Here is a 115343-nt window from a genome sequence, read left to right as displayed (position 1 = left end):
ATGAAAGTAAATAAGGCAGGAAAACGTATTAAAGCTATGAGAACCGCTTTATTGAGAACAAACAGTGCTCCTGGTGATCTGGATAATCGCTTAAATATTTTAGAACAACGTATAGCAAATCTAAATAAAGAATTCTTCGGAAATACTTCTAAACAACAAGTAGGTGAGAAGACAAGACCTACCATCGAATATAGGATGTTTTCTATTTATAAAGGTGTAGAGCGATCTACTTATGGGCCAACCAGTACACATATGGAAACGATGAAGATAATCGATGACCAATTAAAAAGTATTACTTCTAAGTTTACTGCTTTAAAGAATGAGGTAGATTCATTTTCAAAGACATTACAAGAAGCAGGTGCACCATTTGTAGAGGAATAATTGCTTAGAGGTTTGGTGTAGGTTAATACCCAGCTGCCTGGCCATCTTTACGAGATTCAGAAGCTCCGTAATAAACACCATCTTTTATCATAATAGCTTGGTAGCCTCCGTAAGGGCCTAAAGCATAGGATATGTTATGACCTTTTGAAAGCAGACCTCTAATTGTTTCATATGAAATTCCGGATTCAATATGTAGTGTTCCCCCGTTGGTCATTTCTTCTCCTGTGGGTTGCGATGATCCCATATGGTTTATTCTTGGGGCATCACCAGCTTCCTGTAGGTTCATTCCAAAATCAATCATGTTAACGATAATCTGCACATGTCCTTGAGGTTGCATACCTCCACCCATAAGTCCAAAACTCATAAAAGGTTTTCCATCTTTGGTAACAAATGCGGGAATAATGGTATGAAAAGGTCTTTTTTTAGGTTCATAGGTATTAAAATGACCTTCTTTCAATGAAAACAACTCACCTCTGTCTTGTAAAATAAAACCCAGCTCGGTTGGTGTCATTCCTGATCCCATACCTCTATAATTACTTTGTATCAAGGATACCATATTTCCTTCTTCATCAGCAACGGTAAGATATATGGTATCTCCATCATTAAGATTCCCGGCGTCATATGTTTTTGCAGCTTTGTTTTTATCAATAAGTTTTCTTCTTTGATCAGCATAATTCTTAGAGACAAGCTGGTCTACAGGAATAGTATTAAAATCTGGATCTGCATAAAATTTTGCCCGATCCTCATAGGCTAGTTTTTTAGCTTCGGTTAAAATGTGTAGATATTCTGTTGTACCAAATCCCATAGATTTGAGATCATATTTTTCAAGAATATTTAGCATTTGTAAGGCAGCTATTCCTTGACCGTTTGGAGGTAATTCCCATACATCGTATCCTCGATAGTTCGTGGATACAGGCTCTACCCATTCTGAGGTATGATTTTTTAGATCATCATAGTTCAGAAATCCACCGTTTTCTTTCATATACTTTGCAATAGTTTTAGCAATATCTCCTTTATAGAAAGCATCTCTACCTTCATTTGCAATTTTTTCGAGTGTATTCGCTAAAAAAGGGTTTTTAAAAATTTCTCCTTTTTTCGGAGCAGAACCCTTTGGCATATATGTGGTTTTAAAACCAGGGTATTTTGATAAAAATTTAGCACTTAATTGCATATAATATGCAACCAGTTCGGTCACAGGAAAACCTTCACGAGCATAATTAATAGTTGGTTGCAAAATATTTTTCATACTTAATTTACCAAACTTGCCATGTAGCTCATACCATCCATCTACACAGCCAGGAACAGAAACAGGAAGAGCACCATGAGATGGTATTTTAATATGGTTGTTTTTCTTAAAATATTCTAAAGTTAACTTTTCGGGAGATCGCCCACTAGCATTTAATCCATATAATTTTTTGCTTTTAGCATCCCATACAATAGCAAACAAGTCACCGCCTATCCCGTTTCCTGTCGGTTCCATTAACCCAAGCATTGCATTAGCAGCGATTGCTGCATCAATTGCGTTACCTCCTTGTTTCAAAATGTCTAGAGCAGTTTGCGTAGCCAAAGGGTGACTGGTGGCAGCCATTGCGTGGGTAGTAATTATTTCAGATCGTGTAGCAAAACTTTTACCAGTAATTCGATCCTGAGAGAAGACCATACTTACAGGTACTAAAAAAAGAAAACAAAAAGTATTAAATGATTTCATGTGAACGAGTATGAGATGATAAAATATCCAAACAAGATAAGCAATACCCTATAATAATTGATGGAATACCTGATAAAATGATTGTGCAGGTTTATTTTGATGAGGGTATTACAGAACATATCTGGACAAATAAGCAAGAGGTAGGAGGAAAGTGGGGAGTATAATTACTTTTTTTTCTTAAAAAAGGGAATCAAATAACTTATAGAATATCCGTATCCTACACCAATACTACTATAATCATTAGTACGACCAAATCCAGGAATATATAGATTATCGAATCTATCAGGTTTTTTTTCACTTACTAGAGTTCTAAGAGATACATTGGCTCCCAGATATAGATTATTTATAAGCTCTACTTTGATACCAAGAACTAATTCTATCCAGCTGGCATTTAAGCCATCAGATTTGATGCTTTCAGTTATTTGGTTTGGTCCAAAATAATTTGTACTTGTGAAAATAGAATAATCGTTTAATGTTTGTTCAAAAGTAGAAAACCCATACCGCAGCCCTACATAGATGCTATTCTGCATTCCGTACCAATTATCGTATATGTTATAATCTATACCGACTCTTGCATAGCTTCCAGATCCTTTTGTATTAATATTTTCTTCATCTCTTATCAAGGACTCATTACCTATTTCTGCAGCGAGATAGAATTTTTTATAAAACCTGTAATCTCCAACAATTTCAAATCCAGAATAGTTATCATCAACTGCCGTTCTGATTAATCGACCGAGATCAACTCCTGCTCTAAAACCATATTTTTCTGCAGGAGGAAGAGTGTCTTTTGCACTAACTTTTGGTTCTTCTTGCCCATAGAAAAAGCTTGTAATTAAGATGCTAATGAAAAATAAATACGTGTGCAGTTGTTTCATCGGTTACGTTCTCTCTTTGTATTGTTATATTTTTGATCCAGCTCCCATCATCTCCTGCTTCTGGTGGAGATACAGTAAGACCTTTGTAATTAATCTTAAACCCACAAGCACTACTCACATATTCTTCTTCTGTTGTGTATTGAAAACTTACAGTGTCTTTATTAGGAAGGGGATCGGTATCACTATTATTAGTCGTGTCAGAATTTATAGTAAATTCATAATCAGTAATCGATACATCATTTCTTAGAGGGATTAGGATAGAATCTGTAACCGCACCCAAAGTAAAAGGAGTTTCTATACCAACTGCTTTTACCTGTAATTCTAATGGAGCTTTTACCTGAGTACCCGCATCAAAGTCCATAAATTTTATAACTAAAAATGGTGTAGTAGGAGTACCTTCTGCACATATGTCATCTCGTTCACAGCTTAAATTTGAATATAAAACCAAGCCTCCTATTAATATAAAAAATAAATATTTGTATACTCTCATATAGTATTTTTTTCTATCTCAACCATAACATTACTGAATATGGTTTTTTGTAACTACCCTTGATACTACAAGGATAAAAATACGGTTAGATGAATGCAAAAATATTGAAACAAAATAAATTTCGAATTGCTATTTGCGTGACCAAAAATAAAAAAGATAAACCAATTCATACAGGTTATTTCTTAAAAATAAAAGACTCGAATAAAGTAGGTGTGTTGCTGTTTATATCATATTTTGATTCTTGTGAAGTTTTTGGTGATTATAATTTTGTTTTAAAAACCGGGAACTTTTAACAGCTCCCGGCCACCGCAATAGAAAATGTAGAAGATTGCTACATCAAGTTGCCATAATCTAAAGGGTGTGATTAATCCATAAAAACCAGATTTCGGGCTTTTGCTTTACAGTTGTGATTAAAAATTACAGTACAACAGTAATAATTTCTTTTGTTTTCACCTTCCTGATTTATCCAATCAACATAATTGATTACTGTGAATGTAGAATCATTAACGATCCTAACATCTTTGTCACTTTCTCCAAAAGAAATAATAGTTGATGATCGTAACCTTTTATTGATGATGGAGTATGATGCAGTTAATGCCTCGGATTTGTGAAAATAAAATGAGTTTTTATTGTTTTTAGAACTGATGATTTGAGCATTATCGTTATGGTATAGGTTGTATAAAACAGTTCCAGTTATTATTGTAATACATATGATTAGTACTACGAAGAGTTTTATTATAAACTCTCCTTTTTTTAAGTTTAACATCATCATTGTAAGCCTTGGTAGTAGTGAGTGGTTTGTGTGCAAATAAATTATGGTAAGTTAACGTTGGCATTTTTTGCATCACGTTCTTCTTGCTCTTTTATTTTTGTCCATTTAGTATAATTTTCTTTATCTCCGATTTGAAGAAAGGCTTCTGCAACGAATCCTGCATGTAATGACGCTTCTATACCTGGGCCATTTCGTTTAACAATGTTATATTGTTTTATGGCTTCTTGTGCAACTTGATTTTTGGTTTCGTTAATCTGATGTTGACCAGTATAACTGGAACCGGTAGTAAATAAGAAATAAATTAAAATAAGAAGAATGAAGATCAGGGGTATTTTTACTACATTTCTCATAACTATTAGTTTTGGTAAACTTAGGTTTGATTATAAATTTATTGTAGTAGCAATCTTCGAATACAAATGTAGGAAATAACTCATGATATTATATGTGGTTTTTGAGTTAACTTTTTACGGTAAAACAGTAATTATTAAAGTTGAATAAATATGTTTAATTCTTTGATAATCAGTTAATAGTGTGGTTTTTGTTAAAAAAATGAATTATTTGTTGGTAAAGTGCTTATTATCAATGAATTTCATGATAATTGGGTGCTCTAATGTGTAATGATTAAAAAAACCGATGAAATACATGATGAAATTATAATTCATCAAATAATTAGAGTCTGATATCAATTTTTTGGTTAGTGAAAATATTACAGGAATTAAAACTGTCTTTTTACTATAAAAAACTAGTTGTATTTATCTCTTTTCAAGTAATACTACATTTTCAACATGATATGTCTGTGGGAACATATCGACCGGTTGAACTTTACTAACTTTATACATCCCATCTAGTAGTGAAAGATCACGTGCCTGCGTTGCACTATTACAGCTTACATATACTATTTTTTGAGGAGAAATGTTTAATAATTGTCCTACAACATCTTTATGCATTCCATCTCTTGGGGGATCTGTAATTACCACTTCGGGTTGACCATGTCTGGAAATGAAATCTTTGGTAAATACTTTTTTCATATCACCAACATAAAACTCTACGTTATCGATACTATTGCGCTTTGCATTTTCTTTTGCGTCTTCTATAGCTTCGGGAACAGCTTCTACACCAATTACTTTTTTCGCTTTTTTTGCAACAAATTGTGCAATGGTTCCGGTTCCTGTATATAAATCATATACTAACTCCTCTCCAGTGAGGTTGGCAAAATCCCGGGTTACTTTATATAGTTCGTAAGCTTGTTTAGAATTTGTTTGATAAAAAGACTTGGCATTAATTCTAAATCGTAATCCTTCCATTTCTTCTTCAATATAATCTTTCCCTTTGTAACAAATAACCTCTTGATCATAAATGGTATCATTACCTTTTGGATTTATTGTATACTGAAGCGAAGTGATTTCTGGGAATTCTGAAACTATATAATCTAATAGTAGTGTTCTTTTTTCTATATCTTCATGAAAAAATTGAAGCAAAACCATAATTTCCCCTGTAGATGCAATTCTAATCATTAATGTACGCAAAAATCCATGCTGATTCCTTGCATTATAAAAGGGGAGGTTGTTTTCTGTGGCAAATGCTTTTACTTTATTTCTGATATCATTACTTGGATCTTCCTGTAGATGACATGTATTGATATCCAAAATTTTATCCCACATTCCTGGAATATGAAATCCCAATGCATTTCTATTCTGAATTTCAGTATCACTTCTAATTTCATCAAGAGTTAGCCATCTGCTATCACTAAACGAAAATTCCATTTTATTTCTATAGAAGAATTGATCCTCGGAGCCAAGTATCGAACTTACTTCGGGTAGTTCAATTTTACCCAATCGGGTTAGGTTATTTACAACTTCTTGTTGTTTATAAGCTAGTTGATGCTTATAACCCATAAATTGCCATTTACAGCCTCCACAAGTTCCAAAATGTTCACAAGTGGGTTCGGTACGTTTGTCTGATAGCTTATGAAAAGTAGTAGCAGAACCTTCATAAAAGGCCTTACGCTTTTTGGTAGTTTGGATATCTACTACATCCCCAGGAACTGCATTGTTAATAAAAATTACCTTTCCGTCAGGGGCTTTAGCAATACTCTTTCCTTTTGCACCTGCATCAATAACTTCGATATTCTCAAAGATCTGTCTTCTGTTTTTCCTTGCCATAGCGCAAAAATAACAATAGAAAGCATATACTTATTAAATATTCAATATATCTTAGAAAAAAGAAATAAAAAAATGAACCTATTTATTATTTCTACGTCTATACTATAAAGACCCATATGACAAACACCAATAAAACAATTGATTCTTTGTTGGTTTTACAATGCCAATCGGGAAGCAAGAAAGCAGTAACTCTTCTTGTGAAAAGATGGCACGCAAAACTATGTAAACAGGCATATTGGTACACTCGAGATATAGAAATTTCAAAAGATATTGCTCAGGATAGCTGGAGTACTATTTTTTTAAAAATCAATAGCCTAAAAGATTCTAATAGTTTTGGGAGTTGGGCATTGACTATTGTAACCAGAAATGCTATTAATTGGTTACGAAAACATAAAAAGGAAGTAGAACATTTACAAGTGTATAAGGATTGTAATACAAATCGTATTGAAGATGATACTCAAAATAATCAAAATACGATGGTATTATTAAAAAACTCAATTAAAAAACTGCCTCATAATCAACAATTAGTACTAAACCTTTTTTATTTAGAAGAGTATAGCATTAAACAAATAAGTGATATTATAAATGTTTCGACCGGTACCGTTAAGTCACGTTTGTTTACAGCTAGAGAAAAACTGAAATTAATTTTAAAAAATAGAAATAATGGAGAATAAAATGAAAGATATAGATCAATTAATTAAAGAAACATTGAGCCAGGAAGAAGCAAAATTTTATGATGATTTAGATGAGCAAAATCTTCTAGAAATGCTAGGGGGGCTTTTTGATACCAAACACAGATGGATTATTATATTGATGAATATTGCAACTGTAGTAGCTTTTGGTTTTTTAGTCTATTGCATTATTCAATTTTTAAATACCAATAATACTAACGAACTGATCAAGTGGTTTGCAGGAGGAGCGATCTGTTTTATGGTTATAGGAATGACCAAACTATTTGCCTGGATGCAAATGGATAAAAATGCATTATTAAGAGAAATTAAGAGGCTAGAACTACAGGTATCTTCTATAGCTGGAAAAATATCACAATAAGATTTTAGAAAGAAGCTTATATTTAGTAATTTGCAACCAACTTCAATAGGATGATTTCTCTCCCGAACTTTATGTCGAAGTAGGAATTGTAAAGTTTTATTTTTAATACGTGAATAATGGCAATCTTAGAGAAAAAGTCATCACAGCATTTAATTGAATTAGAAGACAAGTACGGAGCTCATAATTATCACCCATTACCGGTTGTTTTAAACAAAGGAGAAGGTGTGTATGTTTGGGATGTAGAAGGTAAAAAGTATTATGATTTTTTAAGTGCATATTCTGCAGTGAACCAAGGGCATTGTCATCCTAAAATAGTAGGAGCAATGATTAATCAGGCACAAACATTAACACTAACCTCGCGAGCCTTTTATAATGATAAATTAGGTGAATACGAGAAGTTTGCGACTGAGTATTTTGGTTTTGATAAACTATTACCAATGAATACTGGTGCAGAAGCAGTAGAAACAGCATTGAAGCTTTGTAGAAAATGGGCATATGAGAAGAAAGGAATTCCAGAAAATGAAGCACAGATTATTGTGTGTGAAAATAACTTTCATGGAAGAACAACAACAATCATATCATTTTCGAATGATGAAGTAGCTAGAAAAAACTTTGGACCCTATACTGCAGGGTTTATAAAAATTGAATACGATAATCTATCTGCTTTAGAACAGGCTTTAGAAAGTAATACTAATGTTGCAGGTTTTTTGGTAGAGCCTATACAAGGAGAAGCAGGAGTGTACGTTCCTTCTGAAGGATTTTTGGCCAAAGCCAAAGCTCTTTGTGAAAAACATAATGTACTATTTCTTGCAGATGAAGTTCAAACAGGAATCGCACGTACAGGAAAATTACTAGCCGTAGATCATGAAAATGTTAAACCAGATATCTTAATTCTTGGAAAAGCATTAAGTGGAGGAGCATATCCTGTATCGGGAGTTTTGGCTAATGATACAATCATGAGTGTTATAAGACCAGGAAATCACGGTAGTACTTTTGGCGGTAACCCTGTTGCAGCAGCAGTAGCAGTAGCAGCTTTAGAAGTAGTAAGAGATGAAAAACTAGCAGAGAATGCAGAAGAATTAGGTCAATTATTTAGATCAGAACTTGATAAGTACATTGAAGGATCTAAAATAGCGAATTTAGTTCGTGGTAAAGGATTGTTAAATGCGATTGTAATCAATGATTCTGAGGATAGTGATACTGCCTGGAATATCTGTGTGGCGCTTAAAGAAAATGGTCTTTTGGCTAAACCAACCCACGGTAATATTATTCGTTTTGCACCGCCATTAGTAATGAATAAAGAGCAACTATTGGATTGTGTGAGTATTATTATCAAAACGTTAAAGGAATTTGAAAAATAGAGAAATACTATTCAAAATTCATATAAAATGAAAAAAGGAGGCACAATGGCCTCCTTTTTTCATTTTATAAAAACACTTTATTGATTTAATATTTCTGACCAAGGCATTAGAGCACCCATAAATATTATATACCCAATAATAATTAGAAGGTATAAAGAACTTAATATAGTACCAATTATTGCACAAATTCTACCAGCTTTTAGGTTTTCATATCCTGTGTATAATTCTGGATTTGCCAGATATAATTCTTTAGCTTTTTTAGCTAATACTAAGGCAATGATACCAAATACTAACCCCAGAAATCCGTAGCAAAAACAGGTTACTATTGATGCGATCCCGAATATTAACACCAATGTGGCATTTGGTAATTGTTGTTTGTTTTCCATATAATGTATTAGAATTTTATAATATAATTTGTAATGATAAGTATACTATTTAAAATATAAAAATATTGAAGAGTTTTAGCACCTTTTTTAAACTTTAGAAAAAGATGAACAATTAGATATCCAAACATTAATAGTAATGGTATAAGTGCAGGATACATTAGAAAGGACTCTACTAAATCACCCTTGATGAGTAATAAAAAACTTCGTTGAAAACCACAGCCTAAACAATCAATACCCATTAGTTTTTTGGTAGGGCATTGTAATAGATTAGATTCAATATAGTTAATAAACTGCTCCACAAATTATATGAATAAGAAATTTATTCTAAATAAAAACTGTTCGAAATAGTATTCCGAACAGTTTTTAAAAATTAAATTATTTACAGATTATCCTCCGTACTGTTCCATCATTTCTCTTTGCATATCTAGTATACCATCATATCCTATTGTTGCAAATATGAAGATAACATATATCAAATAGATAATACTTAATATAAGACCTACAATTGCTAATATCTTACCTGTTTTAACATTTTGATATCCAGTATATAATTCTGGGTTTTCATTGTACAATGCTGTAGCTTTTTTAGCTAGTACTATAGCCACAATAGCCAGGATAATTCCTAGTACACCATAACAACAGCATCCTAAGATTGATAGAATACCAAAAACCAGGATTAGGGTAGAATTAGGTAATGTTTGTTTTTCCATAATTTAGATTGATTAGTTAAAAATAATTTTCATTTTGATTACATAACTTATAATAATAGTAAGTATGGCTGTAACCATTAGACTCATTTTTATAAGTCTGTCATATTTAAATTTGATAAAAAAGTTGAATCCTAAAAATATTAGTAATAGTAAAAGAGGGTAAATCGCGGGATACATATAAAACGCAGCAACAAAATCTCCTTTGAGTAAGAGAGAAATAGATCTTTGCATTCCACAGCCTAAACAATCAACTCCAAAAATTTTTTTGTTTAAACAAGGTAACATATAGGTCTCCAAAAGCGAAAAAACTTTATAATTATTAACTGCAATATACATAATTAAGTTATTTAAAATATTTGAAGGTTCAAAAATCTATTATTTAATACTTTTGCAATTAGTAAGAGAAGTATTGGATCGGGTATAAAGAAAATACCTTGAAGTCATTATTTGAAAAGAAATCAATTCTTAAGATATTAAATGATGATATTGATTATACTATCTATTGGATTAACAAAAAAGGATTAGGCAAATGAATTATCGTAGGATCAAAAAAATCATAAGTATACTTTTGGTAATGATTGGAGCTATTGCATTGATAAGTGAAATTTCTTCGATAACTAAAAACTATTACATCCAGAGTATTGGAGTAGTTTTTTTAATGTTAGGAGTATTTCTTATTAATACTAATGTGAAATCGAAAACCAAAATTGATTCTGATCCATACCATGAAGAAGAATAATATGATTAAAATAGGGGATACTGTATCTGTTCTGGATGAACCAATTACAGGCAAAGTTATAGCGGTTACTGTTGATGAAGTAACAATTGAAACAGAGGATGGGTTTGATATGACATTTTTTATTCGTGAAGTCGTAAAAATTAAGTCGGGAGAGCTTATTATGCCTTCTTATGAAGAGGTACATAAGAATTTACAAGAGAAGGAGGTTTTTAAAAAAAAGCCAAAAAGACCTATTGCTAAACCAAAAGAACGGGATGTACCACCAATGGAAGTTGATTTACATATTAACAAATTAGTGAGATCAACCAAAGGAATGACAAATCATGATATGATAACGTTGCAATTGGATACAGCAAAAAGACAGCTGGATTTCGCAATTAGTAAACGTATTCCCAATGTGGTTTTTATTCATGGAGTAGGGCAAGGAGTTTTAAAAGAAGAACTCAAATACCTTTTTGGGAGATATGATAATATCAGAATTTCTGAAGGTAACTATAGGAAATATGGACTAGGAGCGACAGCGGTGTATATTGTTCAAAATCCAAAATAGTTATTTTAGAACAGTAATCTCATCTTCACCTAGTTGTAGTAGTTCTTGTCGTATTGCAATCCCAGCTCCTTCCAGAGTGATGTCGGTAAGAGTTATCGTTCTGGTGTAGACAGTTTCTGTAGCTGTATCACTCTTTAAAACATATTTTATTTCAGCATTTCCGTTAGAACTTTTTAGCTCTTGAGTAACTGTAATACCACTGGGAGGAACACTGCTGCAAAAATATGCAGTACCATCGATTTGAGTATTAAATTGTCTATATATTAGGATATTTGTAGTATTATTAAGTGCTATAGTATGAGTAAGGCTTTCGGGAACTGTATTTAATTCAAAAGTAGTGCTTGTAAAGCTAAGAGATAGAGATTGATTAATTTGGGGATCAATTTTGAAAAAAACAAAAGTATCTTCATTTTGATTAGAGCAATTCTCTAACGGAGCTGTGAAATTACTGATGTCATTTTCAATAACATCTCCTTCACTACAACTAACCAATACTGCAATAAAAATTATATAGTAAAAAAAATTATTCATAATAATGTGGTATGAGCTACTCTTTTTTGGTTGTCTTAGGGATAGTAACATCTCTAAAACCAAATGAAAAATGTCTGTCTTTAAAATTTTGATTGTAACTATCAAAAACAAGGCCATTTATAGATAAGGTGGTTCTAAATGTAGTTTTTATAGTGTTATCAAGTACAGGGTTTACCGTAACTGCACTATTAGTTGATTTTGCATCTAGGTAAAATAATTCTCCGGAAACAGGATCTCTATCATCTCTTGGGTTTCCATTCATATCTGCATCTTCATTACGAGTTAAGATTCCGTCACCATCATCATCTTCTTCGAGGTAATCAGGTGTACCGTCTCCGTCTGTATCTCGGGGGTCATCATTGTCAGGAATGTCATTTGGTAACTCAACACTAGTTAAAATGTTATCGTTATCGTCATCCTGATCTTTATAATTAGGAATTCCGTCACCATCGGTATCATCATCCTCATAGTCGCCATTGTTATTAAGATCTTCTTGTTCCGCCGGAACCCCATCGTCATCATCTTCAGTTGTAATTTTAGTCGAAATTTCAGATGTTCCTGTAATGCCATTAAGTTCTTCAACAATTATAATTTCACTAGACGGGATATTAGAACAAAAATAATCTGTAGTTACCGGGATATTGAAATTTCTATATATTAAATTGTTAGAATCCTCACTTAATTGGATAGCAATGGGTGTGGAGGTTGCAATAGTATCAGAAAAAGTCTCACTGATAAAGCTATAGGAAATAGCCTCGTTTATAGTCTTGCTAATCTTGAAAAAAACAAATTCATTTGGTTTTGCACCTTTACAAAGTTGTAAGTCAACATCATCAAACTCAAAACTGGTGATCACTAAGTCACCATCATCACAAGAGGAGAGGAATAATAATAAAAAGAGAAATGAAAACAACTTTTTCATGTCAGAATGAGTATTTTTTTTGACAAAAGTAAAGGAATTGAAAGATTATAACGCGTGTACTCGAAAATAATTTTATTTAGATTAGTTTTGTAGTCGGAAAATTGGGAATATTGTAAAAATTAAAGTTTTTTTACAAAAAACGAATAAATGTCTATTTCAACAACTTAATTACTTTGTTTTATGCAAAAAGTTTATTTTGATAGTGCGGCTACCACAGAGGTAAGGCCAGAGGTTATTGCTAAAATGGTTTCTGTATTGAAAGAAGATTATGGAAATCCTTCATCAATACATGGTTATGGTCGATCTGCTAAGAATCATATAGAACAAACACGTAAAAACATTGCTAGTTATTTAGGAGTAAAAGCATCAGAAATTATATTTACTTCTGGAGGTACAGAAGCTGATAACTTAGCAATAAATAGTGCTGTTAGGGATTTAGGGGTTAAGCGTATTATTACAACCAAAATAGAGCATCACGCAGTATTACATACAGTACAGGAAATAGAGTCTCGTACCGATATAGTAGTAAGTTATGTTAATATAAATACAGATGGATCGATTGATTATAAACACTTAGAATCACTTCTTAGTAATTCTAATGAGAAGACCTTAGTAAGCTTGATGCATGTAAATAATGAAGTGGGGACGATATTAGATATTGAGCATGTTGGAAACTTGTGTAAAGAACATGAAGCACTTTTTCATAGTGATATGGTTCAGTCGATAGGCCATTATGATGTAGATTTAAGTGATTTATATATTGATTTTACAGCGGTAAGTGCTCATAAATTTCATGGACCAAAAGGAGTTGGTTTTGCCTATATTAGAAAAAATTCTGGTTTAAAACCGTTAATTTTTGGTGGTGAACAAGAACGAGGGTATAGAGCAGGAACAGAAAGCGTGCATAATATTGCAGGAATGGATGAGGCGTTGCGATTATCATATGAAAATTTAGAAGAAGAAAAGAGCTACGTTACAAATCTTAAACAATACTTTATCGATTCTCTTAAAAATAATATTGAAGGAGTAAAGTTTAATGCCAGTTGTTGTGATTCTGAAAAAAGTACATACACCTTAATTAGTGTGTGTTTGCCTGTTTCTGAAGAAAAAGCAGGGATATTATTATTTCATTTAGATATTAATGGTATTGCATGTTCAAAGGGGAGTGCTTGCCAAAGTGGAAGCGGTAAAGGGTCTCATGTATTAACCGAAATCCTTTCTGATGAGGATTTACAAAAACCATCAATACGTTTCTCACTTTCAAAATTTAATACTAAAGAAGAAGTAGATTATACAGTTGATGTACTAAAGAAATTTATAGAAGAATAATCTATTCTTAAAACTAAAATTTCATTCCTAGTCGAACATTAAAAACCCGTGGCGTTAAATAGTTGGGAATAGCAAATTGGCGTTGACTTGCTGCATCTCTTACAAAAGTATTGGTGATCGTATTTTGATTATCAAAGATATTGTAGATTTCAAAACCAAGGTTTAATTCTCTAAACATATTAAGAAAATGACCTTCTCTTAATCTTTTGTTTTGATCAACCACAACATATGATATTCCTAAATCGGCTCTTCGATAATCTCGTAGTCTGGTCTGAAAATTATATGGATCTGCATAACTGGGAGAACCTCCTGGTACTCCTGTTTGATAGACCATATTTAAATACATTTTTAAGCTTGGGATAGAAGGGACGTAATCCTGAAATAACACTCCGATTTTGAGTCGTTGATCTGTTGGTCGAGAGATATAACCACGCTTATCGATATTTTCTTCAGTTTTTAAATACCCAAGACTTACCCAGCTTTCTGTACCTGGAACAAATTCTCCATTAAGTCTTAAATCGACTCCCTGTGCATATGCTTCTGCATTATTTCTTGCACGATATCGTATCCTAACATTTTCGATAGTGTACGGGTTTACATCAGTTAGTTTTTTGTAATATAACTCTGTAGTTAATTTAAATGGTCTTTTCCACATAGAAAAGCTGTAGTCATTACCAAGTACGATATGTATAGATTGCTGTGCTTTAACATCTGGTCTTACCACCCCTAATGAATCTCGTAATTCTCTATAAAAGGGAGGTTGATGATATAGCCCTCCAGAAACTCTAAAGATCATATCAGATTTCCAATTAGGTTTAATCGCAACTTGAGCCCTTGGGCTAAATACAATTTGCGAATCAGAACTATCAACTGTATTTCCATAGATATTCCAGTTATGTGCTCTAACACCTACATTTGCCCAAATTTCGTTTTCTTTTATATTAGAGCGAATGCTGTATTGCGCATACCCAGAAATACGATCAATTTTGGTGCTATTTGTAGCTCTTACGCTAGTAAAAGGAACAATAGGACTTGCAAAAGGAGTGTAGGGCTGATCATTTACAAAATCCAGTACAGGAGGTCTGATAGAAAAACCAGCAGAATCAATGATTTCATATTCTTGTAAACGGTCTCTAATATCTTCTGAGGTATATTTGATACCCCAATCAAACTGATGTTGATCTGCAACATATGTTCCTTTATGTTCGAGATTATATATCAATGCATCCAGATCATTTCTTGCATGCGTTAATTGAGAACCTATACCTTCACTAAATTCTACTTCTCCCAGGTTTTCACTACCAATATCGGTATTTACAGTACCTAGTGCATATGCTGCAAAAATATCATAATGCTCTTGTTCTTGTGTATGATATCCAGAGGCAATTAATTTTAGAGTTAAATTGTCATTGGCTCTGTAGGTTCCTTTTAGTGCTCCAAAATAGGTTTCATACCGGTCTTTTTCTTGTCCATCATAGCGAACAGTTAATGCCTGCACTGTTTGTAATGTTCCAAAATTCACCTGTTCGGTTAATGGTTCATAATCATAGGTATTAAGTGCTAAATTGCTTAAGAAGCCTAATTCAAATTTACTAGAAAAATTATAAGAAAGATATGTTTGTACGTCTGCAAATCTAGGTTGAAAATTGGTTTCAGTATTTTTTGCATCTACTAATAAGCTATTATCTCTATACCGCACACCAACAATAGCAGCTAGTTTTTTGTTTTTAGAAATTCCTTCTGCAGAAACACTACCTCCCAGCAGGCTTAAATCTGCTGTTGCTCCCAGTCTTGTTGGTCTTTTATAAGTAATATCTAAAACTGAAGAAAGTTTGTCTCCATATTTAGCTTGAAACCCTCCTGCAGAAAAATCTACATTACGAACCATATCCGTATTTACAAAGCTTAAACCTTCCTGTTGTCCTGATCTTACTAAAAAAGGACGATAAACTTCGATCTCATTTACATAGACCAAATTTTCATCATAATTTCCTCCACGAACAGAATATTGCGTACTCAATTCGTTATTAGAACTTACCCCGGGTAAACTCTTGAGGAGTCCTTCTACACCTGCATTGGCAGAAGGGGTGGTTCTAATGGTTTCGGGATCTAATGTTGTAATTCCTTCTACAATTTTTCGCTCTCTACCCGATATAATAACTTCACCTATCTGTTCAACATCTGTTTTTAGTACTGGATTAAGTTCGTATTCTTGATTTTCTTCAAGATTAATAACAAATTGTACATTTTTTAAACTAATGTGAGATATGTGTATTGTAATTTCTTGGTTAGCTGGTATACTAAGTTGATATACACCGTTTTTATCAGATTGAGTACCAGAATCGTTATAAGAGATGTTAGCTCCTTGAATGGGAATATTGTTTTCATTAAGAATAACACCTTTTAACGTTGCAGTCTGAGCCGAAGAAGAAATACTGATTAGAATCAGTAAAATCAAAAGAGGGAAAAAATTAGGTTTCAAGAAATAAGAGTATTTAAGGTTTTCTAAAAAATGTGGTTTCGAATGTTGCTCGATTACCTACTTTATCTAACACAACAAGTTTAAAATTATTTTCTGAGTCCACATGATTTTTATCATTAAAATCATAGATTAACATTCCGGTCTTATAATCATACTCCAATAAAATAAATTTTCCATTTATAGTACCTCGATAACTTTTTATTCCAGATTCAGAATCATTGATTTTTACTTTTAAATGTGTGGCCTTTGATATCCATTTTTTGCTAGAAACATTAATAGGTATTATTGTAGGCTTCTGGTTATCGGTAAATAAAGAGTATGTTCCAAAAGTACGTGTTCTGGTAGAGAACCGATTTCCTTTCTTTGATGTTCTAGAGTATGATGGTGTTTTAGAGCCATTTAAACGGCCTATATATAATTTTTTCTTATCTTCTTCACTATACCTTGATACATCAAAAACCAGAGTCATATTTTTATGTAACGGAGTTTTGTTATTGTGAATTTTAATTTTTTCTCCATTAACAGATATGTCTAGATAGGTATTTTCATATAATGCACCTTTAGGGATGAAAAGGTCAAAAAAACCAGAGCTATACGTATAATTTTCAGTTGCTTTAGCGTATTCTGATGTTTTAGGAATATCTGTTTTTGTGATTGTTTCTACATTTTTTCCTTGTACAGGAATAGTAATTGTAGAGGTGTTGTTTTTAAAATCTTTGATATGAATAGTATAGTTATAAGAAAGACTATCTTGAATAGTAACAATACCATTATTTACTTTCTTTTTAAAAACGGTTAACGGATTGTTTTTTTCAACAAAGAGTTTTGTTATTCTACTTCTATATTCTTTAAAATAAGAGTAATCAATAATCCGATTTGCATATCGTGTTTCGGCAAAAGAAAAACGATTCATTTCTATTTTTAAATTTTCCTGACCATTAATTAGAGTAGTTATTTCATATACACCGTTATTATTCTCGGCTAAATCTTGTTTGTCTATGGTAGCTACGCCGAAACCGATTTTACCATATGCACTCAGGTTTTCTGCCTTAAAACTACCATCTTCTAGAGGTGTAAGCTTTAATCTAACTGGTTTTTGCGCACCGTTAATATGTGCGTCTTTATCCAAACTATAGGCCCAAAGACTATTTATGATTGGTTTTCTGGTATCTTTTACTTCCATGCCAAAATTCATTGGATTCATTGGTCTGGATCTCGAATCTCTAATCTCAAAATGAAGATGAGGCCCAGAGCTTCCTCCGGTATTACCACTGTATGCTATAACATCACCTTGCTTAACTATTAACGAACCTGATTTTGGAAAAAGTTCTATTTCATAAGATTCTTTTGCGTACTGTCTTTCTTTTACAAAAGCTTCAATTTCTGGAGAGAATTTTTTTAAATGAGCATATACACTTGTATATCCATTAGGATGTGCAATATATAGTGCTTTACCATATCCACCATGCGAAACCTTTATTCTAGTTACTCGACCAGATGCTGTAGCATATACATTTAATCCTTCTTCGCCATTAGTTTTCATATCTAATCCAGAATGAAAATGGTTAGATCTCAACTCGCCAAATGTTCCCGAAACTACAGTAGGAATATCAAGAGGACGAATAAAATAGTCTTTTGGAAGGTTCTTTTGTCCATAGCAAAAAGAAAAGCCAAGTACAATAAAAACTATAATCTTTCTCATAAAAGGGGGTATCTATGTGTGTGTTTATGAAATGTGTTTATAAAACTACTTATTTTTTTGCTAGGTTATGTTATTTTCAGTGCATGATTAATAGCGTCATTTAAATATCCACCAGAAATAATTTTTGTTCTAACCAGATCTACATTAGTTTTCATTTTTTTATAATCTTCTAATGATAAGCTTTCTAATTTATTACTTAATTCATCTAAATTAGAAACTGTAAAACCAATATTGTTACCTGTTATAAAAGCACTAATGGCAGCTTTGTCCCATACAATCACAGGTAATCCACATAAAATATACAATGAAGTTTTATGAGGGTTATTGTATTTTAAATACTGTCCGTATTGACCACTACATTCTTCTGTAGAGATGCCATCCCATACTAATCCAAAAGATCCCTTGATATGATAAGCAACCACATCAGAAGGGAATGCTCCTTCATAAGTAAGTACAGATGTTTCTTTTTTGGTTTTGAGTTTTTGATAATCAAATCCCATACCATACAGATTCATTCTGAAATTTTTTCTTTCGAGTAGGTCAATATCATAGATATATGAATTTTTACCTTCTCCAAAACCTCCTGCATATACTACTTCGTGTATCTTTTCTCCTGTAACATCATTGTTTTGATCAGGTAATCCTTTATTTAAGATATAGTCAAATATTCCGAGTACAATTATGGGAATTTTAACATCTTGTTCTAAAAACCAATTCTTCATCGAATCGTTATGTACAATAATGGCATCTGAAGAAATTATTTTTTTTAATTCTTTGTTTGCATCACTAGTTCTGCCTTTCAAAAAACGCACATCATGAACAATAGTAATGATTTTACATCTTTTCATTTTTGCAACAAATAAGACGTAGTTTCTAAACTTATTTAGAGGATATTGTGTGCATAATGTTGATTTATAAGGTAACCGTATAAGAGCGAAGGTAATGCCAAAAAAGTTTTTTAGAGCACCAATTGCAGAGTTTGGGATTGAAGATTGTTTGAATCCCAGATTTTTAAATCCCATTTCGATTAGAATAGACTCACAATCAGTTTTTGCTTTACCAGCTGCGTTAAAAAGAGATTTGTAATTTCTGGAAATGAAATATCCTTTCATATGAATATGTAAATTTATCGTGGGAAAGATACACACATTTTATTTTTTATACCCTATTTTAAGAAGATTATCAATTGTGATTTTTTGATGTGTAATTATTACCTATAAAATCCTTTTAAAAATAGTAGTTTTGACAACTGAATTTTTTAGAAACTATTTCGAATAAAAAAATATACTAGTGAAAGAAAAGAGATATGATTATCTAATTGTAGGAGCAGGATTGTTTGGAAGTGTTTTTGCTCACGAAATGACTAATCGAGGTAAAAAATGTCTTGTGATAGATAAACGAGATCATTTAGGCGGAAATGTATATTGTGAGGAAAAAGAAGGAATTAATATACATAAATATGGAGCTCACATTTTTCATACTAATGATAAAAAAATCTGGGATTATGTAAATCAATTTGCAACTTTTAATAATTATATAAATTCTCCATTATCATTGTCAAAAGGTAAACTGTATAACCTGCCTTTTAATATGAATACGTTTTATCAACTATGGGGAACCAAGACACCGCAGGAAGCAAAAAAGATTATTGATGAACAAGTAGCGCAATATGGAGTAAAGTCTCCACAAAACCTTGAAGAACAAGCTTTATCTTTGGTTGGGAAAGATATTTATGAAACTTTTATTAAAGCCTATACAGAAAAACAATGGGGTAAAAAAGCTACAGAACTCCCTGCATTTATCATTAAAAGACTTCCGGTTAGATATACATATAACAACAATTATTTTAATGACATTTATCAAGGAATTCCTGTCGGAGGTTATAATGTAATTATTAATGGTTTACTAGACGGTATTGATACCAAAACAGGAGTGGATTTTTTTGAAGATAGAAAAGAACTAGAATCTCTAGCCGATAAGATTGTGTATACGGGCAAGATAGATGAGTTTTTTGAATACAAGCATGGGCATTTAGAATACAGATCATTACGATTTGAACATGAACTTCATGATATTGAAAATTACCAGGGTAATGCAGTGGTAAACTATAATGATGCAAATTATGCATTTACCAGAATTATTGAGCATAAACATTTTGAATTTGGAAAGCAGAATAAAACAATTATAACAAAAGAATATCCCGAAAATTGGGATAGAAACAAAGAGGCATATTATCCTATTAATAATGGTAGAAATCAAGAAATTTTTAAAAAGTATAAAGAAGAATCACAACAATTAGAAAGTGTGATTTTTGGAGGAAGGCTGGCAGAATATCGTTATTATGATATGCACCAGATAATCGCATCGTCTTTGGTTAAAGTAGAAGAAATTTCGAGGATTAAACCACAATAAAGAAAGGGTTTAAAATTAGTTGTAAAACTATTGGGTTTTTTCAATTGGTATGTTAACTTTGTGTAACGAAGTATTGTGTAAAATTTATAATGAGTGATTTAATTGAAATTATTGATTCTCTTGAAAATAGAATAAGTAAGTTGCTTCATAAATATGAATTAATTAAGCAACAAAATTTAAGTTTAAAAGAGAAAATATCGGATTTGGAGTCTAATTCAGAACTTCAGATGGATCAATTAAAGCAGTGGGAAGAAAAATTCAGTGCGCTCAAAAATGCAAACGCAATATTAGGCAGTGACGAATATAAAAGGGAAACCAAGCTCAAAATAAACGCTTTAATAAGAGAGATTGATATGTGCATTGCACAACTTTCTGAATAAGTAAAATATGGCAGATAAGCTTAAAATTAAATTATCTATTGCAGATCGTGTATACCCGCTAACCATTAATCCGGATCAGGAAGAAGGTTTACGGAAAGCAGCAAAAAAGATAGAAGCCATGATAAAGCAATTTGAGCAAAGTTATGCAGTTAGAGACAAGCAAGATGTATTGGCAATGTGTGCTTTACAGTTTGCTGCACAAGTAGAACAAAAAACTATAGATAAAGATGATGACACGGTTAATGTGGCTAATAGATTAAATGAATTAAATAATTTGCTACATGAACATTTATCATAACGTTCTTTAAAATAAATAAGGTTACTGCCTGCACTAGTTGTTATTTTGATAAACTCAACAAGAATTAATTAAAAAGGGTGAGTTTAAGTTGTAAAAGCGCGCCGCCTTGAGCGGATTCTTGAGCAATTTGTTAGCCCTAAACCTGTTTTTACAGAGTTTATACAAAACCTTTGCTAGTGCAGGCTTTTTTTATATAAATACTAACACAAATTATGGATAATAATATTATATTTTTAATAGTTGCTGGGGTAGCAGGACTAATGATAGGATTTATCATTGCCAAAGTTCTGGAACGTAATAAAGCTTCAGAGATTATTAAAAATGCTAAAAAAGCTTCCGAAAGCATTTTAAGAGATGCTAAAAATGAGGGAGAGACAATTAAAAAAGACAAGATACTTCAGGCCAAAGAAAAATTTATTGAATTAAAATCAGAACATGAAAAGGTAATATTATCGCGAGATAAAAAGATGGCCGAAGCAGAAAAACGAACAAGAGATAAAGAATCTCAAGTTTCTAATGAATTATCTAAAAACAAAAAACTAAATATAGAACTCGAAGAAAAAATTAAAGAAGGAGAGCAACGCAAGGACTATTTAGAAAAGAAACAAAGCGAACTTAAAAAACTTCATAAAAGCCAGGTGCAACAACTTGAAGTTATATCAGGGTTGTCTGCAGAAGAAGCAAAAGAACAACTTGTAGAGTCTTTAAAAGGACAGGCAAAGACCGATGCTATGGCACTTATTCAAGACACTATTGAAGAAGCTAAGCTAACCGCACAACAGGAGGCTAAGAAAGTAATAATTAATACTATTCAAAGAATAGGTACAGAAGAAGCAATTGAGAACTGTGTTTCGGTTTTTAATATTGAAAGTGATGATGTAAAAGGTAGGATTATTGGTCGTGAAGGTAGAAATATTAGAGCTATTGAGGCTGCTACAGGAGTCGAAATTATAGTGGATGATACTCCTGAAGCAATAATTTTATCTTGTTTTGATTCTGTAAGACGAGAAGTGGCTCGATTGTCACTTCATAAATTAGTGACCGATGGGAGGATTCATCCTGCTCGAATAGAAGAAGTAGTAAGAAAAACAAGGAAACAAATTGATGAAGAGATTATTGAAGTCGGTAAGCGTACCGTAATTGATCTCGGGATACATGGATTGCATCCAGAACTAATTAAGACTATAGGTAGAATGAAATACAGATCTTCTTATGGCCAGAATCTTCTACAACACTCAAGAGAAGTTGCTAAGTTATGCGGTGTAATGGCTTCAGAATTAGGGCTAAATCCTAAACTAGCAAAAAGAGCAGGTTTACTGCATGATATTGGTAAGGTTCCGGATACAGAAACGGAAGTGCCACATGCTATCCTTGGAATGCAATGGGCAGAAAAATATGGTGAAAAACAAGAAGTCTGTAATGCTATAGGAGCGCATCATGATGAAGTAGAGATGACATCGCTAATTTCTCCTATCGTTCAGGTGTGTGATGCAATTAGTGGTGCCAGACCTGGTGCTAGACGTCAGGTATTGGATTCTTATATACAAAGGCTGAAAGATTTAGAAGGAATCGCTTTTGGATTTGACGGAGTGAAAAAAGCTTATGCGATTCAGGCAGGTAGAGAGCTTCGAGTGATTGTTGAAAGTGAAAAAGTGAATGACGAAAAAGCAGCTAGCCTTTCTTTCGAGATTTCTCAAAAAGTACAGACAGATATGACATATCCTGGTCAGGTTAAAGTGACCGTAATACGAGAGACAAGAGCAGTTAATATTGCTAAATAATATTTTTATAGAACTTAATAACTATAATAAAGCGATACTGTATTATTACAAGTATCGCTTTATAGTTTTTATACTATTTTTTGATTCCTATATTTTTTGATCATATTATCTTTCCATTTCAGAGCTAATTCCATAGTGTCAAACTGTTTAAACTCTTTGTTAAAGAAGGCTTTTTCAAGCTTTGTTTGTATTTTTTGTCTATGATCGGCAGATACTACTGCAAAACCAATCACATTTGAAATTTTGGCAGTTTCTAAATATACCGTTGGATTTACGGCATAAGAGTTAATGCGATGTGTGATATAAACAAAAGGTTTGTTTTTGAAATGTTTTTCTGTAATCAGTAGCAAAACATCATTATGTTCTGGTAAGACTGTAATTCCTTCTTTCATTATAGCCTTTACATAATCTTCATATATCTCTATATGACAGAAATAGAAATTATATGAAGTGATCATTAGGTTTTTGTTAGCTTTTAACATGTGTTTTAGATACAAAAACAGAGTGAAAATAAAACTTTTTCATGCTATTTTAGAGTATAATATATGAAAAAAACATGAATTTAGTAAGAGGTTAAAATATGTCTCATGATAAATCCATGGCTATATTCGTTCTGTTTATTTGGGGTTGATATTATTTAGTTAAGCAGCTCAACGGCTTTTTAATAAAGTTTCTTTAATGGATTATAAAAAAGACTGTTATCTCTAAAATAACAGTCTTTTTTTTTGTAATTGTTACGCTTTGATGATTAGGATTCAGTAGATTCTTCAGCTTTTTTGATAGTAATTGTTAATTCACCAGAATCATCATCCATATCCATGAATATACTATCTCCTTCTCCAAGCTGAGAGTTTATAATCTCTTCTGCCAAAGCATCTTCTATATATTTTTGAATAGCTCTTTTTAGAGGCCTTGCACCATACTGTCTGTCAAAACCTTTTTCGGTAATGTAATCCTTAGCTTTTTCACTTAAGGAAAGGTCGTATCCAAGATCTTTAATTCGTCCGTATAGTTTATCAAGTTCGATATCGATAATTTTATGGATATCCTCTCGTTCTAATGCATTAAATACAATAACATCATCTACTCGGTTTAGAAACTCAGGAGCAAATGCTTTTTTTAATGCATTTTCTATTACTCCCTTAGCGTAATCTTCTGCCTGAGTCTTTTTGGCAGAAGTTCCAAAGCCAACTCCTTGTCCAAAGTCTTTCAGTTTACGAGCTCCAATGTTTGAGGTCATAATGATTATAGCATTTCTAAAATCAATTTTTCGCCCAAGACTATCGGTAAGATATCCATCATCTAATACTTGAAGCATCATATTAAATACATCTGGATGTGCTTTTTCGATTTCATCTAATAGAATAACTGCATATGGCTTTCTTCTTACTTTCTCGGTAAGTTGGCCTCCTTCTTCATAACCAACATACCCAGGAGGTGCTCCAATAAGTCTAGAAACTGCAAATTTCTCCATATACTCACTCATATCAATACGAATAAGTGTGTCTTCGCTATCAAAGAGTTCTCTGGCTAAAACTTTGGCTAATTGTGTTTTACCAACTCCAGTTTGTCCTAGAAATATAAATGATCCAATGGGTTTGTTAGGATCTTTAAGTCCGGCGCGGTTACGTTGTATTGCTTTTACAACTTTGGTAACGGCTTCATCCTGACCTATAACTTTACCCATAATTAGGTCGGGTAATTCGGCTAGTTTGTTACTTTCAGTTTGCGCTATACGATTAACAGGAATACCGGTCATCATAGAAACCACATCTGCTACGTTTTCTTCATCAACGGTTTCTTTATGTAGTTTAGACTCTTTTTCCCATTGTTCTTGTGCAACACCAAGCTCTTTCTCAAGATTCTTTTCATCATCTCTAAGCTTTGCGGCTTCTTCGTATTTTTGTTTTTTGACCACACTATTCTTGAGTTCTCTTACTTCTTCAAGTTTTTTCTCAAGATCGAGTACTTTTTTAGGGACATCAATATTGGTAATATGTACTCTAGAACCTGCTTCATCCAACGCATCAATAGCTTTGTCCGGTAAAAAGCGATCTGTCATATATCTATTGGTTAATTTTACACAAGCTTCAATAGCATCTGGTGTATAACTAACATTGTGGTGTTCTTCATATTTTTCCTTGATGTTATTAAGGATTTCTATAGTTTCTTCAATATTTGTAGGTTCTACAATTACTTTTTGAAAACGTCTCTCTAAGGCACCATCTTTTTCTATGTATTGGCGATATTCATCTAAGGTTGTGGCACCAATACATTGAATTTCACCTCTTGCTAAGGCTGGTTTAAACATATTTGAAGCATCTAAGCTCCCTGTAGCACCACCAGCACCTACAATAGTATGAATCTCATCTATAAAAAGAATGATATCATCGTTCTTTTCTAATTCGTTCATTACTGCTTTCATTCGCTCTTCGAATTGTCCACGATATTTGGTTCCTGCAACTAAGCTTGCCAGATCAAGAGTAACGACTCTTTTGTCAAATAAAATTCTAGAAACTTTACGTTTTACTATTCTTAGAGCAAGCCCTTCTGCAATGGCAGATTTACCAACTCCAGGTTCTCCTATGAGTAGTGGGTTGTTCTTTTTACGTCTACTTAATATTTGGGATACACGCTCTATCTCTTTGGATCGTCCCACTACGGGGTCGAGTTTTCCTTCTTCTGCCATTGCTGTTAAATCACGGCCAAAGTTATCTAAAACAGGAGTTTTAGATTTTTTCCCTGCTTTACTTCCTCCAGAAGGGGAGTTAAAAGGATTTTCTTTAGATGAATCTCCAGTTAAATCATCATCATCTTCAGAGAAAGATTCTGCTTTTGGGTTATCTATATATTCTTCTTCGTTAGCAATCATAAACTTAAATTGGTCTTTAACATTATCATAATCTACTTTTAAACGATTTAAAAGTTTTGTAGTTGGGTCATTTTCATTTCTTAGGATACATAACAGAAGATGAGCAGTGTTAATAGAAGAACTTTGAAATAGCTTAGCTTCCAAAAAAGTAGTTTTTAATGCTCTTTCTGCCTGCCTGGTTAAATGTAAATTCTTTTTCTCGTTTGTGGCAACAGCTATATTTGGATTTGCGGGACTTAGGATTTCAACCTTCCTTCTTAAATTTGTCAAATCGATATCTAGCGCATCTAGAATATTAATAGCTTTACCACTTCCGTCACGTAGTAATCCTAGCATAAGGTGTTCTGTGCCAATAAAGTCATGCCCTAATCTAAGAGCTTCTTCTTTACTGTACGCAATCACATCTTTTACTCTGGGCGAAAAATTATCATCCATAAAATTATTCTCTTTCTTTATAACTAAAATAGTAATTTTTAGAATTAAATTGACAAAAACTATTCCTTTTAATTAGATATTTTGACATAGGGATATTTTGTCATGCAATTTCAAGCTTTAAAAATACACACACCAGCTCTGAGACAGTGTCTATTATGGTTTTTTTTGCTTGTATTGGTAAATAGACAAAAAATGCATTAATAATCAAAACCTAAGATCACAGACTTATTAACGACATCTGTCCATACTATTGTTAATAAATTCCGTATATTACAGGGTAATTGGCTGTTAAAACCGTCTTAATTTACTTAAATTAGCGCGTTTAATTAATCAATTTTAGAATAAAATAATTTTTTATGGCTGATGGAGAAAAGCTTATACCTATCAATATAGAAGATGAGATGAAATCTGCATACATTGATTATTCAATGTCTGTTATTGTATCTCGTGCACTTCCTGATGTTAGGGATGGTCTTAAGCCCGTACATAGACGTGTTTTATACGGTATGTATGAATTGGGTGTTAAAGCGAGTAGTGCCCACAAAAAATCTGCAAGAATTGTAGGTGAAGTTCTTGGTAAATATCACCCTCATGGTGATACATCTGTATATGATACGATGGTTCGTATGGCGCAAGAATGGAGTTTGAGGTATATGTTAGTTGATGGCCAGGGTAACTTTGGTTCTGTAGATGGGGATAGCCCTGCGGCTATGCGTTATACAGAAGCAAGAATGCGAAAGATATCAGAGGATATGCTGGCAGATATCGAAAAAGACACTGTAGATCATACATTTAATTTTGATGATACTTTACAAGAACCAACAGTTCTGCCAACAAGGGTTCCAGGATTATTAATAAATGGAGCCTCAGGAATTGCAGTTGGTATGGCAACAAATATGCCACCTCATAATTTAAGTGAAGTTGTTGATGGTACAGTTGCTTATATTGAGAATAATGATATCGAAATTGATGAATTAATACAGCATATTAAAGCCCCGGATTTTCCTACAGGAGGAACAATTTATGGGTATGATGGTGTTAGAGAAGCTTTTAAAACTGGTAGAGGAAGAGTCGTTATACGAGCTAAAGCAAGTTTTGAAGAAGTAAACGGTAGAGAAAGCATAATCGTTACAGAGATCCCTTATCAGGTGAATAAAGCAGATATGATTAAAAAGACTGCTGACCTTGTTAATGATAAGAAAATCGAAGGAATTTCTACAATACGTGATGAGTCTGATAGAAATGGTATGCGTATCGTATATGTCCTTAAACGGGATGCAATACCTAATATAGTACTAAACCTTTTATATAAGTATACAGCTTTACAATCTTCTTTTAGTGTAAATAATATAGCACTGGTTAATGGAAGACCACAGTTGTTGAATGTAAAAGAAATGATTCATTATTTTGTAGAACACAGACATGAAGTTGTTGTTCGTCGTACAAAATATGAATTGAGAAAAGCTGAAGAAAGAGCTCATATTCTTGAAGGTTTAATCATAGCTTCAGATAATATTGATGAAGTAATTGCTTTAATTCGTTCTTCTGCGAATACAGAAGAGGCACGCGAAAAATTGATAAAACGTTTTGAACTTTCTGAAATACAGGCAAAAGCAATCGTAGAGATGCGTTTGCGTCAATTAACAGGTCTGGAGCAAGATAAATTACGTGCTGAGTATGATGAGTTGATGAAGACTATCGAAGACCTTAAGGATATTTTGGAAAAGAAGGAGCGTAGAATGCAAATCATTAAGGACGAGCTAGCAGAAGTAAAAGAAAAATATGGCGATGAGCGTCGTTCTCAAATAGAATATGCAGGAGGAGATCTTAGTATAGAAGATATGATCCCTGATGAAAAAGTAGTAATTACGATTTCACATGCTGGATATATAAAAAGAACTTCTCTTAATGAATATAAGAAACAAAATAGAGGAGGAGTAGGACAAAAAGGAAGTACAACACGTAATGAGGATTTTCTTGAACATTTATTTGTAGGAACCAATCACCAGTATATGCTGTTCTTTACTCAGAAAGGAAAATGTTTCTGGATGAGAGTATATGAAATTCCGGAAGGAAGTAAAACTTCTAAAGGAAGAGCTATTCAAAATCTAATTAATATACATAGTGATGATAAAGTGAAAGCTTTTATCTGTACCCAGGATCTTAAAGACGAAGAGTACATTAATTCACACTATGTCATTATGGCAACGAAAAAAGGTCAGGTCAAAAAGACATCTTTAGAGCAATATTCGAGACCGAGAACAAATGGTATTAATGCTATTACTATAAAGGATAATGATGAACTTCTCGAAGCAAAATTAACCGATGGTAAAAGCCAGGTAATGTTGGCGGTAAAATCGGGTAAAGCAATTCGATTCGAAGAAGAGAAAACCAGACCAATGGGACGTGGAGCCTCGGGAGTAAGAGGAATCAGGCTTGCTGATGATAAAGATGAAGTAATTGGTATGGTAGCTGTTAATGAAATGGAAAGTAATATCTTAGTAGTTTCAGAAAATGGTTATGGAAAACGCTCTAAGTTAGAAGATTATAGAATAACGAATAGAGGAGGGAAAGGTGTTAAAACCATTTCTGTTACTGATAAAACAGGATCTCTGGTGGCAATTAAGAATGTTACTGATTTAGATGATCTTATGATTATAAATAAATCAGGAATTGCTATTCGACTTTCTGTAGAAGATTTACGTGTGATGGGACGCGCAACACAAGGTGTACGTCTTATTAATTTAAAAGGTAAAGATTCTATTGCCGCAGTAGCAAAAGTTATGCACGACGAAGATGATATAGATCAGGATGAAGATATAGAAGATGTTGATTCTTCTACAACAGATGCTGATAACACTTCAGATGGCACGAATATTGATAATGAAACAAAACAATAATTAAATCCCATTTTAAAAACTCAAGTAATGAAGACTAAATTTATCGTAGTACTATTTCTAGCTGTTAGTGCTTTTGGATTTTCTCAGAAGGAGAGCACTCCAAAACAAGCATTAAAAGCGGCAAACAAGGCCTTGAAATCTGGTAACATGGATGTAGCTAGTGAAGCATTGAAAGCTGCTGAAGGACAGTTAAACGCTGCTGATGAAAAAATGAAAGCGCAATATTATTTTTTTAAAGGCCAGGTTGTAGCTGCTTCTGCAGGTGAATCTTTAGAGAAAATTGAAAGTGCAGCGAATGCTTATAATAAAACAATCGAAATTGAAAAAGCCGCAGGAGGATCTAAATATACTGCTGATGCTTCTCAAAAATTACAATTGTTACGCCAATCCTTAGTTGAAAACGCAATTAAAGATCAGAATGCAAAAAACTATAAAGGAGCATCAGAAAAACTTTATTTAGGATATACAACCAATAAAGCTGATACAACATATTTATATTATGCAGCTAGTAATGCTGTTAATGATAAAGATTATGATACTGCTCTAAAATATTATAAGGAATTAAAAAGCCTTGGTTTTAGTGGAGTAAAAAAGGAATTTGTTGCAACGCATAAAGAAACAGGTAAGGTTGATGTTTTTGAATCGAAACAAATAAGAGACCTTTCTGTAAAAACTGGAGATTACATTAAACCAGAAACTAAAACTTCTGAATCTAGAAAAGGAGAGATCGCAAAAAATATTGCTTTGATTTATATGAGTCAAGGAAAAGATGAAGAAGCAATAGCTGCTATTGAAGATGCTAAAAAAGAGAACCCAGAAGATTCTGCATTAAAGCAAGCAGAAGCTGATGTATACTATAAATTAGGAAATATTGCTAAGTATAAAGAAATCATGGAGCAGATCGTAGCTAACGATCCTGAAAATCCAGATTTACTATATAATTTAGGAGTTAGTGCATCTCGCCTTGGTGATAATGATCAGGCACTGGGTTACTATAAGAAAGCTTTAGAGCTAAAACCAGATTACACTGCTGCTCAAATCAATATTGCTTCTATAATTTTAAGTGGAGAAACTAAGATTGTAGATGAAATGAATGGATTAGGAACATCTTCAAGCGACAATAGAAGATATGATGAACTAACAAAAAAGAGATCAGAATTATATAAAACAGCAGTTCCTTACCTTGAAGGAGCTCTAAAAAGTAGTCCTGATAATGTAGAAGCTATTCGTACATTGATGAATATATTTTATCAGTTAGATGATCCTAAGGCTGGCGAAATGAAAGACAGACTTAAAGCTTTAGAAGGAGGCAACTAGTAATAAGAACTTTTCAATATTATACATCATAAAAAAAACCGGAATGTACATTCCGGTTTTTTTATGATGTATTTTAAATAGTATTTGTAGAATAGCATCTTGAATTCGACACTGTTGCTTACCTAAGTTCAGCGCCTAATTTATTTTCAAAATTGTACTGTAATTTATTCATGATCTTATCGATTTGTTTATCGGTAAGTGTTTTATTATCGTCCTGTAGAATGAAACTTACAGCATACGATTTTTTTCCTTTAGGAAGGTTTTTACCTTGGTATACGTCAAATAAGTTTACATTTTTTAGAATTTGTTTTTCGGTTTGCTTAGCGATAGTATGAATTTCTTCAAACTTTATAGAATCGTCTAATAACAAAGCAAAATCACGACGCACTTCAGGAAATTTAGGAATATCTTTATACTTTAGTTTATTGTGTTTTGCATATTCTAAAATAACATCCCAGTTAAAATCGGCATACAATACTTCCTGAGAAATAGAGAAATGTTTAAGTACCGATTTTTTTAGTATTCCAAAATCTACTAATTGCGCTTTACCAATACTTAAAGAAAGCCCTTCAGTAAAAACATCATTCTTTATAGGAGATGTTTTTAATCTTGTTAGTCCTAAACGTTCTAAAACAGAAAATACTATTCCTTTTAAATAAAAGAAATCACTTGTTTGTGGGCTTGCAGTCCAAGTTTCTTTAGACCTACTTCCAGAAACAATAATACTTAGATGTTTATTCTCTATTCTCTTATCTTCATAGTTATGATATGTTTTTCCAAACTCAAATAATTTAAGATCTGATCGTTTTCTATTACTATTATAGGATACAGCCTCTAATCCCGAAAATAACATGGATTGCCTCATTACTGCCAAATCATTACTAAGTGGATTTAGCATTTCTACATTATTCTCATTTTTAAGCTGTTCACTCAAGGTAATATAATGAGGAGAAGTAAGTGAGTTGGCTAACATCTCATAAAATCCCAGACCAACAAGTTGATTTGATATGGTATTTTGCACATTATAATCAGAGAACCTATCAATATTTGATATCGAAGCATTCAATTTTTGAGTAAAACCAATAGTATTATACCCGTATACTCTAAGAATTTCTTCTATTACATCAACTTCTCTTTGTACATCATTTCTGTATGCCGGAATGGTAAGACCTATTCCTGTCTCGGTTACACTATTGATTTTAATATCTAATGAAGTGAGAATCCTTTTAATAGTATCTTGAGGTATTTCTTCACCAATTAACTTTGTAGTATTTTCAAAAGATAAAATCACCTGAAAATCTTCAATCTTTTTAGGATATAAATCCATGATTTCACTAGAAATATTACCTCCTGCAAGCTCCTGTATTAATAGAGCGGCTCTTTTCAATGCATATTCGGTGATATTTGGATCAATACCTCTTTCAAATCTAAAAGAAGCATCTGTGTTTAGGCCATGTCGTTTTGCAGTTTTACGAATACTAATAGGATCAAAGTAAGCACTTTCTAAGAAAATTGATGTTGTTCTTTCTGTAACACCAGAGTTTACCCCTCCAAATACACCAGCAATACAAAGAGGTTTTACAGCATCACAGATCATAAGATCTTCTTGGTGTAATTCTCTTTCTACTTCATCTAGAGTTGTAAATTTGGTACCGGTATCAACAGTTTTTACTTCAATTTTATTCCCTTCAATATAGTGTGCGTCAAATGCGTGTAAAGGTTGTCCTAACTCATGTAAAACATAATTGGTAACATCTACAACATTATTTTTGGGAGTAATTCCTATCGCTTTTAATCTATGTTGCAACCAGGCAGGAGATTCTCCTACTTTAATATCAGAAATCGTTACACCGCAATATCTGGGTGCCATCTCATTATTTTTGACTTCGATATCAATTTTATTTAGCCTGTTTTCTACTCTAAAATTACTTACTGAAGGAGTAATAAGTTCTAGATTAAGGTCTTTTTGTAGTAGCCCTGCTTTGAGATCACGTGCAGTACCCCAATGACTCATTGCGTCTGCACGATTAGGAGTTAATCCAATTTCAAACACATAATCATTTTCAATATCAAATATATCTGCAGCTTTAGTCCCTACGGTGATATCAGTACTTAAGACCATAATCCCGTCATGACTTTTCCCTAACCCTAATTCATCTTCGGCACAGATCATACCATGGCTTTCTTCACCTCTTATTTTTCCTTTTTTTATGACCCATTCTTCACCTTTATCATTATAAAGTTTTGTGCCAATAGTAGCAACAGGGACTTTTTGCCCAGCGGCAACGTTAGGAGCACCACAAACAATCTGAACCGGTTCACCATTACCTAAGTCTACTTTGGTAACTTTAAGCTTATCTGCATTTGGATGTTTTTCGCAATTAAGAACTTGCCCTATAACAACACCTTCTAATCCTCCTTTTACACTTTGATAGGGCTCTATTCCTTCTACCTCTAACCCTAGATCGGTAAGGAGCTCTCCGGTTTTCTCTGCATCCCAATCGATATTAATAAATTGCTTCAGCCAGTTATATGAAATCTTCATTTGTGATCTTTCTAAATTCAGTTGGTAAAGATAATATATTGGGCAGAGGATACAAATAGTTGTAAGTATATCTATAAACAAAATTGTGGTATATTTATAATAGTTTTATTCTAACCAAATTTTAATATTATGAAAACAGGAATTAAGTTACTTACGATCATGTTCCTTTTCGGAATTATTTCTTGTACTGATAAGAAAAAAGAAGAGGAAGAAACCAAAGCAGTTGTAGAAAAAATAGAAGCAATTGAGTCTGAATTGGATCAGGTTTCTGAGGAAGTCGAGACCAAAGTAGAAGAATTAGAAGAATCTTTAGAAGATTTGGATGATATTTAAAAAATCTTCTGGTAATAAACCTTCATACCCTTAATCATTTTAACACTAACTAAAAAAAACTAACATGAAATTTATAAAACTAATATTGGTATTTGTTTTGATTTTCACTTTAGGGAATCCGGTGATAATTGCTCAGGGAAAATCTCAAGAAGCAAAAGAAAAAATAGCTAAGAAAAAAGAAAAAGTTCAGGAAAAGGCAGAAAAAAAAGCAGAGAAAGCCCAAGAGAAGGCAGAGAAAGCTAGAGAAAAAGCAGAGAAAAAAGTTGAAAAACTAGAAGAGAAAGCAGAAGAAAAGGCCGAAAAAGCTATTGAAAAGGCTGAAAAAGCAGAAGAAAAAGCCGAAAAAGCCTTGGAAAAAGCTGAAAAGAAAATAAAAGGAAAGGCATATGGAAAAAGTAAAGAGGGATTAACAGGTAAAGAATTTGGAATGGCCAGAGCCGAAGAGGCTAAAGACATGGTAAAAGAACGTAGCGAAGTATTGAAAAAGAATGAAGAAAGAATTACAAGAGGCAAAGCAAAAATTGAAGCTGCAAAAGAACGTCTCGCAAAAGCAAAGGAAAAAGAAGGAGAAGAAGCTTTAGCTCCAGAAGAAATTGCAGAAAAAGAAGCTAAAATCAATAAAGCCGAAGAAAAGCTAAAAGCCTTAGAAAAATCAATAAAAAATGGAAAAGAAAAGGTGAAAGAAGGAAAAGAAAAATTAGAGAAATTATATGCAAAGGAGCAATAAAAACTTAATAAAATTATAAAAAGAGAATCGTCCGGTAAGTTTTGAGTAACTTTCCGGACTTTTTATACTATCAAATAATGAGAAAAACAACCGTACTTATTCTACTTGTTGTCACTATTTTTTCTTCTTGTAAGAAAGATAAACCATCTGATTTGGTTGAGTTTAAAAGTGGCCCATGGAAAGCAACACTAGAAGTTAAGGATAATAAAAAGCTTCCTTTTCTGATCGAAGTAATGGATGATCAGACCTTAAGAATTTTTAATGCCGAAGAAACAATTAATGTTGATGAAGTTTTAATTAATAAAGATTCTATACTAATTAAGTTTCCTGTTTTTGAGGGATATATTGCCGGTCGATTTATAGACTCTATGACAATTTCTGGAAGCTTTATTAAAAAAAGCCTGGATAGAGTAGTACCATTTACAGCAAAATATGGTGAGCAGGATCGATTTGAAATTGTTTCAAAATCGAATTATGATATTACGGGAAATTGGGAAACAATTTTTAGTAAAGACAATGAAGAAGACAGGTATATTGCCAAAGGTACTTTTAAACAAAATGGAAATATAGTTACGGGTACATTTAGAACAACTACAGGAGATTACCGTTATTTGGAAGGTGTTTTAAATAAGGATCAATTGCAATTATCAACTTTTGACGGAGCTCATGCTTTCTTATTTACTGCACAGGTAACAGATAGCACACTTAATGGTCACTTTTATTCGGGTAATCACTGGAAAGAACCTTTTGTAGCTAAAAGAAATGAAAACTTTAAATTACCTTCTGAAGATTCATTAACTTTTCTAAAAGAAGGATATGATACATTAGAATTTAATTTTCCTGATGTCGAAGGAAATCAAATTTCACTTAAAGATGATCGGTTTAAAAATAAAGTAGTCATCGTACAAGTTATGGGAACCTGGTGTCCTAATTGTATGGATGAAACCAAATATTATGTAGAGTATCAGAATAAAAATAAAAATAATGGAGCCGAATTTGTAGCATTAGCTTTTGAATATGCAAAAACCAAAGAAAAAGCATTTAAATCGATAAAAAGATTACAACAAAAATTAAAAGTGCCCTACCCAATTCTTTTGGCTCAATATGGAACTTCAGATAAACAGAAAGCACAAGAAAAACTACCGATGCTAAACCATGTGTTGTCATATCCAACTACCATTTTTATTGATAAAAAAGGGCAGGTACGCAAAATACACACAGGTTTCAATGGCCCAGCTACAGGCCAGAAATATGTAAATTTTAAAAAGGATTTTGAAGACTTTGTTAATCAGCTGTTAAAAGAATAACATGGTTTAACAATCAATTATGACTTTCTTTTTGAGTTTAACACTACCGTAACATTAGGATTGAGATATACCTCTTACATTGTTTAGGTAAGAAATTTAATTTCTTTAAGTGATAATAATTAATCAAAAAAACAGTCATGAAACAATTCAACTTAATTACAACTTGTATTGTGAGCGCAATGATGTTGCTCTCAATTCAAACAAATGCACAACTTACCACGCCTGAAGGAAGTCAGCGGGCGCAGGTAATGCAACGTGTAGGGATTACTAATATCACCATTGATTATGGGAGGCCAAATGTAAAGGAACGTGAAATCTGGGGGAAACTAGTTCCTTATGGATATAATAACCTGGGGTTTGGAACATCTAAAGCAGCACCTTGGAGAGCAGGGGCTAATAGCAATTCGACAATAACGTTTACTCACGATGCGAAAATCGAAGGAAAAGATATTAAAGCAGGTACTTACGGACTTCATATTGCACTAAAAGAAGATGGAGGGGCTACAGTTATATTTTCTAATAATTCTACGTCCTGGGGAAGTTATTTTTATGATGAAAAAGAAGATGCTTTGCGTGTAGAAGTTAAAACCAAAGAAACAGCACATACAGAAATGTTAACCTTTTTATTTCCTAAAGTTGAAGCTAATAGTGCTATAGCAGCATTGAGATGGGAGAAAAAGGAAATTCCTTTCAAGATCGAAGTTGATGTAAAAAATGTAGTAATGACGGGTATTAAAAATGATCTTCGTAATTCTGCCGGTTTTACTCAAACAAGCTGGGATAACGCTGCAAATTATGCATTTAATGCAGGTGAGCTAGATCAGGCATTAGAATGGGTTAATGCCTCTATATCGGGTAATTTTTTTAGTAAAGAAACTTTTGCTAATCTATCTCTTAAATCACAGATTTTGGCTAAGCAAGGAAAAACAGGTGAAGCTATGACTTATGTGGATAAGGCAGCTAAACTAGGAAGCACAGCACAGATTTTTAGATTAGGGACAGGGTTAATAACCTTAGGACAAAAAGATAAAGCACTTGTCATTTTAAAAGATAATGTAAAAAATAGTAAAGGTGCATGGCCATCTAACTATGGATTAGCAAAAGCATATTCGGCAACTGGGGATTATAAAAATGCTATAAAATCGATAAACACATCACTAGATAACGCTCCTGATCGATTTAAAGGAAGGCTTAACGGTGATTTAGAAAAACTTAAAAAAGGCGAGGATATAAATTAGGATTAATCTATAACAAACAATAAAGACCGTCTAAGTTTTATTAGACGGTCTTTATATTTTTATTCTATAGATGCTTATCGGTAGCAGTAATAGTACCAATAACTACATCAATCGGTTAATTTTCGCATTATCCATTCAACAGGGCCATGTTTTGCATATTTTCTATTGATTATTGCAAAAATGAGACATATTATAATAAAGAACAAAGCGTATAAAAACGAAAAGTTTATAGTATACTCTCCCATTTTTGTAGGATTGACAATTTCTATACATCCCATGCCTATGATAACATGTGCGATATAAAAAGTTAAAGCAAGTTGTCCCGTGTTTTTTAGAATATGTATAAAAGTAGTACTCTCATATTTTTTTGAAATTAGAATACAAAAAGAAATAAGAAATATGGCTATACTACTGCCAGAAACCATGTATAGAGGTAATGGAGGCATAGGGGCTGTTCCAAGAATCGGGGTTAATTCTGTGATAATTTCTTGGTCTCCCATAGAAAAGAATACAATTGAGAAATATGACATTATCTGTACAACTATAAATACAGTAAGACTAATCCACAATGCTTTTGTAACTACTCTAGTATTACTTAATTCCATTTTACCAAACCACATTCCTATAATCATAAATGCACTCCATGGAATAACAGGATGGAAACCGTTAAAAAAAAGATTTTTTAAAAAACCTTTTACTGTCCATAGATTTGTATACTCCATTTTAGTATAGTCCCATCCACTATCATAATTCCATAATATCATGAGTATAGGATATACTATAATCATTCCTATTGCTATTGATACTAGTGTTTTTGGACTACTTTTTATTAAAAATATTGCTAGCAACATGTATATCGCATAAAAGTGTAAAATATCTGCTTGCCAGATTGTTGAATAGGATATACCAATTAAGAAAAGAAATAGAGCTCTTTTAAGAAGTTTATTTTTGTTTCTGTTTAACGCTTCTTTATTATTCTGATGTATCGCATTTTTTGTTAGTAATGAAATTCCTACACCTGCCAGAACCACAAAGGTTGCAGCAGCTTTTCCATCTAATAATCCTAAAAAGGTATTCAAGAGAGGATTGCCATGATTTCCAAAGACCATTTTAAAATTAACGATAATCATCCCAAAAATAGCCAATGCTCTTGCTACATCTATTCCGATAATTCTTTTTTGCATAGCACTCTGTTTTTGCAAACAAATTTAGATGAGCAGCTTCGAAGCGTTATTGTTCAATACAGACAATTATTGTTTTACAGGAATATAAATCTCGGTAAGGAGTTCTTTTTTAGGAGTATTAGATTCGTCATTAAGATAAAACTCTAAAGTTGGTTTGTCTTCAAACTCTAACTGTACTTCGGTTATCCAGTGCCCATAGATCAAATCATAGGTGTCTACAGAACTCTCGTGACTACCTTTGTGTATAAACTTAGCATATTTTTGCTGGGGTATATGTTTGGTTTTAAATAATCCTTTTAGAGAAAAATCTATTTCTTTTTCTAGTATAATTCCAGCATTATATCGGCAATGTAAAGTATCGGTGATTGCGTCATCATCTAGTATTTCTCCCAATATAATTGTTTCATCTTTTAATAAGCTATGTTTTGACGCATATGATATCAATTGTTTCCAGGTTTTCTCTATTCCTTTAATATTTTCATAAGACCCTTGATAGGTTAAATATAAAATATCAAAACCAGAGATTTCTTCGATTTCATACGTAAGAATTTGTTCTTGAGTATTTTCTAATGGAAAGATGGCTTTTTGAGTAATGTATTGTTTGATTTTGGTTGAATTCCGAAAAGAAGAAGGAGAGCATTTAAATTGCTTTTTAAAAGCTTTACTAAAAGCAGCAATATCACTATATCCAATTTCATAAGCGATATCAGAGATATTCTCGGATGAAAATTTTAAGTATTCTGCAGCTTTTTCTAGTTTTATCCTTTTTATATATTGTCCAATAGTTTCGTGATGAAGTGCAAGAAATATTCTATTTATATTTCGATACGAATAAAACGATATGTCTTCTATCTCTTTTTTACTGATTTCACTTTTAAATCTTTCTTCTATATAGAGAATTAGTTTTTTATAACGTTCCAGTTGTGTTGGATTTCCCATGTTTTATCATTTTAGAGGAAAGGTACTACGAAATCGTAATTTTTGAGTTGTCTTTTTAGGACAATTAAATATGTTATTTCTAGAGTAAAATAAGAATTTTAAGATCATATACAGGTCATGTTATTTTGTCTTAACAGGACAAACAACATACGATTCATGCTTACTAGTTTTGGCTAAAATTTTAAGAGTAAGATATGAACAGCAAAATAAATATAACAATTCTAACGACGATACTATTCGCTTTTTCGTTTCATAATATCGGTGCACAAACCCTGAATAAAAACGCTCTCATAAAGAAATGGGATTTGGATACTTATAAGATCGGAGTTAAGAAATATCCACCATCTAAAAAAGAAAGAAATGATTACATTTTTTTTAAAAAGGATATGACCTTCGTCTCCATATCTGAAGGGAAAAAGGAGAGTGGTGTTTGGATGTTAAATACTAATGGAGGTTATATAATGATGACTGATGACAAAAGAGAGACCGTAAAGGCATACATCATCACTTTAACACCCAAAGAGCTGGTGTTATATTTTGATATTGAGGAAATTAGAGAAGTCGAGGTTCATTATAAGTCTAATTTGTAAAATCAAGTTTATAATGAAATATATCTGGCATATATCAATGTTTTTCTTGTCTTCTATAGTATTGTCTCAGGAAAACATAACCTTAAAAACCATTCCTTTTCATACAGAAAACGTATCGATATCTATAGCACAGGTTTTTGATATTAGAAAAAAGAAAAACTTAGGACTAGGAACTAATAGACATGGAGAAAAAGTCATTTTTCAATTGTACCCAGATGCACCAACGGCTATTCTGAATTTTATGAAAACTTCTTTTTCGCAAACCAAAGACGCAAAACCAATATTTATAAAAATTAAAGATTTAGAAATTCAGCAATCACAAAGTAGTATAAGCCATATAACAACGAGGGTGTATATTAACTTGATTTTTTATGAAAAAGAAAATGATAAACTGCAAAAACTTTTTGATGTACAGCATTATGAAGATGAAACTTTTACTATATCTGATACATCAAAAATATTCGAAACCTACGAACAAAGAATCAGAGCTGCATTAGAATATTGCACTTTAAGTTTTATCAATACCTATAAAAAAAGAAGCAAACCAGAATCTATATCAGGAAATCTACAAACCAGTGCAGAAGATGTTTTTTATGAGAAACCAGAAATGAAGAAAGCAAAACGATTAGGGAAATGGTTTGATATGTTAACATATAGGAAAATATACAGCAAACATAAAGAGGGGTGGAAAATGAGTTATATCGGTTTTGCCGATAGTGATAAAGACTTCATCATGCCCTTTGTAATATCTTATGATAAATATAGTATAAAACGAAGTTCATTACTCAACAAAAATTACACATCTGTTGATGCCTTTAGCGTAGGGGGCGGTTTTGATGGGTATCTAAAAATAATACCAGGAGTGTATATTAATATAGGCATAGAAGTGCCTTTAGGGCTTGAAATCACCAAAAAGATAGAAGGCAAAAAACAACATAATTTCCTTATAGGAATAGGCGCTAAACAAGGAGTGAAAATTATCCCTTGGAAAGAGTATGGTATTGTGATTGGAGCAGGTGTTTTTCAACAAATACAAACTTCTAAGGTGTATACCAAAAATTTTGGGTTTGAGCTCGAATTAGGGATTAATTTTTAATCTGAAAATCACTTTCAGAACAATAATGTATTCAATTAAAAACAAAAAAATCAAAATGAAGAAAACAATTAAATTAATGTTATGTGCAGTGTTATTAGGGGTAATGGCTATAAATGCACAGGAAAAACAAAAAGGAATAGAATTTGGAATTAAAGCAGGGGCTAACCTAACGGAATTTAGGAATACATCTTCTAAATTTAAAATAGGGGTAATGGGAGGAGTCTTTTCTCAATATAGACTATCCGAAAAATTAGCAATTCGGTCCGAAATACTGTATTCTGCTCAAGGAGCTAAATCAAAAAATAGTTCCGGAAAAATAAAATTAAACTATATCAATGTATTACCGGCAATAATAAAATTCTATCCTATTAATAAGTTAAGCCTCGAGGCAGGACCTCAAGTAGGATATTTATTAGGAGGCAAAGGAACTGGTTTTGTTAAAAGTAACTTTAAGAAAATCGATTACGGAGTAGCTTTGGGTATAGGATATTCGTTAACTGATAATTTAGAAGTTGGAATTAGATATAACCTTGGATTGGCAGATATTACTAAAGAAAATAATACATCGCTTAAAAACTCGGTGTTTCAAGCAGGTATATCTTTTAAATTGTAACATGTATAATGATTGGATTGATCAAATTAATCGTAACATATGTTATAGCATGTATTGTATAAAGACTTTAAAAGCAGAAAAGACATGAATTAAGGTGTCAAAAAGTTATAAGATATAATAAAAGGTTTAGCGTAATTCTAAACCTTTTTTGTTGAAATGAAAATCGAATTGTTAATATTGTATGACTATGATAGAAAGAAGTTTTATTATACAATGATCTTATGTTAAATTACGGTATTAACGTATCTTTGTACTACCAAATTGTTATACATGAGTAAAGCCGTTTATATTGCTACTATAGAACCTAATAGTGGTAAATCTATTGTTGTTTTAGGTATGATGCGTATGCTTCTGGGTAAAGTAGCCAGAGTAGGGTATTTTAGACCAATTATCGACGATCCTAAAGAAGGAGAAGTTGATAACCATATTAATACTGTAATATCGCATTTTGAATTAGATATTAACTTCAAAAAAGCCTATGCGTATACTAGAAGTGAAGTACTTCAAAAATACAACCAGGGTAAATCAGGAGAAATTATAGATGAGATTATCAGGAAATATAAAAACCTTGAAGAAAGATTTGATTTTATATTAGTAGAAGGCACTGATTTTTCTGATGAAGGTAATATCATTGAATTTGATATTAATGTTATTATAGCAAAAAATCTGGGTATTCCAGCTGTTATAGTAGCAAGTGGAATTGATAAGCAAAATGATGAAATTGTTAGTAATCTAAAACTGGCATACGATACTTTTAATAGTAAAGATGTAGAAGTTTTGGCTATGGTAGCCAATAAAGTTACCCAAGGTTGTGAAAAACAATTAGAAAGTAGTTTTGAAAAAGATTTTGGCAATAATGTCGATCGTATTATTATCCCCAAAATTAATTCTTTGATTAATCCTACTATCAAAGAGATTGTAAACGAATTAGAAGGTAATGTGTTGTTTGGTAAAGAATACCTAAATAATCAGGCTGGTAGTTTTGGAGTAGGCGCAATGCAATTACGTAACTATCTTACACATCTTAAAGATAATAGTCTCGTCATTACTCCCGGAGATCGTGCAGATATCATTTTAGGAGTATTACAGGCAAATATTTCTGATAACTATCCAAAGATTTCGGGAATTATACTTACCGGAGGAATTATTCCCGAACCACCAATACTTAAATTAATAGAAGGTGTTTCCTTATCTTTTCCTATTATATCGGTACCTAGTGGTACATTTTCTATTACCAATAAAATAGGAGCAATTAAGTCTAAAATCTATCTGGATAATCTACAAAAGATAAATACATCTATTAGCATATTCGAAAAATATGTTAATGAGGATCTATTAGCCGATAAACTAATTACATTTAAATCAGAAGGGTTAACCCCTCGAATGTTTCAATATAATTTATTAAGACGCGCTCTAAAACATAAAAAGCATATTGTTCTTCCAGAAGGATCTGATGAAAGAATTTTAAGAGCTACTTCTAGATTATTGGCATCTGGAGTTGTGGATATTACCTTAATCGGAAATGAAAAGAAAATAAAGAGCAAGGCTACAAAACTGGATATTCCGATAGATTTTGATAAAATACAGATTGTCTTCCCTACAGAATCTCCTTATTATGATGAGTATGTACAAACATTTTATGAGCTAAGAAAGCACAAAAATGTAAATCTGGATATGGCCAAAGATATGATGGCAGATGTATCCTATTTTGGTACGATGATGATATATAAAGGTCATGCAGACGGAATGGTGTCGGGAGCAGTGCACACTACACAACATACGATTAGGCCAGCGTTACAATTTATAAAGACCAAACCAGGAGTAAAAGTGGTTTCTTCTGTATTCTTTATGTGCTTAGCAGATCGGGTATCAGTCTTTGGTGATTGTGCAATTAACCCTAATCCTAATGCAGAACAATTGGCAGAAATAGCAATTTCTTCTTCAGAATCGGCAGCAGCTTTTGGGATCGAACCAAAAGTGGCTATGTTATCATATTCTTCGGGAACCTCTGGTAAAGGAGAAGATGTAGAAATAGTTAGAGAAGCAACTGCCATTGTAAAAGAAAAACACCCTGATCTAAAAATAGAAGGACCTATACAATATGATGCAGCAGTAGATTTAGAAGTGGGACAAAGTAAATTACCAAATTCTGAAGTAGCTGGTCAGGCAAGTGTTTTGATATTTCCAGATTTAAATACAGGAAATAACACCTATAAAGCTATTCAACGAGAAACAGGAGCATTAGCTATTGGCCCTATGTTACAAGGATTAAATAAACCCGTTAATGATCTAAGTAGAGGATGCACTGTTGATGATGTGTATAATACCGTAATTATAACGGCAATTCAGGCTCAGGGATTATAAACAGAGTAAAGAAATATCTGATTTTTAATACTCTTAATTATTAAAAGAATATGCAAATACTTGTACTAAATTCTGGAAGTTCGTCTATAAAATTTCAACTATTTACTATGCCCGATGCAAAAGTAGTTTGTTCTGGGTTAGTAGAACGTATTGGTTTAGAAAATGCTAAAATTTCTTATACATCCGAGATACATGACATTGAAAAAACTGTGACTGTTAATACTCACAAAGATGGGCTACAATTAATAGCCAGCTATTTGATGGATGATAAAGTAGGAGTGATCCGATCGGCATCAGAAATTCATACTGTTGGTCATAGAGTAGTTCATGGGGGAAGCACTTTTGCAGAAACAGTTGGAATCACTGAAGAGGTAAAACAAAAAATTAAGAAACTTTCTGCATTGGCACCATTACATAACCCTGCAAACCTGGAAGGAATTTTGGTTGCCGAAGAGATTTTTTCTAACGCACAACAAGTAGCCGTGTTTGATACAGCTTTTCATCAAACTATTCCTGTAGAAGCTTATAAATATGCTATTCCGAATAAATTTTTAGATGAGCATAATATTAGAGTATATGGGTTTCATGGCACCAGCCATAAATACGTTTCAGAAAAAGCAATCGAATTTTTAAGGAAAGAAAAATCTAAGATTATTACAATTCACTTAGGAAATGGATGTAGTATGACTGCGGTTCGCGACGGTAAAAGTATAGATCATACTTTGGGATTTGCACCGATGAATGGATTGATTATGGGAACACGATCCGGAGATATTGATCCTGCAGTCATCTTTTATATGGTTAATTCCTTAGGATATTCATTAAAAGAAGTAAATGATCTTTTACAAAAAGAAAGTGGAATGTTGGGGTTAACAGGATATAGCGATTTGCGGGATATTGAATCTGAAGCAGAAAACGGCAATAAAGATTGCCAGTTAGCGCTGCAAATGAATACATATCGTATCAAAAAATTTATAGGAGCATATGCTTCGGTTATGAACGGCTTGGATGCTATTGTATTTACTGCCGGAATAGGAGAGAACTCTGCTTTGATTAGAAATTTGGTATGTAAAGATCAAGAGTTTTTTGGCATTCGATTAGATGAAGAAAAAAACAATATTCGATCTAAAGAAATAAGAGATATAAGTTTACCCTCTTCAGAAGTAAAAATATTAGTTATTCCTACTAATGAAGAATTAGAGATTGCCAAACAATCTTTCGAATTATTAGCATAAGAGCAGTATAAAAAAGAAAATTATAGTGATTATTGTCGTTCAGCAAACTCTTTAAATTGTTTAAGCCATTTTTCTGCTGGTTTTCGATACATACTCGGAAATAAAATAGCCATCAATTTTGGCATAACCCAGTTTATACGAGTGTATTCATATTCGAATTCATATTTTGTTTTTTTATCGCCTAAGGCAATAAAATTACATTTCATGGTATTGTCCATATGTTTATGATGATAACTGGCTTCAAATGAATGCGGAAGTTCATTTTTGGTTATTGTTTCAGTCAACTCCATATCATGTTTTCCGTGTTTGTAATACATTTTAGAAACAGCGCCAACTTTACCGTTTTCTCCACTAATCAACTCTTTTCTAATAAAACCATCCTGATACTCTTTAAGATTATCTGGATTTGCAAAAAGCTCAGCCACTTTATGTAAAGATTGATCAATCTCGATATAACCTTTATGTTTCATCTGTTCTTTTTTATTGTTTTTTAAATGTCAGATGGAATTACACCATTGAACATCTAGATTGGTATCAACTCAATTGTTATGGCTCATTTCATATCAATTTAGTTTTAAACCGTAACAAGATAATTAATATTACTCTTTATTCGTGACTTAAGAATTAATTTCAAGTTTTTTTTCTATTCGTTTGATAGTATTCCAGTTACGGGTTGTGATCTGCTTACCAAAATATCGTTCCAGGGCTTCCATTCCTTTTGGTGTCTTGGTTACCGAAAGATCTAAGACACTTATTATTGTTTTGTCGATCTTATCAATAATTTTGAAAGCATTATTATCATTTGTCCATGGTAACAGCAAATCGGTTTTAACATCTTCCTTCAGGAATGAAACATACAATCGAATGTCTTTCGCTAATAGTATATCTTTAAAAGGATCTTTATCTAATAAATGATATATCGTTTCAGATTTTCTTATGATAGTCGGGATAGGAAAACCAAAGGTTTTTTCTATATGATCAGAAACCATTTTTTCAAGATTCTTCACATCATCTTTTGCCGAGTCAAATATTATATTTCCCGAGTTAAGAATTGTAATCACTTTTTCGAAATTCAGTTTTTCCATTTCTTTACGAAGGTCGGCCATAGGAACTTTGTGATGACCACTTACATTAATTCCTCGTAGAAAAGCAACATATCTATTCATTTATTCGAATTTTATGTTAGTGTTTTTGCTCTTTTTTTAATTCGTGTTTTAATTTTTTGGTGTAATCAACAAACTTTTTCCCCATCATCTTATTTGCTTTTAAAGTCAAATCAACTTTGTTTTTATCAGTATCTAGCCAAAGAAAGAGCTTCTCTTTGTGAAAATAATATCGATCTTCAATTATTGTAGTTTTGTTTGCATCAAATTCTTCATTGTAGATAGGTATGTTGTAGTGATATTGTTGGTCAAATGCAAAAAATAATTTTCTGTTTTTAAAATAATATTGAGCTATGTTTTTTCCTGTTTCTCCAAATTCAATGATTTCGATTAGCCTTAGATCTTTGTTATCGAAATATGCAGTTACAAGTCCTCCTTCTGTTGTATTTAATTCAATTTCCGGAGATTTTTTTACATAAGAAGTCATATTGTTTCTTATCGTCTTATATTCGGATCTTATATCCTCTAAGACCATTTCTTTGGATTGTGCTGAAATCAGTTCTAATCCACAAAACAAAAGCGTCAATATAATTATTGTTTTTTTCATAGCCTATGACGATACTAGTTGCAGTTAATTTTTAATCATTTCCTGAAGTTAACCAACAGAAATATAGAGATAACTTTTATTAAAAATTGACTAAAGGTTAGATTTTTTTTTCTGATATCTTCATAGCTATTTTTCCACCGATCCATGCCATAGGAATATAAGCGATAGCTATATCTGCAACAGCAAACCAGGTAGGGCCGGGTAGCATATAGTTAACCATGATTCCGCCTAATAAGAATAATCCACCAATACCTAATGAGAATTTCATTTTGTGACTTGCGGCTATTAAACCAGCAATCGTGGCACCAGCCAGAGTACCCAGAGCATGAGCCAAAAAAGGAAAAATAAAATGTTCGAATCCTAAAGATGGCATAACGGCTGCAAGAGCATCCATATCATTGGGATCAATCCTTTTTATAGGAATTAATTTATGACCAATTTTGATGAGGGCTATATTGATGATACTACCTCCTAACCATCCAGCAATAACAGCTAGAATATTTTTAAGTATTGGATTCATAGTTGCTCTTTATGGTGTTTATTAATAATAGACGTCGTTATCTGCTAAGTTTTCCTTAGTTTCCTGAAATTCTGTAGGGTCATGATAGCCAAAATATTCAATTTCATTTCCGTGCTTTTTCACTATTTCCCTTATTTTTTCAAGACTTTCTTTTCTCATTTCATCATCGACTGCTCTTATCCTTGCTAATTCATCTACGGGATGATTCAAATCAGATATTTCATCTCTTAGGTAATACGCATCTCCCACATAAAAAATCCATTTTTCATTTTTCTTAAATGTTACTCCACAATGTCCAAGTGTATGGCCGAACAATGGAATTAAGTAAATTTCAGTTTCAAAATCTAAATCAACTTTTCGAGCAGGAAGTCCAAACCATTTGCTATTACTTTTTTCGTACAATTTTATTTCTGGATTATGCGCTAATTGTTGGGGAAGATACCTTTCGTTTCCACTTTTAAAACTTTCGTACTCTTCTTTAGCAATATGAATTTTCATATCAGGAAAATCGGCAAGCCCCCCAATGTGATCAGGATCAAGATGAGAAATGATGCAATCTTTAACTTTTTCGGGACGAAATCCTAACTTTTGTATTTGTGTTATGGCAGTACGTTTTTCGTCAAATTTAAACCCCGTGATCTCTATCAATTCCTTTCCAAGTTTTTTTTCAGGGTCTTTGGTTTCTGATAATCCGATCCCAGAATCAATTAGCACCAATCTGTTTATTCCCTCAAGGAGTAAACAATGTCCGATTGCAGGCCCCATTGGCGATTCTATTTGAACACAGTTTAAATGATGAATTTTAATCATAGGCTTCATTTTTTCGACTTGTGTAGTAACATACTTGTATACATTAATTGCGTGGTTAAACACCTAATTTAGTAATTAATTTTTATAAGATGTTGATAATAAGCTTTCTTTTGTCGATCAAATCAATGTATGAGAATAGTATTCAGAATTCAACTTAACCAAGTTACAATAGGATATGGGTATAACGAAGTATCCTATAGATATGTTTTTATTTCGTTTTGTTAAGTGTTTTCCAGGCTTGCATTGCTGCTATTGCTCCTGTACCGCAAAAGACTAAAGCAAATGTGCCAATAAATTCGGCTATATATTGTTTCATATTATTTTAAAAAAGAAGAGAGGAGAATTAGCATGCTAATTCTCCTCTTTTTAGTATACTACTTTAAATTTTAGATTGCTGATGCTCCAGCTTCTGCAACTGCATGGTCATTCTCAACAGAACTACCACTTACTCCAATAGCACCAATAATTTCACCTGCTGCATTTTTAATTGGTACACCTCCAGGAAAAGTAATTAGACCATTATTAGAATGTTCGATGTTGTACAAAGCACCTCCGGGTTGAGATAATTCTCCAATGATTCCCGTATTCATATCAAAATAACGAGCTGTTTTCGCTTTTTTAATTGATATATCTAAAGAACCTAACCAAGCTCCATCCATACGCCCAAATGCTACTAAGTTTGCTCCTGCATCTACAATTGCAATATTCATTTTTGTATCTATTGCTATAGATTTTTCTTTTGCTACTGAAATGATTTTTTCAGCTTGTGCTAATGTAATATTCATTATTTTATGTTTTATTTTTGTTATAATCTAAGTGCAAATGTACAGGACAGATAGTCTTACTCAATTACTAAAACGGTTCAATAACTTATGAAAAAAGGTCAAGTATAAAAATGAAACCATAAAGACAAAATATCATTTAGAAATCTCTTTGGGGCTAACTCCAAATTTATTTTTGAAAGCTATGCTGAAGTTTGAAAGATTATTATACCCAAAATCCAGGTATATGTCTGATGGTGTTAGTTTGCCTAGTTCTAATGTTTCTTTTGCTTTTTGAAGCCGCTTGTCTTGTAGCCATTTTCCGGGGGACACTTTATATTCATTAATAAAATGACGTTTGAAAGTAGATAAACTCATATTACATAAAAATGCAATTTCCTCTAGTTTTAAATTAGAATGTATTTTACTTTCTACAATTTTTTTAAAGGGAGAGGTTTCCTTAACTATTAATGATTTTAGATATAACTCAAACTTTTTTCCGTATTTATGAATAAGATACAGCATAATTTCTTCGAACTTTACAGAAAGTAGGTTTTCTATAAAAACTGTTGGTGCATCACTAATTGTTGATAATGAGTTTAAATATGAAGTTATATATGCATCATTCCTAATTGCGAAATATGGCACTTCTTCCTTTATTATTTGTTGGTGTTGAATGTGTTTTTCTAAAAAATCTTCGAGTATTTTTTCAGAAAAAAATAAAAGTTTACAATAATAAATAGCATCTGTGTCTAATAATTCTGTCCAAATCCAATTCCCTTTTTTAAGAAGTAACGATTGATCTTTATTTACGGTAACTGATGTTCCTGCAAAGTGCACTTGCTTCTTTCCAACTTGTAAAAAGCTAAACATGTGCATATTCAAATTGACCTTAGTTTTAATAGTATCTTCGGTCATTTTAAAATCATAAACAAAAAGATCTGGTTTAAGCTTAGGGGTATTAATATATAATTCTGGTATGTTGTCTATTGGCATATGATGGTATTTCAAAGTCAATGTATAATTCAGCTTCTTTCGGGTAACAAGATTTTTGCGATTCTAGAATCTCATAAGGCTATTTTTAATAGATACTTTCGTTTTTTATGTTTTGCTTTTTCACATTATAGAAAGGTGTTGTTACGGTCTTTATTAAATATACCTTTCTTTAATACTATTTATATGATGTTTTTCATGACCGATAATAGATTTTAAGAAGTCTTCAAGAGTAATTTCATATTGTTGAGCCATCCCTTTTATTAGTAACTGATTTTCAGACAAGGTTTCAATAAAACTAGCAGATGCCTTTCGTACATTAACAAAGTCGGTTATTAATTGTTTTAGGGTTAGTTCTTCAAAACGACTATTGTTTACTAACAAATTTTGATCATAGCCCCATAATTCTATTGATTCATTCCTGCTCATTAAAAATGCTCGAAATATTTTTATTCTTTCATGATCAGTTATATGCCCAACAATTTGTTTAATACTCCATTTAGCAGGAGCATAGCGATAAACAGCTTTTTCTTCACTGATAGAATTTAGGAATGTAATTGTTGATGACGAAGCAAAGAGTGATCGATAATTCATATCCTTTACAAGGTCATAATAATATGGGAATCCAGCTTCGGGAGTATATTTCATATTTTACTTTAATGATTTTGTTCAATAATGCTGCGACAGTTAGTTCTTTTAATCTTTAAACCCTTTTCTCTATAGCAAAAATACTATAATCTTGTGTTATCACATAGTTTAGAAGATCAACAAATCTATTCACAAAAGTTATGTTCCCAAATTGATTATTGAAATACTTGTGATACAACCGAAATTAAAATTGATCTTATGAAAAACACCAAGGGAAGAATGGATAATATTAATCATAGAAATGATTAGGGATACATTTTGAGAATTCAAAAAACATAAACACCATTAATGCTGGTGTTTATGTTTGTGAGTAACATTCTTTACTATATTTTTGAAGGGTGGATATTAAACTTTAGCTAATCGTACAATTTCCATTACCATCCGGACTCATCCAGTTACCTTCGATAGTGTCTCCATCTGCGAGTTGAAGTAAAGCTTGTCCTTTTAATTGACAGCCTTGATTCCATTTAGAATCAACTTCATATATCATTGAAATTCCATTTGTACCTTTAGGAAAAGTGAATGTTGTTTTTGGACCATTGGCTTTAATCGCAACCGCTTCTATCCAAGTTGGATTAGCTGCATTCAAATTCGAAGTATAATTAAATTTAATATTTCTTCCTGAAGGAGGCGTTGTAATAGAATTTGTTAATGTTATTTTTACAGCCGTTGGTAATCCTGATGATGGAATAGCAGATCCTTTTACATATGGGTTATTTTTATCACAAGGAGCGGTTCCCATTGTATTTCCTGTACTACTAAAAGATGTTATTTTAGAATATTCGGTAATTATCGAATTTGCACCGTGACCAGAAATTTCGTCACCGCTTGTTGTGAGCATTCCCCATCCTGCATTTCGCTCGTAATATCTAAATGCAAAGCCACCCGAAACGACATCTGCCATGTTTATTGGCGAACCTGATCCCGATTGCGGAGTGAGTTTCGTACCTCCATACAAATAGTCAACTTGTTCCCAGGTTCTTGGAGAGACAGCTCTGGGATTCGAACCCATTTCTGTAAAAGTTATCGGTACAGGGTTAGCGCCTTCAAACGCTTTTGTTAAAGTATAGTAAGCACCAACTTTTGCTGCAAGTGTTCCTCCGGCCCATCGCTCACAATTGTAACCCAAGAAATCAAGACGCTCGGATGAATCCCCACACATATATGCTTTAGCTGCTGGTATAGTGAAATCAGGATCATCACGAAGTGCCGCTGTAACAGGAATAACACGAGGGCTATTTTTTGCCATATAGGCTTTCAAGTATTTGGCTCCAGCTCTAATTTTATTAGGAATATCATAGCCTGGATTTTGCCCTTTTGTACCAGGATCAATTGTTTCGTTTCCTATTGAAAACCCAAGAACATTCTGGTATTTACTGAATTCGTCGGCAACAGCTTTCAGCCTGGCATTATAAATTGTAGGGCCGTCATGTACCGTGGTGTGGTCCACAGCTCCCACTAAAACATAAATTCCTGCGGCAGCCAAGGCATTCATTACTTGTGTGTGATCTTTTGTCGGATCGACTTGATACACACGAATGGCATTTATTTTCATATTAGTGAACCCATAAGTTGTTGTTGTTTTCAATAAATCTTGAATTGCAGTTAGATTATTGTCTGAAATTGGATCCACAAAATCTGTAGGTTGATAACAAACTCCTTTAGGTGCCCACTGGTCTGTACCGCACATAAATAGATTATTAGAAATCGTAATAGGCGTAATGTTTGATGAATTGATGCTTTGTGTCATAGTTTGGTTTTAATATTGGTTATTGTATGAACCAATATACTAACCCCAAATCAATCTTACATTAGTATAAGTACCTTAATATATAAGTACATATACGGTAATCTCTCTTTAGCTATTCCTAATGATTGTCTTTATAATACTTGTTTGTTTGACTTCCTGTGAAGCGGAGCAATTAATCGTATACATTGTGGCCTGTCGTTTTTATCTTTCGAGAATCCCTCTGATTTCGTTTATAAATTTTAAGGATTCAGTTTCAATTTGTTTTGTTAAAATATGTATATCATCAAAGTTTGGCTTTTCTATTATTTCATGGTCGATAATTGAAAGACTGTTATTAATTGATTCTGCTAGATGATAGGTATTCCAGCTACTGTCTTTGAACATCTCCCAATACTTTTTTCGGATACTTTTATTTTGACCAGATAAGCATATTGTAAAACACATTATTTTATGATTAAAGATGATCACAAATTTCAATTTTTGTTTTTTTAACTCCTCGGTAGTTAAAGAAAAATAGGAAAAATCTGGATTACCTTGATAAATGGTTCCTAATTTAAAGACCGTAGCATATTCTTTATGAAAAAATGCCCTTAACGTTTTCATGTATCCTATAAGTTGGTGATAATCTAATTGTACCTGATCATGCTTGACTAGCTTGTTGTGATTAGAAAGATCCTTTTTGTCTGGGGTCTTGTTATTTTTGCTATGTTTTTCGATAGGAATACATATATCTACTATAAATTTTTGTTTGGGATGCGTTTTATGGTCATTATGGTACACTTCAAAATAATCCCCATCTCTAAACCTATAATCGTTATCTAGTACCCATAAAGACAAACTTTCCCATGCTTTTGGGAAATCTTTTGCTTCAATTTCAAAATTTCCAATAGCATAGTTACCTTTTTGGATCACAAGAGGTCTAATTTCTCCTTCGGCTTTAAATTCTCTATTAATTGTTACACATGCACTATACCTTACTTTAGAAGTATGGGTAACGTTTGGATTATCATGATAAATGGTAATAGCGTTAAAATCTGAGATAGGAAACATTTCTTTTTTGTTTCCCCATTCTATCAATCTTTGGTACATATTGCCAATTTTATCAAACTCTCCAATATGCATTATGCCAGCAAGTTTTATTTCTTGTAGTTCTTTTACGGTTATTTGTGCATTCATTTCAATCCATTTTTTAATGTTATCAATGCTACAAATGTATTTTTCGGTTGTAAAAGGTTCTATACCAATCTTGCTAAGTATATTTTTTCCCTGGGTTGTAAACCTGGTAGGACTAACTCCGTAATACTTTTTAAATGCTCTTGAAAATGAGCTTTCGCTATTAAAGCCATAGTTGTAGGCAAGTTCCTTTATAGGTTTATTAGCGTCGACAAGCAGGATCGAAGCAATACGTTCTATTCGTTTTCTATTAATATATTGATTTAAATTTTCACCAATAATTGTTGAAAAGACTCTATGAAAATGATACGATGAATAATGCGCTTTTTGGGATAGCCGTTCGAGTGATAAGTTTGTATCGAGATTCTTTTCTATGAAATCCAACACATAATTAATTCGTTTGATATATTCTCGTCTTGTTTCGTTTATTTCGGTTGGCATTTTTGTTTCATTTTTCCAAATGCTATAACACTTTGGTCTTTGTTTATCATTATTGTATAACCTATTGTTGTAAGCTATTTTTATTGTTTATGCATGATATGATTAAGAAGTTTTTTTCGTCTTTCCTTCTCATTAAAAGCTTTTATGATTACATCAGGAACTGTTTGGGTTTCATCATTAGCACTTCCATCAGGATTTAATCCCATTTCTCCGGTAAATCTAATAACAATACCACTATTGGGAAGCGTTAATAGTAATGGATCTGTTCCAACTCCATCTCCACTTGTTTTTTCTCCTGCAACTGTAGCAAAATTTGTTGCCTTACAAAAATATGCTAAAGCTTCTGAACTAGAAAATACTTTATCATCTACCAAAAGATAAATTTTACCCGAATATTTTCTTTTGTCAGAAACTGGGTCTATTGTTATACGTTCTCTTCTAAATAAATAACTACCATCTTTTAATTCTTTTGGCATATTGGGTAATCCAATTTCTTCATAAGCGATAGTATTTTCAAAATAGTTTGGTTTAAATTTTTTTAACCTATCACAATTCTTAAAACCATAGACTATAGGGTAGGTAATGGTATCATCAATTAAATAGGGAATCATATTTTGTATCCAATATTCTGTACTACCACCATCATTACCTTGTATATCTATTATTAGGTTTTTATAATGATATGCTTTGTTAAAAAAATGCTTTAATGTATCAGCATCTTTGTCTACATAATCATAGCTAAATGATTTTACATGGATAATTGCGGTTGATAATGAATCTATAAAATCGATTTCAATATTTTGAGGTGCTTCTGTATCTATGTTGGTTTCGTTAGCATTGTTCTTATTAGCATTATTATTACGTTCTGGAAAGAAAAGTTCGCGATTAATTTTTTTCCAATATGCAGAACGAATAACATCTGATTTTTCCAATTCTTTTACATAAACTGAATATATAGAATCTTGAGCCATTCCTTGTTTATATGCATCATAAAAATAGTTATAAATTATTGTTGGGTAAGCATCTGTATGACCGTTGTTTAAATCATTAAAGACTTCATTAAGAACTTTAAAAAACTCTTTGTTATTCTTTGTCTCCTTTATTTGTTGGCTATACTTACTTTTATTTGAAAGCCAATCGATATTATGTACTCTTTTATTGATTCCAAAATAAGGGTAAGAAGCCTGAAGTTCGTTATATAAATAGTTAAAATCGTCTAATTTTTCAGATTGAGATAGTTGTTTAAACGGTGTTTGTCCTAATAACGTAACACTAATTAACAGGTTTAAAATAAGAAGTATATATTTTTTTTTACGTGACATTTTTTAATTTTTTTATTGAGAAAAATAGTTATCGTACTTCAAAATTAGATGTGAAAAAAGATAGATTAAAATAATTGTGATAAGCTTAGGTGTATACGTGATGTGGTTTATTAAAAATGTGATGAACCTTGTTGGTCACAAAAAAAGAAGTGCAACTAAAGTAATCCTTACCTTTACACTTGATGAAAATGGTAGAAAAAATACTAAAAAAGCGATGGTATTATCACTCTTTAATTTGGGTACTCGCTATACTAGTGATTCTTGCTTTTTGGTCTTCAGAAAATACTGACATAACAGAAAAGGTTTTGGATACAATTACCATTATTATTCCTTCTATTATCCTAACGTATCTTTTGTTCTTTTTTCAAGATTATTTTTTTCCTAAAAAACAGTATATCTATTTTGGTATTGTTGCCATTATAATTACTGCAATTATAGGATACTGTGCTGCATATTTTTGCACTTATTTATATGGTGAAGGAGCCGAAGTAGATATTAGACAATGGATCCAAAATATGTTTATCATTTCTTTTATTGTTGTGGTGTCTCGAATAGCAAAGAGAGGTATTATAAGTCAATTAGAACTCCAAAAACTTCAGGTAGACAAACTGAAAATGGAAATTCACGTATTGAAAGCTCAGCTCAACCCTCATTTTTTGTTTAATACTATCAATAACATTTGCGGTGTTAACCAGGTCGATTCAGAGAAAAGTACTGAAATGCTAATTAACTTAGCTGAATTACTTAGATATCATTTAGAATTTTCAACTGTTCAGAGAATTCCGGTTCGTAAAGAAATTCAACTTATAGAAGCTTTCATAGAATTGGAAAAGATGAGATTACGAGATAATTGTTCGGTAAAGTTTGAGCGACCTACAACAGATATTAAAACTTCTATAGCGCCGCTTCTTCTTTTGCCTTTTGTTGAAAATGCATTTAAACACGGAACACATACTTCACTTCCTAGTTTTATAAATATTAAGCTGTCTTATGACAAATTTAGGCTAGAGTTAATTATAGAAAATAGTCTGTTTAAAAATCAAAAAGTTTCTAAAAATAATATCGGACAAAAAAATACCATAAAGCGTTTACAACTCATTTATCCAGACAGACATCAACTAATTATCGAAGAAAAGAATGAAACTTATCGCGTTTATTTAATTATTAAGTTATGAATGCTACCTATACTATACTTATTATCGATGATGAGCCTTATGCTCATCATTTATTAGAAAGTTATTGTAATAAACTAGATTACGTAAAAATAGTAGGAAACTGCTATAATGGTTTAGAAGCACTTAACGAAATTAATAAGCAACCGGTAGATATTATTCTTTTGGATATACAAATGCCAGAAATCTCTGGAATTGAGCTATTAGATACTCTTCAAAAAGAGGATATAAAAGTGATAATGGTTACGGCTTATTCTGACTACGCTATAGAAACGTACAATTATGATTTGGTGGTAGATTATTTATTGAAGCCTATAAAATTTGTTCGTTTTGTTAAAGCTTTAGAACGGGCAAAAAAAATGATTACGTTAGAGAAAAAAGAAACTTCTCAAAATTTTGAAACTAATACTGCTAATACTAATCCGACCTATTTTTGTATAAAAGAGGGGAAGACTATTCATAAGATTACTTATGAATCTTTACTGTATATTCAATCTTATGGTAATTATTTAAAACTATTCCTTACCGACGGAGAAATAAAAATTATTAGAAATACGATCTCTAAAATTGATAAAGAATTGTCCTTGTTTGAATTTTGCCGAATTCATAAAAGCTACCTGGTAAATTTAAAACACGTTAATAAAATAGATGCTAATAGAATACAAATAGGGGATATTACGCTACCATTGGGAAGTAATTATTCTCATTATTTTAAGGAAAGGTTTATTAAGAAATAAGCCTGAAGGATAATCAAATTTATCGTGACCGCAGTTAACTCTTCTAATCTAAATATTTTTTTAGTAAGTTCTGAGACAGTCTGGCGGTTTTGTGTATGATTTCATTATGGAAAAATGGGTAAAATTTTTAGGATCAAGAAGGAAAGATAACAAAAACACAAGGAATTTATGACGTAATGAATTATTCACATGGTTGTGCTTAGCATTTTATTTACTGTGTATTTTTAAAGTTGTCTTCAAAATATTTTATCCACTTCCCGTTAATTAATTGTTCTCCATACTCTCGAAAGCCTCCCTCTGGAGTTTTACTGAAAATAAATCTGTTTTTTTCATTGCTTTGTACAATGAGTTGTCCATCTTTATACTCTGCAGGATATCTATTTACCCCTTTTTTAGAAAAAGGGTAGTAATAATATTTTTTATCTTTTTCATCATAATAAATTATGGTATGAAGTTGTAGGAACTCAGTATTCAATTCAATGACTAAAATACTCTTATCTAGGTCATAAGTAATTTTTTGATGGGCTGATCCTTGCTTCGAAACAATTCCATTTTCATAAACTTTTGTTGTACCGATCCATTCTCCAATCATAAAGTTTAATTGCTCCATTTTTTCTTGCTTTAAGTTTTGACCAAAAGCAGAATTAAATAGAAGAAGAAAAACTACGTAATAATAGTGTTGAGGAAATTTTTGATATTTCATATTTCGTTATCTAATATTAAATACAACAATTAAATAGAGGATATACCTTATATCTCTCTCTCATGTATGTTTATTTACAAATCTAGAGTATTTCTATAATATTATACTCTAAAAGAGTTTGTATATATCTAATATCTGTTTACTATCGATTGATTGACCATACCCATAAAAAAAGGATGGCTTTTTAAGCACATCCTTTATCCAATACTTTAAGATTTAAAATATTGTTAATATAAAATACATTGTCCCCATGTGTTACATCTACCTGGTTCACAAAAACTTCCTCCAGGATAACTAATTCGACATTTGTTACGTCCACAACACGATATGCTCGCCATAGCTCCTTTAATATTACGTTGTTGTTGTTTGGATAGTTTTTGAACTCCAGTTAATTCCAAAATGTTTTTCATTGTATGAAAGTTTTAAAAGTTAATAATTCAGATTTTCTCCATTAAAAATATTGGATCATGTAGTGAAATACAACACCATATTCTTGAGATTTATAAATTTCAACTTATAAAAAACTGTTTTAAAAGAGTAATAATAGGAGATTCACTACCATCTTTTAGGGATGATACCCAATACTGTTTTGGTTATGCCCAAATACAGTTTCCATTGGATTGACAATATCCATAATCGCAAAATTCTGCTCCATTAGGAAGACGGAAACAACATCTTTTTGGTCCGCCACAATATACTCTGCGACCCCAGGAACCTTTGATGTCTTGTTGCTCTTTTTTGGATAATTTTTGAACTCCAGTTAAATTTAAGATATTCTTCATTTTGTAAAATATTTAAAAAAGTTAATAATTCAATTTTGAGTACAATGATGCTGCTTTACCAGAACCAATTGGTAATGATCAAAAAAATGACAAACCTAAAAGTTTGTCTTTACGTATGGTTTTGAATTTTCTTAGAAAAAGATACAACGCCCCCAACGGTCACAGCGACCAGGTTCACAAAAACTTTGATTTCCAAAGCTAATGAGACATCCTCTTCCACTAGGGCAGCAAGTTGCACGCCCCCATGCTCCTTTAATATTTTGTTGTTGTTGTTTAGATAGTTTTTGAACACCGGTTAATTCCAAAATGTTTTTCATTGTGTGAAAGTTTTAAAAGTTAATAATTCAGATTTTCTCCATTAAAAATATTGGATCATGTAGTAAAATACAACTCCATATTCTTGATATTTATAAATTTCAACTTATAAATTGGGTTATTTTTAATAGAATAACATAGAGATTCGCTATTATCTTTTAATACTTTCACACAGTGTTATTTTGGTTATGCCCACATACAACTTCCGTTAGATCGGCAATATCCATAATCACAAAAACTTGTTCCAGGAATACGACATTTTCTAGGTCCGCAGCAGGTGGCACGTCCCCATGTTCCTTTAATTTGCTGTTGTTGTTCTTTACTTAATTTTTGAACACCAGTTAATTCTAAAATAGTTTTCATTGTATATATATTTAAGTTAGTATTTAAATATACTTTAAAATAGTGTGAGTCAGTTTTTTAAAACGTTAAATAACATTGTTTTTAATTAAAAATGTAGTACAAAAAAAGGCAAACCAGAAAGTTTGCCTTTTGTATGGTTTTGAATTTTCTTAGAAAAAGATACAACGCCCCCAACGGTCACAACGACCAGGCTCACAAAAACTTTGATTTCCAAAGCTAATAAGGCATCCTCTTCCACTAGGGCAGCAAGTTGCACGCCCCCATGCTCCTTTAATATTTTGTTGCTGGTCTTTACTTAACTTCTGAACTCCTGTAACATTCAAGATTTTTTTCATCGTGTATTATATTTAAGTTATGGTTTAAATTTAATTTAAAATATTGTAAGTCAGTTACATAAAAACCGCTAAAAAAGTAAGGTATTGGTCTTGTTTATAACTTTGGATTAAGTCACTCAGAGAATAAAATTTTATAACAGAAAATGCTAAGAGTATTGACTATTAGTAATATTATGAGCAAAAATCATGTTTATGATTTTGTATTTTTTTACAGAAATTTGTTGTAAATGACACTCTTGTTTTTTGTAAGAAATAACTTATTAACAATCGTTAGGGATAGTAATTGATTGAATTGTAGTGATTTGAATATATGTTTTTGTGTAAATAGTGGATTGTCAACATACTAGGTAACTATTTGATAACGTTTTACTATAGTAAGTTTAACAAAATAATTTTAGATTCGAGATCGCATAATTATGCTTAATAAACTAACTTATAACATCATGAAAAAAATAATACTCTTACTTCTGTTTATACCTGTTATAGGGTATAGCCAGATACCATCATATTACAATGATGTGAACCTAAGCTTATCAGGAACTGCTTTAAAAAATGAATTAAGTGATAAGGTGACAAATACACATACCACATTTCTTAGTTATACACCAGGGGTGTGGGATGCATTAAAGCAGACCGATTTAGAACCTTCTGATCCTTCAAAAGTTGTTTTAGTATATGGATATAGTGATACTGATGGAAATTCGAGTACAGACAGAACACGAGGAGTAAATAATAATGGGGGAGGATCTACCGATTGGAACAGGGAGCACGTATATCCAAAATCATTAGGTAACCCAAATCTGGGAACACAAGGGCCAGGAGCAGATGCACATCACTTACGACCTGCAGATGTACAGCGCAATTCATCAAGAGGAAATAGAAAGTTTGCAGATGGATCTGGTAATTCTGGACCTACTTCTCAAGGACATTGGTATCCTGGTGATGAATGGAAAGGAGATGTAGCACGTATGATGATGTATATGTATATACGGTATAATAATCGTTGTTTGCCAAAGAATGTTGGAGTAGGGGCAGCAGCAACTGGTGATAGCAATATGCTACAATTATTTTTAGAATGGAATGCAGAGGATCCTGTTTCGCCATTAGAATTACAACGTAATCCAATTCTTGAAAATATACAAGGTAACAGAAACCCATTTATAGATAATCCTGCATTTGCTACTCAGATTTGGGGAGGACCCCAAGCCGAAGATAGGTTTGGAGATACAGGAGGTAATGATACGGAGGCACCCAGTATTCCTGCTAATCTCGTAGCAACAAATACAACTCAGACATCTACAGTATTATCATGGAGTGCATCAACAGATAATGTTGGTGTAACAGGATATGATGTATATAGAAATGGAGCATTTTTAAGTTCTTCATCAACAAACAGTTATAGCGTTTCGGGATTAACCGCTAACACTACGTATTCATTTTCTGTAAAAGCGAAAGATGCAGCAGGTAATATATCTGCAGCTAGTACTGCGATTAATGTTACCACTCAAGATACTTCAACTGGTGGTGATGCTACGGCATTGTTTTTTTCGGAGTATATAGAAGGATCTTCGAATAATAAGGCTTTAGAAATAGCAAATTATACAGGCGCATCGGTTAACCTTTCAGGATATACAATCAAAAGACAAACTAATGGCTCCGGATCCTGGTCGGGAGGATTAAACCTTTCTGGTGTTTTGGCTACTAATGATGTTTATGTAGCTGCAAATAGTTCGGCTTCGAATACTATAAAAAATGAAGCAGATCTGGTTTCGGGAGCTTCAGAATTGACTTTTAATGGTAATGACCCCGTAGGCTTATTTAAGGATGGGGTTTTAATAGATGTGATAGGAACTTTTAATGGGGGATCGTCTAACTTTGCTAAGGATGCTACTCTAAGAAGAAAAGCAGATGTATCATCACCATCTGCAACATATAACACATCTGAGTGGGAGTCATATCCCCAAAATACCTTTGATGGCCTGGGAAAGCATACATTCAATGGAGGTGGTAATACCGGTTCAGATACTGAAACTCCTACAACCCCTACCAATGTAACAGTTGCTAATATCACAGAAAATAGCACACAACTTTCCTGGACAGCCTCTACCGATAATATTGGGGTTACAGGATATACGATTTATCAAGATGGAGCAGTACTAACGACAACTACCGGAGTTTCGTATAATGTATCTGGCTTGGCAGCAGGAACGAACTATTCATTTAAAATATCTGCATTTGATGCAGCAGGAAATGCTTCAGCATCTAGTAATACAGTAACCGTTACTACTCTTGATACTGTAGTTTCCTATTGTGCGTCAAAAGGAAATACTGTAAAGTATGAATATATTGACTATGTGGGAATAGGAGGGATCTCTAACACCACATTAGCTAATGGCGGTTATGGAGATTTTACCGCTCAGGTAGCAAATCTTAACTATGGAGCTAATACTATTGTATTAAGTGTTGGGTTTGCAAGTGCATCTTATACAGAACATTGGGCGGTATGGATTGATTTTAATAAAAACGGAACTTTTGAAGGGACTGAAAAAGTAGTTAGTGCATCTACATCAGAGACAAGCAACCTATCATATAATTTTGATATACCATCTACAGCAGCATTAGGAAATACTCGAATGCGAGTTGCTATGAAATGGAACGGAGTACCAACATCTTGTGAAACTTTTGGATATGGAGAAGTAGAAGATTATACTGTAAATATAGGGTCAACCATGGGAGCTAAAGGAGCATCATCAATAAAAGTTGATAGAAAATTAGAACAGGAAGATAAAGTGTTCTTGGCCAAAGTATACCCTAATCCAGCTACAACTTATATTCAAATTAGCTTGAGAAATAAGCATGACAGTAGTTTTACATTGACAAATATGCAAGGTCGTGTAATAAAATCTGGAGTAGTAAACGATAACAAAATTTCTTTAGAGGGAATAACATCGGGTATTTATTTTATAACAATATCTGATGGCAGTCGAAGTGTTTCAGAAAAAATAATGATTAAATAATTTTTTTGCAAGTGTAATTACTAAAGCCTTACAGTATTGTAGTATTGTGAGGCTTTTTTTATTTAATGATTTATACTATTTTTTATTCTATTGCTTAGTTGTATAGCAAATTCTGGTTCGATGTATAGTTGATGTTTTTTTTCTTTTTCTATAATGGCATTAATACCCATTAGAGCATACCATTCGTTTTTTGGAGAATAGATATCATTCTCTCCAAAATAGAGCTTTATTTTTGTTTTGGGTTTATTTGTTTCATATCGTAACCTTGTTGATGAAACCGCGTATAGTGATACTATATTCTGGTTTTTTATAGCCGATTTCCAACCAATGACCCCACCAACACTAAACGCAAGGATATGTATTTTTCCTTTTTCTAGGGTAAGCAAGTTTTGTACTGCCCGATCAATTCCTCCGTTAGTAAATTGTTTATGAAGATTTTCTTCGGTGTATATTGATGTATCTAATGCTCCTAATTCACAGCAGTCATAATATTGTAACACAAAATGATCTTGAAGCTCTTTGATATAATAAGCAACCCAATCTGATTTTTTCTTTCCCCATAGGTCAGACAAAATGATTAGTTTTGGTTTCATTGGTTGTTTTGTTTTCTGCTTACTTTTTTAAAGAGTCCAAAATTTCTTTAATTGACTTTATAATAATATTGGGTTTTTCTAAATGAATATAATGCCCTGAATTTATAGAAATCTGTTTGCTTACTGTTGAATAATTCAAAAAATCTTTTTGTAATTTAATAGAGTATTCTACTAATTTTTCCCTTGAGGATAATTCTCCTTTAGAGAACGTATCATCACTTATCCAGGAATAGTCTATAGGAGCACTAAGTATGATAAGCGGAATATTCCCAAAAGTATACATATTTTTATGATTAGACATTTCGCGAAGTTCTTCAAATAAATATGGATAAGCAGTTGTTATGTCTTTTGGCCTAAATTGTGGTCTGTTGTATGCTTCTTGAAGTATTACGGCTTCTGAAGGAGAAAAATACTTTTTAAATTCAGTTACTTTCTTTGCTCGTTCTACTTTTTCCAAATGTTGCTTTTTGTCTATTTTCCCTGTTTGAATTTTTGGTACTTCTATATCTCTAGCTGTAGTATGCCCTGCTCTAAACCTTAATACTCCTTCTTCATCAGGGAATCTAAAAACTTCATCAGGGTGTGTAGCATCCACAAATACAACTCCAGCTACTTCATTCTTAAATTGCTTTACAAAAGATTGCGCAATTAAGCCTCCTAATGAATGTGCAACTAAAATATATGGACCTTCTATTTCTTCTGTTTTTAATAGCTTATGAAAATCATACGCTTGTTGTCTACGTGTTTTATCATGATGCCCCCAATCGCTCCACCCTCTACCAAGTTCGTCTATCGCAACTGTTTTGGTATATTTACTTACTTCATTAAGTATTGGACTCCATAGTTGAGCTACATCATTTGCTCCATGTATAAAAAGAACAGTGTAATCCCCTTTTCCTTTAGAGATATAGTGTAAATTATATCCACCAATGTCTACTATTTTACCAGGAGGAGTACTCTTTGGTTTCTGATTTACAAAAGAGAAGGTAAATATGGATAACATCAAAACACCTAATAATAGAGTAATAGTCTTTAGTATTTTCATAATAGAATGATTATAATTTTGCCAATTGATTATATAGGATCTTTTTAAAGTTTGAAGTTAATTATTGTAGTTCATTCATTAATTTTTTAGGATAACCTGTAAATATACCATTTACTCCGAGCTCTTTCATTTCATTTAGCTCCATTTCATTATCTACAGTTTCTACAATTTCTCCTTCATACATCCAGGCCCAAAGTGTTTTGTTTCGTTTTTTAACATGCTTAACCACTCTTTTTGTTAAAACATTCACTTTACCAGCTTTTTTAGGAAGCATTAATATATCTGATGTAATAGGAAAGAGCTTATCTAAATAAAGGAAACTACTATAAATCATTTTTTTTGCTTCTTTGGTAGGTACACCATACCTCCATTTGGGCCGTTTCTTTTTGAAAGAAGAAATTACTTCATCATATCGACTAACTATAATTATCTGATTAGCCATAGCATATTTTTTAATTAATGTAATCAGTCGAGTAACTGCCAAGAGGTTGTTTGTATGAAGATCTAATAATAGTTTGGCTTTTGGAAATTTTTGAAATACCTCTTCTACAGTCGGAATTCGTATTGGGTTCTCACGATATATAAATTCATTTTCAACATTAAAATTATACCCTGCATTTAGTTGTTGTATTTCTTTTAAGGTAAGTAGGTGAATTTTGTTATTTACCCCAGTGATTCGTTTTGTTTGATAATCATGAAATAGCACTAATTTTTGATCTTTAGTAATCTGAATATCCATTTCTACCCACCAATCTGGATTTATTGATTGACAATGGCGTATTCCTTCAATTGTATTTTCAGGATTTTCACCTCTTCCACAACCGTAACATACTATTTCCATACCTAATACTAATTATTTTGCACTATACTATCGGTAAAAGGACTTTGTTTTTAAGGTGTAGTTACAAAAAAGCGAATCATCAAATAAATTATATATTTTTTGACTATTTATATAATAATAAAAATACCTGCTATTTTGTATTAGAATGCTCTATAGGCTGATTAATAGTCAATGTTATTAGGCCAAGAGCTATGTAAATAGAACCTGTAATGTTTTTTTGTCTTTTGAGGTATTTTTTTGAGTTAGTAAACCATTTTGATATTTTTACAGAAAGTAAAACATATAAGGTGTCGCTCAATATTGCAAAAACAGTAAATAAAATACCAAGAAATAATATTTGACTGGCATTACCTCCTTTATCAATATTTATGAATTGCGGTAAAAAAGAAAAAAAGAATATTGCTGTCTTAGGATTAAAAGTATTCACTATAATACCTTCATAAAAAATTTTGTCTAATCGCTTGTCTTTATTTGTAATTACTGGTTGCTTACTAGGTATTTTTTCTAATAATTTCTTGATACCTAGATAAATAAGATAGATGGCTCCTAGATACTTTACAATCGAAAATGCAGTAGAAGATGTTAGCAATATAGAAGAAATCCCTATTGCAGCGGCAGCAACATGAATCATGCTTCCAATACCTATTCCTAAAACTGAAACGATACCTGCCTTATATCCCTGTTCGACACTTTTGGCCATAATATAAAGAACAGACGGGCCGGGTATAAGAATTAATATAGAGGCAGCTGCCAAGAAAAATACAATATTTTCAAAATCTGGTAGTATCATAGTAGTAGCGTAGTGTATTATGTCTAATTATTTCAATGAAATTCATTATTCTTGAAGTACTAATCTAAAACCAAAAACAGGAAGTTCTCCTTGCATAAAGTCTAAATCTTCTGATCTTTTAAACCCCATGTTTTCATACATTTTCCATGCTACCTGCATAGCTTTTGTAGAATGAATTATCATTTGATTTTGTTTTTCATTTTTTGCAATCTGTATACAAGCATTTGTTAAACGTTTGCCTAGACCTTTACCTCTGGTAGCTGGATCGACTGCCAGTAACCTAAATCCAGAAGCATGTTTTTCTGTCGTGGCCGTACCGCCAGAACCATAATATTTCATGTCACCAAAATAAACAACACCGCCTCCTATTTTTTTATTTGAAGAAATAGCAACCAACAACTTCGTTTTAGGGTTCTCTGTTAAACTTCCGATATTAGCCAACATTTTATAATAGTTGGGTTGTTCCTTTTTAGAAGGAAAACCTTCTAACTGTGAATATACATCAACCATTAGTTCTCCAACTTTTGCAAACTCATCTGGAGCAGCTTCTTTTATAATATATTCTTCATTACTCATAATTAATGCTAAAATTTTATAGTAGAGTATTAAATTAATTTAGGTAACCCAAAGGCTTTAAAAGACCTAAAAACTTAGTATTACAAGAGATAAAAATATGACTATATGAGTAAAAAAATCGTTTAAATCTCTTCTTAACCAAAATTTAACTCCTTGCTTTTCCTGTAAATACATTAACTTTTGGATCTATTGGATTGCCGGTTGTCCTCCTAAACGATACTATTTGTCCTGTGTGGTAGAGCGCATCAGATATTGGACCATTGATCATATGCCAGAAAGGAAATTCTCCTTTATACCCATCACTTTGTATAACGACCATATAGTTATCTATATCGTCTTTTGTGTTTTTTGCATATAATTCGCTTGCCTTCTTTAGATTGTACAGCGTTTTTTTTCTTAAGATATCAAAATTTAGAGGAGATAGATCGTTTGGAGTAAGTCTGATACTAGGTAAATTTTGCGCAGTATTAGTAATCATTATTGAAAGCCAATATATATGTTCTATGGTTTCATATGTATTAAACCCTTCGGCGGATGGCTTATATTTTAGATCGGTATCTGTAAGATTATCTGTAGCCCAATAATAACGATATCCAAGACCATCTATAAGTCTAGAAATTATGTTACCTGATGAATAATTTTCTGGGTATTCTGGTATCTGTTGATATGGCATTTTTAAGAAGTCTTTATTTGTTTTTTAACTACTTTGTTTAGAAATTTCAAAGGTATTATAATACAGTGCTTATTTTAGATTATAAATTAGCTAAACATGATAGTATTGTATTTATTACACATTAAGAAATGTAATTCCATATATTCTTATGTTTGGCGAGTTGCTGATAGGTGTACAGTAATACTTTATTTTTCTCTAAGGATAAAGAAGGGTCTTCATTTAGGATTTTCATAGCATAATGCCTTGCTGTTTTTAAGATATCATTATCTCTTACGATATCTGCTATTTTAAGATTAAGCACACCACTTTGTTGGGTGCCCATAATATCTCCAGGACCTCGTAATTTTAGATCTACCTCGGCAATATCAAAACCATCATTGGTGCGTACCATAGTTTCTAATCGGGTCTTACTGTCTGCAGATAATTTGAAGCTGGTCATAAGAATGCAAAAACTTTGTTCTGCTCCACGACCTACACGTCCTCGTAACTGATGCAATTGTGATAACCCAAAACGCTCTGCACTCTCTATAATCATTACACTGGCATTTGGTACATTAACGCCAACTTCAATTACAGTAGTAGCAACCATAATTTGGGTTTCCCCTTTTACAAAGCGTTCCATTTCATAATCTTTATCAGCAGGTTTCATTTTACCATGAACAATAGAAATTTGATACTCGGGAGGGGGAAAAGAGCGAGCTATACTTTCATACCCATCCATAAGATCTTTATAATCCATAGCTTCTGATTCCTGTATCAATGGATAAACAATATAAATTTGTCTTCCTTTTTGTATTTCTTCAGAAATGAATTTAAATACTTTTAATCGGTTACTATCGTATCGATGTACCGTTTTAATAGCTTTACGACCTGGCGGAAGTTCATCAATTACCGAAATATCCAGATCACCATATAAACTCATCGCTAATGTCCTGGGAATCGGAGTTGCTGTCATTACCAGAATATGAGGTGGATAAGTGTTTTTATGCCATAACTTAGCACGTTGTGCTACTCCAAATCGATGTTGCTCATCAATAATAGCTAACCCCAGATTTTTAAACTGCACTTTATCTTCTAATACAGCATGAGTACCAATTAGGATATGTAATGACCCTTCTTCTAGTTCTTCGTGGATTTTTCGTCGTTCTTTGGCTGTAGAACTACCCATTAATAATTTTACATTAATATCAAGATCTTTGGTAAGTGCAGTAATCCCCTGATAATGTTGATTTGCCAGGATTGCCGTTGGAGCCATTAAACAAGCTTGAAATCCATTATCAATAGCCAATAACATGGTCATCAATCCCACAATTGTTTTTCCCGATCCTACATCTCCTTGCAAAAGACGATTCATTTGAGCACTACTTCCAATATCATTTCTAATTTCTTTGATCACCCGTTTTTGTGCATTGGTAAGATCAAAAGGAAGGTGGTCTTTATAGAAATTATTAAAATGCTTACCCACTTCAGTAAATGGAAACCCTTTTATTTTTTGTTTTCGAATTAGTTTTTTAGTGATCAGCTGTAGCTGAATATAAAATAGCTCTTCAAATTTAAGCCGATATTGCGCTTTGGATAATAATTCCTGGCTTTTAGGAAAATGAATATTAAAAACAGCTTCACTTTTTGAAATAAGTTTAAGATCCTCAAGAATTTCCTGAGACAATGTATCATAGAAACGTACTTTGGTCTCTACAAACAATTGTTGCATCATTTTACTCATCACGCGGTTGGTGATACCTTTATTAGAGAGCTTTTCGGTAGAAGGATATATGGGTTGCATTACCGTTCTTAGATTTTTTTGATGCTCTGTCAATAGCTCCATATCGGGGTGTGGCATACTAAAACCATTATAGTATTTGGTTTTTCCAAAAATGACATAAGGAGTATTGATTTTTAAATTTTCACGAATCCACTTATGTCCTCTAAACCAAACTAACTCTATAGAACCTGTATCATCTACAAATTTAGCAACTAATCGCTTTCCTTTTTTTTGCTCTACAGTTTTAATATTAACAATCTTGCCTATAATTTGTACCTCTGCCGAATTGCGTTGCAATTGGTTGATTTTATAGTATTGTGTTTTATCAAGATATCGATTCGGGAAAAAGTTAACCAAATCCTGGTATGTATGAATCCCCAGTTCTGACCGAAGTAAGGTAGCACGGGATGGGCCAACACCTTTTAGATAATCTATGGGAGTTTGTAAAATATTAGGATTCATCATAGCGAATATACTATATTATAGAAATATTGTCAATCTAAAATTTGTAACATAAACAGACTAATTTCGTTATTTTGGCAGAACATTTGATTTACGTGTAGTATGAAATTTATTTTAAGCTTTTTAATACTTGTTTTTTCTTCGATCGGTAATGCTCAAGAAGTAGCTTCTGTGCAACCCCATAATTCTAAAAAGGAACAAGCTGATGTTGATTTTAAAAATGGTAAAGTCGATGTGACTGTAGATGCTAAATCAAAAAAAATAAAAGGAAAAGTAACATATACTTTTAAAATAATAAAGTCTGTGAAATCTGTTTTTGTAGATGCTCAGCATATGATAATCACCAAAGTGTCTTTAGATGATAAAAATGTAGATTTTAAGTATGATGATAAGAAGATTATCATTAATTCTAACTTTAAAAGAGAAAACGAGTATCAACTAGTGATTTACTATGAAGCTAAACCTAAAAAGGCACTTTATTTTGTTAAAGATTATGAAGGTAATGATCAGGTATGGACACAAGGGCAAGGAAAATATACCTCTAATTGGCTTCCCAGTTTTGATGATATGAATGAGAAGCTTGAATATGATCTTACGATTAATTTTAATAAGGGTTATGAAGTTATTGCCAATGGAAAACTTACTAAAACAGAGTCGGTAAATGATTCTATCCAAAGTTGGCAGTATGATATGCAACGTCCCATGAGTAGCTATTTGGTTGCTTTTGCCATCGGAAAATATGATAAAGTAGTAGAAACTTCGGCAAATGGAACTCCTTTAGAAATGTATTATCATCCCAAGGATAAGCATAAATTCGAGACAACCTATAAGCATAGTAAACAGATCTTTGATTTTTTAGAAAAAGAGATTGGGTTTTCGTTTCCCTGGCAAAATTATAAGCAAATTCCTGTTAAAGATTTTTTATATGCAGGTATGGAAAATACAGGAACAACTATTTTTTCTGATGCCTTTATGGTTGATGAAACCGCATTTATTGATCAAAACTATATTAATGTCAATGCGCATGAGTTGGCACATCAATGGTTTGGAGATTTGATAACTGAAACCGAAGGAACACATCATTGGCTTCAAGAAGGGTTTGCAACATATTATGCATTATTAGCAGAAAAAGAAATTTTTGGAGATGATTATTTTCAATACAAATTGTATGAAAGCGCAGAACAACTCACCGAGCTATCCAAAACAAAGAATGCAACATCATTATTAAATCCCAAAGCAAGCTCTCTAACATTTTATCAAAGAGGAGCTTGGGCTATTCATGCATTAAGAAATTTGATTGGCAATACTAGTTTTAAAATTACAATTCATAATTATCTCGAAAAGCATAAATTTCAAAATGTTACAACCAATGATTTTATAGCGATAGCTTCGGCTGTGAGTGGTAAAGATTTGAAAGCATTTAGGCAATTATGGTTAGAGAATATAAAATTCCCTTCGCAAGAAGCATTAGATATACTTGCAAAATCAGATTTCATTAAAAACTACCTTGGCCTGGCGCAAGAACGTACTCAACCTATGGCAGGAAAATGGGGGACTTTGGCTAAGGCATTAGATTTCCCTACAAATGATTACATTGGTCAGGAAGCTGTATATCAATTAGAAGGGCAAAACTCTCCAGAGGTTATAGCCTTGTATGATAAAGCTTTTGAGACAAATAACATTTTTGTACGTCAGGCGATTGCCAATACATTAAATACAGTACCTAAGGATTTACAAGAACAATATGAATCTTTGCTAAAAGATGCCTCGTATGCTACCATAGAACCGGCACTTTATCATTTATGGACTAGTTTTCCAGAAAAAAGAAAAGAGTATCTGGATCTTACCAAAGAAATTGTAGGCTTTAATACTAAAAATGTTAGAATGTTATGGTTAGTTTTAGCATTAAACACAAAGGATTACCGTACCAGCGAACATCAAAAATTTTATCTGGAGCTATCGGGTTACACCTCGTCAAAATTTGGATTCAGTACTCGTGAGAATGCGTTTACTTATTTAGAAAGTTTACAAGCTTTTTCTGATCGTTCCTTAATAGATCTAGTAGATGGAGCTACGCATCATAATTGGCGTTTTAGGAACTCTTGTAGAAAAATTCTGGATAAAATACTAAAGGACGAAAAATATAAAAAGAAATACGTAGTTTTATTGGATAGTTTGCCGAAGAACCAACAGGATTTTTTGGAAAAAAAATTAACCCCATAACATAAAACATGCGTGCATTAGTAATTTCTGGTGGTGGTAGTAAAGGAGCTTTTGCAGGTGGTGTCGCACAGTATTTAATTCAGGATTTGGGTAGAAAATATGACCTGTTTATTGGTACTTCTACCGGAAGCCTTTTGGTATCACATCTGGCATTATCAAAAATCGAAGAGATCAAAACGTTTTATACTTCAGTAAACCAATCTTCAATATTTAAAAGCTGCCCGTTTACTATTAAAAAGAAAAGAGGATACACAAGTATCAATATCAATCATTTTAATGTATTGTATAATTTGATTAAAGGGAAAAAATCATTTGGTGATAGTAGAAATCTTAGAAATTTGGTAGAGAATGCTATTTCTGAATCGTATTTTGAAGAACTAAAAACAGGAGAAAAAGATATAATCATTACGGTAACCAATCTTTCTGCTAATGAAGTAGAATATAAATCAATAAAAGAATGTACGTATCAGGATTTTTTAGATTGGATATGGATATCTTGCAATTACCCGCCTTTTATGAGTTTGGTGAGAAAAAATCATTGTGATTATGTTGATGGTGGTTTGGGATCGATGGTTCCTATTGAAGAGGCAATAAAACGTGGAGCAACAGAGCTTGATGTTATTATACTCGAAACAGAAATTAATTATTTAAATAGAATGCCTACCAAAAACCCCTTTACTTTAATTACAAGTATGGTTGATTTTATGATGGATAGAATAGAACATCAAAACATTCGAATTGGTAAATTTAAGGCAATAGAACACGATGTAGCAATGGATCTGTATTATACTCCTACTGTGCTGACTACGAACTCATTAATTTTTGATAAAGAAAAGATGACACAATGGTGGACAAAAGGTTATAAATTTGCAAAGAAAAAGAACATTTCGAACCCATTATAATATGCGAGCATTAGTAATATCAGGAGGAGGAAGTAAAGGAGCTTATGCCGGTGGTGTAGCGCAATATTTAATTCAGGAGGAAGGTAAGAAATATGACCTGTTTCTCGGGACTTCTACCGGAAGCCTTTTAATTTCACAATTGGCTTTGGGTAATATCGAGAAAATGTATGATATCTATACCAATGTTAACCAACATACAATCTTTAATGTAAATCCTTTTGTAGTTAGAAAAAAAGGAAATAGAGAGTTTGTATCAATTAACTTTTTTTCATCTCTATGGCAATTTATTAAAAGAAAGCGAACATTCGGAGAAAGTAAAAACTTAAGGCGAGCTATCCGCAGAAACTTTTCTGAAGAAGAATTTAAGCTGGCACGTACAAAAGTTGATGATGTTGTAGTTACCGTTTCTAACCTCACTAAAAATAGTACAGAATATAAATCTATTAATGATTTTTCTTATGAAGATTTCTGTGATTGGGTTTGGATATCCTGTAACTATGTTCCTTTTATGAGTTTGGTTACCAAAGATGGTTGTGAATATGCAGATGGAGGTTTTGGTTGTATGGTGCCTATTCGAGAAGCAATACGAAGAGGGGCAACAGAGGTTGATGCTATTATTTTGGAGTCAGAAAATATGGAACATAATAAAGTACTGGGTAAAAATCCGTTTTCACTTATGGTAAACCTATTTAGCTATATGTTGGACCAGGTTGAAGGACATGATACTGTATTAGGTAAGTTAGCAGCGATTAATAAAGAAGTTCCTTTAAATCTATACTATACACCATCTAAACTTACAGAGAACTCATTGATTTTTAATAAAAAATTAATGAGTAGTTGGTGGAGACAAGGTTATGAATACGCAGCTCAGAAAGCAAAAACTGCAGAAGAAAATAAACTTAAAAATATAGATCTTGCAGGATAATCCTTTTGAAATAGATTCTTAAATAAGACAAATTTTTAAAACAAATCGCCAATTTCTTCTTTGATAATTGCAATTGCAGTCTCACTGGGAGCACCTTTTTCTATAAGTTCTGTAAGAATTACTTCTCTCATTTTAATGGCTGAATCTACTTCTTCTTTTAATGCAGTTTTTCGAATTAAAGCAATAGTTGCATTTTTAGAAGCCTTAAGTGTATTCCAACATTCATCAGAAACATAGATTTGTTGGGTAAGATTATGTTCAAATTCCTGATCAATCGTATGAGTCAATAAAGATTCATAGTCTTTTTTTTCTTCTGTAATAGGAGCAATTCTTGTTAATAGATTACCAGGAGAGATTCTTTCTAAAAATAAAACCATACGTTCATATGCTTGAAGTCTAAGTGGTAACGATTGCTTTTGATGTTCTCTATGCAAAAGAAATCTACGACGTTTTTCTTCATTACGAGTATGAAGACTAAAAAAATAGAATGAAATAACACCCACAATCACTGCAGGAATAATATTAAAAAGAAGATCAACTATTTTGGATTCCATATGTTGTTATTAAATATAAGTGTAGATTACTATCTCTAGACAAATAAATCAAACTTTTTTGATTTATCTATCTAGATTTACAATAAATTTATTTTTTCCATAAAATTTACACTTTACTTCCTAAAAACAAATATGTAGTAAGGCAATTTTTTCACTGAAAATAGGGATGTGTATGCTAAAGATAAACTCTAAGTTCGTTCGGTAAGAAAGAATACAAAAAATTTTCGTATATCAATGTCTTTTTAGAAAAAAATAAAGCTTTCATGACTCTTTTGTTAGGTTTGTTTTTTTGTTTACATTTAAATTCTTAGAAAATAGAGACTTGTTGCACTCTTTACTAATGGGAGAATAACATAAATATTAATTATTAATCTGTTCTTATGAAGGAAACTTTAAGTTTTGACGAGACCCTTATGTCATCTTTAGACACTAAGATTACGGTTTCAAAATGGGATGACACCAAGGAAGCATATGATCAAAAACGATACAAAGATGTTGTTTTAAACTTGTTTGATTATCTGGATCTAGATATTAGAAAAAAATATGGCAATGCAGATGAAACCTATTTTAAGATACCTCATGGCTCTATAATTGTAGAAATTAGTATTACAGATACACATTTTAATGTTAAAGCACCTTTTCTAAAAGTAGGTGAAAATCAAAAAATACCACTATATAGAAAAATTGCTGAGGTTAATTTTTCTCCCCTTAATTTATCGCAAATCAAGCTAGATAGTGATCAGCTTAATTTTTTATATAGCACTCCTTTACACCTTTGTGAGCCTTTAAAAATATATTATGTTTTAAAAGAGATATGCCATAATGCAGATAACTTTGATGATGAATTTATTAGTTTGTTTGATGTAGAACAATTACATGATCCGCATATTGAGAATTATAGCCAGGAAGTTTTGGATACGATTTGGGAAAAAATCAATTCTTATTTAAAAGAAGCAGATCAATATATAGAATACTTTGATCAGACCAGGGTAGGATACTATAATTGGGATATTATTAATATCACATTAAAACGTATAGATTATCTCATGGCTCCTCATGGTAAGTTGAGAACAGATATCGAAAATCAAGTAAATGATTTGTATTCTCAGGATGATATGCAAAATCGAATTCAGAGAGGGAAAAAGTTTTTGGATACATTGAAAAATAAAAATAAGGAAGAACTTTTAGCAGATTTCTATATCTCAGAATCATTCGTACCGACAAAGATGCGAAGTGAATTAGAACATATAAAACAAAGCTGGGAGCGACCTTATGAAAATGCAAAAAAGGAAATTCAGAATAAACAATATACAGCAGCGACATTAACACTACTTGTTGCTTTTTATGATTTTTATTACTATAACAACATCCCAGAAGATATAAATTTAAAAATGGTGAATTCTCTTAAAAATGCAGCCGGTAAAGAGTGGGAGGCATCAGCAACATCACTGTTTAATGGGATGGATAGTATTCTAAATGGTAAAGCAGTACAAACTTCGACTCCTAAGAAAGGATTCTTTTCTAAGTTATTTGGTTAGATTATAAATGAAAAAAATTATGAGCAATTTAGATTCTTTAAAAGAAGCAACATTTAAAATACTTACCTCAAGAGGTACAGGGAGTGGCTTTTATATAAAAAGTAAAAATATTATTCTTACTAACCACCATGTTATTAGCGGTTGTAAAGAGGTCGCTGTAGAAGATGATCATCATAATAGAATGCTGGCAAAAGTTATTATGACAAATCCAGATATTGATATTGCAATACTCAAAGTAGAAGGGGAGTTGAATATAGATCATGGTTTTTCTGTAGATAATTCTTTAGAACTTGCCAGACAAGAAAAAGTATTTGCTCTTGGGTATCCATTTGGAATGCCATTTACTATAACAGAAGGTATTGTTTCGAACCCCGAGCAACATATGAATGGGAGATATTTTGTGCAAACAGATGCAGCTATAAATCCAGGAAATAGTGGAGGTCCTTTAGTGACACAAGATGGAAGATTGGCAGGTATTAATTCTTCAAAATTCAATAATGCAGATAATATGGGATTTGCGATTCCGATTTCTGAAATTGAGCAGGCTATCGAAAGTATTGAAAATAACCCTGAATTTAAGTTTTCTCTACAGTGCTCATCTTGTTCTGGTCTCACATATGTCGCACAAGATTACTGTAATAATTGTGGGGCAACATTATCTAAGGATGTATTTGATGAATTAGAACTCAATGAGTTTTCAAACTTTATTGAAGATTCTTTGAAACAATTAGATATTAATCCTGTTTTAACAAGAACGGGTCAGGAGTTTTGGGAATTTCACCAAGGAAGTTCTCAAATTAGGATTTTTGTAATGAATAGAGAGTATCTCTATCTAACATCTCCCTTAAATAATTTACCTAAGCAAAATCTCGAAAAGTTATATGAATATTTGATTTCTAGTGACCAGGGACAATTTTCATTAGGAGTATATAAGAATACTATTTTTATATCGTATAGAATTAGTATCACTGATATATTTCAGGATGAAGCCACCAAAAATGATATTAAACTAAAAATAAAAGAACTAGCATTAAAAGCCGATGATCTTGATGATTTCTTTGTAGAGGAATATGGCTGTACTATGAGCACATATGCTAAAAAAGTAAGTTAATCATTTAAGGTTGTTTTCTGGTTTGTATTAGTTTAGATGATAAGAGAACCCTATTTTTGGTTAAAACCACCAAGATATGTACATTCTTTTAAATCTTTTACACAGGTATATTCAACAGGAGTCTTTACATATTTAAACGAATCTTCTAATGTTTTGGTGAGTTCACCATCATCAACATTAAGATCCACATCTTGCATTGTAAACTGACAAGGATGCTCATATCCAGCAGCATGAGTGATCTCTGTAAATTCTTTTCTAAATGTTTTAAAATACTGTGCCAAACGATCAGATTTTAATGGGATATCAATTCCTTTCTGTAACCATTTGCTCTGAGTAGCTATTCCGCTGGGACATCGATTAGTATGACATATTTGTGCCTGGATACAACCAATACTCATCATAGCTTCACGAGCAACATTGATGCAATCGACACCCATGGCAAAGGCCATTGCTGCTTTTGCAGGAAAACCTAGTTTGCCACTACCAATAAAAACTACTCGATCTGTAAGATTATGTTTTTGAAAAATTTTATAAATCGCTGTAAATCCATATACCCAGGGAAGAGATACATGATCAGCAAAGCTTGGTGGTGCAGCTCCAGTACCACCTTCACCGCCATCAATAGTAATAAAATCCGGACCTCTATTGGTTTTTACCATTAGTTCTGCAAGAAGTTCCCACTGTTCTGTTTTACCAATTGCAGCTTTAATTCCTACAGGAAGTCCCGTCTCTTTGGCAATATCCTCAATAAATTGTAATAGTTCTGGGACATCAGAAAAAGCTTTGTGTGCAGAAGGAGATAATACATCTTTACCTACTTCTACACCTCTTATTTTTGCAATTTCTGGAGTAATCTTAGCACCAGGTAGTACACCTCCTTTTCCTGGTTTTGCTCCCTGTGATAATTTGATCTCAATAGCCCGAATAAAAGGATTTCGGGTCACCAGATCTTTTATTTTTTTCATCGAAAAATTACCATTCTCATCGCGTACTCCAAAATATCCTGTTCCAAAATGAAAAATAACATCACCTCCATTACTATGATAAGGAGAAAGCCCACCTTCTCCTGTATTATGATAGGCATTTCCTTTTTGTACCCCTATATTTAGAGACTCTATAGCTCGTGCAGAAAGGGATCCGAAACTCATGGCAGAAACATTAATAACAGACCCAGGTCGATAAGGCTTTTCTCGTTGGTTGTATAAACCCATCACCTTTGCGCAAGGAAGAAAAGATTTATCTTTTCTATTGGGATGATCCTTATCCATCTTATAAGGGATCATACAGTTTTTTACAAAAATATGCTGGTGCAAATAAATATCCCTATCTGTACCAAAACCTTCATAATTGTTTTCATTTTTAGAAGAAGCATATACCCAACCTCTTTCAATTCTATTAAATGGAAGTTCTTCTCTATTATTAGCAACAAAATACTGTCTTATCTCTGGACCTATACTTTCTAACAAATACCTTAGATGACCTATAACAGGGAAATTATGGCTTACTGTATGTTTTCTATTAAAAAATACATCGCGAATTGCAACTAATACAAACGCAATAATGATCCACATCCACCAGGATATTGAACCTAAAAAATTAAATACACTTTCCATTTTATCTATTGTGCATTAAGATAATCAATAGTTAATTGTGACATTACTTTAACTCCTAATAGTAACCCGCTTTCGTCTATAAAAAAATCAGGTGTATGATGAGAAGCTGCTTTATTGGTTCCAGGTGTTTTTCCTCCTAAAAAGAAATAAAATCCTGGTACTACTTCCTGAAAATATGAAAAATCTTCTCCTCCTGTAGTAGCCTTTGATAGGATAACGTTTTCTTTACCAGCAATACCTTCAATAGTTGGTAACATCTTTTTTACAAGTTCGGGATCATTGTATGTTATAGAAGTATTATTTTGAAACTTAATAATAGCTTCGCCACCATATGCTTTGGCAATAGCAGGCACCATTTCATTCATACGACGAATAATAAGGGCTCTCATTTTTGGGTCTAAAGTTCGTACAGTACCGATCATTTCAGCACTTTCAGGAATAATATTAAATCGTACACCACTAGTAATTTTACCTACCGTGATTACTGCAGCTTCATTTACCAGAGGAGATTCTCTACTTATAATAGTTTGTAAACCATCAACAATTTTCGCCGAAATCAGGATAGGATCTACTCCTGTCCAAGGAGCCGAACCATGTGTTTGTTTTCCTTTTACATTGATAACAAATCGTTCTACTGCAGCCATGGTTCCTCCTGGTTTGTAACGAATTTTTCCAACTTCTGTTCCTGAATTGATATGCAAACCAAAAATTGCATCTACATCTGGGTTTTTTAAAACTCCCTCTTTGATCATTAATTTGGCACCACCTTCTTCTCCCGGTGGTGGTCCTTCTTCTGCCGGTTGAAATATAAATTTAACCGTACCATTTATTTTATCTTTATGTTTTGTTAGGATTTCTGCTACTCCCATTAATATAGAAGTATGGGTATCATGACCACAAGCATGACTAACGCCAACTTCGGTGTCCAGAAAAGTAGTCTTTACAACAGATTTAAAAGGTATATCTACTCGTTCGGTTACTGGTAATGCATCAATATCTGCTCTTAGTGCTACAGTTTTGCCTTCTTTTTCTCCTTTAAGAAGAGCTACTACACCAGTTTTAGCAACATTTTCGGTTACTTCTAAACCAAGACTTTTTAGGTGTTTTGCAATTTTCTTGGCAGTTTCAAATTCTCGATTAGAAAGCTCTGGGTTTTGATGGAAATCTCGTCTCCACTCAATTACTTTGGATTCTATTTTTTCTGCAGAAGTATTAATATCTGGATCAATTTGTTGTGCTTGTATGGAACAAAAGATCATTAAAAAAATAAATAAAAAAGATGATGGTTGTGTTTTCATGCGCTTGTTTTAGTGTTTAAAAGAGGGCCACAGATAACCTAAGGCGATTAAAATAATCATGTTGTGATATGGGGGTTATAATCATATAAGTTTCATTAAGTTTAAAAATTAATAAGTCTGTAGTTTTCGTTTTGTAGTTGTACCAATGCGGTCATTGCAGATAATGCAATCTGTATTTCGGGAAGTGCATCTTCTTTAGAAATATTTCGATATGCCGCAGTCTGCCCGCACAAAATTAATTGGACTCCTTTTTTTGCTAAAGCAGAAAGAAGTGGAGCATTGGGGTTGTTAATATGGTATTTGGCTTTATACTTTGTATTGTTTAAGATATCATTTGCTGCCGAACCATGAATTACTAATGCAACCTTTAACTTTTCGAGTGGCACATCAGCATCAGCATGCATATTAATATATCTCGCAGCGGTATTAAAAAGAGGGTTTACTTTTGAGCTGTCTTTAAATGTTCTTCCAACATCAAATACAGCTTTTAAATCATGCCGCATTTTGGTTTTAAAATCCGGATCGCTAACTGTATAGGTTTTGCCATATTCAGTTATTATTTTACCTTCTTTAGATTTTTGTTGAGAAAAAATAAAAAAAGGAAGTAAAATAAAAATGTAGGATGCTATTCTGTTTTTCAAGCTTTAATTTTTGCTTCTAAAGATATTCAAAAATCTATTAATGGAAAGTTAAAATATTATTTTGATCTTTTACACAAAAAAAGCATATCCTCTAAACTAAGGAAGATATGCTTTAATAATTCTTATTTATAGGTTTACTGTCTTACAAATTTACCAAGAGGTTTGTTGTTAATTAAAATGATATATAACCCATGAGAAAGTTCTGATATATCCATTTCGGGAGTAGGTGCAGTATCAATTAATACTTGCCCTTGTATGTTAACGATTCTTACAGAATGATCATTTATTGTTATGCCATCTATATGCAATATTTCATCATCATTAACCGGGTTGGGGTAGTAGGTAAATGTTTTATTCTCCTGGCCCAAATTAAGTAGGGATTGATCAACTTCAAATGCTTTAGAAGTTATACTACAGCCAGCTTCGTTAGATACCTTTATTATATGTTCTCCTACTTCGGTAGGTAGATATTCTGCTTGATTAGCATCATCAATAGGTTCATCTTTATAATACCATTGGTAAGAAGAAAATTGAGATGGTACAAATAGCATATGGTTTTGATTTACAGCTATTGCAGGTTCTTCTGGATTTTCTGATACAATTGCTTTTACTTCTGTTCTTGTTGTTGTAGTACAGTTACCAATAGCTCCTTCTATGTAATAGGTCTGAGTAGCATCGAGTGCTGGAGTCCCATAGGATAATCCAGATGCGATACTGGTACCTCCGGTTGCAGTGGTATACCACTTATATTCGCTATTTCCTGATATAGTTATAGTCACAGATTCTCCGGCACAAACATTTTGATTTGTTACAACCGGGAGATTAGGAAGATTTATAGAAATAAAATCTGATTTTTCTTTAGTATTATTTCCAGAATCATTGGTTGTCGTAAGGGATACAGTATAGTTTCCATTAGTAGTATAAGTATGTGTTGGGTTTTGTTCTGTAGATGTTTGACCATCTCCAAAATTCCATAAATAAGAACTTATTCTATTGGTAGAAGTACTTTGAAATTCTACTACCGAACAGTTTGTAGTTGCTTCGAAATCTGATAATGGAGGTTGTTTATCGTCTCCTGGTATATAATTACCCGATATAGAATAATTACCCAACGAAGAGTAATCAGAATATCCATTAGCTAATGTTCCTTCACCTACACCATCAATCTCAATATAATAAATTCCTTCTGTAAGGTTTTGATTAATCGATGCGGTAAGTCCGTTTGGATCAGAGAGTGCTACTTCCTGGCCAAGTTCATTTAGAATTCTTACCTGGATGTTTAGATTGGGATAATCGGGATCGGGATCAAAAGACAGGGATACATTTCCGGTTTCTACCGCAAAAGAGAAAACATCTTTATCTTCTCTAGTACTAATTAGTCCAAAATTTTGATCGGCACTTACTGCTCCAGAAGGAGCTACTTTAATTGCTGTAGCTTCGTTGAAGGTATTACCATGGTCATCATTTTGAAAACCAACACCGTTTCTATTATTAGAGATGATTGCGATATCATCCTGAGTATTTGTTGCATCGGGATATTCTCCGCTACTCCAATGTCCTAATGTTTTATTAGCGCTCCATCCCATAATTGGGCTCCATTCTCCATGCCCTGAGTAGTATGTAGTACCTGGTTTACCATCATGTGATAGTCCCAAAGTGTGGCCAACTTCATGAGACCCTGTCTCACCAGCAGATCTTGTTCCCAAATTATAAACCCAGCAAGGGTTATTGCTATTCGACGAAAACGAATTTAAGTAAGCAACTCCTCCAGAATCCGGAGCAGCATCTTTTGTAGTCGTAAAAATGCACATCATTCTACGATTTTTAGGAGCTGCATCAAAAAGATCTCTTCTGGTAGTAACGTTTAGATTAAATGGGCGAAAATCTTCGGCCATGATTTTCCAAACTTTGATTATTTTTTCGTCAGAGAAATTAGGAGATTGCGCATCAATTGTAGCACCACCAAGCCAACTTGTGTTAGAAACTAATTCTCCATCAAAATCAAGATAAATAATACCAGGTGCTCCCGGAAGACTTTCTAATTGAGGCGCTGCTTTTGAAAATGTAGTTCCAGGGTCAATGTCTTTTGTATTTGCTTTTTCAAAATCTACACAAAGAATTGTATTGATATCGGCTTCTTTTACATATACCTGACCATTGGATTTAGAATATAAAGTATATGCTTTTTTTAAATCATGAAGTATGATATTTCCTTTTAACGAATTGTTCGTTTTGGTAAAAGAAAATGAAGATAATGAATGATTATTAACAGTACCTATTAAGGTAAGATCCTGATCGGTTTGATTTTGTACATTAAGTTTAAAAGAAAAAGACTGATTATTAGCAATTTTAATTACTGAAGGCTTACTTTTTTTTGGGTTAATCAGATTATTTATAAAATTTTGTTGATTATCTGATATAAGGTATGATTTATCAGACTGACCGTAAGTATTATATCCTCCTATTACCATCATAATAAGAAGAAAATACTGTACTGATTTTCTTTTCATGTTGAGTTTGATTATTAAGTAATTATTTCGACTGCAATTTCTACTACAACTAAATATTCTTAGTTTTAGTATAATAAGGCGTAATATAGACTAAAAATACCAATATTGTTGGCTATAGCATCTCTGCATTTAGGTAAAACAAAAACAGTATACACGTATTTCTATATTCAAAATACGTATATACCATTTTCGGGATCTAAATTTAGAATGTAAAAATTAACTACATATCTAGATATAGAAATAGTGGCGTCTATACATAATACATAATTATGAAATGCTTATGATTCTTTCTAACGGAATGATTGTAGACTGTTTTAAAATAACTTCTTTATCGGTTATTCCCCATATAGTAGTTTCTACTCTTTTTAAACCTTTATCATCTACGAAGACAATTCTTACTTTATGATGTTCTAGATTTCCTAAAGAGAGGGCTCTTTGTAATTCTAAGAATCGATCTATTTGATCTTTTCTTTTATTTAAAACATCTTCTTTGGGGAATTTTAAAAATTTAATCTGCTCTTTTTGTACCATTTGTACATTCATGTTTGGGGCCATAAGTGCTGAGTTTGGTTGAATTTTTATTTTAATAAAAATTAGTGTTTACTTTTCGTTTCTGCTAAATATAGTACATTTTGTCCTAAAAAAGTGCATTTAATCTATATTTTTTATTAAAAAGATATCAACTTGTAAGAATTTTTATTGTTAATAATCTTAGTTAGATAGATACTAAATTCATTTGTTTTTTAACCCTAATGGATAATAGGTATTGTATTATATATCGCTGTTAATTATAAGATATTTGGTGAAATTTATTTTTTATTTACCAATTGATTGTTTATGATATACATGATAATTTATCAATGTTGAAAAGATATTGGTGTTTGATAAAAGTTATTGACTATGATTTGTTTACAAAAAAAGCAAAGTACGTTTCCATAACCGTAGTTCTTTCCTTAAATTTCGCCTTTAAATATAATGTTACTTTGGAAGAATATTTAGCAGAATTAAATGATGCACAACGAGCGCCTGTACTTCAGATAGATGGGCCTATGATTGTTATTGCTGGTGCTGGCTCGGGTAAAACAAGAGTACTTACATATCGTATTGCTTATTTGATGCATAAAGGGGTAGATTCTTTTAATATATTATCCTTAACGTTTACCAACAAAGCGGCCCGCGAAATGAAAAAGCGTATCGCAAATATTGTTGGTTCAAGCGAGGCTAAAAATCTTTGGATGGGTACGTTTCATTCAATATTTGCAAAAATATTAAGGTTTGAAGCTGATAAATTAGGCTACCCGTCTAATTTTACAATTTATGATACTCAGGATTCCCAACGATTAGTAGCTTCTATAATCAAAGAAATGGGACTCGATAAGGATATCTATAAATATAAGCAGGTATACTCCCGTATTTCTTCATATAAAAACAGTTTGATAACTGTAAAAGCATATTTTCAGAATGCAGAACTGGTAGAAGCCGATGCTATGGCAAAACGCCCTAGGTTAGGAGAGATTTATGAGCATTATGTAGATCGTTGTTTTAAGGCTGGTGCGATGGATTTTGACGACCTTTTATTAAAAACGAATGAGTTATTGAACCGTTTTCCCGAAGTACTTGCTAAATATCAAAACCGATTTAGATACATCTTGGTAGACGAGTATCAGGATACAAATCATTCTCAATATCTTATAGTAAGAGCATTATCTGATAAGTTTCAGAATATCTGTGTGGTAGGAGATGATGCGCAGAGTATTTATGCTTTCCGTGGAGCGAATATTAATAATATTCTTAATTTCCAAAGAGATTATGATAATGTACAGCAATATCGATTAGAACAAAATTATAGATCTACTAAAAATATTGTAGAAGCAGCAAACTCTATTATAGATAAAAACAAAACCAAACTGGATAAAGTAGTTTGGACTGCTAATGACGACGGACCTAAGATAATTGTAAATCGATTATTAACAGATGGAGATGAAGGTCGATATGTTGCAAGTTCGATTTTTGAAAACCAAATGCAACATCAATTAGGTAATGGGCAATTTGCAGTATTGTACAGGACCAATGCGCAATCCAGGGCTATAGAAGACGCGTTACGCAAACGAGACATAAAATATAGAATCTATGGAGGACTTTCTTTTTATCAGAGAAAGGAAATTAAAGATGTATTGGCGTATTTACGATTAGTAATTAATCCTAAAGATGAGGAGGCTTTAAAGCGAGTAATAAATTATCCAGCCAGAGGAATTGGTGCAACAACCGTAGATAAACTGATAGTTGCAGCAAATCACTATGATCGTTCTATTTTTGAGGTGATCGAAAATTTAGATCGTATTAATTTAAAGATTAATAGTGGTACTAAAACTCGATTAGAAAACTTTATTAACATGATCAAAAGTTTTCAAATCACTAATGAGACTTCTGATGCATTCGTATTAGCCGAAACGGTGGCTAAAAAAACAGGGTTGCTACAAGAACTAAAAAAAGATGGTACTCCAGAAGGTATTGCCAGGATCGAAAACATAGAAGAATTGCTTAATGGTATACGTGATTTTGTAGAAGGACAGAAAGAAGTAGCAGATGTAAGGGGATCATTAGCAGAATTTTTGGAAGATGTAGCTTTGGCCACAGATCTGGATCAGGATACAGGGGATGATGATAGAGTAGCGTTGATGACTATTCATTTGGCTAAAGGTCTAGAGTTTCCATATGTGTATATCGTAGGAATGGAAGAAGATCTTTTTCCATCAGGAATGAGTATGAATACCCGAAGTGAGCTTGAGGAAGAACGGCGCCTGTTTTATGTAGCATTAACACGAGCAGAAAAACAAGCATATCTCACCTATACACAATCTCGTTATCGATGGGGTAAACTGGTAGATGCCGAACCTAGTCGGTTTATTGAAGAAATAGATGAGAAATTTTTAGAATATATTACACCAATAGAAAGTTATCGATATAAACCATTAATTGATTCTGATATTTTTGGAGAAGTCGATAAGAGTAAATTACGACTTAAAAAACCAGTTTCTGGGGCACCACCGTTAGCACATAAACCTACAGAAGAACAATTACGTAAACTAAGAAAACTTAGACCTACATCTAGTGACACGACCGATGTATCGTCTAATACGAATCTCTTCGATGAGGATCTTATACCAGGAACGGCAGTTGAGCATATGCGATTTGGTAAAGGAAAAATTATTAAAGTTGAAGGGGTTGGGCAAGATAAGAAAGCCGAAATTCATTTTGAAAAGGGAGGGATTAAGAAGTTATTGCTTCGTTTTGCAAAGTTGAAGATTTTATAATATTGCTAATTGCTTAAGTTAGGGATTAGTTCTCTATACTGTATTTTGTAGTATCTTTATTTATAATCACTTTATATGGCAGAGTTCATAAAATTATACAATGAAAACCCAAACCCTCGAGAAATACAACAAGTAGTTAATTGTTTACGTAACGGAGGATTGGTTATTTATCCTACAGATACAGTGTATGGATTAGGGTGTGATATTACAAATAACAGAGCTTTGGAACGAATTGCACAGATCAAAGGTGTAAAACTAGCAAAAGCTAATTTTTCGTTTATATGTAAAGATTTAAGTAACCTTTCTGATTATGTAAGGCAAATTGATAATGCAACATTTAAATTATTAAAAAGAACGCTTCCGGGGCCATATACTTATATTCTTCCGGGTAGTAATAATTTGCCTACGGTTTTTAAAAAAAGAAAAACGGTCGGTATTCGTGTTCCTGATAATAATATTTGCACAACTATCGTAGAAGAATTAGGAAATCCTATTGTATCTACTTCGATATACGACGAAGATGAAGTAATAGAATATACCACAGACCCAGAATTGATATTAGAAAAATGGGATAATCTGGTCGATATGGTGATCGACGGTGGATATGGGGATAATATACCATCTACAGTTATAGATCTTACCAGCGGAGAACCGATATTACTTAGAGAAGGTAAGGGGAGTATTGATATTATCTAGCTTAGATAAAAAGCTTTTTATGAACGTTGCTTTCTTACACCAGTATGGTCTATTCCCTGGTTTCGTTCTAATCTTATCATTTCTTTTGGTCTAAAATTTAGTATTAAAGCTCTTCGTTGACTATTTGTAGTATTTCCTTTGCTATAATGTAGTGTGAAACCATCATGAAAAGTACATCCGCCAACCTGTAGAGGAACAGGTATCGCATTAGTTGTATCAGTGTCACAATATAAAGCTCCTCCATTTGGTAAATTGTTATGTTTTAATATGTGTTGATCTGGTACCGGAAGAAACCACATACAACCATTACTTTCATGTACATTATCTAAAGCAATCCAACAACTTACAGCTCTTTTATCGGGTAAATTTATCCAATAAGCAGCATCTTGATGCCATGGAGTTGGAGTATTAGTATGAGGTGCTTTATTAATAAGCATATCAAAATCTAATTCCATATCATCTCCCAGTAGTTTTTTTGCGTAGTGTAATGCTTTTTTATACGCTATATGATCTAGTATTTTTGGTATTACCAAACTAGGTCTCATGATCTGAGTAATCCGCTCAATTACTTTACTAGTATCATCCAACCCTGCCAAATCACTTCTTAAGTGTGTTGTTTTTTCCTTATCATTCAATACACTATTGTATATCTCTAACAATTTTTCGACTTCTGTGTTATCAAAAAGTTGATCTATTTTGGTATACCCGTTGGTTAAAAACTCATTTTTTGTAGTGTCCATTTTATAGTATTGATTTTATCCAAAGATGAATAAAACATCTTAATGAATCTTCTAAATTTGTACTACCTTACTTTTTTATACAAAATGAATACAAATTTAGAAGAACGTATAGTACATTTTTTATCAGATTATGGTATTAATGGTTGCTTGCAGTTTGGATATTATAAATATTCTAAAGCGCAACCCCAATTACCAATACATGAACATCGCAATGCTATAGAACTATGTTTTTGCATTAAGGGAGAGCAACATTATGTAATTGGTGAAGAATTATTTCAATTGCATGGCAATGATATTCTTATTATTCCTCCTAATAAAGAACATGGGACCGGCGAATACCCCGAGGATAAAGGAGAGCTATTCTGGTTACAAATCAATTGTTCTGATAAGCGAGATAGATTATGTAATTTATCAGAAGAGCATTCAAAATATCTTCTACAAGCGTTAGAGAAGACTTCAGAACAGGTTTTTAAAGGAGCATTTCAGATTAAATTTATGCTCGAAAAACTTTTAAATGAACTGAAAACAAGCAGTACTGTTTTATCCGAAATTACTATAAATCAACTTATTGTTCAGACTATATTAGAAATATTGATCCTTTCGAAGAGAAAACAAGATAGTCCTCCTTTAAAAAGATTAAATGATATCGATACTTATGTTTTGAATAATTTACACCGTATCATCTATGTTGATGAACTAGCAAATATTTGCGATGTTTCTGTGGGATATTTTAAATCTTGGTTTAAAAACACCAAGGGTATGCCTCCTAAAGAATATATAAATAGGTTAAAAATCGAGCAGTCAAAAGTCGATTTATTGAAGAAAGATAGTATTACTACGGTAGCTTTTGACTTAGGGTTTAGTTCATCACAATATTTTTCAACCACTTTTAAAAAGTTTACGGGATATACTCCAAAAACCTATATCTCTATACAAAGAAATAGAACATAGCTTTTTAGTTTAATAATACCCTCCTATACAACTGATCTATACTTGCAATAAGGTAAGAATTATGTCTGATTTTAGTATAAAACCACGTATAAATACGTGTATAATGCCGTAGGATTTTTATTAACTTTAAGAAAACTTAAAACCAATAAAATGAGTACTAGGAAACTACCTAAATTCAGAATTTACCCATCTATAGGCATTGCGCGATTAGGAAATGGTCCCGCTACAAAAGATCAGGTTATTTTTAGTCCAGAGGTTCCCTGGGCTAATTTGTTTGATACAGATCAACACTATCTTACCGAAGAAGGAGCTTTAAAAAAGCAAGCTCAGCGATTTTATGTTTATGAATGTGATGACAATGGGGTACCCGTTAAGCAAATAGATGCTAGTGATTATGATATTGAATGGACGGTAGAAGTAGCTAATAAGAAGCCATTTTGGTATGATTTTAATAATAGTCTGGATCTCTCTGTGTTATCCGAAAATCAAAACTTATCTCCAAATTTTGCAAAAAACAAGCTGGCACCTGGTATTGGAGCAAAACGAAGAAATCCTAATGTACTAAACCAGTCGATGAGAGTAGAAGGAGGATATGATTATCGTAAAGAACTAGTGAATCACCCGGGAAAGACAAAAGTTAATGCTAATGATCAACGTGAGGTGATTCGAGGGAAGTTTCCTTCGGATAATGGTGGGGTTAGTAAATTAGCAGCTAGTATGAATACGTCTTCTAAATCTGTTGACCTTGGTACTATCGAGTATGACGAAGGAACATTAATTTTTTATGGAGCAGATGGTATTTCGGCTTCTCTAAACCCATCGGATCTTAATAATGATTTTGCAGATAACTCTAATTGGTATGATGATATATGTGATGGAAGGGTTACAGCATCTATTGTTTCTAAGAAAAGTGGAGATACGTATCATTTGGATGATGCACTATCTTCTGCCTGGGTAGCCACTGCACCGCCAGATTATGCACCTCAGATTCAGCCAATATCTACGATGTTTGATTTAATTGCAGGAGCAGCTAATGAGAGCTATGCTCCCGAGTTAAGCCTGGTATTTCCGATATTTTATCGTCTCTATAGGATGCAATGGGTTAATCTAGGAGATTTCCTTTCTCCATCATTTAAGGAAACGATCGATAAACTTATGGCAGATGGGAAATTTAAATATCTTTATAAAAAAGAACCAAAAGAAGAAGCAGATGCTGTGAGAAAACAAATATTCGATCTCTTTAGAGACCCTTCATATCATTATAATAATGAGCCTATAATACCAAGCAAAGATAAAACTGATGTTGTAAATCGAGGTAGTGGAACCGATGAATTAAAACTTCCTTATTATCCGGGAGATGCTATAGACTATCCAGGAAGCCCAGCTCAGTGGTTTGCTATTCCACCAATGCTCTATGAACAACTTGAAAACTGGAAAGATGGTAAATTTGAAACGTCTCCTGATTTTGATTTTCAGACTATAGATGAGATGGGAGCATTTTACCAAAATCAATTTTTAGAAGCTGCCAAAGATGAATCTAAAAAGCCATTATTGATGACCAGAGCTGTATTAGAAACGTTATATGGTGGAGGTTTTCATCCAGGAGTAGAGTTAACCTGGCCTATGCGGCATAATCTTATTTATGCAGAGAATAGTATGATATATCAATGGATAACCGAAGGGGCTTTTAAATATGGGTTTTATGGATTAAGAGAAGTTCGTCTTAATGCTGCTACTAGTAAAGAACAAAACGATATATTTTATAATGATTTTGGATTTCAGATGAATTCTGAAGATATTCGTGAATCTATGAATCCCAAAAATGAAAAAAATTGGTTGTGGAAACTTACACCTGGTGATCTTACCAAATGGATGGGGATTCCGTGGCAATCTGATGCAGGTAGTTGTCAGGCAGTTTTTGTAGAGAAACAATATCCTATTCCGTCATGGTGGGCAGCTAATTTACCTGTACATGTGTTTCCTCAGGAAAGTTACCAAAAGCTTCTCGATCCCAATATTTTGGAGGATACCAAACGTAATATTTATGCAAATCGCTTGGCCTGGTTGCACACTGCAGATACAGGTTTTATAGGATATCATGCAGAAGGAGGGTATCTTAACGGACTCATTAATATGGTATATCAATGGGATAAAATAGGAATAGTCACCGGTAGAAAATTAGATATAGATATAGAAGGATTACCCAAAACGGTATATGTTTCTTATAGTGGAAAAGAAGCTGATAAAAAATAATGAATACAGATGTTATTATTGTAGGTAAAGGTATTGCAGGATTAGTGTTGTCATTTCTTTTGAAGAAAAAAGGAATACAACATCTGGTTTTGGATCGTAAAAGTAAGAAGAAACACTTTGCTTTGGCAGAGACATTGCCTCCTTCTTCAATGCCTTTATTACATGCTCTTGATCTCCTAAAGGTATTTGAAAAAAATGCGATCAGGAAAACATATGGGTATCATTCAATGTGGGGGAATACAAGGATATCGAATAACAATTTTTTCTCTCAATTGTCATATAAAAATGGTTTAAAAATTAATAAGAAAGCTGTAGTAGATGATCTCGAACAACTATGCGATGAGAATGTGATGCGTTATGAAAAAATGTTGAATATGGTAATTTCTAAAGAAGAAGTTAGTGTAGAAGTAGAAAATAATCATCAAAAACAAACCATTACTGCAAAAATGATTATTGATGCAACAGGCAGAAATCGTGCTATTCTTAAAAAATTAAATATACCTATTCGATTATATGATAACCTAATATCTTTTAGTTGTCACTTACCAAAAGTAGAACATCCAAAATTGACATACGATGTATTTGTAGAATCTTTCGAAGACGGGTGGGGGATTGTTTCTGGTTTAGATGAGAAAACCAATGTGTTGTCGATTTTTACGAATAGAGAAAACCTTGTTCAACTAAAACTAAGAGAGTATTCTGATTGGCAATCGGTGTTATCTAAAACAACTTTGTTAAAAGATTTTCTGGTAGAGCAATCTGAAGTAAAAATTATAGGATCAGATGCAAACTCATCTATAGCCAATTATTTATCAGGAGAAAATTGGATGGCGGTAGGTGATGCGGCTTTATCTTTTGACCCTCTTTCTTCTCATGGTATCGCTAATGCAATTTATACAGTTAGAGAAGCTTCAAATGCTATAGAATCCTATATCGTAACAGGCGACAGAAGAGGGTTTGTAACATATTCTAAAACATTATTTTCTGTTTTCGATAGTTATTATTTGGTGAAAAGTGAATTGTACAAAGCAGAATCCAGGTGGAAAGAATCTTCTTTTTGGAAGAAATTTTTCCAACAAGGAGAAGAGAGGGGTAAAGACGAAACTCATAATTTTCCCAGACAGAATGGTACAGGTATTATTTTGGATTAATGAAAGAAAATACTACTCAATGAAATACAAAAAGGGAGATCAAAATGATCTCCCTTTTTGTATGATTAGAAAAATATTATTTTATTTCCCTGAAGCTTTTTTCATACCATCTTCAATCATATTATAAAACTGATCAAGTTTTGGTAATACTACGATTCTTGTACGTCTGTTTTTTGCTTTGTTCGCAGCAGAGCTATTATCAGTTACTGGTACATAATAACTTCTTCCCGCAGCAGTCATACGTTTCGGATCAACTTTAAAGTCATTTTGTAATACTCTTACTACAGAAGTAGCACGTTTTACACTTAAATCCCAGTTATCCAAAAGTACTTTGTTTTTGATAGGCACATTATCTGTATGACCTTCTACTAAGAATTCGATATCTGGCTTATCATTAACAACTTTTGCTACTTTGCCTAATACTTCACGAGCTCTTGCAGAAACATTATAGCTACCACTTTTGAAAAGTAACTTATCAGAAATAGAAACATATACTACTCCTTTTTCTACATTAATCTCGATATCCTCATCAGCAAGATTTCCTAAAGCTCCCTTAAGGCTTGTTACAAGTGCTAAGGTTACAGAATCCTTTTTGGTAATAGCATCCTGCATAGTTTTAATTTGTAAATCTTTTTCTTTAATACTTTCTAGAGATTTTTCTAGATTTTCTGCTTCTTTAGTAGAGAGAGTGGCCAAATTACCTACATTGTTTAATAGAGCAGAGTTCTGATTTTTAAGGTTAGATACTTGATCTTGAAGAACTTTAAGTTGCGAAGTCGAACTTGCTTTTTCTTCAAGGCAGCTATTTAGTTTAACCGTTGCGGAGTTTAATAAATCTTCAGTTTCTTTGTTTTTGGCTTCTAATTCTGAAAACTTCTTCTGCGAAACACAGGAAGATAGTAGAATTGCTAGAGAGGCCCCAATAATCATTGCTTTTTTCATTAGAAAATTTGTTTTTAGTCTTATTCTGGTTATATAACTCAAAATTATTAAAAATGTGACGTAATGCTAGGTCATTAACAATAATTTATTATATCTCCTTATAATTGATCAAAATGTTTACGTTTTAAAATAAAATACTGCCATACAACGGAAAAAAGAGAATAATATTTCCCCGTTTTTGAAAGTTTTTTGCGTTTTTTATTAAAAGTGTTAAAATTGGTATAGAAACTAATATGTGCTTTGAAAATAGCTGCAAAATGAGAAAATTTTCCTTGTGTAATAAATCTAATTGCAGCAAGCCCATCTAGAATCATTCGTATAAAAATCAAAAACCATACAGTATTTCCTGGTACATTTTTAATCAGAAGGTATAGGCTGTTTCTAAAATTTAGAAATGTTTTTCTTGGATTCATCGCATCCAAAGTTGCTCCTCCTAAATGATAAATCGTTGATGAGCCTTCATAGAGTATTGTATAGCCGTTACTGTGTACACGCCAGCAAAGATCGATCTCCTCCTGGTGAGCAAAAAAATCTTCATCTAGTTTTCCAACCTCTTCAAATACCTGCTTTCTTATAAATATGCACGCTCCACTCGCCCAAAATATAGTAGTAGTATCATCATATTGTCCGTTATCTTCTTCAAGAGTATCAAATATTCTTCCTCGACAATATGGGTATCCCAGCTTATCGATGTACCCACCTGCAGCTCCCGCATATTCAAAATGAGTTTTCTTTTTATAATCAAGGATTTTAGGCTGTATAGCTGCAACTTCTGTATGAGATTTAAACGTTTTAAGAATAGGAATTAACCAATCTTTAGTAACTTCAACATCACTATTTAGAAGGCAAAAAATATCTGCATCAATTTTTGATAAAGCATCATTATATCCTTTTGCATAGCCTCCGTTAACTTTGTTTTGAATAATTTTAACTTCAGGAAAAGTAGTCGTTACAAAAGCAACAGAATCATCTGTAGAAGCATTATCAGCAAGATAAATAGTAGCTTCCTTAGAATTTTTGATCACCGAAGGTAAAAATTGCTCTAATAAAGATCTTCCATTCCAATTTAATATGACGACTGCGATATTCACGTCTGCAAATTAATGAGTTTATTCTGAATATAACGGTAGCCTAACCGGAATTTTTTTAATCTGTAACTGGCAAAACTTTAATAGTTTAGATTAAAATGTATAAGTATATGTTAACGAAGTATATAACAGGCAACTCCTTCATATCGATACCCAGGTGCATTATTACCTTCGTTGCGATTTGTAGTGTAAAAATGATTTACAGCTGTACTGTTATAAAAACGATATAGTGGTATTCTACGGCTACCTCTAGATGCATATACATATCCCGCAATACCCAAATATTGATAACCAGAAGCATTAGTTATTTCTCTACGATTTGTAGAATAAAAATGATTTTTTGCATTTCTGTTATATGCTTTATATAGAGGAATAGTATTAGCTACTTTTTTATCAAAAACTTTACCTATAGCTCCTTCTAATCTATAGCCAGAAGGTGGTCTTCGATGAGTACTATAGTAATGATCAACAGCTCTACTGTTATAAAATCTATAAAAAGTTTTTGGAGTTCCTACAGGAGGAGGTGTTGTTTTTGGAAACAAATATCTAATAGCAATTTTATCTCCATTACTAAAATTATTAATTGTACATGCTTTTCCTCCATTCATTACGGATCGAGCATCTAGGTTCGGTGTTCCTGGTATCAGACTTCCAAAAGATTGATTTGTATGAGTAATCCCAACATTATGACCTATTTCATGTTGAACATTTGCTATTCTCATATTTTGAGTAATTGCTTTACCACAAAGCCTAGGGGAATCAAAATCAGGATTTACCCAAATTCCTCTACCGGGTAATCCGTTTCCAGTAGGGAATGTTCCTCGCCCAAAAACATTAGATGCTAAATTAATTGCGGGATCTTGCGAATCATACATGATCTGAATATGAGAATTGGAAGATGATGTGGTTACACTCAATTTGAGTTTTGAATTTACCGAGTTCCACCGATTAATAGCTTGCAAAGATGCATTTCTCCAATTCGCATCCATTCCTGGGTTGATAAAAACTCTTACATTGGAAATAGTAACAGATCGGGGGTGTCGCCTTTGCTTGGAAATTGGATTTTTGAAATCAGGATATTTTACATTTTTATAAAAAATGATATCTCCATCAACCAGATAATAATCTCCAAGATCTTCAATGACATCTTTTGAAAACCCCCATTTTTCTATGTTTTGTAGTACTGGATCATTTTGTTGTTCATCAGTACCTTCGTCTGATATTTTCTCATCAACCTCGCAGGAGGTAATAATAAGTATCAAGCAAGATATAATTGCAATGCTCAATGATTTGAAAAAATTCATAATTTTTAAGTTTTAAGATTTAGTTTTGCCAGTTAGTGAGTTATTAAGAATTGAAATTATTAGAACTTATTTTGATTCACAAACCAACATTCTTGATATTTATAAATCTAAACTTCAAATTCATAAATTTAAAGCAGTAGTTTTTCTGGATATGTGTTTTCGGCTTCTTACGAATGAGTATAGGGTAAAACTATTTGTAGTCTGGTATATCTTTTAGAAAAGTATACTGCTGGTCGGTATAATTCATTTGACAATAATAATGCTCTAAACCATTAGTGATCATTAAATATTCTGAATCTAAAGCAAGGTTGTATCTCGCAATTTGATCAAATACTTCTTGTGTGATTTTTATACGTGCAGATTTACACTCCACTATAAGAAAAATACTACCGTCTGAGTTAAATATAATAATGTCATAACGTTTGTTAAGTCCATTGAGTTGTATTAGTTTTTCTACATTAATTAAGCTTTCGGGATATTTCTTTTCTTCAATAAGAAAGTGAATAGTATGTTGCCGTACCCATTCTTCTGGAGTAAGAATGATAAATTTTTTACGAATTCTGTCAAAAATAGAAACTTTATTTTCGCTATTTTTGAACCTGAACTGATACCCTGGAAAGTTAAGCTTTTGCATAACACAAATTTGATGATTTTTTCTGAATGGATGAAGTAAAACAAATCGTAAGTGATATAAAAAATGGAAATATCAAACCTATCTATTTCCTTATGGGAGAAGAACCATATTATATAGATAGGATTTCTCAATTTATTGATAAGAACGTCCTTGCAGAAGAAGAAAAAGGATTTAATCAAATGGTATTGTATGGTCGTGATGTGAGTATAGAAGATATTGTGGCTAATGCAAAACGTTTTCCGATGATGGCAGAAAGACAGGTAGTGATTGTTAAAGAAGCCCAGGAATTGTCCAGAACGATCGAAAAACTGGCAGATTATGTAGAAAATCCACAGCCTTCTACCGTTTTGGTGATGTGTTATAAATATAAAAAGATAGATAAGAGAAAAAAACTCTATAAAGTAGTTGCGAAGAATGGAGTTATTTTTGAAAGTAAAAAGCTGTACGAAAACCAGGTTTCTGATTGGATAAGAAGGGTTCTTGGTGGGGCTAAATATACTATTGACCCCAAAGCATCTCAAATGCTGGTAGAGTTTTTGGGAACCGATCTTAGCAAAATAAATAATGAGTTAGAAAAACTAAAATTAATTATTCCTTCAGGAACTCAGATCACCGCCGATCAAATTGAAGAGAATATTGGGATTAGTAAAGAGTTTAACAATTTTGAACTTCGAAAGGCAATAGGAACCAGAAATGGAGTTAAAGCACATCTTATCATAAATTATTTTGCACAAAACCCCAAAGACAACCCATTAGTCGTTACGATTTCTTTGCTGTATAGCTTTTTTTCTCAGGTATTACAATATCATGGTTTGACCGATAAATCACAACGCAATGTTGCCAGTGCTTTAAAAATTAATCCATACTTTGTAAAAGATTACTCAGAAGCAGCTCGTAATTACCCTATGAAAAAAGTAAGTGGGATTATTGCTTACCTAAGAGACGCCGATGTAAAAAGTAAAGGAGTAGGAGCAACAAATCTTCCACAAGGTGATATTCTTAAAGAACTTCTGGTAAAAATAATGAGATAACTTATACTTTGGGATGTTATTTTTCTTAGCTAAATGACATTGTATTGTATGTAATAAGAGGAATTTGTCATACGTCCCAAATCATATCATTACTCTCTTTTACAGTAAACTCAAACTATAACTAGTACATACGATTTTCTAGTACTTGGATAGCCATATCTGTGTGCTTTTTATTCATTCGCTTAAATCATTGGTTTACGGGCTAAAAAAAACTTAATTCATCAGATAATAATTATTTTTTCAGAAGATTTCATTTAGATATAAACTAGATATTTAGCTAGTTTTAAACAAATAATCAATGAATTAATTATGAACTCATCTTGAGTAATGCCTTGACCTACAAAATTTACATTTTGCACTCTAATTTTTGTTGATTTTTTTAACCGTAGCTATAGCTATGCTGAAAAAAACCTACTTCATTATTGCACAAAAACCAAACTTTTTCGGCTGAAGCATTACTCAAGATGAGTTCTATAACAAAAACAGTAAGTTAAATTATTATGAAAAAAATGAATATTAGATTACTATCCTCGGTAATAGTTTGTCTTAGTTTGTGTACTACCTCTTGTACCCAACAGGAAGAAAACGAGGTTTTTGCAGAGGAAACCGAAGCACAGGTTAAAGTTACGGCACAGGGAGAATGTACCATTACCCCCGGTAAAACCCTTGAACGTATTGAAAATCCAAGAGATTTTGGTTTTGACCCTGAAAAACTTGAAAAGGTCAAAGACTATGCTAGAAGAATTGGTACCGATGCATTGTTGGTGGGCAAGTGTGGAAGAATATTGGTTGAATTTGGTAGACCAGGAACCAAATATGCAATCAATTCTATGAGAAAACCTCTTATGGGTGCAGTTTATGGAAAGTATGTAGAAAATGGAACTATAGATTTAACCAAGACATTGGGGCAGTTGGAGATAAATGATGTGGATGGATTATCAGAGCTAGAGCTATCAGCCACCCTAGAAGATGTTATTGGATTGCGATCAGGCGTATACCATAATACTATATTCGAAACTCCGAAAATGATCGCTACCAAACCACCTAGAAACTCACAGAAACCAGGTGATTTATTCTATTATGGTAATTGGGATCATGGTGCTTACGGGACTGTCTTCTCAAATGAAACTGGTTTGGACTTTTTCCGGGCTTTAAAAGAAGATATTTTAGACCCAATAGGAGTAAAGGGCTTCAGAACAAATGATGGAAGTTATATTAGAAGGCCTCGAATTACTGTTCACCCGGTTTACTCGTTGAAAATGAATGCATTTACTTTATTCCGTTTTGGTGTATTGATGTCGCGAGAAGGCGATTGGGGTGGTACGCAAATCGTTCCTAAAGATTGGATAAACGACATTACAAGTTATCATTCTAACGCTGCTATATATGAAAGGGGTGGAGCTGGGAAGTTTGCATGGTGGAATGGAAAAGCTGGTAATGAATTCCCACATTTCCCACATGTAACTCTATCATCAAAAGCATATCATGCTTTTGGGTTTGGGGGACAATACTTAGTGGTCGATCCTGTTAGAGATTTGATTGTAGTACACCAGGTGAGGAGTAATAGAGAGGTGACTCATGAGGAGATGGGAATGCTTCTAAAACTTATTTCAGATGCAAAAATCTAGTAATAAAAAGAGGATCTATCCATCATGTTTATATATGATGCTATCCTATTAAAATCTTGATAAGGGGAATGTATTTCCCAGAAATTTTTATAATCTGGATCATGCAAGAGAGGTTGGGAGAGTAAAAACATCTATTATAGTAGTTAGTAGAGATTTTTGCATCCAATTTAATTGCATGATCCAGATTTATTATTAGACACAAATAATTTGCTAAATTATTGATTAGTATATCATTTTACTCTTCTGGCTTCAAACGTTTTGAATAAATTATTTTACTCAAAAGCCTTAATATTATTGCCTACCTAAGAGATGCCGATGTAAAAAGTAAAGGAGTAGGAGCAACAAATCTTTCGCAAGGTGATATTCTTAAAGAACTTCTGGTAAAAATAATGAGGTAATTTATACCTTGGGATTTGTTGCAAAAACAGTAGCCTCGGTAATAAACCCTCGATCGTCCATTTCTAAAAGACTACTAATAGTATGGGCAATTTCTTCTCCTCTAGAAATCTATAACAAACGAATTTAAGAGAAAAATATTCTAGTACAAAAACAGATTTATAGTTTATTTAACTACAGTGTTAATGTTGTTTTAATAGAGATTAAGTGGTATAGAAACGTATAAAAAATGCAATGTATTTTTCTTTAGATATCATAATTTTACTTTCCAAAATGCCGAAATGACTTAAACTTTTTTTGAATCACTTCGGCTTAAAACACTAAACCAAAAGAATTTACCAACTTATTTATTAATTATATAAAAGAACAATTATGTTAGATGAAAAAGTATTAATTACTCCTCAAGAAAGGAATGTTAAGGATGAAGAAAATGATTTATTACAAATACACAAAGACTCATTCATGCGGTATCCATTATATAAATGGTATCAAATGGGTTTATTAAGCAAACCATTAGACGTTTCTGATGAAGATTATATAAAAGTAGAACGTTCTTATAACTATTTAATGGATAACGAGTTCATAAATGACAAAAATACCATTTATGGATTGCATACTAGTTATGGAGAAAATGAACGAAATAGAATAGATCCTGATGAGTGGAAAAACACACAAATAAATTTACTTGATTATTTGAGAGTGGGAATAGGAGAACCCTTACCAGAACCTGTAGTAAGAAGAGCGTTAAAATTACAAGTTATTAAAACAGGATATGGAGTATCAGCAGTTCATCCTATGACTTATAAAGCGTTACTTGAACTAGCTAATAGTAAGGTTATACCAACTGTTCCTAGAAAAGGTAGTTTGGGAGCCAGTGGCGATTTGATTTCTATGGCTCATGCCATTACTCCACTTTTCAAAAATAACGACCCTAAAGGTCCGAGAGATGTTATTGGTTTGGTTAATACAAATTCTATTATGGCATCATGGGCTATCCAATTAGATCATAGATTGAGGCAATTAATGACTTCATGTTTTGAGGCTGTTGCTTTAACATCAATCGCTATTGGTGCTGGTGAGGAACATTTTACTATTGGGTTAAATCATAATAGTGTACACCCAAGCTATGGTAATGCAGGTGGATTACTTATAGATCTTCGTAATAAATATTTAGAATCCGAACGTATTGTAGAAGGAGAGAAGTCTTTACATCAGGCACGTTATTCTGTAAGATGCTCCCCACAGGTACTAGGCCATTGTATGGATTTATTAGATTTTTCAGAAACAAAAATTAGTTCAGAAGTCATTGCCATTGCAGATAATCCTTTGATTCTGGAAACAGGTCCTTGGCATGGTGGCTTGTTTTATGCGATTGGTTTGGCAAGCGCAAGCGAATCGATGATGGAGATTACCCATAAACTTTCTGAGATGCTGGATAGACAAGTACTCATTTTAATGGATTCTCGTCTAAATGGGGGTTTGGAAGATAATTTACATATTGATGGTTATAATCATTGCAAAGGGATTCATCAATTGTTATCGGCACTATTTCAAGAAATAAAAGCCAGATCAACACCTGTTAGACAAATGAGTTTTTCATGTGAAGGAAATAATCAGGATTTAGTACCCTGCGGTATGACAGCATTAAATAATCTTAATGACCAACTTGATACATTTGAAGATATAGTTAGAGGTACTATGTTTTGTGCTCTAAGAGGAGCAATGAGCCGATCATCATTAGCTTTACCCAAAGCATTGAAATTAGAAAACTGGGATAAGTTTAACCTAAATACTGTAATGATATGATAATGGATCTTCAATTAACACATTTAACAGGAAACCTTGGTGTAGAGATATCTTCTATAGATCTATCTCATGAGCTGGAACCATCTATTCAAAAGAGTATACATGAACTTTGGATGGAAAGAGAACTACTGGTTTTTAGAAACCAGAATTTAACAGAAGAACAATTCATTCGATTTTGTAACGGCTTTGGTAAACTGGCTAAAAATTATTTCTTTTTTGATAAAGAATCCAAAGAAACCTCACCAATTGGTAAAGTGATAAAGGAAAAAGGAGATAAAATGAATTCTGGTGGTATTTGGCATCATGATCAGGGCTATTATGAAGAACCGGTAAAAGGAATAATGTTATATAGTGTCGAACTTCCATCAAAAGGTGGAGATACTATGTTTACTAGTTCTACTCTTGCTTATGAAAAGTTGTCACCGGCAATGAAAAACATTGTAAAATCCCTTAATGTAGTTCATAGCACACAATTGATGTTAAATAAGAAAAATGAACTAAAAGCATTAGAAAAAGAAAAGTCTGTTGTTTCAAAAGTAATGGACTCTATGCCATTAGAGACGGCTATACATCCGGCTGTTTGTGTAAATGAACTTACAGGAAAGCCTTTTCTATATGTTAATAGAACTACAACATTACAATTTGAAGGAATGAGTAGAGAAGAAAGCGCAGGTTTGTTGCAATTTCTTTATCAACATATAGAAAGACCAGAGTTTAACTGTCGCGTACGTTGGGAACCAGGAACTCTAATTTTATGGAATAATCATCAATTGTTGCATTATGCAGTTAATGATTATAACGAAAGAAGAGAGCTGTATAGACTACATTTTTCATCAGAAAAACTCAAAAAATACACCGGCGTGTAAGCATGAAATCTTTAATAACAAGATGTTTACGTTTACTTAAAGCTAAAACTTTATGTAAAACATTGTGTATTGGAGAAGATTTTGCATTTAATAGCTTAAACAAGTAAATTTTTATTTTAACCAAACCTATTTTTCAAATTTGAATTCATGATGCTGTATATACATTATTCTGTATTATGGCATTGTGAGTTTGAAATGGTTTAACTATTAAAACCATTTTTTAATTGCTTTGTAGGTTACCTATAGATAACTTCTATGAATTATCAGGATGTAATAAACGGAATGAATCTTTTGAAAGAAGATTATAGCGATAAACAACAAAATACTTTGTTTGTATCAACCTTTAAAAAAGCTATAGAAAAGTCAAAGTACTACCGGGATTTAATACAATCTCATGGAGTTTACCCATCAGATATCTCTGGTATTGAAGATATATCGAAACTTCCAATTATTGAAGTAGAACTTTTTTTAAATACTCCTTTTGTCAATGATAACGAAGTAGTTCGTTTTTGCCAAACTTCTGGTAGTACAGGAAAACCAAAGATAATCCCGTACACAAAAAATGATATTGATAATGCTGTAATTTCTCAAGTACGTAGTTTTATATTTTCGGGGATAAAACAATATGAAAAATGTTTGTGCGTAATGGCATATGGACCATGGGCTAGTGGATTAATTTGTCAATCTGCAGGAGAATTGATTGGTTTAACTATTCCTGCTGAGGTAAACCTTGGTGTAGATTATCAGCTTTGGGCTTTAAAACATTGCTTACCAGATTATATGATTTGTTTGCCTTCTTTTTTACCATATTTAGAAAAAATATGTATCGATTACAATATGGATACTACTTCACTAAGTTTGAAAAAAATATTTTTGGTAGGAGAAGTTTTTTCTGATGAGTTTAGACAGACTTTTCAAAAATTATTTGATGTTGAAATATTTAATATTTACGCGAATACAGAGTTTGGGCTTATAGCAACAGAATGTTCTCATGGTAAACTTCATATATGGGATGATATGTTTTACACAGAAACGATTAACCCAGAAACTGGAGAATATTGTAAGGAGGGAGAAATAGGAGAGCTTATTATTACAGCATTGCAACGCGAAGCAGTACCTTTAATTCGGTACAATACACATGATTTAGTACAAGTATGTGAGGGAACATGTGATTGTGGACATACTGGTACTTATTTTAGTGAAATCAAAGGACGTGGAGATGACGTGTTTACATATGCTGGAGGAAATGTTTACCCTGCTGGAATAGAGAAAGCTGTTACTTCTGTTAATGGACTTTCTAATATTTATAAATGTATTATCCAAAAAGTAAATAACCGAGATCATTTTCATTTCCAAATTGAAACTCGAGAAAATTTTACCCAAGAGAAGGTAGAGAATCTTAAAAAAGTTTTTTTTGAAGAATTAATAAAATCAAATTCTTTGCTTAAAGTGATTTTTTTAGATTATAAATTAACAGCAAAACCAGATATAGATATTTTACCTCCAGGGGGACTAGGTCATAAGAGTGGTAAAGTGAAAAAAATTATTGATATGCGTATAATCAGTAGTGCCAATTTGAATTGAATGTTTTCAAGTTAAACGATAGGAGCGAAATGTATTTTTAGAAAAATGTAAGATAGTTGGCACATTATTTTATTAAACATGTTTTAGAAAATATAAAACACTTCTTATTTTAGATGAGTAGTTTTTTATGGAATTGGTAGATATGAGAAATCTTTTACTTCGGTCATTACAAATGAACTTTGTACTTTAGAAATATTTTCTAGAGAAGCTAGTTTATTAGATAAAAAATCCTGGTAACGTTCCATGTCTTCTGCGTAGATTTTAATTAAGTAATCAAACATACCCGCTACATGATAACATTCTACAACTTCGGGGAATTGTTGAATATCTTTTTCAAATTTTTTTAGATAATCGGTTTGATGAAGATTTAAGGTAACATTACAAAACACCATCAATTGTAATCCTGTTTTTTTACGATCTAAAATAGCTTTATATGATTTTATGTAGCCTTCACGTTCTAATTTTTTGACACGCTCAAAAATCGGAGTGGTAGTTAGGTTTAATCTTTCTGCAATTTCTTTAATCGTGATTTTACCATCTTTTTGTAATAACAATAATATTGACCGATCTATTTTATCCATAATAATTTTCTATATAAAGCTTGATACTATATCAAATATAGAATAAAATTCTATTATAATGAAAAATGAATACTATTTTTTCTTAAAATTGATAATAATAGGGTTTTTAATTCTTTTAAATGTAGTTTTAAGGATTGAAAAGAGTATTTAGGATATCAATTCAATTTATGAAAATAATAGCAAATATGCTGATCTATATTGGTATTAGCTCTACTATTAAAAAAGAATAAAATAGTATAAATGAAGAAACACGATTTTAACCCCGAGAGTTTAATGATGACTCATGGTTATAAGCCAGAATTATCAGAAGGAGCCATAAAGTGCCCTATTTTTCAAACATCAACCTTTGTTTTTAAAACTGCAGAAGAGGGAAAAGCTTTTTTTGAATTAGCCTATGGTTTAAGGGAGAAATCTCCAAAAGAAGAACTTGGTCTTATTTATAGTAGAATTAATAACCCCAACCTAGAAATCCTGGAAAATCGCCTATGTTTATGGGATAAAGCAGATGATTGTGCAGTTTTTGAAAGTGGAATGTCTGCAATAAGTACAGTATTGTTAGAATTCCTTAAACCCGGAGATTTACTAGTATATAGTAATCCATTATATGGAGGAACAGATCATTTTATTCATCATTTTTTGGATAAAATAGGAGTTCATACTATAGGAGTAATGCCAAATCAAAGTACAGATGAAGTGATTAAAATGATCGAAGATTCTGGAAAATCAGATCAATTAGCAATGATTTATCTCGAAACTCCTGCCAATCCAACCAATGATATTGTCGATATCGAAAAATATAGCCAGATTGCCAAACAATTTAGTACTAATGACAGAAAAGCTTTGGTAGCTGTAGATAATACGTATATGGGACCATTATGGCAACACCCTTTACAATGTGGAGCAGACTTAGTACTGTACTCTGCTACAAAATATATAGGAGGCCATAGTGATCTCATAGCAGGAGCAGTTTTGGGGAATGCAGAATTAATGTTAAGAGTAAAAACACTTCGTACTTTCCTGGGGAATATGGTAAGCCCACATACAGCGTGGTTACTACTTAGGAGTTTAGAAACCTTAAAGGTAAGAATGGATCAGCAAACGAAAAATGCTCAGATCATTGCTGATTATTTAAATAATCATCCTAAGATTGAAAACGTATACTATTTGGGATTATTAGAAGAAGAAACAGAAGGGTATAAAACATTTCAAAAGCAATGTTCTGCTCCTGGAGCAATGGTATCTTTTGATATTATAGGGGGAGAAGAAGAAGCATTTATATTCCTTAATAATCTTAAACTAATGAAACTGGCAGTAAGCTTGGGTGGTACAGAAAGTTTGGCAGAGCATCCCAAAACTATGACACATGCAGGTGTAGATGAAGAACAAAGACAAGAAATGAATATTACAGACCAATTGGTAAGATTATCAATAGGTGTAGAGCATGCTAAAGATTTGGTCTGGGACTTAGAACAGGCATTAGAAAAAGTAAAAGCTAAGGTTGAAAAAGCTCTAAATTAATAAACAGTATTTCTACAAAAAAGCCCTCTGGATTCTATAATCCAGAGGGCTTTTTTTATGGAAAAATAACTTTTTCCGCAACTAGTATTTGATACTTTATGTTATTTTCAATGCAGGATTAAATTACTTAATTTGTGGTTTTAACTTAAAATTCACTTAATTTTTTAAAATGATTAACAGACTTATTTTGTAATATTACGCTTTAAAAATTTAATATATATAGTCATCATTTTGAAGATATTCCGATTACTTTTTTTATTCTTTTTTGCGTTTTCCTTTGCCCAAAATGATTATAACTATACATCATATGGAACAAATGATGGGTTGTCTAGCTCACAGATATATGATTTATATCAGGATAAAAAAGGATATATATGGTTGGCAACTCAAAAAGGTATTATTAGATATAATGGTTATGAGTTCGAAAAATTTGGATCAAATGAGAAACTAGAAGACGCCGTTTTAGATTTTTTCCCACAGGTTAATGGTCAAATTTGGTGTAGAACCTTAAATACACAAAAAACATTCTTTATAGATGAAAAGTCTGAAGAAATAAAATTATATGACTATAATGATAAACTGAATAATCTGATTAGTAAAAAATCGGTTGTAGAAAGTATATATTTAGATGCTGAACAATCGTTACATATTGGAGGAAAAGGAATTAATGGTGAAATTATTATTAGTAAAAGCGGGGAAATATTACAACCTCCGGCTGATACTGAATTAGTAGAAGGTATACATATAGTTTCTAAAAAAACTTTTTCAGAAAATCCGTTTTTCTTTTTAAGTAATGATACTACTGAACTTAGCAAACATTTAGTAAAAACCAGGCTAAAAGGTGGTACATTAAGAAGTGCTATTACTTTAGGAAATAAGTCTTATACAATTTTTATTAATGGAGAATTAATAGAAGTTATAACCGATAAAGGAGATATCCATACTTCTATAAAAAATAAATATAGCCCTCTAGGTCTTAAAACGATAAATGATTCTCAGTTTTTTGTAGGATATCATCATGGAGGAGCTCGCATTGTTGATATTAATGGAAATACAAACACCACATTTTTAGAAGGATTATCGGTAACCAATTTTTTAATAGATCACCATGGAGGGTATTGGTTTTCAACATTAAATTCTGGCGTATTTTATATTAAGAACCCTTGCATCAAAAACAAAAGAATCCCATTTATAGAAAACCCTCATGTAAATTCCCTGGCAAAGGATGAAAATAATGCATTGTATTTTTCAACAACCGATGGATGTATCGTACGTTTTAAACAAGACAAAAAAGCTGTAATGTTTAGTAAATCTACTGGTAATATTCATGGTTTGGTTACGAGTGATACTATAAAAAACGAGTTGTTCATCTATAATAATAATAGACTCATAACCCCATTTAATAAAAATATTGATCTAGGCTATACATTAAAACTTTCGGAGCCAGATGGTAGTTCAACTATTTTAGCATCAAGTAATGGAGCAGTGAGAATAATAACACCAGAATATGTAAACTCTATTGATACTCCGTATCGCGTCCTAGATGCAATTATTAGAAAAGATACGTTGTATATAGGAACCTCTAAAGGTTTATTTAAACAAAATAAGACCTCTTTCACTTCATTTTTTCCGAAGGGTACACCATTTTTTGATGCCAGAATTGAAGATATAGATATACATCCTAAAAAAGAAGAACTATATCTCGCTACAGTAGGCAAAGGTATTATTGTTGTAAAAAAAGATAGTACATATACAATAAATACCAAAGATGGATTAAATAGTAACACCATTAAAGAAATTTATTTTGAAAATGAAAACGTTCTATGGGCTTGTACCAATAAAGGTGTTAATAGGATTGTATTTGGAGTTGATAAGGATATCGACATAAAAGGAGTATCTGTTCAAGAAGGGTTAATTAGTAATGAAATAGAAGATATTGAGATTATAGATGATACAGTATGGTTAGGAACAAAAAAAGGAATAACGTATTTTCCAAAATCTGTTTTAGAATCAAATAAACCCGGTGCTTATTTTTTAAAAATTAAAAGCTTAAAAGTTAATGATTCTATACAGATTACTTCTAGATCACAAAAATTAAAGTATAATGAAAATAACCTTGAGTTTTTTGTTGAAGGAATATTATTTGCCAATAATAAATTAAAATACAAATATAAATTAGAAGGCTTTGATGAAGAATGGCAATTCTCTGATAATCGAAAAATTAGGTTTTCTTCACTACCACACGGTAGTTATACTTTTATGGTAAAGGCGTGTGATAATGAGAAAGATTGTTCTGAAAATGTACAAACGTACTCTTTTATTATTAAACTTCCTTACTGGAAAACCTTGTGGTTTCAGCTAGCATGCCTAATCGCTATTCTTTTATTGATATATTTATTTCTTAGGATGAAAATACTGTATACTAATCGAAGTTTTACTCGAGAACTAATGCGTTTATTAATAAAACGGGTAAACAAAAATGAAAAGTATATTTTATTTAAAGAAGGTAAAAAAGAAATCAAAATAAAAACTAACGAAATCTTATATGTTAAGTCCTCTGGAAATTATATTGATATTATTACAGAGCATAAAAACTATACCCTTAGAACAAAAATTGGCTGCTTTATAGAATCTACTCCCGACCCTTTAGAATATATTAGGATTCACAGATCTTATATTATTCGATTAGATAAAGTACATTCAAAATCAAAAACCGAAGTGACGATTAATAATGAGAAATTACCGGTAAGCACAAAATATGTTTCCGAATTAGATAAAATCCATTTCTAGATAAAGATAATTCGTCACTAATTTATAGGGTATTCGTCACAAAACCCAAATTACATTATAATTTTTTTAGAGTTGAATCTATGTTTGCTTCAACAAAATTTCTTGCTGTTGTATCAAAATATAATAATGATATTGGTAGTCAATTATTTGTTTTTGTGAATATGGAAAATAACCTCATTCCCTTCGACGGCAAGAAAATTTTGCAACAATTCTTTTTTTGATTTCAGTTAGCCTTTTTATGATATCTAAAATAGCATGAAATAATAATTAAATCTATTAAGAAAGAAGGAAAGAAAAAACCTAAGAAATAATTGTTTTGTAATTAATAGAACACATGAGATTAGCGGTAAGTGTCTTTATAACTTCAATTTTATACATATCATGTAATTCACAATGCAATTCTGAGCTGGCAAATTATGCTTCTGGGTTTGAAAACATAGCAGCTAACTCATTTTCATTTCTCGATAAAGAACTCAAAGATGTACGTATTTTTGGGTATGGTGAAGACACTCATGGAACGGCTGAATTTAACATTCTTGCAGAAGAATTAATGAAGTACTTATCCGAAAAACACGGTTTTAAGGTTTTTATTATTGAAACCGGTTTTGGAGAAGGACAATACTTAAATGACTTCATTCAAGGTAAAAGAGATGATTTAGAAGCCATTTTAAAAAACCATAATTCTACATGGCGATATATGACCAAGGAGTTTTATCAATTAATGAATTGGTTAAGAGAATACAATCAAAATCACACGGATAAAATTCACATTTATGGATGCGAAATGCAATATGTAATTTCTGATGTCAATCGAATCAAAGAGTATTTAAAATTGGTGGGTTTTGATTATGTAATTGATGGATTTGAAAAACATTTGTGGCAAAATATAGAAGAAAGCGAGAAATCAGATTACTATATTTCTTACTCTAAATTGAAGAACTATTTTATTGAAAATCATAAAATATTTAAAAACAAGACATCCAAGGAAGAATTCAGCTTAATATATCATCATATAGAAGTCTTAGGCCAGTTTGTTACCGCTATTAATCAAAATGTTGAGCAACGTAAACACGATTTCCGGGATATTTATATGGCCGAAAATATTGAATGGATTTTGAAGTATCATGGAGAAGATTCAAAGGCATTGTATTGGGCACATAATGCTCACGTTGGAGATTGGGTAGGTAATGGAGGTGTAGATGTTACAGGGCATCAATTACGCAAAATATATGACTCATCCTATTTTAATATAGCCACCGATTTTGGTATGGGAGATTTTATTGCTTACCCTAATAATGCAAATGAAGTAGGCTGGGATTTTCAAACATTTAGTTTTGATAAAACAGAAGAAAATACATTTACCCATTGCCTAAAACAATACGGAACCCCTAATACATTCGTAAATCTTAGAAAAGCAAAATATAATGATGATTTAAGATTGTATTTAGAAAAACCGCTAATAGTAATGTCTGGTGCAGGTGCTCAATATAGAAACAACGAAACTGAAATTGGTTATTACGGAAAAGCATTTGATGGTATCATTTATATCGACAGAACACATAAAATTAATTGGGCAGAATAAAAGTAACAAATGATAGTGGTGGTAAGAATTTATAATAAACTATTCAAAAATTTATTCCTAAAAGACATAAGCTTTGAGTGTCGATAAAAGATCAGAGTAATAATTAATAATCTAAAATTTTACACAAAAATGAAAAGTAAAGAAACTAAAAAAGTTAATCTAAAAAAACTAAAGATTGAGAAGCTAAAAGTAACTTCTTTGAATGAGGTTAAAGGTGGTAATCTTGGTTTTACATGGGAATACGGTTGTTATTCTGAGCGCCCAGAAGCTTGTTAATAGATACCCGGAGTATATTTTTATAAATGACATAAGTCTTGAGTGTCGCTAAATGATCAAGTAATAATTAATAGTCTAAAGTTTTAAAAGAAATGAAAAGTAAAGAAACTAAAAAAGTTAATCTAAAAAAACTAAACCTCGAGAAGCTAAAAGTAACTTCTTTAAATAATATAAAAGGAGGGAATGATGCTCCTTATACATATGAAATGGAATGTAATACTGCAGAGTGGTGCTAATTAAACACTGTATATACTATTAATCTATATAAAATTAAACCTAATGTTAAAACAGATTAAAAATTTAGAAGGAGTAGAAACCCTTCACAAACTACAGCAAAAAACAATTCAGGGAGGTTATATACCTTCAGTAAGGGAGTTTTGTAGTAATCCAAGCTTTTGGCTTTCAAATTATCCCTTTTTAGCCAATGATCCAGAGTATACTTGCTAATAAGTACATCTAGATTTTACTACCTGGTAACTATCAAATATCAGGTAGTAAAATAATAATGAATAATACGGGAGATAGGATTTTTAGAATCAAAAAAACTATTCTTTTTGATATTTCTATACTTAAAGAAGCATCTATTTAAATTTTCTGAACATATGAGAGTACCATTACTTAAAACGTTTTTAATAGTAATCTTGATTTCTACTACTTCCGGTTTTGCTCAATTACCATGCAAGTTTTCTTGGAAAGAAGTTAAAACATCATCGGGAGTAAGAGATTTTACAACACCAGCCAGAGATCAGATTTTTCAAGGGCCATGCATGTCTCATGCGTTTAATGCCGTCATAGAAACCATGTACATGATAGAATATAATGAAAATGTAAGTATTCCACTATCAAATGCATATTTGTATATGGGTGCTTTCTCTACTAATTTTTGGTTATATGAGGATGTATTAGAAGACGGATTTAAAATTCCTGCACATAAATATCCTTCCTCATATATTTATAATGATTTTATACCTAATGTAGATGATTGGTTTTCTCCTGCATATAATGGGTATAGAGGTAAGGCCTTAGAATGCATTAGTGAAGAAAGAGACTTTCGACTTCAAGAAGTAGGAGAACCTCCTGTTTATAAAATCGATGATCAATGTGGGCAACTGATTACTAATTCTGATTATTTCACTGTTAGAAATGTATCAGAAATAGAATCAAATTCTATTAGATCTATCGATGATATAAAACGATTGTTAATTGATGGTCCAATGATAATGAAAGTAAAACATTCTCAGACGAACCGTGCTTTAGAAAAATTTGGAGAATATAGTTCTTCAGAATTGACCGAGATCAATGATCATGCTTATGCAATTATTGGTTGGGATGATCTGGGAAATAATACGCAATGGATTTTAAAGGATAGCTGGCCTAAAAAAGCAGGATATATTAAAACACAACCCTCTAAACTTTCAAACACTACTTTTCTTAATTTAATAGCTTCTGGTGATGTGTCTTTTTGTAAACTAAGCGGAGTTGTTAAAAATAATAAACCTACCCGAAGACCAAGATTCGAGGTTGATGAAAACCTACAATGCCCACCAGAGCTTTCAAGAATATTAGTTGATGTGGCTGTAATCACTATAAACGGTAAGACATATTCTAAAGCATACGTATCTAGTAATACAGTAATGGAAGATTGGCAATGGCAATTCTCTTTTTCGCGTACTACTCGGTCAGAAATCAAACAATCCAAATATGCTAGTATAATGGTAAGCCCATTGCGCAGTGGAATGGGGACGATTAAAGTAAGAGGTAAAAGTAACGGGGTATGGACAGAATGGACAACTTTATCAATTTATTTACCAAGTGGAGATATTGGACCTTTATAAATTTGTGGATATTAATTAGAAATTAGGCTTAATAAGTATCAGTTGTGTTGAAGTTTATACCCCATTTTATCTTAATACATACTAATAGACATATCCCTGAGTGTCTTTAACTGTTCGGGAATTCTTTAAATCAGTTAATTTAATAATTATGCTAAAACAAATTTTAGAATTAAACGGAGCTAAAAAGCTTAAAAAGGAACAACTTCTTGAGATTAATGGAGGAGGAAATACAGTCTGTCTTTCGCCAGGGAAATGGTGTAGATATGGGCATATCGATGATAGTAAATTTGGTGATGTTGTATGTTGTGGATATTTACCACCAAATGATGGTATCTCTTTCCCTTAATAATCAGCAGATTCAAAATCAAAAAAAACAATCAGATTTGGACATAAATTCTGAGTGTCATTAAAATTGTTCAGAATACATTTAATAATTTAAATTTTCACACATGATAACAAAGATTTTAAATTTTAATGGAGTTCATAAACTCAAAAAAAATGAGCAGGGAAATATTAACGGTGGTAGCGAGGATACATGGGAATGTAAAGCAGGCCGTGGCTGTGATTATGGATATAGGAGAGACAAATATTTGGGACTTATTTGTTGTGGAATATAGAGTTGAGTTTGGTAGTGAAAAGGGGGGTGGTTCCCCCTTTTCTATTTGTTTTTAATGTTTTTCTGAAATCAGGTGGTCATGCATGAAATGTTACCCTTTATTTTCGCAAATATTTTTGAGCGTTGATAAACCTTTATTCCAATCTTTGCCCATCATTTCTTCCATATCAGTAAATAAATTCATAAGGTTAAAAGGGTAGGGCATTTCACTTTGAAAACCCCATGTTACTGTTGTGGTATTGCCTTCCTTTAGTACTTTTATATACCCTTTTGCTTCACTTTCATAAGGTTCATAAAACTTAAGATCCGTTTCAAGAAGATTAGGTTTTTCAATTTTGGCAATAGTTTGACTGCCTTTGCCTACTTCTTTTACATTACTGTCCCAACTAGCTGTTGCACCAATTGTCCCATCTGTACCCTTAAATTCTTTCGCCATGTTAGGATCATAATCATTCCAGGGACTCCATTTATCTAAATCAGCGAGACTATTTACATTTTCCCACACAACCTCTATAGGAGCTTCAATACTAATAGATTTTTCATAAACTACTTCTTTAGAAACAAAGACTGCCGCTATAAGGATAATAGCGATAAGTGCAATAAGCACAATTCCTATTTTTTTTAAAACTTTCATGTTGTTGCTGTTTATTTATAGTTAAAATTAGATTCAAAATATAATACGTATAACAACAAAGGTTAGATTCATAGTTTGTTAATTCTGAAAAGGGGAAGTATACAAATTTAAAAGTTTTTTATGAATATGTACGTTTTTTTAAAATGAGTAGAATTCTATGAGCTCATCTAATTATCGTTTTATAGAATATTTTATACCTATTTAACTCTTCTGGCTTCAAAGGTTTTAAATAGAAAGCTTTTATATGCTCTTATAAAACAAAGATCAGTATTGTCACTATTAATCCAAACTTTTACAATATAGCTTTTACCACTATCCGCATTATAGATAGTTCCGCCAGATAATGCTCCATCTTTATATCTTAAGTTTTCTAAAATATTCATTCCGAGTAAAGGACGACCTTGAAGTTCTTTTTGAGGATTTTTATTATCCAAGCCATTAAGATTGGATAAGGGGCGTTCTGCTCGTTTATCAATTTTCCCAAAAAAATAATCTCCATCCCTATAGATTTCGATAATCGATCCTCCTTTAATTTTCCATTTTCCAATATAAGTATCAGAGCTTACAGAAGACGTTAGAAAAAGAAGGGGTAATACTAAGAATATGACAAATTTCATTAACGTAAACTTAGCAATTAAATTAGATTAATCCTTAAAAAAAACTAAAATGATTTATAGTATGCTGTATAAAAAAAACCTTACTCTCTGTTTTACAACAAATTGTAAGGCTTTCTTTTCTTATTCTAAAATAGGTAAGATCTTGTTATTTTAAACTACCTACCATATCTTCTGGTTTTACCCATTCGTCAAATTCTTGTTCGGTTACATATCCTAAAGCTACGGCTTCGTGTTTTAGAGTTGTACCATTTTGGTGAGCAGTATTAGCGATTTCAGCAGCTTTATAATATCCGATTTTAGTATTTAAAGCCGTAACCAACATTAATGAGTTATTCAATAATTCAGTAATTCTTTTTTGGTTAGGTTCGATTCCCTGGGCGCAATGCTCATCAAAAGAAATACAGGCATCCCCAATGAGTTGAGCACTTTGAAGTAAGTTCGCAGCCATAACAGGTTTAAATACATTCAATTCAAAATGCCCTTGCATTCCTCCAACATTAATAGCTACATCATTACCCATAACTTGTGCACATACCATAGTTAATGCTTCACATTGTGTGGGGTTTACTTTACCAGGCATAATAGAACTCCCTGGTTCATTGGCAGGAATAATTAGTTCACCAATTCCGCTTCTTGGCCCAGAAGCCAGCATACGAATATCATTCCCTATTTTATTTAATGAAACGGCCAATTGTTTTAAAGCACCGTGACTCTCTACAAAAGCATCATGTGCAGCCAAGGCTTCAAATTTGTTCTCTGCTGTGATAAATGGTAAACTGGTAAATTGTGCAATAAATTCAGAAACCCGTTTTGCATACCCTTTTGGGGTATTTAACCCAGTTCCTACAGCGGTTCCTCCTAAGGCTAATTCTGCCATATGAGGTAAGGTGTTTTCTAAAGCCTTAATTCCGTGATCCAATTGAGAAACATATCCTGATAATTCTTGCCCTATAGTAAGTGGTGTAGCATCCATAAAGTGGGTACGACCAATTTTTACTACATTTTTAAACTCTTCAGATTTTTTCTTTAGAGTATCTCTTAATTGAATTACCCCCGGAATAGTTACTTCTACTATTTTTTTATAGGCTGCAATATGCATTCCTGTAGGAAAAGTATCATTTGAAGATTGAGATTTATTAACATCATCATTTGGTTGTAATGTTTTGTCTCCTTCACCAATTGTTTTACCAGCTAATTGATGTGCTCTATTAGCAATAACTTCATTCACATTCATATTACTTTGCGTACCAGAACCGGTTTGCCAAATCACCAAAGGAAATTGGTTATCATGTTTTCCTTCTAGTATTTCATCACATACTTGAGAAATAAGGTCTCTTTTCTCTATCGGTAATGCGCCTAATTCGCAATTTGTATATGCAGCAGCTTTTTTTAAGTAAGCAAAACCATATACAATTTCTAATGGCATAGATGCTGATGCACCAATTTTAAAATTATTTCTAGAACGTTCTGTTTGTGCTCCCCAAAGCTTATCAGCAGGTACTTTTACCTCGCCCATCGTATCCTTCTCTATTCTATATTCCATTTGTGGTAAGATGATTTGTTTTTTTTAAGAGTGCAAATTTAAGCATTTGCCTCACTATTTTTGAATAAAGTAGCTACTTTTTAGTAGATAAATTGAGATCATAAGAGATTTGAAAATAAATTATATTTCTGCTATGACATATAAGTAAGAGTTATTATCTTTGACAAAATTTGAAAATTAGAATATTATTATGTTTGAATTCGATCAGTACCTTGGTTTTTTAGCGTTCTTAACTATCCTTACCATTGGATTTTGGTTAATGATCTTTTTGTTAACTTTTGTTATTCCTTATTGGATTATAGGAGCTAATGTCGAGAACTTCAAATTGAGAAGAGAAGCTAAACGCAAAGCGAAAGAAGAAGCATAATTGTTTATAACATTATATATGAAAGGAAGTCATTTTGACTTCCTTTTTTTGTTTTATTTCTTTTTTCTAATAGGTACATCCACATTTACTTTGTCTACAACCAAAATCAAATCCTAGTGTGATCAGATGCGACCCTGTTGCTGTGGTCGGTTGTAAAACTTCGTTTACGTTAATCTGATATCCATACGCAACATAAAAATTAGCTTTTTTGATCCCCAACATAGGAGAAACAGAAAGTGGTTTAAAATCCTGATCAACCAAAGATCGAAGACTAA

The 115343-nt window shown here is 32.3% G+C and carries 110 protein-coding genes, 1 other RNA gene and 1 pseudogene (1 of these 112 running past the window's edge); 52 read left to right on the top strand and 60 right to left on the bottom strand.

The features are described from left to right. On the top strand, window positions 1-381 hold the 3' end of the coding sequence (locus DK441_RS01320; RefSeq protein WP_109097135.1) for a glycosyl hydrolase. The gene continues 2892 nt to the left of window position 1, outside the view; only the last 381 of its 3273 coding nucleotides appear in the window; the start codon falls outside the window, past its left edge; its stop codon occupies window positions 379-381. A gap of 22 nt (window positions 382-403) precedes the next feature. On the opposite strand, the gene ggt is transcribed toward DK441_RS01320, so the two are convergent. From ggt to DK441_RS01305, 3 genes are all read right to left on the bottom strand, one after another. Then, entirely contained in the window at window positions 404-2089 is a 1686-nt protein-coding gene (gene ggt / locus DK441_RS01315) for a gamma-glutamyltransferase (protein WP_109097134.1), read from the bottom strand. A gap of 164 nt (window positions 2090-2253) precedes the next feature. Beyond that, window positions 2254-2964, bottom strand: coding sequence for a DUF6048 family protein (locus DK441_RS01310; protein WP_074409982.1), 711 nt, complete (start codon window positions 2962-2964; stop codon window positions 2254-2256). Further along, window positions 2930-3454, bottom strand: a complete 525-nt coding sequence (locus tag DK441_RS01305; protein ID WP_109097133.1) for a DUF6452 family protein — start codon at window positions 3452-3454, stop codon at window positions 2930-2932. The genes DK441_RS01310 and DK441_RS01305 overlap by 35 nt, the downstream gene beginning before the upstream one ends. A gap of 89 nt (window positions 3455-3543) precedes the next feature. Here DK441_RS01305 and DK441_RS01300 point away from each other — a divergent pair, with 89 nt between their 5' ends. Further along, the gene (locus DK441_RS01300) at window positions 3544-3747 is read left to right on the top strand and encodes a hypothetical protein (protein ID WP_109097132.1); all 204 of its coding nucleotides are present in this window, start codon (window positions 3544-3546) and stop codon (window positions 3745-3747) included. Between the two features lie 71 nt (window positions 3748-3818). Here DK441_RS01300 and DK441_RS01295 read toward each other — a convergent pair whose 3' ends face one another. The 3 genes from DK441_RS01295 to rlmD all read right to left on the bottom strand — a co-directional run bounded on the left by DK441_RS01295 (window position 3819) and on the right by rlmD (window position 6388). Next, window positions 3819-4226, bottom strand: a complete 408-nt coding sequence (locus tag DK441_RS01295; RefSeq protein ID WP_109097131.1) for a hypothetical protein — start codon at window positions 4224-4226, stop codon at window positions 3819-3821. Between the two features lie 41 nt (window positions 4227-4267). Continuing rightward, entirely contained in the window at window positions 4268-4576 is a 309-nt protein-coding gene (locus tag DK441_RS01290; RefSeq protein WP_074409978.1) for a hypothetical protein, read from the bottom strand. 402 nt (window positions 4577-4978) lie between these two features. Next, window positions 4979-6388: a 23S rRNA (uracil(1939)-C(5))-methyltransferase RlmD gene (rlmD, locus tag DK441_RS01285; protein ID WP_109097130.1), complete on the bottom strand. Its 1410-nt coding sequence runs from the start codon at window positions 6386-6388 to the stop codon at window positions 4979-4981. A gap of 116 nt (window positions 6389-6504) precedes the next feature. On the opposite strand from rlmD, the gene DK441_RS01280 reads away from it, so the two are divergent. The 3 genes from DK441_RS01280 (at window position 6505) to rocD (ending at window position 8799) form a co-directional block, all read left to right on the top strand. Further along, a complete protein-coding gene (locus tag DK441_RS01280) occupies window positions 6505-7062 on the top strand; it encodes an RNA polymerase sigma factor (RefSeq protein WP_109097129.1) in 558 nt (185 codons plus the stop codon). Then, window positions 7052-7438, top strand: coding sequence for a DUF6768 family protein (locus DK441_RS01275; RefSeq protein ID WP_109097128.1), 387 nt, complete (start codon window positions 7052-7054; stop codon window positions 7436-7438). The genes DK441_RS01280 and DK441_RS01275 overlap by 11 nt, the downstream gene beginning before the upstream one ends. 116 nt (window positions 7439-7554) lie before the next feature. Next, window positions 7555-8799: an ornithine--oxo-acid transaminase gene (gene rocD / locus DK441_RS01270; protein WP_109097127.1), complete on the top strand. Its 1245-nt coding sequence runs from the start codon at window positions 7555-7557 to the stop codon at window positions 8797-8799. A 77-nt stretch (window positions 8800-8876) separates the two neighbouring features. Here rocD and DK441_RS01265 read toward each other — a convergent pair whose 3' ends face one another. The 4 genes from DK441_RS01265 to DK441_RS01250 form a co-directional block, all read right to left on the bottom strand. Then, a complete protein-coding gene (locus DK441_RS01265; RefSeq protein ID WP_109097126.1) occupies window positions 8877-9185 on the bottom strand; it encodes a CCC motif membrane protein in 309 nt (102 codons plus the stop codon). Between the two features lie 8 nt (window positions 9186-9193). After that, the gene (locus tag DK441_RS27220) at window positions 9194-9484 is read right to left on the bottom strand and encodes a DUF2752 domain-containing protein (protein ID WP_109097125.1); all 291 of its coding nucleotides are present in this window, start codon (window positions 9482-9484) and stop codon (window positions 9194-9196) included. Between the two features lie 87 nt (window positions 9485-9571). Beyond that, complete coding sequence (locus DK441_RS01255; RefSeq protein ID WP_109097124.1) at window positions 9572-9895, bottom strand: CCC motif membrane protein; 324 nt, start codon at window positions 9893-9895, stop codon at window positions 9572-9574. Between the two features lie 12 nt (window positions 9896-9907). Beyond that, complete coding sequence (locus DK441_RS01250) at window positions 9908-10126, bottom strand: DUF2752 domain-containing protein (RefSeq protein ID WP_370444296.1); 219 nt, start codon at window positions 10124-10126, stop codon at window positions 9908-9910. A 298-nt stretch (window positions 10127-10424) separates the two neighbouring features. Here DK441_RS01250 and DK441_RS26365 point away from each other — a divergent pair, with 298 nt between their 5' ends. Together DK441_RS26365 and DK441_RS01245 are read left to right on the top strand one after the other, a co-directional pair. Further along, window positions 10425-10634, top strand: coding sequence for a hypothetical protein (locus DK441_RS26365; protein ID WP_160111907.1), 210 nt, complete (start codon window positions 10425-10427; stop codon window positions 10632-10634). Beyond that, entirely contained in the window at window positions 10621-11184 is a 564-nt protein-coding gene (locus DK441_RS01245) for a DNA mismatch repair protein MutS (RefSeq protein WP_235015688.1), read from the top strand. Before DK441_RS26365 ends, DK441_RS01245 begins: the two co-directional genes overlap by 14 nt. Here the strand turns inward: DK441_RS01245 and DK441_RS01240 are convergent, their stop codons facing one another. Together DK441_RS01240 and DK441_RS01235 are read right to left on the bottom strand one after the other, a co-directional pair. After that, complete coding sequence (locus tag DK441_RS01240; RefSeq protein ID WP_109097123.1) at window positions 11185-11715, bottom strand: hypothetical protein; 531 nt, start codon at window positions 11713-11715, stop codon at window positions 11185-11187. 16 nt (window positions 11716-11731) lie between these two features. Next, a complete protein-coding gene (locus tag DK441_RS01235; protein ID WP_109097122.1) occupies window positions 11732-12637 on the bottom strand; it encodes a hypothetical protein in 906 nt (301 codons plus the stop codon). 180 nt (window positions 12638-12817) lie between these two features. Between DK441_RS01235 and DK441_RS01230 the strand changes: the two genes are divergently transcribed. Next, on the top strand, window positions 12818-13966 hold the full coding sequence (locus tag DK441_RS01230) for a cysteine desulfurase family protein (RefSeq protein ID WP_109097121.1): 1149 nt from the start codon (window positions 12818-12820) through the stop codon (window positions 13964-13966). 13 nt (window positions 13967-13979) lie between these two features. On the opposite strand, the gene DK441_RS01225 is transcribed toward DK441_RS01230, so the two are convergent. From DK441_RS01225 to DK441_RS01215, 3 genes are all read right to left on the bottom strand, one after another. Further along, entirely contained in the window at window positions 13980-16448 is a 2469-nt protein-coding gene (locus DK441_RS01225; protein WP_109097120.1) for a carboxypeptidase-like regulatory domain-containing protein, read from the bottom strand. Window positions 16449-16461: 13 nt separating this feature from the next. After that, entirely contained in the window at window positions 16462-18150 is a 1689-nt protein-coding gene (locus DK441_RS01220; RefSeq protein ID WP_109097119.1) for a M23 family metallopeptidase, read from the bottom strand. 65 nt (window positions 18151-18215) lie between these two features. Beyond that, window positions 18216-19262, bottom strand: a complete 1047-nt coding sequence (locus DK441_RS01215) for a beta-1,6-galactofuranosyltransferase (RefSeq protein WP_109097118.1) — start codon at window positions 19260-19262, stop codon at window positions 18216-18218. 178 nt (window positions 19263-19440) lie between these two features. On the opposite strand from DK441_RS01215, the gene glf reads away from it, so the two are divergent. The 5 genes from glf to rny all read left to right on the top strand — a co-directional run bounded on the left by glf (window position 19441) and on the right by rny (window position 23021). Further along, on the top strand, window positions 19441-20562 hold the full coding sequence (glf, locus tag DK441_RS01210) for a UDP-galactopyranose mutase (RefSeq protein ID WP_109097117.1): 1122 nt from the start codon (window positions 19441-19443) through the stop codon (window positions 20560-20562). Window positions 20563-20651: 89 nt separating this feature from the next. Further along, window positions 20652-20942 (top strand): hypothetical protein, encoded by a 291-nt coding sequence (locus DK441_RS01205; RefSeq protein ID WP_109097116.1) that lies wholly within the window; start codon window positions 20652-20654, stop codon window positions 20940-20942. 7 nt (window positions 20943-20949) lie between these two features. Further along, window positions 20950-21240: a cell division protein ZapA gene (locus DK441_RS01200; protein ID WP_025667461.1), complete on the top strand. Its 291-nt coding sequence runs from the start codon at window positions 20950-20952 to the stop codon at window positions 21238-21240. Between the two features lie 52 nt (window positions 21241-21292). Then, a non-coding RNA gene (gene ssrS, locus DK441_RS01195) (6S RNA) lies at window positions 21293-21399 on the top strand. 53 nt (window positions 21400-21452) lie between these two features. Continuing rightward, window positions 21453-23021, top strand: coding sequence for a ribonuclease Y (gene rny / locus DK441_RS01190; RefSeq protein WP_109097115.1), 1569 nt, complete (start codon window positions 21453-21455; stop codon window positions 23019-23021). Window positions 23022-23089: 68 nt separating this feature from the next. Here the strand turns inward: rny and DK441_RS01185 are convergent, their stop codons facing one another. Beyond that, complete coding sequence (locus DK441_RS01185) at window positions 23090-23503, bottom strand: hypothetical protein (protein WP_235015687.1); 414 nt, start codon at window positions 23501-23503, stop codon at window positions 23090-23092. Window positions 23504-23769: 266 nt separating this feature from the next. Then, window positions 23770-26328 carry an ATP-dependent Clp protease ATP-binding subunit gene (locus DK441_RS01180; protein WP_109097114.1) on the bottom strand — a complete coding sequence of 853 codons (2559 nt, stop codon included), beginning with the start codon at window positions 26326-26328 and terminating at the stop codon, window positions 23770-23772. A 356-nt stretch (window positions 26329-26684) separates the two neighbouring features. Here DK441_RS01180 and gyrA point away from each other — a divergent pair, with 356 nt between their 5' ends. Beyond that, window positions 26685-29228, top strand: coding sequence for a DNA gyrase subunit A (gyrA, locus tag DK441_RS01175; RefSeq protein WP_074409959.1), 2544 nt, complete (start codon window positions 26685-26687; stop codon window positions 29226-29228). Window positions 29229-29255: 27 nt separating this feature from the next. After that, window positions 29256-30545, top strand: a complete 1290-nt coding sequence (locus tag DK441_RS01170) for a tetratricopeptide repeat protein (protein ID WP_109097113.1) — start codon at window positions 29256-29258, stop codon at window positions 30543-30545. Window positions 30546-30663: 118 nt separating this feature from the next. Here DK441_RS01170 and pheT read toward each other — a convergent pair whose 3' ends face one another. Then, complete coding sequence (pheT, locus tag DK441_RS01165; protein WP_109097112.1) at window positions 30664-33090, bottom strand: phenylalanine--tRNA ligase subunit beta; 2427 nt, start codon at window positions 33088-33090, stop codon at window positions 30664-30666. A gap of 129 nt (window positions 33091-33219) precedes the next feature. On the opposite strand from pheT, the gene DK441_RS01160 reads away from it, so the two are divergent. From DK441_RS01160 to DK441_RS01145, 4 genes are all read left to right on the top strand, one after another. Beyond that, window positions 33220-33423, top strand: a complete 204-nt coding sequence (locus tag DK441_RS01160; protein WP_074409956.1) for a hypothetical protein — start codon at window positions 33220-33222, stop codon at window positions 33421-33423. A gap of 64 nt (window positions 33424-33487) precedes the next feature. Continuing rightward, window positions 33488-34150 (top strand): hypothetical protein, encoded by a 663-nt coding sequence (locus DK441_RS26870; RefSeq protein ID WP_200822820.1) that lies wholly within the window; start codon window positions 33488-33490, stop codon window positions 34148-34150. A gap of 77 nt (window positions 34151-34227) precedes the next feature. Beyond that, complete coding sequence (locus DK441_RS01150) at window positions 34228-35457, top strand: peroxiredoxin (RefSeq protein WP_109097110.1); 1230 nt, start codon at window positions 34228-34230, stop codon at window positions 35455-35457. Between the two features lie 137 nt (window positions 35458-35594). Beyond that, window positions 35595-36695, top strand: a complete 1101-nt coding sequence (locus DK441_RS01145) for a DUF2911 domain-containing protein (protein ID WP_109097109.1) — start codon at window positions 35595-35597, stop codon at window positions 36693-36695. Window positions 36696-36802: 107 nt separating this feature from the next. Here DK441_RS01145 and DK441_RS01140 read toward each other — a convergent pair whose 3' ends face one another. Both DK441_RS01140 and DK441_RS01135 read right to left on the bottom strand, forming a co-directional pair. Further along, window positions 36803-37879 carry a DUF418 domain-containing protein gene (locus DK441_RS01140; RefSeq protein ID WP_109097108.1) on the bottom strand — a complete coding sequence of 359 codons (1077 nt, stop codon included), beginning with the start codon at window positions 37877-37879 and terminating at the stop codon, window positions 36803-36805. Between the two features lie 66 nt (window positions 37880-37945). Beyond that, window positions 37946-38818 carry a GyrI-like domain-containing protein gene (locus tag DK441_RS01135; RefSeq protein ID WP_109097107.1) on the bottom strand — a complete coding sequence of 291 codons (873 nt, stop codon included), beginning with the start codon at window positions 38816-38818 and terminating at the stop codon, window positions 37946-37948. Between the two features lie 194 nt (window positions 38819-39012). Here DK441_RS01135 and DK441_RS01130 point away from each other — a divergent pair, with 194 nt between their 5' ends. From DK441_RS01130 to DK441_RS01110, 5 genes are all read left to right on the top strand, one after another. Next, window positions 39013-39408, top strand: coding sequence for a lipocalin family protein (locus DK441_RS01130; RefSeq protein ID WP_109097106.1), 396 nt, complete (start codon window positions 39013-39015; stop codon window positions 39406-39408). Between the two features lie 13 nt (window positions 39409-39421). After that, a complete protein-coding gene (locus DK441_RS01125) occupies window positions 39422-40504 on the top strand; it encodes a hypothetical protein (protein ID WP_109097105.1) in 1083 nt (360 codons plus the stop codon). 55 nt (window positions 40505-40559) lie between these two features. Beyond that, the gene (locus DK441_RS01120; RefSeq protein WP_160111906.1) at window positions 40560-41117 is read left to right on the top strand and encodes a porin family protein; all 558 of its coding nucleotides are present in this window, start codon (window positions 40560-40562) and stop codon (window positions 41115-41117) included. A gap of 270 nt (window positions 41118-41387) precedes the next feature. Next, window positions 41388-43481, top strand: a complete 2094-nt coding sequence (gene pta / locus DK441_RS01115) for a phosphate acetyltransferase (protein WP_109097103.1) — start codon at window positions 41388-41390, stop codon at window positions 43479-43481. A gap of 50 nt (window positions 43482-43531) precedes the next feature. Continuing rightward, entirely contained in the window at window positions 43532-44716 is a 1185-nt protein-coding gene (locus DK441_RS01110; RefSeq protein WP_109097102.1) for an acetate/propionate family kinase, read from the top strand. Window positions 44717-44745: 29 nt separating this feature from the next. On the opposite strand, the gene DK441_RS01105 is transcribed toward DK441_RS01110, so the two are convergent. From DK441_RS01105 to DK441_RS01050, 11 genes are all read right to left on the bottom strand, one after another. Then, window positions 44746-45186, bottom strand: a complete 441-nt coding sequence (locus DK441_RS01105) for an SRPBCC family protein (protein WP_109097101.1) — start codon at window positions 45184-45186, stop codon at window positions 44746-44748. A 147-nt stretch (window positions 45187-45333) separates the two neighbouring features. Next, window positions 45334-45882, bottom strand: a complete 549-nt coding sequence (locus DK441_RS01100) for a DUF1697 domain-containing protein (protein ID WP_109097100.1) — start codon at window positions 45880-45882, stop codon at window positions 45334-45336. Between the two features lie 16 nt (window positions 45883-45898). Beyond that, window positions 45899-46426: a hypothetical protein gene (locus DK441_RS01095; protein ID WP_109097099.1), complete on the bottom strand. Its 528-nt coding sequence runs from the start codon at window positions 46424-46426 to the stop codon at window positions 45899-45901. 97 nt (window positions 46427-46523) lie between these two features. Next, a complete protein-coding gene (locus DK441_RS01090) occupies window positions 46524-46946 on the bottom strand; it encodes a hypothetical protein (protein WP_109097098.1) in 423 nt (140 codons plus the stop codon). A 21-nt stretch (window positions 46947-46967) separates the two neighbouring features. Beyond that, window positions 46968-47756: an MBL fold metallo-hydrolase gene (locus tag DK441_RS01085; RefSeq protein ID WP_025667484.1), complete on the bottom strand. Its 789-nt coding sequence runs from the start codon at window positions 47754-47756 to the stop codon at window positions 46968-46970. 386 nt (window positions 47757-48142) lie between these two features. Beyond that, a complete protein-coding gene (locus tag DK441_RS01075) occupies window positions 48143-48541 on the bottom strand; it encodes a heme-binding protein (protein ID WP_025667486.1) in 399 nt (132 codons plus the stop codon). A 132-nt stretch (window positions 48542-48673) separates the two neighbouring features. Further along, entirely contained in the window at window positions 48674-49513 is an 840-nt protein-coding gene (locus DK441_RS01070; protein WP_109097097.1) for an AraC family transcriptional regulator, read from the bottom strand. A gap of 153 nt (window positions 49514-49666) precedes the next feature. Next, entirely contained in the window at window positions 49667-50158 is a 492-nt protein-coding gene (locus tag DK441_RS01065; RefSeq protein ID WP_109097096.1) for a DinB family protein, read from the bottom strand. A 352-nt stretch (window positions 50159-50510) separates the two neighbouring features. Then, entirely contained in the window at window positions 50511-51908 is a 1398-nt protein-coding gene (locus DK441_RS01060) for a hypothetical protein (protein ID WP_109097095.1), read from the bottom strand. A 201-nt stretch (window positions 51909-52109) separates the two neighbouring features. Further along, window positions 52110-53522: a GyrI-like domain-containing protein gene (locus DK441_RS01055; protein ID WP_109097094.1), complete on the bottom strand. Its 1413-nt coding sequence runs from the start codon at window positions 53520-53522 to the stop codon at window positions 52110-52112. Between the two features lie 80 nt (window positions 53523-53602). Further along, a complete protein-coding gene (locus DK441_RS01050) occupies window positions 53603-54844 on the bottom strand; it encodes a S41 family peptidase (protein ID WP_109097093.1) in 1242 nt (413 codons plus the stop codon). 188 nt (window positions 54845-55032) lie between these two features. On the opposite strand from DK441_RS01050, the gene DK441_RS01045 reads away from it, so the two are divergent. Together DK441_RS01045 and DK441_RS01040 are read left to right on the top strand one after the other, a co-directional pair. Continuing rightward, window positions 55033-56019 (top strand): sensor histidine kinase, encoded by a 987-nt coding sequence (locus DK441_RS01045; protein WP_160111905.1) that lies wholly within the window; start codon window positions 55033-55035, stop codon window positions 56017-56019. Next, the gene (locus tag DK441_RS01040; protein WP_109097091.1) at window positions 56016-56753 is read left to right on the top strand and encodes a LytTR family DNA-binding domain-containing protein; all 738 of its coding nucleotides are present in this window, start codon (window positions 56016-56018) and stop codon (window positions 56751-56753) included. The genes DK441_RS01045 and DK441_RS01040 overlap by 4 nt, the downstream gene beginning before the upstream one ends. Window positions 56754-56964: 211 nt before the next feature. Here DK441_RS01040 and DK441_RS01035 read toward each other — a convergent pair whose 3' ends face one another. From DK441_RS01035 to DK441_RS01015, 6 genes are all read right to left on the bottom strand, one after another. Beyond that, on the bottom strand, window positions 56965-57456 hold the full coding sequence (locus DK441_RS01035) for a hypothetical protein (protein ID WP_074409931.1): 492 nt from the start codon (window positions 57454-57456) through the stop codon (window positions 56965-56967). Window positions 57457-57683: 227 nt separating this feature from the next. Continuing rightward, entirely contained in the window at window positions 57684-57866 is a 183-nt protein-coding gene (locus DK441_RS01030; protein ID WP_109097090.1) for a hypothetical protein, read from the bottom strand. A 183-nt stretch (window positions 57867-58049) separates the two neighbouring features. Next, entirely contained in the window at window positions 58050-58238 is a 189-nt protein-coding gene (locus DK441_RS01025) for a hypothetical protein (protein WP_074409930.1), read from the bottom strand. Between the two features lie 131 nt (window positions 58239-58369). Continuing rightward, entirely contained in the window at window positions 58370-58555 is a 186-nt protein-coding gene (locus DK441_RS01020; RefSeq protein WP_024769611.1) for a hypothetical protein, read from the bottom strand. 184 nt (window positions 58556-58739) lie between these two features. After that, entirely contained in the window at window positions 58740-58916 is a 177-nt protein-coding gene (locus DK441_RS26355) for a hypothetical protein (RefSeq protein ID WP_160111903.1), read from the bottom strand. Between the two features lie 149 nt (window positions 58917-59065). Continuing rightward, the gene (locus tag DK441_RS01015; protein ID WP_025667826.1) at window positions 59066-59251 is read right to left on the bottom strand and encodes a hypothetical protein; all 186 of its coding nucleotides are present in this window, start codon (window positions 59249-59251) and stop codon (window positions 59066-59068) included. 443 nt (window positions 59252-59694) lie between these two features. Between DK441_RS01015 and DK441_RS01010 the strand changes: the two genes are divergently transcribed. Then, window positions 59695-62268, top strand: a complete 2574-nt coding sequence (locus tag DK441_RS01010) for an endonuclease (protein ID WP_235015686.1) — start codon at window positions 59695-59697, stop codon at window positions 62266-62268. A 62-nt stretch (window positions 62269-62330) separates the two neighbouring features. Here the strand turns inward: DK441_RS01010 and DK441_RS01005 are convergent, their stop codons facing one another. The 7 genes from DK441_RS01005 to recG all read right to left on the bottom strand — a co-directional run bounded on the left by DK441_RS01005 (window position 62331) and on the right by recG (window position 69010). After that, entirely contained in the window at window positions 62331-62861 is a 531-nt protein-coding gene (locus DK441_RS01005; protein WP_109097088.1) for an alpha/beta hydrolase, read from the bottom strand. Between the two features lie 19 nt (window positions 62862-62880). After that, window positions 62881-63906, bottom strand: coding sequence for an alpha/beta hydrolase (locus tag DK441_RS01000; protein WP_109097087.1), 1026 nt, complete (start codon window positions 63904-63906; stop codon window positions 62881-62883). A 61-nt stretch (window positions 63907-63967) separates the two neighbouring features. Next, window positions 63968-64747: a glycerophosphodiester phosphodiesterase family protein gene (locus DK441_RS00995; protein ID WP_109097086.1), complete on the bottom strand. Its 780-nt coding sequence runs from the start codon at window positions 64745-64747 to the stop codon at window positions 63968-63970. A gap of 130 nt (window positions 64748-64877) precedes the next feature. Next, window positions 64878-65537: a LysE family translocator gene (locus DK441_RS00990; protein WP_109097085.1), complete on the bottom strand. Its 660-nt coding sequence runs from the start codon at window positions 65535-65537 to the stop codon at window positions 64878-64880. 45 nt (window positions 65538-65582) lie between these two features. Continuing rightward, window positions 65583-66113 carry a GNAT family N-acetyltransferase gene (locus DK441_RS00985; protein ID WP_109097084.1) on the bottom strand — a complete coding sequence of 177 codons (531 nt, stop codon included), beginning with the start codon at window positions 66111-66113 and terminating at the stop codon, window positions 65583-65585. 145 nt (window positions 66114-66258) lie between these two features. Continuing rightward, window positions 66259-66786 carry a hypothetical protein gene (locus tag DK441_RS00980; RefSeq protein WP_109097083.1) on the bottom strand — a complete coding sequence of 176 codons (528 nt, stop codon included), beginning with the start codon at window positions 66784-66786 and terminating at the stop codon, window positions 66259-66261. Between the two features lie 121 nt (window positions 66787-66907). Further along, window positions 66908-69010: an ATP-dependent DNA helicase RecG gene (gene recG / locus DK441_RS00975; protein WP_109097142.1), complete on the bottom strand. Its 2103-nt coding sequence runs from the start codon at window positions 69008-69010 to the stop codon at window positions 66908-66910. A gap of 102 nt (window positions 69011-69112) precedes the next feature. On the opposite strand from recG, the gene DK441_RS00970 reads away from it, so the two are divergent. From DK441_RS00970 to DK441_RS00960, 3 genes are read left to right on the top strand one after another with little or no spacing between them, the layout of a single operon-like run. After that, window positions 69113-71233, top strand: coding sequence for a M1 family metallopeptidase (locus DK441_RS00970; RefSeq protein WP_109097082.1), 2121 nt, complete (start codon window positions 69113-69115; stop codon window positions 71231-71233). Between the two features lie 8 nt (window positions 71234-71241). After that, complete coding sequence (locus DK441_RS00965; protein WP_109097081.1) at window positions 71242-72135, top strand: patatin family protein; 894 nt, start codon at window positions 71242-71244, stop codon at window positions 72133-72135. A 1-nt stretch (window position 72136) separates the two neighbouring features. Then, window positions 72137-73060 carry a patatin family protein gene (locus DK441_RS00960; RefSeq protein ID WP_109097080.1) on the top strand — a complete coding sequence of 308 codons (924 nt, stop codon included), beginning with the start codon at window positions 72137-72139 and terminating at the stop codon, window positions 73058-73060. Window positions 73061-73095: 35 nt separating this feature from the next. Here DK441_RS00960 and DK441_RS00955 read toward each other — a convergent pair whose 3' ends face one another. Continuing rightward, window positions 73096-73614: a hypothetical protein gene (locus tag DK441_RS00955; RefSeq protein ID WP_109097079.1), complete on the bottom strand. Its 519-nt coding sequence runs from the start codon at window positions 73612-73614 to the stop codon at window positions 73096-73098. A 380-nt stretch (window positions 73615-73994) separates the two neighbouring features. Between DK441_RS00955 and DK441_RS00950 the strand changes: the two genes are divergently transcribed. Then, a complete protein-coding gene (locus tag DK441_RS00950; RefSeq protein WP_160111901.1) occupies window positions 73995-75152 on the top strand; it encodes a hypothetical protein in 1158 nt (385 codons plus the stop codon). 19 nt (window positions 75153-75171) lie between these two features. Next, window positions 75172-76263, top strand: coding sequence for a trypsin-like peptidase domain-containing protein (locus tag DK441_RS00945; RefSeq protein WP_160111900.1), 1092 nt, complete (start codon window positions 75172-75174; stop codon window positions 76261-76263). A 50-nt stretch (window positions 76264-76313) separates the two neighbouring features. Here the strand turns inward: DK441_RS00945 and DK441_RS00940 are convergent, their stop codons facing one another. The 5 genes from DK441_RS00940 to DK441_RS00920 all read right to left on the bottom strand — a co-directional run bounded on the left by DK441_RS00940 (window position 76314) and on the right by DK441_RS00920 (window position 82880). Continuing rightward, on the bottom strand, window positions 76314-77876 hold the full coding sequence (locus DK441_RS00940) for an FMN-binding glutamate synthase family protein (protein ID WP_109097076.1): 1563 nt from the start codon (window positions 77874-77876) through the stop codon (window positions 76314-76316). A gap of 5 nt (window positions 77877-77881) precedes the next feature. Continuing rightward, window positions 77882-79135: an amidohydrolase gene (locus DK441_RS00935; RefSeq protein ID WP_370444295.1), complete on the bottom strand. Its 1254-nt coding sequence runs from the start codon at window positions 79133-79135 to the stop codon at window positions 77882-77884. Between the two features lie 140 nt (window positions 79136-79275). After that, window positions 79276-79815: a DsrE family protein gene (locus DK441_RS00930; RefSeq protein WP_109097074.1), complete on the bottom strand. Its 540-nt coding sequence runs from the start codon at window positions 79813-79815 to the stop codon at window positions 79276-79278. 134 nt (window positions 79816-79949) lie between these two features. Continuing rightward, entirely contained in the window at window positions 79950-82325 is a 2376-nt protein-coding gene (locus tag DK441_RS00925; RefSeq protein WP_109097073.1) for a PKD domain-containing protein, read from the bottom strand. Between the two features lie 267 nt (window positions 82326-82592). Then, window positions 82593-82880 carry a hypothetical protein gene (locus DK441_RS00920; protein ID WP_051473707.1) on the bottom strand — a complete coding sequence of 96 codons (288 nt, stop codon included), beginning with the start codon at window positions 82878-82880 and terminating at the stop codon, window positions 82593-82595. 428 nt (window positions 82881-83308) lie between these two features. On the opposite strand from DK441_RS00920, the gene DK441_RS00915 reads away from it, so the two are divergent. After that, the gene (locus tag DK441_RS00915; RefSeq protein ID WP_074410056.1) at window positions 83309-85639 is read left to right on the top strand and encodes an ATP-dependent helicase; all 2331 of its coding nucleotides are present in this window, start codon (window positions 83309-83311) and stop codon (window positions 85637-85639) included. A gap of 75 nt (window positions 85640-85714) precedes the next feature. Next, a complete protein-coding gene (locus DK441_RS00910) occupies window positions 85715-86335 on the top strand; it encodes an L-threonylcarbamoyladenylate synthase (RefSeq protein ID WP_109097072.1) in 621 nt (206 codons plus the stop codon). A 17-nt stretch (window positions 86336-86352) separates the two neighbouring features. On the opposite strand, the gene DK441_RS00905 is transcribed toward DK441_RS00910, so the two are convergent. Further along, on the bottom strand, window positions 86353-87075 hold the full coding sequence (locus tag DK441_RS00905) for a phytanoyl-CoA dioxygenase family protein (RefSeq protein ID WP_109097071.1): 723 nt from the start codon (window positions 87073-87075) through the stop codon (window positions 86353-86355). A gap of 84 nt (window positions 87076-87159) precedes the next feature. Here DK441_RS00905 and DK441_RS00900 point away from each other — a divergent pair, with 84 nt between their 5' ends. The 3 genes from DK441_RS00900 (at window position 87160) to DK441_RS00890 (ending at window position 91430) form a co-directional block, all read left to right on the top strand. Beyond that, window positions 87160-88026: an AraC family transcriptional regulator gene (locus DK441_RS00900; RefSeq protein ID WP_109097070.1), complete on the top strand. Its 867-nt coding sequence runs from the start codon at window positions 87160-87162 to the stop codon at window positions 88024-88026. Between the two features lie 150 nt (window positions 88027-88176). Then, window positions 88177-90279 (top strand): LodA/GoxA family CTQ-dependent oxidase, encoded by a 2103-nt coding sequence (locus tag DK441_RS00895; RefSeq protein WP_160111898.1) that lies wholly within the window; start codon window positions 88177-88179, stop codon window positions 90277-90279. Beyond that, a complete protein-coding gene (locus DK441_RS00890; protein ID WP_109097068.1) occupies window positions 90279-91430 on the top strand; it encodes an NAD(P)/FAD-dependent oxidoreductase in 1152 nt (383 codons plus the stop codon). The genes DK441_RS00895 and DK441_RS00890 overlap by 1 nt, the downstream gene beginning before the upstream one ends. An 81-nt stretch (window positions 91431-91511) precedes the next feature. Here DK441_RS00890 and DK441_RS00885 read toward each other — a convergent pair whose 3' ends face one another. The 4 genes from DK441_RS00885 to DK441_RS00870 form a co-directional block, all read right to left on the bottom strand. Further along, window positions 91512-92372, bottom strand: a complete 861-nt coding sequence (locus DK441_RS00885) for a flagellar motor protein MotB (protein WP_109097067.1) — start codon at window positions 92370-92372, stop codon at window positions 91512-91514. A gap of 98 nt (window positions 92373-92470) precedes the next feature. Then, the gene (locus DK441_RS00880; protein ID WP_109097066.1) at window positions 92471-93463 is read right to left on the bottom strand and encodes a glycosyltransferase family 2 protein; all 993 of its coding nucleotides are present in this window, start codon (window positions 93461-93463) and stop codon (window positions 92471-92473) included. A 110-nt stretch (window positions 93464-93573) separates the two neighbouring features. Then, on the bottom strand, window positions 93574-94764 hold the full coding sequence (locus tag DK441_RS00875; protein WP_109097065.1) for a M57 family metalloprotease: 1191 nt from the start codon (window positions 94762-94764) through the stop codon (window positions 93574-93576). Window positions 94765-94954: 190 nt separating this feature from the next. Beyond that, window positions 94955-95398 carry a type I restriction enzyme HsdR N-terminal domain-containing protein gene (locus DK441_RS00870; RefSeq protein ID WP_109097064.1) on the bottom strand — a complete coding sequence of 148 codons (444 nt, stop codon included), beginning with the start codon at window positions 95396-95398 and terminating at the stop codon, window positions 94955-94957. Between the two features lie 26 nt (window positions 95399-95424). On the opposite strand from DK441_RS00870, the gene holA reads away from it, so the two are divergent. From holA to DK441_RS00835, 6 genes and pseudogenes are all read left to right on the top strand, one after another. After that, a complete protein-coding gene (gene holA, locus DK441_RS00865) occupies window positions 95425-96429 on the top strand; it encodes a DNA polymerase III subunit delta (RefSeq protein WP_109097063.1) in 1005 nt (334 codons plus the stop codon). Window positions 96430-96938: 509 nt separating this feature from the next. Continuing rightward, on the top strand, window positions 96939-98057 hold the full coding sequence (locus tag DK441_RS00860; RefSeq protein ID WP_160111896.1) for a serine hydrolase: 1119 nt from the start codon (window positions 96939-96941) through the stop codon (window positions 98055-98057). Window positions 98058-98350: 293 nt separating this feature from the next. Further along, window positions 98351-98455, top strand: a pseudogene (locus DK441_RS26980) (DNA polymerase III subunit delta); the annotation flags it as partial. 370 nt (window positions 98456-98825) lie between these two features. Continuing rightward, complete coding sequence (locus DK441_RS00845; RefSeq protein WP_109097061.1) at window positions 98826-100259, top strand: aromatic amino acid lyase; 1434 nt, start codon at window positions 98826-98828, stop codon at window positions 100257-100259. Beyond that, window positions 100256-101125, top strand: coding sequence for a TauD/TfdA family dioxygenase (locus DK441_RS00840; RefSeq protein ID WP_109097060.1), 870 nt, complete (start codon window positions 100256-100258; stop codon window positions 101123-101125). Before DK441_RS00845 ends, DK441_RS00840 begins: the two co-directional genes overlap by 4 nt. 255 nt (window positions 101126-101380) lie before the next feature. Next, window positions 101381-102709 carry a phenylacetate--CoA ligase family protein gene (locus DK441_RS00835; protein ID WP_109097059.1) on the top strand — a complete coding sequence of 443 codons (1329 nt, stop codon included), beginning with the start codon at window positions 101381-101383 and terminating at the stop codon, window positions 102707-102709. Window positions 102710-102834: 125 nt separating this feature from the next. Here the strand turns inward: DK441_RS00835 and DK441_RS00830 are convergent, their stop codons facing one another. Next, complete coding sequence (locus tag DK441_RS00830; RefSeq protein WP_034238836.1) at window positions 102835-103290, bottom strand: Lrp/AsnC family transcriptional regulator; 456 nt, start codon at window positions 103288-103290, stop codon at window positions 102835-102837. A gap of 240 nt (window positions 103291-103530) precedes the next feature. On the opposite strand from DK441_RS00830, the gene DK441_RS00825 reads away from it, so the two are divergent. The 8 genes from DK441_RS00825 to DK441_RS00800 all read left to right on the top strand — a co-directional run bounded on the left by DK441_RS00825 (window position 103531) and on the right by DK441_RS00800 (window position 111908). Then, entirely contained in the window at window positions 103531-104808 is a 1278-nt protein-coding gene (locus tag DK441_RS00825) for a cystathionine gamma-synthase family protein (RefSeq protein ID WP_109097058.1), read from the top strand. 231 nt (window positions 104809-105039) lie between these two features. Then, complete coding sequence (locus DK441_RS00820) at window positions 105040-107598, top strand: triple tyrosine motif-containing protein (protein WP_109097057.1); 2559 nt, start codon at window positions 105040-105042, stop codon at window positions 107596-107598. A gap of 334 nt (window positions 107599-107932) precedes the next feature. Next, on the top strand, window positions 107933-109180 hold the full coding sequence (locus DK441_RS00815) for an erythromycin esterase family protein (protein WP_109097056.1): 1248 nt from the start codon (window positions 107933-107935) through the stop codon (window positions 109178-109180). 129 nt (window positions 109181-109309) lie between these two features. Next, on the top strand, window positions 109310-109456 hold the full coding sequence (locus DK441_RS26350) for a TIGR04149 family rSAM-modified RiPP (protein WP_132066083.1): 147 nt from the start codon (window positions 109310-109312) through the stop codon (window positions 109454-109456). A 92-nt stretch (window positions 109457-109548) separates the two neighbouring features. After that, complete coding sequence (locus tag DK441_RS26345; protein WP_159099190.1) at window positions 109549-109692, top strand: hypothetical protein; 144 nt, start codon at window positions 109549-109551, stop codon at window positions 109690-109692. Window positions 109693-110058: 366 nt separating this feature from the next. Next, on the top strand, window positions 110059-111291 hold the full coding sequence (locus DK441_RS00810; RefSeq protein WP_109097055.1) for a C1 family peptidase: 1233 nt from the start codon (window positions 110059-110061) through the stop codon (window positions 111289-111291). Window positions 111292-111439: 148 nt separating this feature from the next. Beyond that, a complete protein-coding gene (locus DK441_RS00805) occupies window positions 111440-111637 on the top strand; it encodes a hypothetical protein (RefSeq protein WP_109097054.1) in 198 nt (65 codons plus the stop codon). 103 nt (window positions 111638-111740) lie between these two features. Next, on the top strand, window positions 111741-111908 hold the full coding sequence (locus DK441_RS00800) for a hypothetical protein (protein WP_159099192.1): 168 nt from the start codon (window positions 111741-111743) through the stop codon (window positions 111906-111908). Window positions 111909-111998: 90 nt separating this feature from the next. Here DK441_RS00800 and DK441_RS00795 read toward each other — a convergent pair whose 3' ends face one another. The 3 genes from DK441_RS00795 to fumC all read right to left on the bottom strand — a co-directional run bounded on the left by DK441_RS00795 (window position 111999) and on the right by fumC (window position 114701). Further along, window positions 111999-112541 carry an SRPBCC family protein gene (locus tag DK441_RS00795; protein WP_109097053.1) on the bottom strand — a complete coding sequence of 181 codons (543 nt, stop codon included), beginning with the start codon at window positions 112539-112541 and terminating at the stop codon, window positions 111999-112001. Between the two features lie 197 nt (window positions 112542-112738). Beyond that, window positions 112739-113158: a DUF2147 domain-containing protein gene (locus DK441_RS00790; RefSeq protein ID WP_109097052.1), complete on the bottom strand. Its 420-nt coding sequence runs from the start codon at window positions 113156-113158 to the stop codon at window positions 112739-112741. Between the two features lie 145 nt (window positions 113159-113303). Beyond that, window positions 113304-114701 carry a class II fumarate hydratase gene (gene fumC / locus DK441_RS00785; RefSeq protein WP_109097051.1) on the bottom strand — a complete coding sequence of 466 codons (1398 nt, stop codon included), beginning with the start codon at window positions 114699-114701 and terminating at the stop codon, window positions 113304-113306. A gap of 190 nt (window positions 114702-114891) precedes the next feature. Between fumC and DK441_RS26865 the strand changes: the two genes are divergently transcribed. Continuing rightward, on the top strand, window positions 114892-115068 hold the full coding sequence (locus DK441_RS26865) for a hypothetical protein (RefSeq protein ID WP_165583327.1): 177 nt from the start codon (window positions 114892-114894) through the stop codon (window positions 115066-115068). A gap of 66 nt (window positions 115069-115134) precedes the next feature. Here DK441_RS26865 and DK441_RS00780 read toward each other — a convergent pair. Continuing rightward, on the bottom strand, window positions 115135-115343 hold a 209-nt coding region (locus DK441_RS00780), incomplete at its 5' end, for a type IX secretion system membrane protein PorP/SprF (RefSeq protein ID WP_160111894.1).

Source organism: Aquimarina sp. AU58 (assembly GCF_900312745.1).
GTDB classification, from domain to species: Bacteria; Bacteroidota; Bacteroidia; order Flavobacteriales; family Flavobacteriaceae; genus Aquimarina; species Aquimarina spinulae.
Note: the sequence above shows the minus strand (reverse complement) of the source record. Positions and strands in the feature narration are given on the sequence as shown.

Coding starts and splice junctions, on each gene's coding strand:
- DK441_RS01185 (WP_235015687.1), bottom strand. CDS start 23,503: ATGTTAAAAGCTAACAAAAACCTAATGATCACTTCATATAATTTCTAT.
- DK441_RS00835 (WP_109097059.1), top strand. CDS start 101,381: ATGAATTATCAGGATGTAATAAACGGAATGAATCTTTTGAAAGAAGAT.
- DK441_RS01085 (WP_025667484.1), bottom strand. CDS start 47,756: ATGATTAAAATTCATCATTTAAACTGTGTTCAAATAGAATCGCCAATG.
- DK441_RS01310 (WP_074409982.1), bottom strand. CDS start 2,964: ATGAAACAACTGCACACGTATTTATTTTTCATTAGCATCTTAATTACA.
- DK441_RS01025 (WP_074409930.1), bottom strand. CDS start 58,238: ATGAAGAATATCTTAAATTTAACTGGAGTTCAAAAATTATCCAAAAAA.
- DK441_RS00955 (WP_109097079.1), bottom strand. CDS start 73,614: ATGGAATCCAAAATAGTTGATCTTCTTTTTAATATTATTCCTGCAGTG.
- DK441_RS00990 (WP_109097085.1), bottom strand. CDS start 65,537: ATGATACTACCAGATTTTGAAAATATTGTATTTTTCTTGGCAGCTGCC.
- DK441_RS01035 (WP_074409931.1), bottom strand. CDS start 57,456: ATGAAATATCAAAAATTTCCTCAACACTATTATTACGTAGTTTTTCTT.
- DK441_RS00845 (WP_109097061.1), top strand. CDS start 98,826: ATGTTAGATGAAAAAGTATTAATTACTCCTCAAGAAAGGAATGTTAAG.
- DK441_RS01200 (WP_025667461.1), top strand. CDS start 20,950: ATGGCAGATAAGCTTAAAATTAAATTATCTATTGCAGATCGTGTATAC.
- DK441_RS01110 (WP_109097102.1), top strand. CDS start 43,532: ATGCAAATACTTGTACTAAATTCTGGAAGTTCGTCTATAAAATTTCAA.
- DK441_RS00810 (WP_109097055.1), top strand. CDS start 110,059: ATGAGAGTACCATTACTTAAAACGTTTTTAATAGTAATCTTGATTTCT.
- DK441_RS00965 (WP_109097081.1), top strand. CDS start 71,242: ATGCGTGCATTAGTAATTTCTGGTGGTGGTAGTAAAGGAGCTTTTGCA.
- DK441_RS00950 (WP_160111901.1), top strand. CDS start 73,995: ATGAAGGAAACTTTAAGTTTTGACGAGACCCTTATGTCATCTTTAGAC.
- DK441_RS01170 (WP_109097113.1), top strand. CDS start 29,256: ATGAAGACTAAATTTATCGTAGTACTATTTCTAGCTGTTAGTGCTTTT.
- DK441_RS00970 (WP_109097082.1), top strand. CDS start 69,113: ATGAAATTTATTTTAAGCTTTTTAATACTTGTTTTTTCTTCGATCGGT.
- DK441_RS01020 (WP_024769611.1), bottom strand. CDS start 58,555: ATGAAAAACATTTTGGAATTAACCGGTGTTCAAAAACTATCTAAACAA.
- DK441_RS00960 (WP_109097080.1), top strand. CDS start 72,137: ATGCGAGCATTAGTAATATCAGGAGGAGGAAGTAAAGGAGCTTATGCC.
- DK441_RS01100 (WP_109097100.1), bottom strand. CDS start 45,882: ATGAATAGATATGTTGCTTTTCTACGAGGAATTAATGTAAGTGGTCAT.
- DK441_RS00890 (WP_109097068.1), top strand. CDS start 90,279: ATGAATACAGATGTTATTATTGTAGGTAAAGGTATTGCAGGATTAGTG.
- DK441_RS01300 (WP_109097132.1), top strand. CDS start 3,544: ATGAATGCAAAAATATTGAAACAAAATAAATTTCGAATTGCTATTTGC.
- DK441_RS00825 (WP_109097058.1), top strand. CDS start 103,531: ATGAAGAAACACGATTTTAACCCCGAGAGTTTAATGATGACTCATGGT.
- DK441_RS26870 (WP_200822820.1), top strand. CDS start 33,488: ATGAAATTTATAAAACTAATATTGGTATTTGTTTTGATTTTCACTTTA.
- DK441_RS01005 (WP_109097088.1), bottom strand. CDS start 62,861: ATGAAACCAAAACTAATCATTTTGTCTGACCTATGGGGAAAGAAAAAA.
- DK441_RS01215 (WP_109097118.1), bottom strand. CDS start 19,262: ATGAAAGGATATTTCATTTCCAGAAATTACAAATCTCTTTTTAACGCA.
- DK441_RS00910 (WP_109097072.1), top strand. CDS start 85,715: ATGGCAGAGTTCATAAAATTATACAATGAAAACCCAAACCCTCGAGAA.
- DK441_RS00805 (WP_109097054.1), top strand. CDS start 111,440: ATGCTAAAACAAATTTTAGAATTAAACGGAGCTAAAAAGCTTAAAAAG.
- DK441_RS00885 (WP_109097067.1), bottom strand. CDS start 92,372: ATGAAAAAAGCAATGATTATTGGGGCCTCTCTAGCAATTCTACTATCT.
- DK441_RS01050 (WP_109097093.1), bottom strand. CDS start 54,844: ATGTCACGTAAAAAAAAATATATACTTCTTATTTTAAACCTGTTAATT.
- DK441_RS01015 (WP_025667826.1), bottom strand. CDS start 59,251: ATGAAAAAAATCTTGAATGTTACAGGAGTTCAGAAGTTAAGTAAAGAC.
- DK441_RS00985 (WP_109097084.1), bottom strand. CDS start 66,113: ATGAGTAATGAAGAATATATTATAAAAGAAGCTGCTCCAGATGAGTTT.
- DK441_RS01095 (WP_109097099.1), bottom strand. CDS start 46,426: ATGAAAAAAACAATAATTATATTGACGCTTTTGTTTTGTGGATTAGAA.
- DK441_RS01150 (WP_109097110.1), top strand. CDS start 34,228: ATGAGAAAAACAACCGTACTTATTCTACTTGTTGTCACTATTTTTTCT.
- DK441_RS00840 (WP_109097060.1), top strand. CDS start 100,256: ATGATAATGGATCTTCAATTAACACATTTAACAGGAAACCTTGGTGTA.
- DK441_RS01065 (WP_109097096.1), bottom strand. CDS start 50,158: ATGAAATATACTCCCGAAGCTGGATTCCCATATTATTATGACCTTGTA.
- DK441_RS01220 (WP_109097119.1), bottom strand. CDS start 18,150: ATGAGAAAGATTATAGTTTTTATTGTACTTGGCTTTTCTTTTTGCTAT.
- holA (WP_109097063.1), top strand. CDS start 95,425: ATGGATGAAGTAAAACAAATCGTAAGTGATATAAAAAATGGAAATATC.
- DK441_RS00815 (WP_109097056.1), top strand. CDS start 107,933: ATGAGATTAGCGGTAAGTGTCTTTATAACTTCAATTTTATACATATCA.
- DK441_RS01275 (WP_109097128.1), top strand. CDS start 7,052: ATGGAGAATAAAATGAAAGATATAGATCAATTAATTAAAGAAACATTG.
- DK441_RS00870 (WP_109097064.1), bottom strand. CDS start 95,398: ATGCAAAAGCTTAACTTTCCAGGGTATCAGTTCAGGTTCAAAAATAGC.
- DK441_RS01205 (WP_109097116.1), top strand. CDS start 20,652: ATGAGTGATTTAATTGAAATTATTGATTCTCTTGAAAATAGAATAAGT.
- DK441_RS01255 (WP_109097124.1), bottom strand. CDS start 9,895: ATGGAAAAACAAACATTACCTAATTCTACCCTAATCCTGGTTTTTGGT.
- DK441_RS01305 (WP_109097133.1), bottom strand. CDS start 3,454: ATGAGAGTATACAAATATTTATTTTTTATATTAATAGGAGGCTTGGTT.
- DK441_RS01280 (WP_109097129.1), top strand. CDS start 6,505: ATGACAAACACCAATAAAACAATTGATTCTTTGTTGGTTTTACAATGC.
- DK441_RS00860 (WP_160111896.1), top strand. CDS start 96,939: ATGAATATTAGATTACTATCCTCGGTAATAGTTTGTCTTAGTTTGTGT.
- pheT (WP_109097112.1), bottom strand. CDS start 33,090: ATGAAGATTTCATATAACTGGCTGAAGCAATTTATTAATATCGATTGG.
- DK441_RS00905 (WP_109097071.1), bottom strand. CDS start 87,075: ATGGACACTACAAAAAATGAGTTTTTAACCAACGGGTATACCAAAATA.
- DK441_RS00790 (WP_109097052.1), bottom strand. CDS start 113,158: ATGAAATTTGTCATATTCTTAGTATTACCCCTTCTTTTTCTAACGTCT.
- DK441_RS00795 (WP_109097053.1), bottom strand. CDS start 112,541: ATGAAAGTTTTAAAAAAAATAGGAATTGTGCTTATTGCACTTATCGCT.
- pta (WP_109097103.1), top strand. CDS start 41,388: ATGAGTAAAGCCGTTTATATTGCTACTATAGAACCTAATAGTGGTAAA.
- DK441_RS00900 (WP_109097070.1), top strand. CDS start 87,160: ATGAATACAAATTTAGAAGAACGTATAGTACATTTTTTATCAGATTAT.
- DK441_RS01055 (WP_109097094.1), bottom strand. CDS start 53,522: ATGCCAACCGAAATAAACGAAACAAGACGAGAATATATCAAACGAATT.
- DK441_RS01070 (WP_109097097.1), bottom strand. CDS start 49,513: ATGCCAATAGACAACATACCAGAATTATATATTAATACCCCTAAGCTT.
- DK441_RS00940 (WP_109097076.1), bottom strand. CDS start 77,876: ATGGAAAGTGTATTTAATTTTTTAGGTTCAATATCCTGGTGGATGTGG.
- DK441_RS01075 (WP_025667486.1), bottom strand. CDS start 48,541: ATGAATATTACATTAGCACAAGCTGAAAAAATCATTTCAGTAGCAAAA.
- DK441_RS01090 (WP_109097098.1), bottom strand. CDS start 46,946: ATGAATCCAATACTTAAAAATATTCTAGCTGTTATTGCTGGATGGTTA.
- DK441_RS00920 (WP_051473707.1), bottom strand. CDS start 82,880: ATGGCCCCAAACATGAATGTACAAATGGTACAAAAAGAGCAGATTAAA.
- DK441_RS00995 (WP_109097086.1), bottom strand. CDS start 64,747: ATGGAAATAGTATGTTACGGTTGTGGAAGAGGTGAAAATCCTGAAAAT.
- DK441_RS01010 (WP_235015686.1), top strand. CDS start 59,695: ATGAAAAAAATAATACTCTTACTTCTGTTTATACCTGTTATAGGGTAT.
- DK441_RS01060 (WP_109097095.1), bottom strand. CDS start 51,908: ATGACACAAAGCATCAATTCATCAAACATTACGCCTATTACGATTTCT.
- DK441_RS00925 (WP_109097073.1), bottom strand. CDS start 82,325: ATGAAAAGAAAATCAGTACAGTATTTTCTTCTTATTATGATGGTAATA.
- DK441_RS01180 (WP_109097114.1), bottom strand. CDS start 26,328: ATGGATGATAATTTTTCGCCCAGAGTAAAAGATGTGATTGCGTACAGT.
- DK441_RS01160 (WP_074409956.1), top strand. CDS start 33,220: ATGAAAACAGGAATTAAGTTACTTACGATCATGTTCCTTTTCGGAATT.
- DK441_RS26865 (WP_165583327.1), top strand. CDS start 114,892: ATGTTTGAATTCGATCAGTACCTTGGTTTTTTAGCGTTCTTAACTATC.
- DK441_RS00830 (WP_034238836.1), bottom strand. CDS start 103,290: ATGGATAAAATAGATCGGTCAATATTATTGTTATTACAAAAAGATGGT.
- DK441_RS00935 (WP_370444295.1), bottom strand. CDS start 79,135: ATGATCTTTTGTTCCATACAAGCACAACAAATTGATCCAGATATTAAT.
- DK441_RS00895 (WP_160111898.1), top strand. CDS start 88,177: ATGAGTACTAGGAAACTACCTAAATTCAGAATTTACCCATCTATAGGC.
- DK441_RS01030 (WP_109097090.1), bottom strand. CDS start 57,866: ATGAAAAACATTTTGGAATTAACTGGAGTTCAAAAACTATCCAAACAA.
- gyrA (WP_074409959.1), top strand. CDS start 26,685: ATGGCTGATGGAGAAAAGCTTATACCTATCAATATAGAAGATGAGATG.
- recG (WP_109097142.1), bottom strand. CDS start 69,010: ATGAATCCTAATATTTTACAAACTCCCATAGATTATCTAAAAGGTGTT.
- DK441_RS01265 (WP_109097126.1), bottom strand. CDS start 9,185: ATGGAAAACAAACAACAATTACCAAATGCCACATTGGTGTTAATATTC.
- DK441_RS01230 (WP_109097121.1), top strand. CDS start 12,818: ATGCAAAAAGTTTATTTTGATAGTGCGGCTACCACAGAGGTAAGGCCA.
- DK441_RS01040 (WP_109097091.1), top strand. CDS start 56,016: ATGAATGCTACCTATACTATACTTATTATCGATGATGAGCCTTATGCT.
- DK441_RS01000 (WP_109097087.1), bottom strand. CDS start 63,906: ATGAAAATACTAAAGACTATTACTCTATTATTAGGTGTTTTGATGTTA.
- DK441_RS01235 (WP_109097122.1), bottom strand. CDS start 12,637: ATGAAAAAGTTGTTTTCATTTCTCTTTTTATTATTATTCCTCTCCTCT.
- DK441_RS26365 (WP_160111907.1), top strand. CDS start 10,425: ATGAATTATCGTAGGATCAAAAAAATCATAAGTATACTTTTGGTAATG.
- DK441_RS01135 (WP_109097107.1), bottom strand. CDS start 38,818: ATGGGAAATCCAACACAACTGGAACGTTATAAAAAACTAATTCTCTAT.
- ggt (WP_109097134.1), bottom strand. CDS start 2,089: ATGAAATCATTTAATACTTTTTGTTTTCTTTTTTTAGTACCTGTAAGT.
- DK441_RS01125 (WP_109097105.1), top strand. CDS start 39,422: ATGAAATATATCTGGCATATATCAATGTTTTTCTTGTCTTCTATAGTA.
- rocD (WP_109097127.1), top strand. CDS start 7,555: ATGGCAATCTTAGAGAAAAAGTCATCACAGCATTTAATTGAATTAGAA.
- DK441_RS01245 (WP_235015688.1), top strand. CDS start 10,621: ATGAAGAAGAATAATATGATTAAAATAGGGGATACTGTATCTGTTCTG.
- DK441_RS26355 (WP_160111903.1), bottom strand. CDS start 58,916: ATGAAAACTATTTTAGAATTAACTGGTGTTCAAAAATTAAGTAAAGAA.
- DK441_RS00800 (WP_159099192.1), top strand. CDS start 111,741: ATGATAACAAAGATTTTAAATTTTAATGGAGTTCATAAACTCAAAAAA.
- DK441_RS26345 (WP_159099190.1), top strand. CDS start 109,549: ATGAAAAGTAAAGAAACTAAAAAAGTTAATCTAAAAAAACTAAACCTC.
- DK441_RS01120 (WP_160111906.1), top strand. CDS start 40,560: ATGAAGAAAACAATTAAATTAATGTTATGTGCAGTGTTATTAGGGGTA.
- DK441_RS01250 (WP_370444296.1), bottom strand. CDS start 10,126: ATGCAAAGATCTATTTCTCTCTTACTCAAAGGAGATTTTGTTGCTGCG.
- DK441_RS01130 (WP_109097106.1), top strand. CDS start 39,013: ATGAACAGCAAAATAAATATAACAATTCTAACGACGATACTATTCGCT.
- DK441_RS01105 (WP_109097101.1), bottom strand. CDS start 45,186: ATGAAACATAAAGGTTATATCGAGATTGATCAATCTTTACATAAAGTG.
- DK441_RS00875 (WP_109097065.1), bottom strand. CDS start 94,764: ATGAATTTTTTCAAATCATTGAGCATTGCAATTATATCTTGCTTGATA.
- DK441_RS01045 (WP_160111905.1), top strand. CDS start 55,033: ATGGTAGAAAAAATACTAAAAAAGCGATGGTATTATCACTCTTTAATT.
- DK441_RS26350 (WP_132066083.1), top strand. CDS start 109,310: ATGAAAAGTAAAGAAACTAAAAAAGTTAATCTAAAAAAACTAAAGATT.
- fumC (WP_109097051.1), bottom strand. CDS start 114,701: ATGGAATATAGAATAGAGAAGGATACGATGGGCGAGGTAAAAGTACCT.
- DK441_RS00980 (WP_109097083.1), bottom strand. CDS start 66,786: ATGCCATATCAACAGATACCAGAATACCCAGAAAATTATTCATCAGGT.
- rlmD (WP_109097130.1), bottom strand. CDS start 6,388: ATGGCAAGGAAAAACAGAAGACAGATCTTTGAGAATATCGAAGTTATT.
- DK441_RS01290 (WP_074409978.1), bottom strand. CDS start 4,576: ATGAGAAATGTAGTAAAAATACCCCTGATCTTCATTCTTCTTATTTTA.
- DK441_RS01240 (WP_109097123.1), bottom strand. CDS start 11,715: ATGAATAATTTTTTTTACTATATAATTTTTATTGCAGTATTGGTTAGT.
- DK441_RS00945 (WP_160111900.1), top strand. CDS start 75,172: ATGAGCAATTTAGATTCTTTAAAAGAAGCAACATTTAAAATACTTACC.
- DK441_RS01295 (WP_109097131.1), bottom strand. CDS start 4,226: ATGATGATGTTAAACTTAAAAAAAGGAGAGTTTATAATAAAACTCTTC.
- rny (WP_109097115.1), top strand. CDS start 21,453: ATGGATAATAATATTATATTTTTAATAGTTGCTGGGGTAGCAGGACTA.
- DK441_RS01145 (WP_109097109.1), top strand. CDS start 35,595: ATGAAACAATTCAACTTAATTACAACTTGTATTGTGAGCGCAATGATG.
- DK441_RS01140 (WP_109097108.1), bottom strand. CDS start 37,879: ATGCAAAAAAGAATTATCGGAATAGATGTAGCAAGAGCATTGGCTATT.